Raw genomic sequence first — 115,343 nt, forward strand, 5'->3', positions numbered from 1 at the left:
GTACAGCCGTAGCCGACCGCAGCGGTCAAAGACGTATTCGTAATTCCGCGATCGCGCCGTCGCACTCCCGCTCGAGCGCAGCGAAGTCGTTCGAGATCGCATTCACATCTACGCCGTTTCCACACGCCTGCTCGATGGACTCCGCGAGCGAAGCGCCGTGCGCCATTCCCATGAACTTGAACTGCGGCTTGAGCGCGTGAACTGTGCGCCGGGCGAGATCGAGATCGTTTGCCGCAAGCGCTGCGCCGATGCGCTGCATCTGCGTCGGTGTGTTCTCGACGAACATGCGAATATATTTGCGCATCTGATCTTCTTCTCCACCGGTGAATTCGGTGAGGAATGATAGATCGATGATAGAGAACGAGTTTGGCTCGTGCGAGATAGGTAACTCGGCGGTGGTTGCTCGGCTTCTATTCGAAGGTGCATATATCTCCTGGAGCGCACCGAGGAGTTCGCTCCGACGAAACGGCTTCGGTACGTACCCATTCATCCCCGCTGCAAGACAATGGTCAATGTCACCACGGATGACACTGGCAGTCAGTGCGACGATGGGCGTATTCTTTACCGGCCCATCGAGCGAACGGATGCGTCGCGTCGCCTCGATACCGTCCATCTCCGGCATCTGCACATCCATCAGGATCACATCGAATCGCGAACGCTGCGACTCGGATAGAGCTTCGGCGCCATTGGTGGCAGTGACGATCTGGGCATCGGGCACGAGGTGATGCACGGTGTCGATGAGTACGAGCCGGTTGTATTCATTATCTTCTGCAAGGAGGATCCGAATGCCCGAAAGCGAACGTGGGTCGTAATCAGTTTCTGATGCATTCTCGACAAGATCTTCCTCGTGACCGATCGCCAGTGGCATCGTGAACGAGAATTTTGAACCAGTGCCGACGGTACTTTCGACCGAGATGTCGCCGCCGGCAAGTTCGACAAGCGTCTTCGAAATCGACAATCCGAGTCCGGTACCGCCGTATGTACGAGACGTGTGGCTTTCAGCTTGTTTGAACGACTCGAACACCGTCGAGAGCTTATCGGGCGCAATGCCAATGCCGGTATCGCGCACGCTGAAACGAAGCAACGCTCCGAGCTCGGTGCTTCTGAGCACCGATACACCGATCGTTACCGAACCCTTCTGGGTGAACTTAATCGCGTTGCCGACAAGATTGAGAAGGATCTGCGACAATCTCCCCGGATCGCCGACGAGGACGGGCGGGACGTCGGCTTCGATCTGCGATGTGAGCTGCAACCCCTTCTCTTCGGCTTTGATACGCATGATGTCGGCCACATACGTGATCCGCTCACGCACTCGGAACGGGATACGCTCGAGCTCCATCTTTCCTTCTTTAAGCTTGGAGAGATCGAGAATATCGTTGATAATTACGAGCAAGTGTTCGCTAGAACGTTTGATGGCGCTCAAGTACTCGTTTTGCTTTGGCGAATGCTCGGTATCGAGCAGTAGCGACGTCAGGCCCATCACCGCATTCATCGGTGTGCGGATCTCATGGCTCATGTTCGCGAGGAATTGCTTCTCATACTGTTCGCTGCGTTCGGCGCGCTCTTTGGCTTCCCGAAGCGAATCGCTCAGGCGTTTCTTGCGTCGGTTGTTGCGCATCAGTACCAAGCCGAACGCAGCCAACACGATCGTGCCACCGAGCGATGAATACAAGATGGTCTCGCGGTTACGAAGCTCTTTCGCCTGCTCTCCAATCTGCTTTTCTTTCTCGGCCGTGCGATACCGCGCCTGCATTTCGGTCAGCATACGCGCACGGTCGCTATTGAAGATCGAATCGCGCAGCGATGACCACTCCCTCAAATAACGGTATCCTTCCTCATCGTTGCCGATCGCGTGATAATACTCAGCAAGTTCTCGAAGCGCTTGGACAAGATCTCGTCGAGCCCCTCCCTCCCTGCAAACTCGTACCGCACGATGCAGATAGTACGATGCGCTGTCGTACTGTCGCAACCGTCTGAACAACGCGCCAACACATGCATAACAACGTCCTGCGGCTGCAGTCGTGGAATCGCCGGTCGCCCGGTGGATTGCGACCGCAGAGCGGTAATAGAAGAGTGCGCTGTCATTGAGCCCCCGGAGTTCGAAGCAACGCGCAATGTTTGCGGTGCTCCGTTGGAGCATCAGGCCACCGTGCCCCTGCCAGATCGCGACAGCACGCCGAAAGCCCAACTCTGCGCTATCGAGATACGGGCCGTTCTTCGGGTGAAAGAAGTCCGTGTCGAGGTAGATCAGACCGATGTTATTCTCCATCGCCGCGATCCCGCTCGAGTCGTTGAGCCGATATGACTCTGTCAGGCCAAGCCGCAAATAGTGTAGGGCGTTGGGATAGTCTTTTTGATCGAAGTACAGTGTGCCGAGACCGTTGTATGCGGCTGGTAACATGTTCTGAAGGTGCGCGGCCTGCACCAGCTTGAGTACCCGAAAATGCATGTCGACCGACTCGCGGTAATTCCCCTGTTCGTTGTCGTTCCACGCAAGCGCCTGAAGCACTTGCGCCATCGCAGCGGTGTCCTTGCGACGCTCAGCCGCACGGTAGATCCGATCTGAAATTGCGCGAGCGCTATCGTACTGACCTTTACTAGAGTACCAGTCGATCATAAACTGTTCGATCCCATCGATCCGCTGCTGATTCTTCGCGCGGGCAGCATACGTGCGAGCCTGGTCTACGTACCGGAGCGATCGCGGACCATCGACTTCAAAGAACAGTGTAGCGAGTAACGCATAATGATCCGCGATTGTCGTGTCGTCCTTCAACGAAGGAATGATCCGCAGGAGAGAGTCTGCGACGATCTCGCGTCGGGCCGGAGTGCGATCGATCTGCGGCAACTGCTGCGCGCGCAGCGCATCGGCGCCGACGACGAGCGCAATTCCGATGCCGAGTATCAGCAGGGTGCGTTGCATCTATGCCGTTCGAGACTGGGTAAATCGGGCAAGCGCTTCGAGCAGTTCCTCCCGCTTGAATGGCTTCGGCACATAGGCGTTCATGCCGGCAGCGAGGCATTGCTCAATGTCGCCTTTGACAATGCTGGCGGTGAGTGCAATGATGGGCACTGCGCGACGTCGCTCCTCAGTAAGCAAGCGAATGCGGCGCGTCGCCTCGAGGCCGTCCATCACGGGCATCTGAACGTCCATCAGCACGATGTCGTACGAGCCGGACTCCGCGAGCCGAACGGCTTCGAGACCATTGTCCGCCACATCAATACTCACATTGCCGATCAGATGTTTGAGCGTATCGACAAGGACAATCTGGTTATACTCGTTATCTTCTGCGAGTAGTACGCGCAACCCGGCTAGCGCAGCAGCGCTGACGGCCTGCGTCGGTGCGACCGACTCAGCTTCGTCGGTCGCCAGCGGAAATTGCACAGCGAACGAGAAGACCGAGCCTTGGCCGGGAGTACTCTGCACTCGTATCGTACTGCCCATCAACTCGACCAGCGTTTTCGAAATCGAGAGTCCGAGCCCCGTCCCCCCGAACTTGCGGGTAATCCCTGCCTCCGCCTGCTTGAACGAGTCGAAGATCGCCGCCTGCTGCTGCGGTGCGATGCCGATGCCGGTATCGGTGACTGCGAATTCGATCGTAGCTGTATCGTCCGTTCGTTCGAGCAGTCGGACCGAGACGCCGACCGAGCCGCGCTCGGTGAACTTGATCGCATTGCCAACGAGATTCAACAGCACCTGTGTCAGTCTGCCCGGATCGGCAAGTACGGCGTGCGGCAACAGTTCGTCGAGCGTCGCAGCGAGCGCAATGCCTTTATCGGAGGCTTTGTACTGCATTGTCCGGAGCACTTTGCTGACGACATCGCGAAGACGTGTCGGGACGGCTTCGAGCTCCATCTTCCCTTCGCGCAATTTCGAGACGTCGAGAATGTCGTTGATGATCACGAGCAGATTCTCGGATGACGTCTTCATCGCTTCGAGGTACTCTCGCTGCTTCGGCGTGGTCTCGGTATCGAGCAGCAGTGTGGTCATTCCGAGCACCGCATTCATCGGCGTGCGGATCTCGTGGCTCATGTTCGCCAGAAACTGCTGCTCGTATCGTTCGCTCTCTTCGGCTCTCGCGGTCGCTTGTTCAAGCTCATGATTCGCCCGCTGCTGCTGGCGGTTGGTGCGGACCATCAACACGACGAATGCAGCGATGACGAGACCAAGCCCAAGTGCGCCATAATTCATCATCCCTTGGGTCCGTAACGCTTCCCCCTGTTCGGCGAGCTGTTTCTCTTTTTGTGACGACTGATAGAGCCCATCGATATTCGCAAGCATCCGCGCTTTTTCCGCACTGAAGAGTGAATCATGGAGCACACCCGCGCGGTCAAGCAACTCATACGCCTTGCCGAAGTCGCCCATCGTCGCGTACGCCCCGCTGAGCTGGCTATACACGTTATCGATCACACGACGATTGGTCGTGTTCTTGAGCATCGCCTCGGTCGCACGCAGGTAGCTCAGTGCACTGTCCATCCGGCCGTTCGAGCGGAAGAGATCCGAGAGCTCGATCATCGCCTGTGCGAGAAAACTGATCCGCCCTTCGTCGCCGCATGTACGAAACCCTTCGATCGCACGCCGGTAATAATAGAAGGCGCTGTCCTGCTCGTGCTTGCGATTGAACGCCTGGGCCAAGAGGAAGTAGCCTTGTGCGTGTTGCTCGCCTGCGGGCAAGCCGGCGACAGCACGCAAGCCGAGACGCGTATAGTAGAGCGCCGAATCCATCGCCGCAGATTCGGTGATCGAGCTATCAGCGCCGCTCATGAAATAGCCAGCCATGTTCTGTGCGCTGACAGCCATACCGTCCGGATTGTGGATCGCAGAGTACAGTCGGTACGCTTCGCGCGAGAACCCATGTGCACGAAGATGATCGCCTTGATCGCTGAATACGCAGCTCAGGTCCGTATTCGATTTCCCCATCTGGAATGTATCACGGGCGTGGGTACTGAGATCGAGCTCTCTGTAAAAATTCTCCAACGCCTCCTTGAGGTGCCCTTGCTCGAGTTCGATATCGCCGAGCATCCCGTAGCCGAACGCGCTGACCCGGGCATCACTGTGACGATCGCCAATGTCGATGGCCTTTTGGGCATAGGTCTTGGCCAGATCGTAGTTGCCGGCCAAGTGAGCAGACATCGAGAAATGCACTTCGATCATCCCGAGGCGTCGGCTATCGAGATGTCCGCTGCGCAAGGTACCCAACCGCTCAAGGTCAGACGCAGCGGCTGCAGAATCTATGCCGCGTTCGAGGTCGAGCAGTTGCGAGAGAATATCGAACCGGGCCGTATCGGTATTTGCACCGGGGAGCGCACGGCGAAGGCTGTCGATCCGAGGGTTACGCTGTGCGTGCAGAACCGACGGCAGCACCAGAAGCAGGACAAGTGCGATGCATGGGCGGGCTCGCATCTTCCGGGGAAAAAGTGTATCGTTAACTAAAGCGCAGATAGATCATGTAGGCGATCATCAGGAACAGCAGCACCCAAACGACCGTACTCATGGTTTTTTGGAAGCCGTGCGATTTCTTCAGCTCGTTATACGAGAGCAAACTGCCGATCGCGAGCTCGAGCTTCTGAAAGGCCGTCTCGTTCTTGACGATGTAATCGCGAGCACCGTACTTGATCGTGTTCGTCGCAACTTCCATCCGGTCCTGGCTGCTGAGGAAGATGATGGGCAGTTGCGGGTAGCGCTCGCGAAGCTTCGTCAGCACCTGAATGCCATTCATTGCATCGGCTTTGACGCTATCGAGCTGGTAATCGAGGATCACCAGATCCGGCGCAAGTGAAAGCGTGGAAAGGGCGTCCTCGCCGGTGTTGTAGATCTCGACCTCCGTGCCGGGAAATTTCTTCCGTAACATGTCGGCGATCATCTCGCACATGGTCGGGTCGTCGTCAATGGCTACGATGCGAAGGGTAAGCGCGCTCATAGGAATGAAAATGTGACGCCAAGGATAACTCAATTTCGCATTGAAGGTTCCGGGCAGCAAATAGCGGTATTTTTGTCATCATGCTGCACCTATTATCGATCGAAGGGATCACCTATGTGTACTGGGCGTCGCTGTACATGCACCTGTTCAGTGCCGTGGCCTGGTTGGGTGGAATATTGTTTCTGACTGGCGTTTCGAGGCCGATCTTCGAATTCTACAAAGGCTCTCAGTACCAGCTACAACAGGAGCTCAAAGAGCGCTTCCTTGGGTTCTCGTGGATGCTTGCGATCACGACGGCTGTGACCGGGACGATTATCATCCTGTGGTCCACTCGCTTCCTCTTCTTCAATTTTTCATCGTTGTGGCTGGTGCTTGCACACCTGAAGATTCTCGGTTTCCTGCTCTTAGCGGGCGCAACGTTCATTCTGCGATCGAGCTACCGTGAACTTCGCTCGGCGCGGGCCGAAACCATCGAAGGCGAAGACCTCTCGCCGCGCGAGATCATCCTCTGGCGTGTGCGCGTCATCGAGCAGATCGAAGTATGGCTCGCGATCCTGATCCTGCTCACGGTTTCACTCATGCAGATCAACTAACGGTTGTGGCACATCGTCGGCGCAGCAGCCTCCCACCGTGGCGGACACTCGAAGAACACGAGGTCTTTCATACACGCATTTTCGATCTTGATGCTGCACGCCGCCGTGAAGACGAGACCGGCAACGAAGGCGAATTCTATATCCTGCGCTCTCCGAACTGGATCAATGTCGTCGCGATCACAACAGCAGGTATGCTTGTCCTGGTCGATCAATTTCGGCATGGCACCGAGCATTTCGAGCTCGAGATCGTCGGCGGCATCGTCAACCCGGACGAGTCGAGCATCGACGCCGCATTACGAGAACTGCGCGAAGAAACTGGCTACGTCGTAACGGCGGAAAGCCATATCGAATGTATCGGTTCAGTCCTGCCGAACCCGGCATTCCTCGATAACCGCTGCGATACGATCCTCGTCACGCAGGTCGAACGCCGAGCCGATGTCGAGTTCGACGAACACGAGAACATTGCTGTCGTACTCGAACCCATAACCCGTATGCACGAACTGGTTCGAAGCGGCGAGATTACGCATTCGCTTGTCATCAATGCGTTCTATTGGTACGATCTCTGGCGTAAGAATAATAAAGGGTAAATAGGCCATCTGCCGCACTACTTCCCCACAGAATGCGTATGACACAGCATGAAATGTCTGTGACGCCGTCATTCTGAGCAACGCGAAGAATCCCGTTGGCGGAGCCTCACTGGGTTTCATCGAGGGATTCTTCGCTTCGCTCAGAATGACAGATGACAAGGTGTTCAAACCTGGTCACAACCGGCAAAACTGACATTCAATTTTTCCCCCCTGTCCTGCGTTATGATACGACTTATCCGAACAATCGGGATCGTATACCCTTGGGAAAGATCATTACCATAGCGAACCAGAAAGGCGGCGTCGGAAAGACGACGACGGCGGTCAACCTTGCGGCTGCATTGGCCCATAGCGGGTTTCGGACCCTGTTGGTCGATATCGACGCACAGGCAAATGCAACGAGCGGGCTCGGGATCGACCCAAAACCGCTTACCAAGACCATCTACGAGGTGCTTGTCGGGAAAGAGCAACCGGCAAGTGTGATCCTTGCGTCGAATATTGCAAACCTCTCCGTCTTGCCGTCGCATATTAATCTTGTCGGTGCCGAGATTGAGCTGATCGATATGGAAGATCGCGAGCATGTCATGAAACGCGCGCTCGCGCAGATCAGCGGCCAGTACGATTACATTCTGATCGACTGCCCGCCGTCGTTGAGCCTGCTGACGCTCAATGCGCTTGCAGCGAGCAACAGCGTGCTGATCCCCGTGCAATGTGAATATTACGCCCTCGAAGGTCTTGGGCAGCTCTTGAATACGATCAATATCGTCAAGAAGCACCTGAACCCGCCGCTCGATATCGAAGGCGTGCTCCTGACCATGTACGATGCTCGGTTGCGGTTGTCCAATCAGGTGGTTGGCGAAGTACAGCGATATTTCGATCAAAAAGTGTTCAAGGTCGTCATCTCGCGCAACGTGCGGCTTTCGGAAGCGCCGAGCCACGGCATGCCGGTCTCGAGCTACGATGCGGCAAGCACCGGGGCGAAACAATATGCGGATCTTGCGCGCGAAGTGATCGATCGCAACCCAACGATCAAGCCGCGCGTGGCCTGAATGTAAGTGTCATCATCCCCCTCAGAAGTCACTATGTCTAAGACCAAATTCTCACTCGGCAAAGGCCTTTCGGCGCTGATCCCGACGGCTGACAGCGACGCCACCGCCGCACTCGAATCACCCGATGTAGCCTCGAAGCTCGGCTCGGTCGCGATGGTCGCACTTTCCGAGATCGCGCCGAACCCGCAGCAACCCAGGCAGGACTTCGAGCCCGAAGCGCTCGGCGAACTCGTCGAGTCGATCCGCAGCCACGGCATCATCCAGCCCGTGACCATCCGCCGCAAACCGAGCGGCGGGTACGAACTCATCTCCGGCGAACGTCGTGTCCGCGCAGCTCGCATTGCAGGTCTGTCCGAGATCCCGGCATATGTGATCGAAGTCGACACCGACCGCCGAATGCTCGAGCTTGCGATTGTCGAAAACGTCCAGCGCGCGAACCTCAACCCGATCGAAGAAGCGGAATCCTATCGCCGGCTGATCGAGGAGTGCGGACTGCGTCAAGATGAAGTTGCCGAACGCATTGCACGTGACCGCACGACGGTCTCGAATTTCCTGCGCTTGCTGAAGCTGCCGATCGAGATCCAGGAATCGCTGCGCAAAGGCGAGCTCGGCATGGGTCATGCGAAGGCGATTCTCGCAATAGCCGACCCTGCGTACCAAGTGGCGCTCTGGCGTACCGCCGTCACCGAGAGCTACTCCGTGCGTCGCCTCGAAGAACTTGCCCGAAAGGCCGCCTCCGAGCAAGGCGCAAGCGGCAACGCCGGACGCAAGCGCGTCGGCCGCCCGATGAAGGAACAAGCCGCCGACGGACAGAACGAGGCCGTCGTCCCCATGGAATCGTCGTTGAAACAAAAGCTTCAAACACAGGTACGTATTCGTATGAAGAACGAGACGCAGGGCGAGATCGCCCTCGAGTTCTACTCTCTCGACGATCTCGAACGAATCGCGGACCTACTCTTATCGCTCGACGTACAGTAATGATCGAACATATCCAGACTTCGAACGCACCCGCGCCGATCGGCCCCTACTCGCAAGCCGTGCATACCGGCACCTTGCTGTTTTGCTCCGGCCAGATCGCGCTCGATCCTGCAACCGGCCAGATGGTGACGTCCTCGATCGAAGAGGAAACGCGCCTCGTACTGCGCAATCTTGTCGCGGTGCTCGAAGCCGGCGGCGCGTCGGCTGCAAGCGTTGTCAAGACAACGATCTTCCTGACGAACATGGCCGATTTCCCTGCCGTCAATGCGCTCTACGAAGAAGTGTTCGGCGCGTCGAAGCCTGCCAGAAGCACGATCGCCGTCGCGGCCCTGCCGAAAGCCGGACGCATCGAGATCGAAGCTATCGCCGTCGTTCGCTCATAATCTCGGTTGCCGATGCTTCGGTCGCTCTTCGTTGCCCTTGCCATTTCGCTTGCTGCGCAGGTTGCAGATGCACGGGGATTCGAAGTGACCGATTCTGCAACGCAGCAGCATGCGCGGATCGATACTGTCCGCTTCAAGATGACAAAGGATCCGTGGCTTGCTTTTGGGCTCTCGGCAGCCATGCCGGGCGCCGGGCAAATCTATCTCGGCCAGTGGTACAAGACGCCGTTTATTTTAGCCGGCATCGGCGGATGCATTACCGCGGCACTGATCCAGAACGGACGTTACAAGTACACCGCCGATAGCGTGACCAATCAGATCGCACGCGGAGATTTATATAATGCCGCTCGCTACACATCGGTACGAGAGTTCTACCGCGACGATCGCGACCGATGGTATATTTACGCAGGACTTGTGTATGTCGCAAATCTGCTTGACGCCTACATCGCTGCAAACCTCTATGACTTCGACGTCTCCGATCCCGCGGGCGCACATCCGTACATCTCCGCCCCCGCTTCTTCCGCCGAACCGTGGCGCGTTGGTGTTCGCGTGGGCTTTTAGCCTGCTCGTGCTTGCGAGCTGCTCGTCGGCGCCGCGCCTTTCGATTCCCGTCTTTGAAAAAGATCAGTTCATCGGGACACTGACCGTCAAGCGGTCGTTCGGACATTTTACCGACGCATCAGCACTCTCGTTCGATCAGTTCGGCGATTTGTACGTGACCGATGGCGGAGGAAATGGTCTCTACAAATTTAATCGCAAGGGTGATAGTCTTGCCGCTGTCGTCGCTCAGGGACATGACCACGGACAGTTCGACCGTCCGCTTGGTGTCGATGCAAGCCTAACGAACTCGGTTGCCGTTGCCGATCGCAATAATTATCGTATCGAAGTCTTTTCCCGCGATCTCATCTATCAGTCGACGATCGAAGGGCATGCACCGGGCTCGCAGATCCAATTTGGCTATCCCTCGGCCGTATGCCGCAGCACCACGGGGTATTACTATGTGATCGACGGCGAACGTCATCGGCTTATCGCCTTCAATCCCGCAACCGGTGTGCAGCGCGCGTTTACAACCGTCGCCGACGAGCATCACTACGAACTCTTTCCGCGCGATATCGCCCTCGATGCCGGCGAGTATGTCGCCGTCGCCGATGTCAACAGCGGGGGCATCAAGCTGTTCAATTCTACGGGTAGCACCGTCAAAGAGGTTCGCTATCGTCCCGCATCCGAAGCGCGAATGACGGTGAGCGGCAACGACCTGGTTGCGTTCGATCATGTTGCAAATACCGTTCGGCTCTTCGATTTCCGCGAATTGACCTATGCCGGTTCGTACTCGCTCCCACAGGAATTGAAGAATGCGGTCACAGTCGTCAAACGCGACGACGAACTCTATGTGCTGACAAAGGACAAGGTGGTGGTATGTTCGATCCATTCGGCAAGCGACCTGAATTAGTCCTGCGCCCGAAGCATCTGACGCGCCGTGTGCTCGACGAGCGTATCGCCGAAGGCGAGAGCACGACGCTGGAATTCAAGCGACATTTCTCAAGTCCAGATCGGATGGCTAAAGAGATAATCGCTTTCGCCAACACCAAAGGAGGTATGATCCTCATGGGGGTCGACGACGACGGCTCGGTCGTTGGCGTCGAGAGCGAAAAATCGGAAATGGCAGAAATCGAACACACGGCGCAATTCCTCTGCGAGCCGCCGATCCCGGTCGAGATTCAGGTCGTACATTTCGGCGGATCGACCGAGGTAGTCGCCGTAATTATCCCCGAAAGCACGAACAAGCCGCATACCCTCGTCGAGTTTGATTCGAGCGGCAAACGTGTGCAGAACCCGCAGGCACAAGGCTATGTGCGTGTAAAAGATCGTTCGATGCAGGCAAGCCGCGAGGTGATGAAGGTCATGAAGAGCCGCCGCCCGGATGCTCCGCCGCTTCGCATCGCCATCGGATACAACGAACGAGCGCTCTTCGATTACTTAGAGAAGCACGGCCGCATCACCGTCGACGAGTTTGCCAATCTCGTGAACATCTCGCGCCGTCGTGCAAGTAAGATCGTTGTCGATCTCGTCCGTGCCGGGACGCTTCTGATTCATACCGTCGAAACAACAGAGTTCTTTACGCTGTCAGAATAACCCTCGTAGGGTCGAGGCATGCCTCGCCCGCACTTCGGATAGCACAATGCTTACTTTGACAGTAACACCGAACCGTGTCATTGCGAGGACTGCGCGGCACTCATCCTTCGCGCATCAGTCATGTTGGGCGCAGTCCGTGGCAATCTAAGAGATTTCGTGTGCCGGAAAGATTTTAGATTGCTTCGTCAGCCGTCAACGTGATTGGTAGTCCGACACCGCTCGTTACGGCTTCCTCGCAATGACAGATTGGAGGGTCAGACTACATGGGGCATTCGAGCGGGTGAAGGCGGGCGAGGCATGCCTCGCCCCTACGTTCTTTTTGGGGGTAATCCTGAGGTTTGCAGATTTCTTCAATGTGTCATTGCGAGGACTGCACGGCACTAAACCTTCGGACATCCCGACATATCGTGCGCAGTCCGTGGCAATCTAAGAGATTTCGTGTGCCGGAAAGATTTTAGACTGCTTCGTCAGCCGCTGACGTGATTGGTAGTTTGACACTGCTCGTTGCGGCTTCCTCGCAATGACAGATTGGAGAGTCAGACTACATGGGGCATTCGTACGGGTGAAGGCGGGCGAGGCATGCCTCGCCCCTACGGGGAGGTTGTGCAAAAAAAAGCCGCTGGTGTTCAGCGGCTTTTGTCTTCAAGTTTTCGTCTTGGGATTATCCTTCGACGTACACTTTCTTCATGACTGCAACGCGGCCCGGATTGTCGTTGCCGTCGCGCTTGAGGCCTGCGATCTTATCGAGCGCATCGAATCCGTCGGTGAGCTGTCCCCAGACCGTGTATTGACGATCGAGGAATTGTGCAGCGTCGTGGCAAATAAAGAACTGGCTCGAGGCCGAGTTCGGGTCGCTGGTGCGAGCCATCGAGCAAACGCCGCGCTTGTGGCTGACATCGTTGAACTCCTGCTTGAGCTTATCGCCCATCGAGCCGGTGCCGTGGGTGCGAAGGTTATCGCTCTTGGAGTTCGGGTCGCCGCCCTGAATCATAAAGCCCGGGATCACGCGGTGGAACGTACAGTTATCGTACATGCCATCGGTTGCGAGCTTCACGATCTGCGCAACATGGTTCGGTGCGAGCTTGTCAAAGAGCTGGATCTTCAGTGCGCCGAAATCGGTCTCGATCACGAGCCGGCGGTCCGGCGTCGATGTGTAGTTGGCGAGTATTTCGCCGCTATAGGGTGCGGTATTGCTTGTTGCCATAATTACTCCTGTACCCACGCTTTGGTGATCAGTGCATCTTTGCCCGGGTTGACGCTACCGTCCGCCGGGTTCTGCTGGTATTTGCCGGAGTCATGGAGAGCGGTGATCTTGTCCAATACATCATAGCCTTGCACTAATTGCCCCCAGACAGTGTACTGATGGTCAAGCATCGAGGCTGTCGCATTGCAAACGAAGAACTGACTGGTCGCAGAATTCGGATCCTGAGTACGAGCCATCGAGCAGACGCCGCGAAGATGTTTGACTTCATTAAACTCTGCCTTTAGTCGATCTCCCATGCCACCCATTCCGTCGTTGCTGGGATCTGCATCCTTGGTATTCGGATCGCCGCCCTGGATCATAAAGCCGGGAATGATACGGTGGAAGTATGTTCCATCGTACATGTGATCTTTTGCGAGCTTCGTGATCTGTGCCACGTGGTTCGGTGCGACCTTGTCGAAGAGTTGGATTTTCATCGTCCCGAGGACGGTTTCAAACACCAGCAACCGCTTGGGATTCGAGCAATACTTGTCGAGCGTCGGGCCGGAATATGGCGGGTTGTCCTCAACTTTCTTCAACTGCGCCGAACAGCTCACGCTCACGAGCGAGAGAACGGCAAAAACGAAAAGTGCAAGTCTGTTCATGTAGTGGTTTCCTTGTAAACAATACGCGGACACGCCGCGCCTGAGCGTGGTTAAACGGGCAGGCTGTGGCGAAGGTTTCGGGGGAGGCTATCTCCCTACCGTAGGGTCGAGGCATGCCTCGACCGCACTCTCGGCGGAGACAATCCTTGGTTCTGCCACCATCCCAAACAGTGTCATTGCGAGGACTGCGCGGCACTAATCCTTAGGCCATCCCGACTGCCCAGCGCAGTCCGTGGCAATCTAAGAGATTTCGTACGCTCGAAAGATTTTAGATTGCTTCGTCAGCCGCTGAAGTGAGTGGTGGTCCGACAGTGCTCGTTGCGGCTTCCTCGCAATGACATCTTGATGAGTCTGACTGCATGGGGCATTCGTACGGGTGAAGGCGGGCGAGGCGTGCCTCGCCCCTACGGGGTTCCAGGGCTCCGTGGTGGCTTAACTTATCTCCCCTCTTCGGCGTTTAATACGTCCGCTTAATCCGTAGCATTCAATCGTGGCAAAACCTCAGGCAACGGGCGCTCAGACGCTCGAAAAGATCGTATCGCTGGCAAAGCGCCGCGGCTTCATTTTCCAGTCGTCCGAGATCTACGGCGGCCTCAACGGCTGCTGGGATTACGGCCCGCTCGGCGTTGAATTGCTGCGTAACCTCAAAGAGGCGTGGTGGCGCTCGATGACCAATCGCGACGAGATCGAAGGGCTCGACGCCTCGATCCTCATGCATCCGCGCGTCTGGGAAGCCTCCGGCCACGTCCAGCACTTTTCGGACCCGATGGTGGACTGCAAGTCCTGCAAGGCCCGCTTCCGCCTCGACCACCTCTTCGCCGACATGTCCGAGAAGAAAGTGCAGGCGATCGCAAAGCACCTGACCATCGAGCATCGCGACCACACGAAGGACGAGCTCGCGGAGTACATCTTTGCCCAGCTCGATGCGAACCCGGCGCTCTTCGAACAGCTCGTCGAAGAAGAGCTCATCGTCTGCCCGAATTGCGGTACGAAGAAGTCGCTGACTGCTCCGCGCAACTTCAACCTGATGTTCGAGACCTACATCGGACCGGTGAAGGATGCAGCGAACGTCGTGTATCTGCGTCCCGAGACGGCACAGGGCATCTTCGTGAACATGCTCAACGTGATGCAGTCATCGCGTCAGAAGCTGCCGTTCGGCATCGCCCAGATCGGCAAAGCATTCCGAAACGAGATTAATACGAAGAACTTCCTTTTCCGTACGCGCGAGTTCGAGCAGATGGAAATGCAGTTTTTCGTCAAGGACGGCACCGACGATCAGTTCTTCGAGCAGTGGCGCGAGCAGCGGTTCAACTGGTGGATCGCGCTCGGTATGCCGAAAGACAAGTTGAAGCTCAAGCCGCATGAGAAGCTTGCGCACTATGCGAAGGCGGCGGTTGACATCGAGTTCGAATTCCCGTTCGGCTTCGGCGAGATCGAAGGCATCCACAACCGTACGAACTTCGATCTGTCGCGCCACGAAGAGTTCAGCGGCAAGTCGCTCTCGGTGCATGACGAAGAGACGAAGGAGAAGAAAGTCCCGTTCGTGATCGAAACGTCAGCCGGCGCCAGCCGTGGCTTCATGGCATTCCTCTGCAATGCGTACAACGAAGAAGAGGTCGGCGGTGAACAGCGTGTCGTGATGCGCTTACATCCGTTCCTCGCTCCGATCAAAGCAGCTATCCTACCGCTCGTCAACAAGGACGGGATGCCCGAGATCGCTGAGAAGCTCACGAAAGACCTGCAGCGCGCGATGAAAGTGTTCTACGACGATAGCGGAGCCGTCGGCCGCCGCTACCGCCGCCAGGACGAAGTCGGCACCCCGTTCGGTGTAACCATCGACTCGGATACGCTGCAAGACCAGACAGTCACTATCCGCGAACGTGATTCGATGGAGCAGATCAGACTCCCCATTGAGAAGGTAAAGAGCTATCTGCTCGAGAAGATCGAATGTCCGGTGTGAGAGTAACGAGTTGAAAGTAACGAGTAACGAGTATTGTTATCATGCCTGTCAAGAATTTTGAAGACTTGGTCTGTTGGCAGAAGGCGCGGACACTATGCAACGCCGTCTACGACTTCACCGAGAGTTCTAAATTCAAGAAAGACTACCGGCTATGCGACCAGATCGAAGCTGCGGCAGTCTCAGTTATGTCGAACATAGCGGAAGGGTTCGAGCGGGCGAGACGCAATGAGTTTATACAATTCTTGCAAATAGCAAAAGGCTCTTGCGGCGAAGTCCGATCTCAGTTATATGTGGCGTTAGATCGTGGGTACATCACTGAGGAGCAGTTTGAGGCAACGCGTAACCAAGCCATTGAAGTAAGCAGAATGATAGGCGGTCTTCGGGCCAAACTACTTCGTGATCGCCATAACGAAAAGGCATGATACCCCACTCGTTACTCGTTACTTTTAACTCGTTACTACAGGCATGAATCCGAACAGAGCTCTCGGCCTCGCAATCCTAATCGTCCTGTTCGTAGGGCCGGTGGCAGGACTTGTCTTTCGTATTCCGTTCGGATACACGATGTCCTTCATGGCCGGAGCAGTCGCGATTTGGTATGGCATCGCGAAGCTACGCTGGGAGCGCAAACAGGATGAGCGCAGACGACGAGCAGTGGAGGCGTATATAGACCGGCAACTTCTCGAACAAGAAGAAGAACGCAAACACGGTGCCGAGTAGAAATTAGAATCCGAAGTCGTCTTCCTTCACGCCGGCCACGCGTTTGAGCGCCCGAACTTCCCGTTGCGTCAGTGGCCGACTTTCACCTCGTTTCATTCCCTGATGGGTGATCCCTGCAAACGAAACGCGGTCGAGTTTCTCGACTTCATACCCATGCGTCTCGAAGAGGCGTCGGACTTCATGGTACTTCCCTTCTCGCAACGTGATCATCACGTCGCGCTGATCGCGCGTTGAGAGATCGAGCTCTACCTTCGACGTCACGTTTCCGCGACCGATATTGACGCCACCGCCAGCGATGCGCTCGGCATCGCTTCGTGCGAGCGGCTTGTTGAGATAGGCGTGGTAGATACGAGGGATCTCGTATCGTGGGTGCGTCAACTTTGCCGTCAGGTCGCCGTCGTTGGTCAGGAGCAGTACGCCGGTTGTGTTGCGATCGAGACGACCCACCGGATACAGACGTTCGTGTGAATGCACGAGGTCCATCACCGTCTTGCGGTCTTTCTCGTCCTTGACGGTGGTGATGTAATCCTTCGGCTTGTTCAGGAGGATGTATAAATGTTTTTCACGCAACGAGACGGTCGCACCGTCAACGACGATCTTGTCTTGATACGGATGTACCTGGACCCCAAGCTCTGTAATCACCTTGCCGTTGACGCGAACTTTCCCGAGCGTGATCAGCTCGTCGGCTTTGCGACGCGAGGTGACTCCGCTCGAGGCGATGAAGCGGTTGAGCCTCATCGTCGCGACCGCAGACTCAGACCTCGGCCTCTGCGTTCGCTTCGCCAGCCGGGGCTTCGGCGCCGGCATCTGCAAGCGCTTCTTCTGCCCTCTCGGCGATGGCTTCGTCGTCGAGCGTTTCGGCGCTTGTTTCTTCTTTGCTGACGGCGATGATCTCGTCAATGGTGACCGCGTCTTGTTCGGCATCTGGATCGACAAATTCTTGTGCAGCTTCTTCGAGTGTGGTCGCCTTGACCGACTCTTCTTTGAGTAGTTCTTCGATCTCGCGCGGCTTCGGCAGGTCCTTCATCGACGGCAGACCGAACTGGCGCAAGAACTCGTCCGTCGTGCCATAGAGCAACGGACGCCCGACCGCTTCAGCGCGGCCGGTGATGGTGACGAGATTCTTTTCGAGCAGCGACTTCAACACTTCATCGCAATTCACGCCGCGAATGTTCTCGATGTCCGCTTTCGAGACGGGCTGCTTGTAGGCAACGATCGCAAGCGTCTCGAGCGCGGCGCTCGAAAGGCGGCGGCGCGAACGCTCTTTGTATAAGCGCGAGACGTACATGCTCACGCCCGGCTTCGTCGCGAACTGGAAGCCTCCGGCGATCTCCACGATATGGAATGCGCGGCCGGTCTCTTCGTAGGAAGCATTGAGCAATTCGACGGACTGACGAATCACGTCCAGGTCGAGCAGCGCTCTCTTCCTCGAGCCTTTGCCTTCGGCGGCGGGCTCGTCGGCCGGTGTATCGAGCAGATCCGGTTCGGCAGCGCCATCGGCAGGCACAGCAACTGCCGCGCGCTTGATGGGCTCGTCAAGAATCAGCGAACGAATATCGTTCGCCGACAGCGGTTCGTCACTGGCGAATACCAACGCCTCGACGACATCTGCAAGGTCTTGTGGATTTTTATAATCCAATGGCATGAGGGGGTTCTCGGATTTCGTTACGGTTTGAAGAGAATGATATCGTCGAACGCATCGCTCTGGCGCAATGCGATCATTTGGCTGCGCACGAGTTCGAGCACCGCCATAAATGTGACAACCAAGCGCAAGCGCACCGGCGTCGAAAGCTCTTCGATCGTGTTGGCGTCGATGAAGCCGGTAAAGAGCTCGATGAAGTTCATTTCGCCCTTGAAGGCAAGCATGTCGAGGATATACTCGCTTTGTTCCTCCACCGTCACGGGGATCATCTCGACATCGTGGGTCCGCTTGATCAGCGGTGCTCTGAGCATCGCCTTTTGGAATGCCGAGAGCAGATGGAAGAGCGTAATACTTCCGACGAGATCTTCGCTGTCGTCCTCGATATGCGACTCGCGATCGTCGGCTTTGAAGAACTGCCGATAATGAAGTTTGCGCGCCTCCTCGTTCATGGTCCCGAGTTGCTCGCTCATTTCTTTGAAGCGGCGGTATTCGATCAGTCGGCGGACGAGATCGGCACGCGGATCGTCTTCTTCGATCCCTTCCTCGGTGCGCTCCTCCCGGGGCAGGAGCATCTTGGCCTTGATCTGGCAGAGCTCCGCGGCGACAACAATAAACTCGCCCGCAACTTCGAGGTCGAGCATCTGCATCATGCGCAAATACCCGAGAAATTCCGTCGTGATGTGATGCACCGGAATGTCATAAATATCGAGCTCATCTCGTTTTATGAAAAACAGGAGCAGATCGAGCGGACCCTCGAACAGCGGCAGTCGAATCTTATATTGTTGTGACGCGAGTTGTTCCAAAACAGTCTGAATTTCCGCTAAAATACGGCAGAATCGGTAACAATCCCTTGACGGGTATTCTTCCTGTGAAACCGAACAAATCTAGTAACAACTTGTTGTATTTTTCAATGTGATGAGACACAGGATGACCTTCATGACCAGAAACGCTGTTTTTGCCCTTTTCCTGAGTGTTCTGGCCGCCTCAGTGGCTACTGCCCAGTGGCAGATTCCCACGCCACGCGAACAGCACGCTGTGCCGTCCGACGGTACCACGATAAATTATCCGACCGTGTCGCTTCCGATCGGCGTCCGGTACCATATCCACTCCGAGGGCCGGGTTCAGGTCTCGAGTGCCGGCGATATTGCCGATGCCTGCTACTACGTGAACGTATTTCCATTCGGCCCGAATGTCGTCCCGGTTTCTGCCAAAGTACGACTCAGCGGCACCCAGGAGTCATGGATGTACGACTTGTTGTCGCCACAATCCTATCAATCGTCGCACACATACGATGTAGGCACGGCAAGTCAGGGCTCACCGTTGAGCGTTCGATTCTTCGACCGCAGCGACCCGCCGAACGCATATTATAACGACAACTCCGGTTCGCTCACGGTCGAGGTGGCGCAAGAAACGCCGATGATCGTCGCGAAATACGATACGGTCCGCTTCGGCAATATCGCTGTCGGTAAGAACCGTACCCTTGAGGATTCGATCGAAGCCTATGGCACCGAAGGATACCGCTGCGACGGCGTCTCGCTTTCGGGTCCGTCGCAAAGTAAGTTTTTCGTCTTCAGCGAGCGGACCGTTCCATTCGGTCTGCAGGAAACGACCAACGAATTCCGGTTCACCTATACACCAACAACGATACAGGCCGACACTGCATACTTACGGTTGGTCTCGTCCAATGCATATCTGCCGCAGCGCAGCTTTGTGATCGTCTTGATCGGTAATGGGATCGGCAGCCAGTTGACGGTCGCGAGAGACACGCTGGATTTTGGCACCATCCGCGTCAACTCGACGAAGAATCTGACCCAGACGTTCCGAAACGCAGGATCGGTGGATGCAACGATCGCTTCGATCGTGGTTGCCCCTGCCGGAAATTTCACGGCCGGCGCGACGCCGATCAGCGTGCCAGGGACTGGTTCGGCCGGATGTACGGTCTCATTCACTCCGACAAGCGTCGGCAATTTCTTTACCCGTTTCATCTGTACGACCGACGACGGCTCGACACTCGTATTCTATGCCAAAGGCGCAGGTGGCATTCCTTCTCCGTATATCAGCTCGCCCGTGCTCGACTTCGGGCGTCTGCTGATGAATAGCTCAAAGACACTCTCCGATACGATCCTCAATAAAGGCACGACCGACCTGAATGTTGTGTCTACGACAAATACGAACGCGTTTGAATATACAGTGATCGGAGGCCAAGGGCCGCAAAGCTATCCGCCCGGCAACGGGGCACGGTACTCGTTCACGTTTACCCCGCGCGTTCATATCCCCTTCTGGGGCAACCACGACGGGTCGTTCACGTTCAACTTCGACGACGGAACAAGTAAAACGATTGTCTTCAAGGGATGCGATCACGATGCGATCAGTACACGCCTGGCGATCGATACGAATTATTATGTGAATGTCGGCAACACGATCGAGGTCTCCCAAAAACTTCTCGGTCCTCTCGATAGCGCCTTCACTCCGATCCGTTCGCTGCAAGAGCGGATCAGCTTCGATCAGCAAACATTCGATTTTGTGAGCGCCCGCAAGGGTGCGCTGACGGCGAGCGGCGATTGGACGTTGACGACAACACCCGGGCCCGGCTTTATCGACATCAAGCTTTCGGCAACAAATTCGTCGTTCGTGGCAACTGGCAGCATTGTCCTGCTCACGTTCCGAGCACATACGGACGCCATTCCGGGCCAGCTTACCTTATTGCCGCAACTGAGCATCGACTTCGCGAATAACTTCGAACCCCTTGTCACCTCGAGTTCGGGACGGATCATTGTCTCAGATATGTGCACACCTGTGCGGCTTACAAATGCATATACATCGAAGAAAACCTACATCGAACAGACACAACCGAACCCGGTGGTGCGCGAAGCGCTGGTCAACTATACGATCGGCACCGATGTCGGCGGCACGGCTGCCGTGCCGGTTAGAATTCGAATCTTCGACCAAATGGGAAGACTGGTGCAGGTTGCTGTGAATGAGAACTTGGCGGCGGGTCGTTATTCTACGGTGTTTTCCACCACCGATCTCGCACCTGGAATGTATTGGTACACGCTCGATGCGGGCGGCGTCTCGTGCTCGCGATCGATGCTCGTGGTTCGGTAACGGAAGAGGACAGGTGTAGCCGGTTACGAAGCGATCGAACCGTTCTTGATCGCCGATGCAAGTGCTCGCAAATATTCCCAGGAATAGATACCCGTATCGTGCCCATCCTTCCAGTATGCCTGAACGGCGTACTGTCCGACCGGCACCAATTTCTCGAGCTGATACATCCCTTCCTGAAATATTTTCAGAGGCGCTGGATAATGCGTACCGAGGATCGTCTCGCCTTTACATCCTGCGCATGGGCATTCGTCGCGGAGCACCTTGATCGGATATTCGGACTGCGAGCCGTCATCCCATGTGATGACGAGCATCTCTCGTTCTGCATCGCGCTTAATTCGGGTAGGTTGCATGGTGTGCAGAATTACTTCTTCTCCGATTGTTCGATAAACTGAAAACCGGTCTTTGGCAGACTAAACTTTGTGGTATCGACTGCCCATGCCGTGTCCAATGCAACGAGTTGTGTTCCGATCATCCCATCGCGTGTCTGGGTAATCTTTTTCATGAGGATACCTCTCCAGATCCAGAACTTCCCGCTTCCGTCACGGTTCTCCCATCGAGTGGCGGGGACTCCGGCGATCGTATCGGTCCCGACGGCACGCATCAAATTGTTGTGCATGCTCTTCTCGAGGAACTGTGCCGGGGTCGGAATTTCGGACTCGGAAAGATGGTAGAGACTATCCAACTCGGGTGGTTTGAGATGCACAACCTTCCGCTCGTTCAAGGAGATATTATAGACGTCGGCCAGGCGGGTAATCCCCGCGCTACCGACTGGCTGTATGCCTTGTTCCCCGAGCAATTCATATTTCGAGTACCGTGCTTCGTACCTCCCATAGTCGGCAATGAACATCTCTTCGCCTCCGCGAGCGTTGCCGAGGAATTCGTACTGCATGTGCACATTCTTGATCTCGTAACGCCGGAATGCATTCACCGGTCCCGAGTACTCGTGTTTGCCGCAGCCGATGACAGAGGCGACGAGCGCCGCACCGAGCAGCGCCCGAAGGGTGGATATACGAATGGTCATACGTGTGCAACAGGGTCGAGCGTCAGCAAGTGCTCGAAATATCCGAGCGATAGTTTTTCCTGTAACGAATTGACCTTCAAGCGATCGTTGAGGTTTTTGAAATCCACCATGTCCAGCGGCTGATCTTGGTTGAAGCAACTGAAGACAAAGCCCTTCTCTTCCTGCGTCACCGGATCGACGTGCTTTTGCAGACACTGTGCGCAGACTTCCTTCATCATGCACTGCATCGGTGAGTTGATCGAACCGATGGCGGCGTGTCCTTCTTTCATGAGCTCACCTAGCACGCCATCTTTCCGTCGCGCCGCTTTGACTGCCGCCATCATGCGGTCGGAACCGATGGCGATGATGCGGTCTATGTTGCAGAACGGGAACATGCGTTCGACGCCAAGCTTCTGGTCATGGTAGGCCAGCATCGCCTGAATGATGTTACCGCGGAAGTGCGTATCCTGCGGACGGTTCGACGAGATCTCGGCACCGGCATCGGTTGACCAGATGACCTGGTCGGTGGCCGCTTCGATCTCTTCGCGTTTGAAAAGGTCCTCGCCGAACTTGTAGCCGGCAAAGTAGATCACCTTGTTGTTCTTCTCCTTCAGCGCCTTCGCGATCGAGAAGAGCACGGCATTACCGAGGCCGCCGCCGGCGAGTAATACGGTCTCGTTCTCGGGGATCTCGGTCGGAGCGCCGGTCGGGCCCATGACAATCACGGGCTCGCCGGGCTTCAGCATTGCAACTTGCCGCGAGCTCGAGCCCATTTCGAGCACGATCAGCGACAGCAGCCCCGCTTCTTTATCGACCCATGCACCGGTGAGCGCCAGGCCCTCCATCGTGATCGGCGTGTTCGAGATCGTCTTCGCCAGTCGTTCGAAATTCTGTAAGCGGTAGAACTGACCCGGATGGAAGTGACGTGCAGCGGCCGGAGCTTTCACAACGACCTCAACGATCGTGCGGGTCAAGCGCTCCACTCTGACGACCGTCGCTTTGAACTCGTCGTCTATCATGCGGCGCATCGCATACCATTCGCCGATATCGACGACATCGCGCTTGTCTGCCTTGCCCCACACTGCATAGACAACATGCTTGAAGCCATCTTTTGCACTGGCCATTGCTTTGACGACATTCCCTGCATAGCGGGGATGATTGTCGCCGTAGAACGTGATGTACTTGCCGTTCTTGTTGTAGCTCGTGAAGAAGCCGTTGTCGTTCGGCTCGAACGAACCGTTGAGGTGATGCGGCTGGAAAAAGTTGTCCCACTTGTCTTTGACGAACGTCCCCGGCTGTTCGCGTTCGTAGATCGTGTTCGGGCTGGTGCCTGCAGCGACGCAGACGCTCTTGGCCGCGAACTCGACGAACTCGCCGTTACCGCGCTGCTTGCCATCGATCATTGCCTGACGCTCGAAGCGCATGGCCTTCACTGCGCCAAACTCGTCGGCGATCGCTTCGAGGGGCGACATGTTCTCGACGTAGTAAATGCCCTCTTCGAGCGACTTCTCGATCTCTTCGTGATTGAGCCTGTATGCCGGCGAATCCTTCAGACTCTTGCGATAGACGAGCGTGACGCCACCCCACTTGCGTACGAGCGGTACGAAGTTCGGCTTCTCGCCTGAAGCTTTCGCGCGTGCGCGCTCGGCACGGACTTCCCTGCCGTGCTCGAGGAATGTGGCAAGGATCGCTTTGTCCTCGGCATCGAGACGAGCGAAGAACGCCTCTTCGCCACTTTCTTTCACCACGATCTCGTATCGGTCGAGTACTTTCTCGACCTGAATCGGATAGTACGCTGCAAGTTCTGTCGCCGTGTCGATGGCCGTCAGTCCGCCGCCGATGACAACAGCCGGCAGTTGGACCTGCAAATTGGTGAGCGTCGTCTTCTTCGCTGCACCAGTAAGCTGCAGGGCCATGAGAAAATCGGAAGCTTTGCGAATGCCGCGGATGAGATTATTCTTCATCGGCACGATCGTCGGCTTGCCTGCACCGCTGGCAATGGCAATGTGATCGAAATGGTAGCGGTCGAATGCGTCCTCGATTGTCACTGTCCCACCGAAGCGAACGCCACCATAGATGGCGAACGTGTTGCGCCGCGAGAGCGTCAGGTAGATGAGCGTCAGGAAGTTCTTATCCCAACGCACAGTGATGCCGTACTCGGCGACGCCGCCGAAGCCGTCCATCGACCGATGATCGAGCGCACGATAGATATCATCCCAATGCTCGATCGGTTTCGGCGCAACCCACTTGCCGTCGTTGCCGAGATACCCCGTCAATTCCTTTTCAAGCGGTTCGATCTTCAAACCATCAATCCCAACGACTCCGAACCCTTCGTTGAGTAGATAGTGAGAAAGCGTATAACCGGCGGGGCCAAGCCCGACGACGAGCGTCTTCTTGCCGGTGTACTCGACTGGGTACGGGCGACGCACGTTCAGCGGATTCCAGCGAGTGAGCAAGCCATAGACTTCGACGCCCCAGCGCATGCGCAGTACGTCGGTCAGCGCGCCTGTCTCGGCCTGCGGGATGTTCACCGGCGTCTGCTTCTGATAGATGCATGCTTTCATGCAGTCGTTGCAGATACGGTGCCCGGTGCCGGGGCACATCGGATTATCGAGCATCACGAGTGCGAGCGAGCTGATCGAGTCGCCCTTCGATTGGAGCATGTGCATTTCCGAAATCTTCTCGTCGAGCGGGCAGCCGGTGAGCTTGATTCCCAGCGGATTCTTTTTCAGCGAACCGTCCTTCTCATGAATCCCCTTCGAACAGGAGTCCTTCGAACGATCGTGACAGAAGATGCAGTACTCGGTCTCGCCGCGAACTTCGCGCTGATTCATGCGGTCGTCGGTGAGGGCGAAGCCATCGCGGCGGCGATACTCTTCTTCGGGCCCGATGATCTTTTCGGGCAGTAACTCCTCCGGACGGATGATCTGGACGAGGTTATCGAAATCCATATTGTGCGGCAAGTGATAGCTTGCCCACGTCTTCACCCGTGCATGCAGCGAATGATCGTACACGCAAGCAGCGATGTAGGCTTCGAACATGTCCATTGTACCTGCGGGGTGCTTTGCCAGCTCGCCCGATTTTTCTTCTGCGACAAGCTGCATTGCCATCTTCGCCGTCGCAAGCTCTTCGTCGTATTCAGTGAAGATCGATGCGAAGGCTCCACTACGAAGCGCATCGTATGCCGCCGTGAGATCGGCGATCGGCGCGACCGCCGTACATTTTTCGAGCGTCGAGAGCTTCTTCATTGCACGACGTTGGAGGAAGTCGCGCTTGAAATCGAAGATCACCTTCTCGCGCTGGGCAACGGTCATCAGACGTTCGCGGTCGGACTGAATATTAAACAGGTCCGCAACGAACTCGCCGACATACGGCGCCATCTCCACGAGCAGCGTCGACACGTCGACCGGCGTCAGAGCGCCGCCGCCGCTTGCAGCGTACGCATTCCAACGCGTCGAGAGTGCGGCATCGCGCGAAGCGACGAACGCGTGGAACACCGTGTGAAGTCGAGCAAGTGCGCTCGCGTCGAAGAGGTCGGAGTAAGAGAAGTTCTTAAGACCCAGTTGCAATTGTGACACTGTCGTCGTAGCTACTCAAAGTGAATAGCAATAAACAACCGTGCCCACGGAACGGTTGAGAAAAACGAGGATAATAATCTTCGATATCGGACTAGACCAGCCCGATTATTTCAAGTGTGGTGCGGACCCATGAGGACCGGGCCGCTCGCGCTTACTCAACCGTTTCGGCGACCTTCGCGCGTTTCGCTTCGAGCACCGACAAGAGCTTTGCGAAGGCTTCTTCGAATTTCTTGACGCCGTCGAGCTGGAGCGCTGCGGCGACCTGCTCGGTATCGATGCCAAGAGCACGAAGACGGTCGATCACATCATGTGCCTCGGCGAGGCCCGTAGCAAGCGTATCTGCCGCCTTGCCGTGGTCGGCGAACGCAGCGAGGGTATCGTCCGGCACTGTAGTCACGGTCTCTTTGCCGATCAGGGGTTCGATGTAGAGCACGTCGCTATACGCCGGGTTCTTTGTGCTCACCGATGCCCAAAGGCAGCGCTGCACATTGGCGCCTGCCGCACGCAGATCGTCGAATTCTTTCCCGTAGAAGATCTTCACATAGCGCTCGTACGCAAGCTTTGCGTTGGCGTTCGCAGCCTTGCCCATCAGATCGGCATGGTCGCCGCCCTTCTGTGCAAGTTGCGCATCTACATTCGAATCGACACGCGAGAGGAAGAAACTCGCCACCGAGCGCACGTTCGAAACGTCCTCGCTCTTTTCGACACGGGCACGAATACCAGCGATATAGGCACGAGCCACCGACGCATAGTTCTCGATGCCGAAAAGCAGTGTGACATTCACGTTGATGCCCTCGGAGATAGCCTGGGTGATCGCAGTCAGGCCGTCCGGCGTACCGGGAATCTTGATCATCACGTTCGGCCGGTCAACAATCTTCCAGAGTCGGCGAGCCTGTGTGATGGTCTCTTCGGTGTTATGCGCGATGGTCGGGTCGACCTCGATGCTCACGTAGCCGTCTTCGCCGCCGGTTGCGACGAATGTATCGTAGAGGACGTCTGCGGCGAGGCGTACGTCGTCGGTCGTCAGCTTGTCGTAGATCTCGTGCGTCGTTACGCCTTCTTCGATGAGCGAGCGAATATCGTCGTCATATTCGGCTCCTTTGGAGATCGCCTTTTCGAAGATCGCCGGGTTGCTCGTCACGCCCTTAACGCCGAGCTCGTCGATCATCGCGGCAAGTCCGCCGGAGGTGACGAACGAACGACTGATATTATCGTACCACAACGATTGGCCAAAGACTGCAACGGATTTCCAGGGATTCGACATGCGCTGAAAGAATAAGAAAAAACCCTCGTTGCAGAACAACGAGGGTTCGGAAAAAGAAGTGTCGCAGATTTTATCGGCCGACGAGCGCGCGAACGGCAACACCGGCGAATGCAGAGTTCGCTTTCCAGTTGCCCGGGATCGCATTACTATTGACCTTCGTCAGTGCCAGATCGTACCCGACGGTGGGGCTGGCCACCCAGGTTTCCGTGATCGGGATATCATAGGCGAACATCGCACGAAGCGCCAATCGGATCGACGACGGATCGAGCACGTCCGTCTTCGAAGCGACATTTGAAGTCCCCACCGCAGCAGACACCTCAACGGTACGAGTAATGCTACTCGTCATCTTGATACCAGTGCTGAGCACAGCCTGGATACTTGGGCCCACTGGCGTTGGTGCAGGAGTAAAATTATACTTGTACCCAAGATTCAGCGTCATGTACGTCAGATTGGCGGAAGCGGAAGTATTGACATACCCGAGTTTAGTAACGCCGTTATACTTGGTCAATACCTGCGTACTACCGTTATTGATGGCCGTGAACTTACTGGACTTCGAATCGAAGATCACTTCGGCCATGATGAAGTTCTGCATCGTTTCTGCATTGAGCGGCAACAATGCCGAGACGCCGACGAACGGTGCGATATCAGAACCGTTCTGCGCAAGGAAGCATGTCGGCTCAAGCCCTAAGAGGGGGAATTGATCCGTGCTATAGGTTACCAGATTAACACCTCCGATGGGACCGATCAGCCAGCCACCGACCTCTGTAGGCATAAGTACGTCACCACCCGAGCCCTGTTCTCCCTGGGCATGGACGAGGCCCGCGGCTAGCAGCAGCACAAGTGCCGTCAGATAGGAAAGAATGCGTTTCTTCATACTGTCTCCTGTGGTTCCTGTTCTCAAGATGATGTATTATAACTCGTTATCGTTCTTCCGTATTCTCGATGACAGTTTCAGGGGTTCAAATATACACACTCGAACCCCTGGTTGTCCGAAAATCAGCTTTTTCCCAACATTGGGAGCCATACATGCCTCATGATCAGCGCTCGATTACAAAGCGTCCGCTGCGGACACCTCGCGCTCCAAAGTCGACTCGGTACACGTAGCTTCCTGCAGGCAGATCGTCTGTATCGAAGAGCACCTGGAACGTGCCGGCCGGATGGTGCGCATGATCAAGCAGACGCGCCACTTCCTTGCCGAGCGGATCGAACACCGAAAGACTGACTTCACCCTCGACTCGCTGCGAATACGAGAGTGCGACCGAGTGCGACGTTCCCGTGACCGGATTCGGCACAGCCGGAATGATCCGGACCGGCGGCACGCCATCGATCATATACTTACGCAAGGTCGAATCACCGCATTCGAGTACGAGCGTCACGCTCGTATCCTGATGGGCATACACCATGCAACCCGGCACTTGCGCGCCGAGGCTGTCGTAGAGTGTCGAGCTCGTCAGGTTCACGGTCGTCGAGTTGGACGACTTTGTTAACGCCACCTGGAAGTTCACAGAGCCCAGCGAGGTCATTGTCTCGGTCAGCGGCGTCTTCGGTCCGACAAGCGTGAGCGTTAATATCTTGTTCGTGACGTCAAGACCGGAGTTCGCGGTATCAATCTTCCAGCCGGGGATTGCGGACGTAAACATCGTTGCCTTATTGACGATATTCAACAGGTCGATGTCATATGTATATGTCAAGACGACCTTCTCGATTGCGAGCATGCTCAATGGTTCGCTCAATCCGTTCTTCGACAATGCCAATGCGATCGGCATCGACGTATTGTCGTTCGCATGAACGATCGGTTTCGTGAACGAGTGGTTGAACGACAGATCGAAGTAGCTGGCCGTGCCTCGCACGGAATCGCTGATCAAGACGGTATCCGTCTGACCGATATCGATCACCGAAGCCGTGAGATACCCAGCGTAGTACGCCGGTGTGGTCGACGGAACCGGCGCAAACGTGACAGGGACCTTCACCGACGAATTCGGCGGAATCGTGATTGCAACCGGCAGTGTGACGGCAGGTGTGAACGATCCTGCCGCAGGCTGAGCCACATTGACACCGACGATCTGCTTCGGTACAGGCTGCGAATTGGTCACGGTCACCGAATCCACGGTGCTTGCGCACGACAGGATTGTCTTGGTCGTGAAGCCCTTGATCGTGGGCGGACCGACAGACGTCGTCGCAGTGATCGACACCGCAAGGTTCTGATGCGCCTGCACGCATGCATCGGTGATAATCCCAAAATCTCCCTCCTGAGCATTATCGAGCAGTGCGGGGTCGAACTGCACATAGATTGTCAAACAGCCTCCCACCGGTACAGTAACCGGGAAGGTCGCCGGCGTACCGCCGGTAAGTTTCATCACGCCGGTCAACTGGAACTGCGACGAATCCTTCGACAAGAATTTGTCGATGCGCGAGACCGTCAGCGGATCTTTGCCATTGTTGCAGACGATGAACGAATCGATAATGACCGAGCCGCCAACAGCAACCGTATTCAGATTCACCGTTCCGCGCGAAAGCTGTGCGTCGCGATAGATGTCGCAGACGTTCGCATACCCGCGAATCGTGTCACCATAGACACTGACGAGGAAGATGGTATCGGTAAAGCAATCTGACGTGCGCGCCGGCGGCGAGTAGAGCACATCGGCGACAATCGTCTGCGATTCGTCAACGCGCATCGGCAGTGTGTACACCTTGCCGAAGCCGTCTTCGAGCGTCGGTGTCTGGAAATGCGCCTTGTCGGAATGGGTGATCGCGACCAGCGAATCCGGGAAGTTGCCGACGTTCTGGAACTTCACGTGCAGCGTGATCGGGTTGTTGCAATCTGTCTTGACGGTATCCGGTGTGCTCACAATCATCGGAGCGCATCCTTTACCATCAACGGTTGCCGTTCTCTCGCCCGTGACACTCGGTGAAATGAAATGTGCCGTCGTCGAGACCGGGCCGACAGCCGTCGGGGTACACGAGAATGTGACGGTGGCTACACCTCCGAGCGTACCGGTTCCGGGCACAGTAATCGGGAGCGAGTTGCCCGGCAGCGTCGGATCGAACTTGAAGTGCACATTGTCATCGAGTGTGATGCTCGTTACCTGAATCGAACCGCTCGACGTATTGATAATCTGACACTTCGTCAGGTATCCCGTCGAATCGGGGATGATACAATCGAAGTGGATCGGCGGAACATTGAATTCCGCAGCACCGCCCGAACCGAGCAGCGTACAACGAGCATACTGGCATCCGTCGAAAATCTCGATCGTATCGGATACACCCGTCGCAACCGGCGCGGTAAACTTGATCTTGATGATGCGTTTGCCACCCGGCGGGATGAGCCCGTCGGCGCCGACCGAATCGATGACAAAGCCCTGATTACCTCGCAGGAGTTTCAGGTTCGTACCGATAAAACTGTATGCATTGTCCGAAAAGCTTCCGGTATTGACGAGGGTATCGTACCCGTAGACTGCCACACCAACACTCGGACTGCTCAGGACGAACGGACACGGCTCAAAATCGACGGTCGACGGCTTGAACGTACTGACCACCGTCGTCGCATTGCCCGCAAGGTCGAACGATGTGACCGAGACATACGCCTCTTGCGACGAATCCGTCACGCAAATATCATAGTACGATTGCGACGTACCGACACCGTCGATGAAGTTCGCATCGCGGTTGAACGTCATATTGAACGCGGAGTCGATCACGATCGAGTTCAGTTTCGAATCGCCGGTGCGATCATCACGAACCGAGATATGCGCACAGAAGCACGCACCGGTCGTATCGGCGATCGGTGGAAGCGTATCGAGCGAATTCGCGGAGCGAATACCGAGGGCGCCTGCCCATGCATAGCTGTCGTAATCTGTATATCCATACAGATACACACCAACGCCAGTGTCTGAGGCTACAACATGGTTGCCACCGCCAGCCCCTGCGGTTGTGTATGAAAGTTGGATTGCTTCCCAACCGGAAGCACCAAATGGGAACCGCTTAATAGAGGTACCGGGGATTGCATTTAGCTGTCTACCGTCCATTGTGGTCTTGGACTCATGACTAGCGGGGAGAATGAAGTTCACATAATTTGTAAAATCCGGTTCTCCGTTACCCAAGGTACCTCCAAGTTGTGGAATTTGGAAAATAATCCTTGAGCCAAATTGATCGATGGGATTGACCACAACACTCGCCGGATCACCCACATTCTTCTTCTGCGATGATGGAGCCAGGTGGTTTGCGCTTTCGATGTATTGTACGAGTTGAAATGCAGTATCGCTTGTCCACTCCGACGCTTCAGTAATGTCGTAAATCCAAAAATGATCAAACGCTGACGTAAGAATTGCAGCCTGATTCCCGTTCCGAAAAATCACCTGTCCGGGTTTCGTGCCTACTACCAGAAAAAGATCGCCCCCATATTGTCGCCCTCGAAATGGCACTGAAAAATAGTGGTTCGACCAAGTACGAATTGGCTGCATCATGTCAAGTACGTGGTCACATGCCGGGTCCGGGGCAGGAATGTTAGGACACACCGACCCGCCTATCATTCCAACCGGCTTATCGCCAACCACGATCGTACCGGTAAGATCCGGATCATCGCCCGGATTCGGCGTAACAGACTGGAACTGCATACACTCGCCGCGATTGAGTGTTACGTTGAACGTTTGACCCTTGGGGTGCGCAACCACAGAAGGGAACCCATCCTGACGAATATCCCAAGTGGGCGTAATTTGTATATTCGTATTATCCTGCGAGGCAACAACGATAAACTCCGATGGAAGATCGGCAATCGATGGATCAAGCAAATATGCCTCATACCCGGCTACAACGTATGACGTACCCCACCCAACAGTAGGAATGCAATACATGCCATCTGTCGTTTGTGGTGCACGCGACAAAAAATACACCGACAAATCGGCATCCGTCGACCAAACATGGATCGTCTTCGTCTCCGTAGAACCACTGGATACCAATTCAAAACTCTTGGGGAGTTCGCCGGTTACCGAACTAACAATTGAAGTCTGATTTGCAGTAATCGCCTTTAAAATCGGAGGGGCGGAACCGAATTGAATATGGGCCGTCGTATTTCTTGGCGAAGATATATATATATAAAAATACCTTCGTGGATCGCCGAGCGGACCATCCTTAAAATAATTTTGAGGAATACCAAACCAAAAATCACGACCCAAATACTGAGTTGCCTTGGGCGCAGTCGTAATGACATGGTGAATCCTCCCCTGCGCTTGGAGGGGGGCCGTCGAACCGCCGAACGCGGCCACGCAGCCGATCAGCAGTAGAATCAGGGACATTCGTCGCATCATGGTGCTGCTTTTCCTTTCAGAGATATCTCGATTCTCCCAACGTGTATAACAAAAGACACCTGCCGGAATTACGAATCTCGCCGCCGGCAGACGGCGGTCGTCTGCGTGTACACTGTAGTTGTTACCAGAAGCGGAGCGCGATGGTTCCGAGCGCTTCCTCCAGCCGTTCGAGCGGACACGGCAGAGGATCGGCAGCATCGTGCAACCGGCCCCCGACGGGTACCGGCCGCACATGCCTCTACAAACGAACTGCCTGGGGATGCAGTATGAACGATTACTGGTTGATCGGGGTCTCGATCACGACCTGAACCGTACGGTTATAGTAACGACCTTCCGGCGTCTGGTTCGGATAAAGCGGCGGCACTTCGGCTGTTCCTTTGCCGTATCCGGTTGCCTTGAGCGTATGGACGTTGTTCTTGATTCGTGCCTGAATATCTCTCAACGTTGCCGACGCACGGTTCGACGAGAGCTTCAGATTATAATCAGGGGTTCCGAGATTATCGGTGTACCCGTTCACTTGCACGTCCGATGCCGGTTTGATACGATCGAACACATAGTCGTTCAAGATCTTCGAATTCCACTTGCCCATCTCCGAGCTGTTATACTTGAAGAGGATAAGGTTATACGTTTCCTGCGTCTTGTCCTTCATGTGCACAACAGCCACGTCTTTCTGCGAGAACTGGCGAACGCCGGTCAGATCGACATTGGATTTGTGTACCTTGCCAGCAACGTCGGTTACGAGGAGTTGTACGCCGAAATCGGTTTCGTCAGCGGGCAGTTTGTGATCCGCATCCGAGCGCCAATTCCACTCCGGCGATTCGGCTGCGCTCACCGGCCCGAGGTCGGAGATATGAGCCCACTCCTGACCGTTATGCGTGATCGAAAGCTCGCGGCTCTTGACACGATCGTCTTTAATACCGTTCTTCATCGAGAACTTCGCGGTGCGGAAGTCGGGATACTTCACGAGCATTTCCTTACGGATCGGCTTGATGATTTCCCAATCGTCGGATGACACCTCGACACGACGATTTTCTTCGATACCTTCGATCGTGGTCGACAGCGTGGAGTTCGCCGGCAAGCCGCGTGCCTCGATGGGCAGACGAGACGCATCGATGCCCCAAATATCGACGAGATACTTCTTAACGTTCTCGGCACGAGCACGCGAAAGGTCGGTCGACTTTTCGGCATCGTTATCCTTCTGTTGCGAATTACAACCGATGAGGGTGATCTTCGCATCGGGATGTTTGCGCAACCGCAGGCCGAGGCAGTTCAGATAGTTGTAATAGCCGTTGAGCGTTGCGCTGATCGTATCCTCGCTGAACCCGTTGGTCTGCGCCGGATCGGTGAAGAGCACGTAGCGTGACGGGAAGGTACTCTGACCCGGATCGAAAAAGATCATCGGCAGGAGTGCATAGAGTTCGACCGTCAGACGCTCGCGAACGATCAGACCTTTGAAACCGGAGAAGCGGTCTGCCATGCCGGGTTCTTTCAACAGCTCGGGCGTTTCGGTGACCCAACGTACCTCCGGCGGCACTTCGTTATTCATCGGGATGTCATGCGTGATCACGCGTGACGAATCGTTGCGAAGCGGAATATTCTCGCGCGTTGCCGGGTACGGGAAGTGGTTCGGCTCGGTGGCGCTGATCATGTACGAACCGCCGAGATAGCCTTGCTTATTCGCCGTGAGCACACAGACGTACTCGCCTGTTTCGCTGTTAGCTTGCTTGTTATACACGGTGTCGCCCGTCTGTTCGTCGGTAATCACGACGTGTGCGGCAAGCTTCTCGTTGGTGTTGACGTCATAACAGATACCTCGCAACACGAGCGTCGGCTTCGGCTGCGGCGGGTTGAACGCAACATAAATATCGAGGGCACCCGAACCGCCTCCGCGGTCTGATGAGAAGAACAATACATTCCCGGATGCCGGGATCGTGAGGAACATCTCGTTCGCCGGCGAGTTGATCGGCGGCGGCAGTGCGACCGGTGTCGTCCAGTCGGTATCCGACGGTCCTTTGAACTCGGACATAAAGATGTCGCGCTGTCCCTCGCCGCCGTGGCCGTTCGAACAGAAATACAACGTCTGACCGTCGGCTGCCATGAACGGCGAACCGTCGTATTCGGAGGTGTTGATCGTCGAACCGAGGTTTACAGGCTCACCCCAGCGGCCATCGGGCATCTGGTGAGAGACGAAAATATCCAGGTTGGTGGCCTTTTCATTGCCGACACGTCCCGGGCGATTCGAAGCGAAAAAGAGTTTTTTCCCATCCGGGCTGATTGCCGGTTGCGATTCCCACTTGTTGGTATTGATCGGGGAGCCGACCTCGTGCATGTTCTTCCACTCATGACCATCGAGGGTAGCGACCCAAATATTCATGTCGTTCGTCCCCGATGTACCGCGATTCGTAGCGAAATAGATGGTTTGTCCATCGGCAGCGATCGACGCAGCGCCATCGCCAAGTTCGCTATTGATCGACTCCATGTTTACCGGGGCGGTCCAGGTCGTGTCGTCGCCGCTGGGGTTTGTCGTCCCCCAAAAATCGTCATAACCCTTGCTTCCGTCTTTACGACGCGAAACGAAATACATCGTCCGTCCGTCTGCGGTGACCGTCGGTCCGAAATCTTCGGAGCTGGAATTGATCACGGGTCCGAGGTTCTTGACGATCAGCTTACGAAACTGGCTGGTGCCGGTATCGGGAAGCGGCACGGGACGCATGGGTGTCGGTTTTGCAAATGCCTGCGGCGCCGGAGTGGTAAGGGTGCTCACCGGCGAAGAGATCTGCTTCAACTTCGTTTTGACAAGCCGAAATGCGGCGCTGGGCTCGAAGAACGCGGCGATCGATGCAACCGCGAGAACCGTTGCAACCCAGATCACAAGAGGGCGTCGTGAGGTTGAAAAGTTCATAGTCGTGTAGTTGTAATTAGTATGATGTACAATGAAACTTCCGTGCTGTCCGAACCGCAGGGTGATGACGCGAGCGGCCTGATCCCACAACACATGGCTATAGCCCCTGTATCCAAGCTACAGCCGCGGACAACGAAAATACTGAATTTTTTACACCTCCACGCAGATTTGCGCCTGCATGGCGATCACTCCGAAACGATCTTCACGGGGAAGCCGGCACCGCTTTGCGCGGGCAGGAGATAGATCGACATCGGGCGGTTCGCAACCACGGTCATGGGGACACTCCGGGTCGCACTGCCATCTGCCAGCGTGAGCGTTGTCGCTCCAACCGGCACATCAAAATACGCAACTTCTTTGAATGCAAGCGATTTTTGCAGACTTGAGATGCCAACCGCGATGCTCGGATGATCGGGCGAAACCATCACAACACGCACCCGATTGAAGCGTCTGTCCTCCGGAATCGTCATCGTATCGCGGAGGATCAAATGATCGAGCGATGTAGTTTGTGAACCCAGCGGTGCTTTCTCTACACTCACGAACGTGTACCGATCGTCGGACTGCGCACCACCGACAACCCACTCGTCCATCTTCGTCGTTGCAGAATAGATATTGGTTGTGCTGAAGACGTAATGACTGTATGCATTCAATCCCGGATTCAACGCAAGGTAGGACGAGAGACTATCCGTCGGGATATCGAGTACTGTCGTCGCTTGTTGCGGATAGTTGCTTCGCGGGTCGTATTGTTTTGCAGAATCGGCCGGACCTTTGATCAGCAAGCTTAGTTGCGACAGCGACCGCGATGCATTCATGATACGCACACCGAACGTCGAGAAATCATTGAGGAAGCTGCCCCCTTGCGCATCGGAAAGTATGAATGTCGATGCCGAATGCTCGTTTCCGATCGGCTTGGTGCGGCCTCGGATCACGATCGTTACAAAGAAACCGTTCGACGTGAATGCATACGGAATAAGCGCAATGATATGCTTCGGATTCCCGGCTTCCGTGACAATGAGCGAATCTTGATGATCCTTATCGTACACTTGCATCCGAACATCGGAGTACGGGTTCGCTTTCCCGTAATCGATCGTCGCATTCGGTTTGCCATCGGGGGTGGTATGCCAATGAATATCGAGCGACGGAAGATCGGGGATGGCATGGATGAAGCGGATGTACGTATGATTCGGATCCGGCGCCATCGTCTGGTCGTCAAGCAGGAGCACCTTCTTCGTGTTGGGTTCGGTCGGCGCGGCATGCACACGGCCCATGACGATCAGGGTTTGCCGATTGACATTGAGTTTGACGGTATCCGTCACCAGCGTATCGCGGCCTGCCGCATCGGCGGTGACGACGACAAACGTAGAGCCGATCGACAGCGGCGTTCCGTCTGCGTAGTGATCGTAATACCCAAACGGAAAACTCACGGAGACTTCATACGGATAATCGGGCCAGAAGCGGCGGCCATTGAGCCAAATCGTCACGCTGTCCTGGTCGGGCATCGCATTGACGATGCGCAACTTCGCCACACGGATTTCGGGGTAATCGCATTGGGGTGTACACCCATCCGAAAGCAACACCAATACAAACAGAATCGGAAGCAAAACGGCCGCGGAGCCAACTCGGCGGAGCATGTGGAATACGGATACGATCATACTAATACAACAAGATAGCTCACTGAAAGTTACTCCGCCAGTGCATGCGATACGTCATTCCAGCCATAGAGCATATCGCAATAGACCGCTCCGTCAAGGTGAAAATCGGCCTCCTGACAGACGTCTGGACGATAGCGGTCGTAAAATCGGCGGCCGAGCTTGTTCGCCGTCAGTACATACAGCTTAAACGAGCTGACGCCCCGCTCCTCGAATGCATGCATCATTGTCTGCCATAACAATTTGCCGACCCCGAGCCCATGGTACTCGGGCCGCAGGTAGAGCGCATATAACACAGCCCCGTATCCGTCATTGTCATCGTTCGTGCCGGCACTGACGTAACCGATCACATCAGTGCCGAGCGTCGCGACGAAGCACCAGCGACGCTCGGGTATCTCGGGTGTAAGGATTCGCTGCCACTTTGCAATATAGTCTCCGAGTGCCATCGTATCGAGTACGGCGCGGTCGATGATCCCTTCGTACGTACTGCGCCACACATCGATATTGATGCGGGCGATCTGCTCGGCATCGAGTGTCGAAGCCGGCCTGATCTGTATCGTTGGTGCAGGGTCCATCTGCAATGTATGACACGAACTTGCAAAAAGTTGTTTCCAACGGCGGTATTTTCGTACGCGAATGCCAAAGCATTACTTCATCAGCGATTGCCACCTGGGCTTCGGGACCGACCGCGAGGCTGACCGCCGCCGCGAAAACCGGCTCTTGGCGGTGCTCGATCGCATCGAGACCGAGGCAGCGCGCGGCGAAACCCAAACGCTCTTTATTGTCGGCGATCTCTTCGATTCGTGGTTCGAGTACCGTCAGGTGATCCCGAGGCGGCATGTGCGGACCATTGCTGCGCTCGCGCGTATCCGCTCGCACATCCGAGTGGAGTATCTGATGGGAAATCACGACTTCGGGCACCGCAACTACTTCCGGTCGGAGCTCGACATTCCGATTCATGGAGGCGACCTCGAAGAAACGATCGACGGCAAGAAGTTCTATATCGCTCATGGAGACGGCAAGGCGCTCAACGATACAGGATATCTCATTCTTCGCTCGATCCTTCGGAACAAGTTCTTGCTGTGGTGCTATTCATGGATTCATCCCGATATCGGGATCTGGATCGCCGAACGAATGAGCAGCACGTCGCGAGGATACACCGACAACCGCGACGCACTGCAACAGCAGGACGGACTGCGCATCTTCGCAGAGAAAAAAATCGCCGAAGGCTATGACTATGTCATTATGGGGCACCGGCATAAGCCACAGTTCGAGCAGATCGGCACGGGGTATTATATTAATCTTGGCGATTGGCTCAAACACTATTCGTATGGCGTCTTCGACGACGGACAATTCCGACTCGAGACCGCACCGGAAGCAACTATCTGACGTTCTCGTTGTAGATTTGTAATCGTGGACGACCAGCAATACGAAGAATTCGAGGGCTACGAAGGGCCCCAAGACCATCTCTCACAGTTTGGGGTAACCCCGTGGGAGCGGTTTACGGCATTCCTGAAAAAACGGAAGCTGGTGATCGTACTTGTTCTCGTGTTTGGCGTCGGCTTCCCGTGGCTGACCTACGAAGTCCTCAAAGGCGTCCCGACACTCGACCAGCTCGAGAACCCCCATCCCGAATTAGCGACACGTATCATCAGCTCCGATGGCGAGCCGCTCGATCAGTTCTTCATCAAGAACCGCACCACTGTCAAGCTTCGCGAAGTGCCGAAGGCGCTCATCGACGGACTGATCGCCACCGAAGACCGCGAGTTCTACGATCACTGGGGCATGAACGTCTGGCGCACGTTCAAAGCGGTCTGGACCGACATTATCACGCTCAGCCCGAAGCAAGGGGCTTCGACGATCACCCAGCAGCTTGCACGTAATCTGTACCTTTCGCAAGAAAAAACTCCGCTGCGCAAACTCCGCGAAGCCGTCAGCGCCATCCAGATCGAGCGTACGCATACGAAGAACGAGATTCTGGAGATGTACCTGAACGTCTGCTACATGGGTCGCGGTGCATACGGCGTCGCCGTGGCAAGTCAGGTCTATTTCGGCAAGGACGTGTCGAAACTGACGCCGGCGCAGTGCGCATTCCTTGTCGGCGTGCTCAAGGGGCCGGAGAACTACGACCCCGACGACAACTACGATCGCGCGCTTGCCCGTCGAAATACCGTTCTGGAGAACATGGTCGATGCCGGCTATCTCGACAAGAGTTCGTGCGATAAGTACCGCCAGGAAAAGATCAAAGTAGTCCCTGCACGCACGTATCAAGGCGTCGCGCCGCATTTCGTGGAGATGGTACGCCAGCAGCTTTCGAAGATGCCGGAGCTTGCGGGCTATGATCTCTACCGCGACGGCCTCGTGGTCTACACCACCCTCAACGCACAGATGCAGCGCGCCGCCAACCGCGCGGTCGATGAACACATCGCGGAATACCAAAAGACTGTTGTCGATAAGCGATGGAATTGGAAATCGCATAAAGAATTGCTCGACTCGCTTGTCGCGCATGCTGCACGCAACAATCCGGAAGTACGAAATACCGAGGACGACAAAATGCGTGAGAAGCTCGAACGAAAACTGCGTGCAGATCAGAGATTTATCGACAGCGTGAAAGTCTCAGAGCTCCGATTGCAAGCGGGTTTTGTTTGCATCGATCAGAAGACGGGGCAGATTCTCTCGATGGTCGGCAGTTCGAACTACCGCGAACACCGCTACGGCCTCAACCACGTTACGCAGATCATCCGACAGCCCGGTTCTTCGTTCAAACCGTTCGTCTATGCAAGCTGCTTCGAGAAGGGATACACGCCGGAGTCGTTAGTCTCGAATGATCCGATCGAGATGCCCGACGGTGACAAAGTATGGCGTCCGCAGAATTTCGCCGGCGAGGCGGTGGGCGGCCCGATGACCATTCGAAGCGCGTTGCAATGGTCGAGCAATCTCTGCGCCGTGCATGCGATCACCGAGTTGACAAACATTTCGGATGTCGTGAAGATGGCGAAGCGCCTCGGGATCAAGTCGAACATCCCTGCGGTGCCGTCGATCGCGCTCGGTACGGCGGAAGTCTCGCCGCTCGAAATGGCGAGCGCGTATTCGACCTTCGCCAATGATGGCGTTCGTGCAACACCGTTTGCCGTGCTTCGTGTCGAAGACCGCAACGGCAAGATTATTTATCGTGCAAAACCGGAGTACGATCTGGTCTTCGAGCCGAAGATCGCACAGATGATCACGATCTGCCTCAAAGCTGTTGTCGACGGCGGAACGGCAAGCAGCGGCGTTCGTAGGTTTTTCGGCTATCCCGCTGCCGGCAAGACGGGCACCACACAGAACTTTGCCGACGCCTGGTTTTGCGGATATACACCGTACTACACCGCCTGCGCATGGGTCGGCTTCGACGATAAACGCGTGACCTTCACCGGGTCCGACGGCCAAGGCGGCCGTGCTGCCGCGCCGATCTGGGGACGCTTCATGAAGTATGCCTACGAGGCCATGAAGCCGAAAATGATATTCTTCAATACCAATTGGAACGGCGCCGTCGCCACACCGGATTCGACCAAACGTGGCGACAGCACCGGTGGCGTGCTTCCGACGATCCCGAACGCGCAGACACCGATGCACGATCAGCATACTCCTCCGACTCAGCCGACGACAACCCCGCAGCCACAGCCGATCGTGCAACCGAAAGAACCGAAACCGTAAGTCGTCTCCTGTTCACATCGACTCCTCCAAGAGCCTTTTAGTACCGATCCCCCGGTTGAATCGGGTATATTTGTAGTTCTAACTTTTGTGCATCCATGCAGACCGACGCCCTCGATTTTCATTTGAGCGAAGACCAACAAGCCATCCGCGACGCTGCGCGCTCGTTCGCAGAATCCGAGATTAAACCGCATGCCCTCGAATGGGACGAAACGCAGACCTTCCCACTCGATGCGTTCGCTTCGATGGCGTCACTTGGGTTTTTGGGGATCATGGTCCCGACCGAACTCGGTGGCGCCGGACTCGGTGCGATGGAGAATGCAATCATCATCGAAGAAATCGCCCGTGCCTGCCCGGCGGTTGCACTGTCGATCGCTGCACATAATGGGCTCTGTACCGGTCATATCCTTGCGTTTGCGTCGGACGAACTCAAACAGAAGTATATCCCCGATCTTGCCAGCGGTTCGGTGCTCGGCGCATGGGGCCTGACCGAACCGAGCTCCGGCTCCGATGCCGGCGGCATGCAGACGACGGGTGTTCGCGATGGAGACCACTGGATCCTCAACGGAGCGAAGAATTTTATTACGCACGGCACCTACGGCAAGACGGCCGTGATCATGGCCATTACCGACCGTGCAAAAGGCCCAAAGGGCATCAGCGCATTTGTCGTCGATAAGTCGATGCCAGGGTTCTCGGCGTCGAAGAAAGAGAACAAGCTCGGCATGCGAGCAAGCGACACGTCGAGCCTCCTGCTCGATACTGTTCGTGTGCCGGCGGCGAACCTTATCGGCGAGGAAGGCATGGGATTCGTGCAGGCGCTGCAGATCCTCGACGGTGGTAGAATTTCCATTGCGGCGTTGAGTGTCGGCTGCGCGCAAGGCGCATTCGAAGCCGCGATGAAATACGCGCAAGAGCGGAAACAGTTCGGCAAGTCGCTCGCAGAGATGCAGGGTATTCAGTTCAAGCTCTCGCAGATGTCGATGAAGCTCGATGCCGCACGATTACTCACCTACAAGGCGGCATCGTTGCGCGATGCGGGCCAACCCTACGGCGAAGCCGCGTCGATGGCGAAGATGTTCGCGTCGGAGGCATGTGTGAATATCTGCGAAGAAGCGATCCAGATCCACGGCGGGTACGGATATATCAAAGAATTTCCGGTCGAGAAATACTGGCGCGATTCGAAATTGCTCACGATCGGTGAAGGAACGAGCGAAGTGCAGCGCATGGTCATTGCCCGCCACGAGCTCAAGGCATTTGCTTCCTAAGTCACTCTGCTTAGCGAACGATCAACTGAGTGCTGCGGGAATCGGTCGGTGTGCTGACAACAAGCCGATATGCCCCCGCATCCAGCGTCGGCAGCGATACAAGCGTTTGCTGCCCGGTCATACGCGACCGATACACCGTTCTGCCGAGGACATCGTAGACCCTGACATCCTGCGCACCGTCAAACGGACTTTCGATATGCAGCATGCCTTCACATGGGTTCGGATAGCATCGCAACAGAGAGCCCGATGCCACTGCCTGACTGACGGAGCTCGTCCCGAACCACGCAGCGGTCGCGTTATCGATCGTACGCTTGAGGTCCGAATCGTCCACGCCGAAGCCGAACACATAGGTTACATGGACCGAATCCATCGACGCGAGCGGTACGTTGCGAAGTCCGTAGATCATCGAGACGTCGCCAGGGCCGCTCAAGAGCTGAGGCGTTGTCATCGTCGTAAACTTGTTCGCATTGGGATATCCGTTGAAGACTCCGATCCCACTATCGCTCCCATCGTTGAGCATCGCAAAGAGATTGAACGAGGTACCGTCGGGCAGCGCAGAAATGATCTTGACGCCGACAAATGGGAAACCGGGATCAAGACGCTTCGTGACCGCAAGCATCGAATCCAGCGGAGATATCATCGACACATTATTCGCTCCCGAAGAGCCGACGTCCCAATCCATGTAGAGCGCCACGGCTGTCTGGTCCGAAGCTGCAATACCGTTGAGCGCATCCTGATGTGATAGCACATAATCGAGAACGACCGCATTCGCTGCGGCACCGCCGAATTCATACGCCGTTGCGTGCACATTCACACCGACTTGCTGTGCGATCAGCGACGAGTCCGCCGGCGAATCGTCGAAGCGACATTCGATCTCTTGTAGTGCGCCCGGTTTGTCCGGTTCGAGTATGTAGTGCGATGGTTCGAGAACCCGGAAATCCTGATCCCAGACAAGGTCATTTGCGGCGCTGGGCGCCGACGATACGACATGATCGGGATCGGTCGCAACCATCAACCCGGCATCGAAGAGCGCAGTCTTGCCGCTGGCGAGAATGCTCGGCGGCGCACCGACCCACGTGAAGCCGCTTCCCTGCTCGTTGTTCGGAGGATCGTTGAAGCCGACATCACCCCTCGCACTGATCGTCGCTGTAATGGTATTTTTGTTCAGATCGAGATACGACGGGTTGATCACAAGCGTGAAGTAATCGATGTCGCCCTGATAATCCGTACCATTGCTGAAGGTCACACGGATCGGAATGACGAGGTCAAGCCCGGCGGTCGGACTGACATTGACATGCAGCGTCCCGGAAACATTCTGTACAACATCGAGGGTATTCGCATCGGGAAATTGCAGATCGTTCGATGTGAACGAGATCGTACCCGGAGTAGGGTCGAGGACTTGAATGTGGGCCGTGAGGTGCTCGATCGGATCGAGAAAATTACGAACCGAAAGCACGATATTCGCCCCTTCGCCACTTTGCAATGTTCCGTCGCCGTCGGGATCATCGATCGTTACACTGACAATTCGAACCGAATGGTGTGGCTTGGTAAGATCCAGTGCAGAGTCCGCCTGAACGATCCCATGACCCGTGAATCCGTTTTGGCGGTCCTGTTCTGTAAGGTTAATTGGGCGTGCCGTCGAACGAATGCGCTCGGCAACCTGATCGGGTGTGAGACTCGGAAACTTCTGGCGCACCAACGCCGCAACACCCGCTGCGTTCGGCGAAGCCATACTGGTACCGTCCATCGAACGATACTTATCGGATGGGATTGTGCTCACGATTCCCTGCCCCGGAGCGGCGACATCGACATGCCTGCCATAACTCGAAAAATATGCAAGCCCGTCGAGTTGATCGGTCGCACAGACCGAAAGCACATGATTAAAACTTGCCGGGTACAAATCCTCAAGCGTCTGGTCGTTTCCCGCAGCGGCAACTACGAGGCAATTCTTCGCCGTCGCATAGTTCACCACATCTTGTCCGAGCTGCGAGAAACCGGTGCCGCCCCATGAGTTATTCACGATCTTCGCGCCCATATCCGCCGCGTACACGATCCCTTCATAACCGAACGCGACGCTGCCGCCGAGATCGTCGCCACATTTCAACGGAAGCAACCGGGCGCCAAAGGCGATGCCGCAAATGCCGGTAATGTTATTTCCTTCGGCAGCCATGATCCCGCCCGTGTGGGTGCCATGCTCGGCGAACGTACTGGGATCGTTATCCGACGTCGAACCGTCGGCGCCAGCAAAATCCCAGCCGTGCCAATCGTCGACGAACCCGTCGCCATCGTCGTCGATGCCATTACTGCGTTTGTCGTACCCGAGCGAATCCAGCCCTACTTCACCCTGATTGACGAAGATCGCATCGCGCAAATCCCGATGATTCCAATCGGTCCCGATGTCGTCGACTGCAATAAGCATCGTCGAATCGCAGCGCACTTTGTCCCACGCTTGGGTCACATGCATCGTTGCGATCGAGTATTGCATCGACAGAAGCGAGTCGTTCGGCACGAATGTCGTTGCATACGCGAATCTCGGCTCGGCGAATTCCACGATCCCTGACTTCCGAAGCCAAACGGCAATCGCAGCGGGTGAGGTGCTCGGATCGAAATGCAGTTCGAAGCATCGGGCAATGCGGTCTTCGCTCGAGCGAAGCATCGCAAGCGCCTCGGTTTCTGCGATACGAGTCGTGAGTTTGGAATTCGAGAACAGAATCGGGTTTGTCCGTTCGCGCAGCGATTCGAGCGCGACATTATGCTGTGCAAACAGCGGTGTAATCCATAAACCCCGGACCGAACCCGGGAGCGAGAACACGTCGCGGATCTGCGACTCTGCGCGAAGTGTGCAACGTTGCGGATCGAAGTGCGGATCGTTCGATACGACGGGTTCAAAGAGTGTGCGCATGCGTTCAACGGCATCCGGAGTTACGCGCACGATGATCCTTCCTGCGACGGGGTTCTGTGCAGCAGCGGAGGACACAATAAGAAAGACGGCCGCAATGGCCGAGAGGATGTTACGATATTGACTCATGAGCTTCTCTATAGGAGTAACACCCGGACCTCAAAAAAGTATCACCTGCCTCCAGAAAAAATGCGGCCCCTGTCCGCCATGGCGGACAGGGGCCAATAAACACTATACCTGGAAATCGGCTATTTTTCCGATCCGGTCGGCAACGGTTTCTTTTGCTCGTCTTGCCGGACAACCTTATAGTCGCTCGGAATCGTCAGAATATCGTCACTGACCGATTCTTCGGACATACTGACCATCTCGCTTTTAATCAGCGTCTGGCCATTATGTGAGAGCGTTGCAACAACCGGCGTCCGACCTTCGCCGAGGAACGGTGCGACGATCGCGAGCGCTTCTTCCATTCCACCCATGCCGGTGCGCTGCTTGCCAAGGAATGCATCGCGGACGATATCGTAGAAATGCAGACGCGAGTCTTGCGTCAGCCAGAACGTCAGGTCGTTGTCGCCGATCTTCGTCTTAAACTCCTCGCATGCCAAACCGTTGATCGTCTTTTTTTGACCGGCGGACTGCGGCATGTGGGCCTGCAGCGAATCGATCATGTCATGATGTCGGTTGATGGAATCGTCGACAACGGACTTCACTTTATCGAACGTATGCAGATCGCTGACGTAGGCCATCTTATCCGGCGTCAAGAGCGCAACCGTACGCGCATTGCGGTCGATAATCGTATGAATCTTGATCGGGAAGCCGATCAGGGACATATCATACGCGACCTTGTCGCCTTTTGCAAACATGGTGATCTCGACCGATGGGCCGCTCGGGTTTACCGCTTCGTGTGCGGCGCCTGCGCCGGTCAGATCCGTGCTGTCACGCTCCTGCTTCTGGCCGATCAGGCTTTTGTTGATCGTGATCTTCTGGACGATCTTGCCTTCAAAACCTTTCCCCGGCGTCTGTCCGCGGTCTGCACACGAGACCAGCACGAAGAGTGGAAGAAAGAACAGATACCGTAGATTGTGGTGAGTCATTGCGCGTTACTGAAGTGATGAATGCGTTGGTCTAACGTCCTGCGCCAACGATTGTTTCTACCGGACCGCGTCCTGAGAGCGGTAGAGGCGCACCGAGCCGTCCGTCTGGGATGGGCTCAGAACATACATCTTATCGTTCGAATCGAAGCGAATGCGCTTCAGCGCGACTCCGGCGGGCATGCCCTGTACGTTCAGAGCTTTGAATGCCGTCGACCCGACCGTCCCCGTCTTGAACCCTGCCGAGCTAAGAAATAGCGCAGTGCCTGCATTGGTAAACGCAAGCGGAGTGCTGTTCCAGCCGTAGGTGTGCCACGTTTGTCCGAAGTCGGCCGATTCGAGTTCTTCGATGAAGTTCTCGGTGTGGGCATACAACTTGCCCGTCGAAGGGTTCTCGGTCATCGTTGTAAAGTTCGTCCCATTCGTGAGTGTTGTGAACGTCTTGCCGCCATCGGTTGACTGCGACAGCAGCCCGTTCGTCCAGGTTGCTACATTCTGATTGTATTGCGCCAAACCGAGCAATAGGTAGCCGTTCGTCCGATTGAAACAGAACATGATGCTCGTCGGCCACGCATTCGATAGGAGCGTAGGCATGGCGTTCGTGGCCCAGGTCGCGCCGTTGTCCGTCGAGCGAAGCACACCCAACCCGACCCCAACGATCGCGATGCGAGACTGTGCATCGGTCGCCAGCCATCCGCTGCCCGCAGCGGCAAGCGTATTCCACGACGAGCCGTTCGCGCGGTACGTCGCTCCTTCTGCAGAAAGCAAGAGCGATTGGTTAACGTCAAAACCAAAATCGAAGATCGACGACACGCTGCGACGCCCGATGGTCTGCCATTGCTTCGCGTCCGACGATTTGAGAATGCCCGCATCGTTGATCGTCCCGACATAGACGATTCCACCCGTCGCAACGACAGGCCCTGCAGTGCAAGGAATAGACGTAGTCCATGAAGTCCCAGCATCAGTGGACTTTGCAAGAGCGGAGATCACGACATCGCTGCCATTCTGGACGTCGTACCCCGTCGCGTAGAGTGCACCGCCGTCGCCTTCGGTCATCTCTTCCGGCGGAGGCATGTTCGTCTGCGTTTCGATATTCGTGAATGCTCCGCCGCCTCTCGAAACTTGCATTCCGTTTATCTTGGGTGCCCAATAGAAGATATTTCCGTTCGATGATTCGAAGACCCGCACTTCAACGAAGTTGATCCCGCTCGACGTAAGCTTAGTCCACGTCGTTGCGTTGTCACTACTACGGAACACGCCGCTTGCCGATGCCGAGAGTAGGTCGCCGTTATGTGCGACGATGAGATAGCACTTAAACTGTAGGTCGGGCGATACGACCTTCGTCCATGTCGAGCCGTTGTCCGTGCTGCGATAGAACGAGCTTCGGTTGAATCCGTCGGAATTGACGATGTAGAGATCGCCAGTGGGTGTGACGACGGGCTGAGCCGTCTCGTTCGTCACGGTGGGCAGTGTCAGCGTGGTGAAGCTGCCGCTCGAGATGTCATACTTGCGAACTTCGTTGCGTGTTGTGGCGATCAACTCCGTATTCGACAGAGATGCCACGTGCAGCAGCGTCGTATCGGTGCCGATCTGCGTCAGCGTCATTGCGGCAGCATCGACTTTCATCAGGCGCCCGTCAACAATTGCGACGACGATGCCGCTTGGTGAAACCGTGAACGCAGAGACCGAACCGCCTGATTGCGGCCTGCCGGTCTGCTCGACGAATGTGACTTCGGTCGGAGTGTTGTTGGTCCCGTTGTTTGTAGAACTATCCGTGGACTGTTTGCACCCTGCAGCCAATATAGAGGCAAGCAGAATAGCAAGAACAAAGCGATTGAGCATGTGCGAAAGGGTTACGTGGATGCGCAAAGATACGAAGCAACATCCGCCTGAATCTGGGTGGAGATACTTCCGGGTGAGGGTAGTCTGTAAGGGTCGGAAGGATTGAACTCGTCCCTTCAGTTAGCCACGATCACCTTTGCAGTTCCAGACACTCCCGCGATGTTAACAGATACGAACAGTACACCGGCAGAACTTGAGCTCAATACGTACCGGTGCTGCCGTTGTCCGATGGTGTGATCATCGTCAGATGTTGACAGGAGCACTTTGCCGAGCAGGTCGGTGATAGTAATATCTGCGCTCAGCGGCTGCGAAGCATGATATTCGAGATCGACCTCACCATGACCGCCCGAGTGAGCGAATACGCGAAGCCCACCCGCGTCACCCGATTGTGCGACGCCGGAAAGCGTATCGGCGAACGTCGTGCGGAAGATGCTGTCCCCCGCTGCGACAAGCAGATCGCTATTATGGTCGAACAACCGCAATGCTTTTTCCGACAAACCGGCATTGAACCATGTCTGACCGTCATCCTTCGAGTAGATGAGCGCATCGTTGTGATAGACTCGTGCAGTGTCGGCGAACACGGTGGTGCCTACGGACTCGAACACCTTCATCCAGCCGACGTCGAAAAAACTGATGGAGCTGTTCCATGTGGTGCCGTTGTCGATCGATCTGCTGAGGAACGGATACAGGTTGCCCATGTCGTTGCCGATCTCGTAGAAGTCAGCGCCAATGAGCACGGTGGACGGGTTCGAAGTAAAACAGTACGACGAGACGTTGCGCGAGAGGAAACTCGAATCCCACGTGGCGCCAAGATCGCGCGACACGATCAGCTCATCCCTGGTCTGCCAACCAACAAGTGCCCCAATGTTCCGTCCGTCGACCTTCATCGCAGAGCTCACGAACCCACAATGCATCGGTTGCCAGGTAAGGCCAAGATCGAACGAGCGGAAGATGTCTCCAACCGATGCATAGATCGTATCTCGGTTGCCACGGATCGACTCGACCGTCGCGTTCAGCGCGAATGCCGTGGACTGAGACCAACTGCGACCAGAGTCCGTCGAGCGGAACAAGCCCTGATCGGTACCCGCAAGGACGACATTGCCCAATGGCATGATATCGTAGACGACCGGCCGTCCCGTTGCACTGGTGATCATCCCGCTATCGCAGTGGACCCAATGATCACCTGCATCACTACTTCTATAGATGCCTGTTGCGTATGCCGAATTCCCTGTACCCACGAACATCGTACGACCTGACCGTTCCAGACGGATGGTTCTCGGCTGGATGGCTTCGTACCCATGCTGCGTCCAGGTGTTGCCGTTGTCAGTCGACGAATAATAGCCATCCATCTGGGAACCGGCATAGACGGTTTGACCCGAAGACGCAAAGCCGTGGACGATCGCATCGCCGAGCCTTGTTGCGCCCCACGTTTGTCCATTGTCGTTGGAAATCAGGACACCACCATTCGGCAGACTCGCATAGAGTGAAGCACCAACTGCGTACAGTCGCAGTACGACCACGTTCGTCAGACCGGTCGATTGCCACGAGGTGCCAAAATCGGTGGATCGCACTATCCCTTGCGCTGTCGCGGCGAACAGATCCGACCCCAATGTGGTCATGTCAATGATCGCAGAATGACGAAGGGTAGCTCCCGCGAGCGACCAACTCATCCCGTTGTCCGTTGACCGATAGATGCCATCATACGTGGTACCGGCGAAGCGTGACGTACCGAGGGAAGCGAGACAGGTGACAGCAGAACTTGCGAGTCCCGCCATTACGATGGTCCACGTTGTCCCTGCATTGCTCGAAACCACCACCCCGCTACCGAACTCGTCTGCGACGATGATGTTCGAACCGGAGACCGTGATCGCGCCAGGTTGGTGGTGGTTGAAGGTTGCGGTATCGATCTCACGCCACGTCCGTCCACCATCATCGGAGCGCAATAACCGTTGAGAACCGGACGACAGAATACTGTTGCCGCTCTTGATGAACCCTGATCCCGCGTTGATCTGTGGTGTTGTATTGCTCCATGTCGCTCCTCCGTCGGCCGAGAACACGCTGCCGCCATAGTATTTTGAAATGACCATACTCTGGCCATCGACATACATCGATCGGATGCTGCCGGTAACGGGTATCGTCGTCGGGTGCCAGTTGTATGGCTGCGCTAGAAGTTTCTCCGTACCGGAGAGGACGAGGAGGAGGAACAGGCAATAGGTTGGGATTCTATTCATTGAACGAGCGACTTAGTGATGGCTCAATGACACCTTACGCCGTGGGAAGATTCCCAATACGACCCGCTTGTGGCGACTAGCGTTATCGTCGAAAGTAGAGGATTAGATCGGTGCCCGGGATACTCGTCACTCCGGCCGCGCGTAGCATCGTCACAACCTGCCCACGATGAAACGTGGCGTGATTGCAGACATGCAGCAATATCTCGTCGAAGCGCTGGCTTGTCTCGACGCCGGAGTGCATCCGGTAGTGGATTACTTCATGCAACTGTTCGTCGCTGAGCGATGCGACATGAGCGATCCAAGCCTCGGTCTGCTGCTTCATGCGTCGGAGCGCTTCGTCGAACGGGCCGTCGAAGAGTTCGAGATCGACATCGCCGGGATTGTGGCCGTTGACGCGTTCGAACCACACCCATTCGGCATCCCAGATGTGCAGGACGGTTCGACGAATGGTCGGGAAACTACTGGTTTGGGGGACATCGAGCGCTTCGGCAGGAATGGCGCCGAACAAACGCTGATTCGCCCAACTGTTGTAGCTCAACAGTTGGGCGAAATGATCGCGTGCAATTGTCATACGATCTCGGAGCGGATTATGCCGTCACCTTCGCAGCTTCCTGCTTCGCATAGGCAAGCGTACCACCGGCGAGGATGATGTGACGCTGACGCTCGGTGAGCGGGCTCGTCACGACGTACGAGAGGTTCTTCGTCTTGTTCGTGACCGTGATCTTCTCCGGGTGCTCGGCGATCTGCACGCGGGCGTTCTCGATCACCAGTTCATCACCCTGTGCGATGGTGTCGTAATCTGCAGCATTGACGAACGTCGCGGGCAGGATACCGAAGTTGATCAAGTTCGCAAGATGGATACGAGCGAAACTCTTGACGATCACAGCCGTGACGCCGAGGTAACGCGGTGCAAGCGCCGCATGCTCGCGGCTCGAGCCCTGACCGTAGTTCTCACCACCGACGAGCATACCGCCGCCCCACTCTTTTGCGCGCTTCGGGAATTCGGGATCCACGCGAACGAGCGTATGCTCGCTGATCGCGGGAATGTTCGAGCGAAGCGGCAACACCTTCGCGCCGGCAGGCATGATGTGATCGGTCGTGATATTATCGACCATCTTCAACAGTACTTTGCCGTGCAAATTCTGTGGTACCGCGTCAAAGCTCGGGAGCGGCTTGATGTTCGGACCGCGCTTGATCTCCACTTTCGAACGGTCGTTGCCCGGTGCGATCACCATGTCGTCATCAACGATGTACTCGTTCGGCTCGTCGATATGTGTGAACGGCAAGCCGAGGTCACGGGGATCGGTGATGACGCCCGTAAGCGCAGAGGCTGCGCAGGTCTCAGGGCTGGCGAGATACACTTTTGCATCAGCCGTTCCGCTGCGGCCTTCAAAATTGCGATTGAACGAACGAACCGACACCGAACCCGACGGCGGAGCCTGTCCCATGCCGATGCAAGGACCGCAACCCGACTCGAGGATGCGCGCACCGCTGCGAATGAGGCTTGCAAGTGTCATGTCCTTATCGCGGGCGATCATCTCGAAGACCTGCTTCGAACCCGGCGTCAGCGTGAAGCTCACACCGGAATTGACAGCCTTGTCCTTCAGGATGTAAGCGGAAATTCCAAGATCGTGGTAGCTCGAGTTCGTGCAGCTTCCGACGCAGGCCTGTGCGATCGGCGTGCCGGCGACGGAGCGTACCGTCACGACGTTATCCGGCATGTGGGGCTGTGCGATCAGCGGTTCGAGCTTGCTGAGATCGATCTCAACGTTCTCATCATAGGTCGCACCATCATCTGCCTTCAAATTCTGCCACGACGCTTCGCGCTTCTGTGCCTTGAGGAAGCTAAGTGTCTTCTCGTCCGACGGGAAGAGCGACGTCGTTGCGCCGAGCTCGGCACCCATGTTGCAGATCGTGAAGCGGTCGCCCATGGAAAGATTGTGTGCGCCTTCGCCGTAGTACTCGATGATGCGGCCTGTACCGCCCTTCACCGTAAGGCGGCGAAGCATTTCGAGGATCACATCCTTACCCGTTACCCAATCGCTTAACGTTCCGGTAAGCTTCACTCCGACCACCTTCGGCATCGGCGTATAGAACGGCTGTCCTGCGAGGGCCATTGCGATATCAAGACCGCCGGCGCCCATGGCGATCATACCGAGGCCGCCGCACGTCGGCGTGTGCGAATCGGAGCCGAGGAGCGTATCGCCCGGAACGCCGAAGCGCTCGCGGTGCACCTGGTGACAGATACCGTTACCCGGACGTGAGAAGAACAACCCATACTTCGCGGCGACCGATTGCAGATACTGATGGTCGTCAGCATTCTCGAAACCCGTCTGCAGCATGTTGTGATCGACGTAGCTGACAGATACTTTCGTCTTGATCGAATCGAGACCCATCGACTCGAACTGCAGATACGCCATTGTTCCCGTCGCATCCTGCGTGAGTGTCTGGTCGATGCGAAGGCCGACTTCCTCACCCGGTTTCGGCAGCGAGGTGTGTGAGAGCAAGTGTGCGGAGAGTATCTTATGCGTCAGACTTTGTGCCATATTTTCGACTTTCTAAATGGTGGGTTGTACTTACAGCACAGTATTAACAACATGCATCGAAGAATGATTTTGGGCGTCAAACAAAGCAAGCAGTAGTAGGACGGACTCTCAGTCCGTCCCCTTTCGGCAACCACGAACATTCGGTCCTGCCCCGCCCCGCCTGTCATTCTGAGCGAAGCGAAGAATCCCTTCAGCAGAGCCGCAGCATGCCCAGGACCGGTGGCACGGACTCTCAGTCCGTGCGCTTTCGGCAGCCACAAACATTCGGTCCTAACCCAACCTCCGCCCACGAATGAATTCGTGGGCTACGCCAGTGGCCGTCCTGCCGGACTCAATGCGGCGAGGCCGCACTGTCCCTTCTCCCAACACGTCATTCTGAGCATTCTTCTGGAACCATAGGAGCAGAAGCGAAGAATCCCTCGGATGAAACGCCGTGAGGCTCCGTTTCAGAGCTTGCGAAACCGTGCAAACTGAGCCACTACCGACCTCCTTTTCCACCGAACGATTCCTTCGGAAATTCGTTATATAATCCGTTGAAAGCTTTCGTTTTGTGTTTTCTCGGGGTTCACTGTTTTGCATCTGGGTGTGTGGTTGCCGTTCGGCGTTCCGTTCTACTTGTGCTGCTTGACTCGACAATCCTTCCGAAGCGCATCGTAAGCAGTATCTGAATCACTTAATCTAAGGAAGAATATGAAAATCTATGTAGGCGGCTTGCCGTACCAGACGCAGGACGACCAACTCAACCAGATCTTTACCGCATACGGTGAAGTTTCCAGCGCAAAGATCATCATGGATCGCGAAACCGGCCGCAGCAAAGGCTTCGGTTTTGTCGAGATGCCGGATGACGATGCAGCAAAGAAGGCCATTGCCGAGCTCAACGAAGCAGAGCTTGGTGGCCGTACGTTGACCGTGAACGAAGCTCGCCCGATGGCTGAGCGTTCGGGCGGCGGTGGCGGACGCGGCGGTTACGGCGGCGGCGGTGGTCGCGGCGGTTACGGCGGCGGCGGCGGACGTGGCGGTTACGGCGGCGGTGGAAACCGCGGCGGTGGCGGCGGCGGCCGTTGGTAAGCCAACCCGAAGAATCTCTTCACGAACAGGGCAGTCAGATTGACTGCCCTGTTCTGTTTTAAGCGGCGTCCTCTCCCACCAGGCACACCCCTCCCTCCGGCCCTAACATACCGTATTAAATTCGTTTATGAACTTTTGCTCATTCTTCGTAAAGTCCTCTTACGCCTTGTAAAGAATCCTGTTGTGATAGCCATAAAATCAAATCGATAGGCAGGGGAGCGTGCACCGTCGAACTGCGAAATAGTAAGAGAATTTTCCCTTTTTGGAGGGCTGGCACAGTTATTGTCTTAACGCGCCCTGTCGGGTGAAGTTATCCGGCACGTTCATCGAAAGAAGAGTGGCAATAGAAGCCGTAAGTAGCCGACGAAGCTGTAGGGACGGACGACCGATGCGCAATGGACCCTTAACCTATGATTATAAACAACCTACAGCTTTGTTAGCCTATTCAAATACCCCCTTCTCTTGTGTGGGTTGTGTACTATAAACATCTGCAAAGATCGATGCCATGAGAACTCTAGTCTATCATCTATTAATCAGTGCCGCAGTCGTCTTGGCTGCAGGCGGTGTGGAACGAGCCTTCGTTTCGCACGCAGGGACCGGCCTGGCACCCGCCATCACGGGGACCAGCACGTCCGGCACACCGGTCGCGGCCAACGTACCGTCGGGCAAATGCACGATGGTCGGTGGGAGCGCAACCAAGGACATGACGTCCGAGAATACCGCGTTCAAGGGTGCCAAGACCGACCCGGAAGAATGCGTGAAATGCCATGAAGACGAAGTCGCTTCGTACAAGAGCACGACGCATGCAAAATCCTGGCAGAATGGCCAGTCATGCGAAAGCTGTCATGGTGAATCCGCCAAACACGTGGAGACTGGTGGTGCCCCCGGCACGATCCAGACGATGAAAGGCAAATCGGCGAACGAAGTGTCGCAGACCTGCCTCAATTGCCATCAGCGCCCGGGCGAACAGAGCCATGGTCAACTGAGCGAGCATTTCCGCGCCGGCGTCGGCTGCACCAGCTGCCACGACGTGCACCCGAGTGCTCAGCATAAGCATGAAATGAACAATGCCGGTATGAGCGCAATGCTCAAAGGCAAGCAGACAGACCTGTGTCTCTCCTGTCATAATACGGTTAACTCGGACTTCAACAAGCCGACGCATCACCGTCTGAAGGAAGGCATCGTCGAATGCTCCAGTTGTCATAACCCGCACGGCACGACGCAGGAACATCAGCTTCGCGCCGACAAGAAGACCCTCTGCTTGAACTGTCACCAGGATAAACGCGGACCGTTCGTGTATGAACACAACGCGACGGCTCTCGAGGGTTGCGTCGCCTGTCACGAAGGACACGGCAGCTCCGCTCGAAACCTGTTAAAGGATCGCGATCCTCGAACGCTGTGCATCAGCTGCCACTCGAAAGAGATCGGCGCCGGAGTACCGCATAGCCGCGCAAACTTCAGTCTGCAGACAACCGGCGACTGCACGCGCTGCCACAACACGATCCATGGTTCGAACCGTGACGAATACTTCATCCAATAGGAGGGCATATGAATACCATCAAACAATTCAGATCATTCGCCCTATTGACGCTTGCGACGCTCGCACTGCTGCTGAGCACCAACGTCAATGTGCATGCACAGGATGAACAGCCGAACTTCCAGGCAGGGCCGTACCTCTTCAACTTCGGTCTCTCGGCCGGATTCCTGAGCACCACGACGGCACAGCCGAGCGGCTCCGCGAATCCGAACGACTACTGGGCACAAGAGCGCTACTACGAAGCGATGAACTATCGCACGGGAATCAAGATCAACTCGCTCAATCTCTATGGCGAGAAGAGCGGCAAAGAAGGGTTCTTCGACGAGCTCTATGTCAATGCCGACGGTCTTGGCGATCCGTACACGACGGCCAGCATCCGTATGCGCCAGTTCAACGCATTCGATTTCAAGATCGACTACCGGAACATGAAGTATTTCCTGAACCGCAACGACTCGATCTATACCGGACTGCATAAGTTCGACGAGACGCGCGACTTCCTGAATGCGTCGCTCGGTATCGACGTCTCAAACGACATCAACGTCAAGTTGATGATGAACTCGACCGGCCATAGCGGCAACTTCACGCAGACGCTCTCCCCGTTCATCGACGGCGGCGAAGAGATCGGCGGCGGAGTGAAGAACGGTGTTGCTCAGGGAGACGGAACGTTCGGCACGTATGCTCGCGGAAATATCTATTGGATCAATACGCCGGCAAACGACCGTACGAACGAATACAAATTGCAGGGCACGTTCAAGTTCGCCGATCATACGGCCTTGACACTCGGCGGCGGTATTCGCCAGTACACGCAGGATATCGAATACACACCGTTGAGCGACACCGCGTTGACATACTATACCGCAAAGGGTACGGTCAACTGGGCAGGCGTATTCGCCGGTTTCCCGAACAGCCCGGCAACGATCAGCAAAGCGAACACCAATCCGCTCAATTCGTACGATTGGAAAGAAACCCGCAAAGGCAGCACGCCGATGGGGTACCTCGAACTCGTCACACGCCCGATCGACCGGTTGGCCGTCACGGCGAACGTGAACTACGAGAAGACGGACGTCGACGGCACGACGATCGAAGGTACGCTCGACGGCTGGATGCCTTCGGCAGCAGCGTCACTCGGCGGACCGAAGACTTCGCAGGCCCGCGATATCCTCTATACCGCTTCCGGCGACAACAAGAGCACGTACTCCACGCTACTCGCGTCGTTGACCGCAGCGTATGACATCACCGATCAACTCGGCGCGACCGTGCTTTATCGTATGACGAGCACCGATCTCACGAGCGAAGGTTCGCTACATGGCAATCTTCTTACGAACGACTCCGCCGCAGGCGGTGCCCCGACGCACCAGCTCTATGATGCGACGTTCGACACCAAGATTACCAATAAGGTCAGCCAACAGTTGATCCAGGCGTTCGTCAACTACACGCCGATCAATATGCTCAATCTGCGTGTGGGTGTGAACTATAATTTACGTTCGCCGGAATACGATCGCGCGGTCGATGGTGTGGAAGATTCCGCATCGAACACGAACATGTCACGCGAAACCAAAGGCCTGGGCGAGTTCTTCAGCTTCTGGTATCGCCCGATCCATGAGATCAAGCTCAGCGGTAGTGTCACGAACACCAACTCGAAGTCCTACATCCATGGAACGACGACACAGGTCGATGCACCGATCCGCATCGAGCCCGAGAACATGCTCAACTACAAAGTGGGTGTCGATTTCGACCCGATCTCGGATCTGCGCGTCAATGTGCACTACTCCGGCCTCAAGGGTTCGAGCGACCTGCTGAACATGATCCCGCTCGTACAGACGTACAATCCGACGCTCGATTCGAAGATGTCGTCGATCGCCGGTACGATTGCCTATACGCTCATGCGTCATACGACGATCGCCGTCACCGGTGAATACCGCACGAACGACTTCGTCGTCCCGTCAAGCTATACCCGCGGCCAGGTCGATCCGACCCCGCTCTATGGCGATTCGCTGACGATCAACGTCGAACAGCATACGAAGGACATGAGTATCGATGCTTCGATCATCTCGAACCCGATCCCCGAATTGCACCTCATGGTCGGCTATTCGATGATCGATTCGAAAGAAGGAAGCTACGTGACGCCGGACACCAAGACCGGTATCGCACCTGACCTCGTACGCATCGGCGGCCCGTACACCTGGAGCCTGATCCATGCTTCGGCGTCGTATGATATAACCAAGAACATCGGTGTCATGGTGGACTACCAGCTCGCACAGCAGAAGGAAGAAGCCATCTATGACAATACGGTGAACTATGCAGGCGTCGTCAATAACTACAAGGCGAGCCTGATCCGTGGAAGTGTCTATATCCATCTCTAATCGGTCCCTCCAAAAAGCGATGAAGGAATGAGCGAAAAGGGCCGCTTCCATCCGTGGAAGCGGCCCTTCGTTTTACAGCAGATCGTTTGTTGCCACGGCCATAGGGCCGTTTTTTTACATTGAAGTGCACACGTGGGAGGGACTCTTGATCCATGCGCGTACGGATCAATTAACAGTGAGGAAGTTACAGATAGTAGCTCCGTCTCGACCGTAATAACTTCGTCATTCTGAGCAAAGCGAAGAATCCCTATATGAAACGCAGCAACTCTCCGTCAACGGGACTCGTTGTCGCGCTATTCTGCGAGACACGTCAGCTTTTGCGCCACTCCGTAACCATTTCCGTGTATTGGGTGGCAAGCTGTTCGGCGGTCTCTACCGTTGCTGCATCGACAAGGATTTCGCAGTTCGGGCGCTCGCGCTCCGGGATGACAAGCACGAAGGCATCGTTGCCCTCGATCGGTTGGAAACGAATGCCGTCGACAAGGATGCGCGGCATGTGTTTGGTGTGCTCGACCGCACGGCGCATGACCGTGCCGAGTTGATCCTGCGGGCAGAAGGTCGAGCGGCGTGTTTGATGGCGAAGCGGAAGTTCGGCGGCGATATCGCCGAGGCGGCGGCCGATCTTCGCACGCATCTGCATGATCCGCGCAGCCGTGTACATGCCATCGACGGCAAAGAAGTAGTCGGAAAAAATAAAACCGCCCATCGTGCCGCCGACAAAGGCAACGTCCTCCGCGCCGCTGGCGACCATCATCGCAGCATGCGAGTTGCGCGTGTATTGCACCTCAACGCCATACGTCGCGGCGATCTTCTCGACGGCAACCGAAGCCGAAACCGGAACGGCGATGCATTTGACTTCCGTCTTTGCGATCTTGCTCGATTCGAGAAAGAGCTTCGTCACCAGCAGCAATAAGCTTTGGTTGTTGAACACCGCGCCGTTATGATCGAGGAGCGTAATGCGTTCGCCCCCGGCATCGAGGATAAAACCCATGTCGGAGCCGAGCGATGTAACGATGTTATGCAATTGCTCGATCGAACGCTGGAATTCCTCCGGCGCACGTGTCAGACGTGTCGGGTCGAGATACGCATTGACCGATACTACATTGACCCCAAGCGAACCAAGCATATATGGGAAGATCGTCGATGCGATGCCGTTGGCATAGTCGATGGCTATACGAAACTTGGAACGGGCGATCGCATCGGTATCGAGCCCCGCAAGAAAGAGCTTGCGATATGCCTCGCCACTATGGGCTGGAAATTCGATGGCGCCGACTTTGTCGTAGGGCGCGCGCGGAAAATCTTCCCCGAAGAAGTAGCGCTCGATGGTCTTCCCTTTGCCGTTCGGAAGGTCTTTGCCGTCGGAGTCGAAAAAAATAAGATCGGAACGACGCGGATCGTTCGGATTCTTGCGGATATGCACGCCGGCGGCCTGACGGCCCCCGAGCAGGTAATGCCGTGTGAGCGGGATCGGTGTTTGATCGAGATCGGCAACATCGACGCCCGCACCCATGAGCCCGCTCGTGAGCGCCCTACTAATGAGCCGCGAGCCGAAATCGCTGTCGCGCGAGATCACCACCCGTTTGCCGGCGCCAACCATCGCGCCGAGCGATGCACCGACTTTGGCAGAAAACTCCGGTGTGACCTCGATATTCGACAAACCGCTGATGCGCGAGTTGGTGAACAGAGCCTTCGACCACTTGCCTTCCCAGACGAGACTGGTGTTGAGGATCGAACCGGCCTCGACCACTTTCTCGGGCCACAGCTTCACGTTCGGCATCACCTCGGCGCCGTCACCGATGCTGCATCGTTCGCCCATGTACACGAACTCGTGGACGTGTGCCCCGCTTCCGATCGTGGTATCGTTGCAGATGACGTCGTAACTGACCTGCGTGCGTTCGCCGATCTCGACCGAATTCCACATGACTGTATGGTCGATACGCGAACCGCCGTGAATGACGCAGTCTGCACCGATCACGCAATTGAGCAGCTTCACGCCCGGCGCGACCTTCGCGTTCTTCCCGATGACGTTGAAACCATAGAATTCGACGCCTTCGGTCATCGCACCGCTTTCGATCATCGCATTCTTGACCGGCGTGCCCGCCGATTGGATCCGTACGCGAGATGCCAATGCGTCGAGATGCGCTTCATGATACTCGCCGAGATTTCCGATGTCGCGCCAGTATCCTTCGGCGATATAGCCATAAAGTCCGGCATGCTCTTCGAGCAGCATCGGGAACAGGTCTTTCGAAAAATCGAATTCGCGTTTGTACGGGATTCTGTTGAACGCTTCCGGTTCGAGAATATAAATCCCCGTGTTGATCGTATCGCTGAAGACTTCGCCCCACGACGGCTTTTCGAGAAAGCGTTCGATCCGGCCGCCCTCGTCGGTGATGACGACACCATACTGCAACGGATTCTTGACCCGCGTCAACACGATCGTCCCGATGGCGCCCTTCTCTTCGTGGTACTTGATCGCTTGGGTCAGATCGAAGTCGGTCAATACATCGCCGGAGATAATCAGAATACGCTCGTTGATGCCGAGCTGCTCGGTCGCATTTCGCACGGAGCCGGCCGTGCCGTAATCGGCTTCGGCTTTGACATAGTGCATTGATACGCCGAACGGCATACCATCGCCGAAGTATGATGTAATGGCGTCGGGATGAAAATACAGCAGCGAGGTCAGGTCATGAAACCCGTGTTGTTTCAGCAACCGGACGATATGCTCCATCATCGGCCGGTTCATCAGCGGGACCATCGGTTTTGGGAGGTGCATCGTCAACGGCCGCAATCGCGTGCCGAATCCGCCTGCCATTATGATCGCTTTCATTGCTGCCGCATTCGGTTAGTTCCGTTACGAAAATACGGCGTGTAGTGCATTATCTCGGGGTTTTGCAGACATCGAGGATCATGGGATCGTTAGTACGATTCGTCGTGATTCGGGAAATTGCCGGACCGTACATCTTCCCCGTACTGCTTGAACGCATTACGGACTTCTTCGGCAAGCGAGAGATACTTTCGCACGAAGCGCGGATGAAATTCTTCGTTGAGGCCGAGCATGTCATGGAGCACCAACACCTGGCCGTCGCAGCCGTTGCCGGCGCCGATTCCGATCGTCGCGACCTTCAACATCTTCGTCACCTCGGCTGCAAGCGCTGCGGGGATCTTCTCGAGCACGATCGCGAACACACCCGCATCCTGCAGCGCCATCGCATCGCGTTTGAGTTGTTCGGCTTCTTCGGGATTCGTCCCTCGCGTACGGTAGGTTCCGAACTGGTTGATCGATTGCGGCGTCAGCCCTAAATGGCCGCAGACTGGAATACCGTTATCGGTCATGAGTTTCACCGCAGCGCAGGCGCGTTCGCCGCCTTCGAGTTTGACGGCGCCGGCCCCGGTCTCTTTCATCACACGCCCTGCATTCCGGAAGCCTTCGACCGGATCGGCTTGATAGCTCATGAACGGCAGATCGCAGACGACCATCGAATGCGAGCCGGCGCCTTTAATCACGGCCTTGGTATGGTAGATCATCTCGTCGAGCGTGACCGGCAGCGTCGTTTCGTTACCTTGGACGACATTCGACACGGAGTCGCCGACAAGGAGCATATCGATTTGTGCCTGATCGAGCAATCGGGCGAACGTATAGTCGTACGCCGTCAGCATCGAGATCTTCTCGCCGCGCTGCTTTTTGTCTGCAATCGTTCTTGTCGTCACTCTCATAAGTAGCCGATTTTGTCCCGAAGATACGAACGGTTCGGTAGATTTGTAACATAACGAACACAACTCTCAGATGAATCTCTGCATCCTCTTTGGCGGTACGAGCGCCGAACGCGAAATCTCATTGCTCAGCGGGTACGCGATGGCAAAAGCCTATGAAGCGCTCGGACATACCGTCACGCTTCTCGATCCGGCGACCGGACGCACGATGGCGATCAAAGAGTACCAGACGATGCCGCCGCATGCCTCGGCCCCCACTCCCGCAGAGCTCGGCGCACTCTCACAGGGCACCGTGTTCGTCGATAGCCTGACATCGAAGGCGGTTCGCGATGCCGATTGCGTGGTCATCGGCCTGCACGGCGTCCCCGGAGAAGACGGGCCGGTACAAGGTGTGCTCGAACTTCTTGGCAAGAAATTTACCGGCAGCGGTTCGCGCTGTTCGGCGGTCAGCATCGACAAAGCATACACCAAGATCTTGATGCAAGCTGCCGGTGTTCCGACGCCGAAATGGAGCTTCGTCACCAGCACTGCACCCGTAACACTCGACTCGATCATGAAGGACGCACAAGCGAAAATGCCGGGCGGCATCGTTATCAAGCCGAACGATCAGGGTTCGACCGTCGGACTGACGATCTCGACCCAAGCCGATTTCGATTTTGAAGCGGGTATCCGGCTCGCATGGCAATACTCAAACGGTGCATTGATCGAAGAGTTTATCGACGGACGCGAACTCACCGTGACCATCCTCGACGGCACGCCGTTGCCCATTGTCGAGATTGCACCCGAAGGTGGATTTTACGATTATCATCACAAGTACACGAAGGGCATGACGCAGTATTACTGCCCCGCCGAGCTGGATGAAACCCTTACAAAACAATTACAGCTCAGCGCACTCACGGTTTATAATTGTTGCGACGCTCGCGGCTATGCACGCATCGACTATCGCCTGAAACCCGACGGCACGTTCTATTGCCTCGAGATCAATACGCTCCCCGGCATGACGGAGACGAGCCTCGTCCCCAAAGCCGCCAAAGCGGCCGGCATGACGTTCGAAGCACTCTGCGCGAAGATATTGGAAGCTGCGATGCGCTAAGGCCGTACTACCCCCCCCCAAAAAAAAATAACAATTTATTTGCGTAGCCATATAACTACACGTATATTTGTAGTCAAATGACTACTCAATGAATTTACGACGTGACGTTTTCCAGGCGATCGCCGACCCGACGCGCAGAGCGATCCTCTTGCTTGTGGCATCGCAGTCGATGACGGCAGGTGCCATTGCGGCGAATTTCGATACGGCCAGACCGACCGTCTCGAAGCATCTGCACATCCTCACCGAATGCGAACTCTTGCGCCAAGAGCAGAGCGGACGCGAAGTGTATTACCATTTGAATCCGGGAAAGATGAAAGACATCGCCAATTTCCTCGAGCCGTTCCGCGTAATGTGGGACGAGCGGTTCAACCGACTCGAGAACGTCATGCGCTCACGCACACCAAAAAAATAACCGATATGGAACAACGAACCAAGATCAAAGCGGAATCCGGCGGACAAGATCTCATGATCACGAGAGAATTCGACCTTCCCGTGGGCTTGCTCTTCGAAGCATACATCGAACCCGAACTCGTCGAGGCGTGGATGGGGACGAAAGTCATCAAACTCGACAGCAAAAAACACGGAAGCTATCACATCCAGACGTCCAACCCCGACGGACAAGTCGTCTTTCAGGCCGACGGAGTCATCCACGAGCTCGTACCGAATACAAAGATCATTCGTACATTCGAGATGCTCGGCACGCCGTTCGGTGTCCAGCTCGAACTCTTGCAATTCGAAGCGCTTGGCGACGAGACGAGCAGGCTCACGATGCACGTCGTGTACGAATCAGGCGCACAACGCGATCAGGTATTGCAGATGGGCTATGTACAGGGCATCAACATGGCGCATAATCGGTTGCAAGAGGTTGTTCACTCTTCACGATAACCGACTATGGATCAGTTACTCAATCCGACGCATGTCCACTTGATGGTCACGCATCTATCGATCTTCGGATCGATACTCGGTGCACTTGTGCTGATCTACGGAATGATCGCGAAGAGCCATCACACCACAATGGCGGCTATGTGGTTATTCGTCGTCACCGCTCTCAGTGCGTTCATTGCCGACTCGACCGGAGATGCAGCCAGTCATACCGTAAAGTCAATCGCCGGTATTGCGCGAGCGACGGTCTTGGAACATCACCAGGCTGCAGAGTTCGCGATCGCAAGCCTCTATATCCTCGGAGGCTGTTCGCTCGCTGCGATCATCTATATTCGTACGAAGAAACCGGCACGCACCCGGGCGATCTACTGGATAGTACTTGTCGTTGCGCTCTGGAGCTTCAGCGTAACCGCTCGCACAGGGTATCTCGGCGGGAAGATTCGCCATACCGAACTCGATGCGCCGTCGTCGGATTCGACGCGTGCGCCGATGTGACAACCATACAAGAGACGAAGATGAACCCGAAGGTTGATGCATTCATCGCTCGAGAGAAGCAGTGGAAGAAGGAGTTCGAACTCCTGCGCGAGATCGCGCTCGAATGCGAACTTGGTGAAGAACTCAAGTGGGGACAACCGTGCTACACAACCGATGGCAAGAATGTCCTGATCATTCACGGCTTCAAAGAGTATTGCGGTATGCTCTTCGTCAAAGGAGCACTGCTCAAGGACCCGAAGTCTATCCTCATCCAACAGACCGAGAATGTGCAAGCGGCACGGCAAGCACGTTTCACGAGCGTGCAGGAGATTACAAAACTCCGCACCACGCTCAAGGCGTACATCCGCGAAGCGGTCGACGTCGAGAAGAAGGGATTGAAAGTCGCACTCAAGAAGACATCGGAATATACACTGCCCGAGGAGTTCGAAGCGAAGCTACGCTCGAACCCCAAGCTGCGCTCAGCATTCAACAGTCTGACACCCGGACGTCAGCGAGGGTACATCCTGTATTTCTCGAGCGCCAAGCAATCCAAAACACGCGAAGCGCGTATCGAGAAGTTCACGCCGAATATCCTTGCCGGCAAGGGGCTCGATGATTGAACGTAAAGAACTGACACAGCGCTACGCGCACTACCAGTCTTAGCCAATTGGACCTGGACAGAGTCCTCTGAGTTGCCATCATATGAAACCATAGATCGCATTCTAACGAAGAACACATCACCATGAAATTCGAACAGCTTGTGCCAAGTATCTATTACGTCGATGTCAGGAGCAGTCTGGCGCTCTTCGTCGATTGTCTGGGCTTCAGCATCACCCACGAGGAGTTCGATTCAGACTTCCCGTATTGTGTGATCGAAAAGGACGGACTCGGGATACTCCTGTTCCAAAACCCCGAATATGCCGCTCATGACAAGCCCGAACTCAGGCTTGTGACCAAGAACATCCAGGAAGTATACGAGAGGGTATCATCGACACACCCGCAGTTCTTACACCCCAACCTCAATACCATCACGCTCCGACCCTGGGGCGCAAAAGAATTTGCTCTGAAGGATCACCACGTGGGAGTCATCGTTCAGGAGTGGCAGTAGTGTTGCGATGCGAATGGGTACGGACCGAACTTCTGCCTACCGACACACGAACGGTGGCGGCTGTACCGATGAGATTCTTCGCTTCTCGTAGAATGAAAGACAGGGGCGGCTACAAATATCTATCGATCGCTTGCGGCAGCATTTCGCGCCAGGTAGGCCAGTCGTGGCGGTAGGTGTGATCCCAGCATTCGACCCAATTGGGTATCTGTTTCTTGCCCAGGATCTCGGCAAACCGCCAGCTTTGCGACGGGTCCTCATACTCGCCGCTGCCGGTATAGATGTAAATCTTCTTTTTGCGGATTTCGGAGAGAATCGCTTCGTCGGTAAGATTCGGAATGTAATCGGCCGGTGAATTGAAATAGACATCCTCGTCGAAGTAACCCTTCGTATAGGACTTCAGATCGTAGACACCACTCATCGAGATCGTCCCTCTATAGAGTTCGGGATTTCGCAGCAGCGTATTCATCGCATGCAACGCGCCGAACGAGACGCCGAACGTATAGATACCCGCGTGATCGGTTTGCTTGTTGATGTACGGGACAACCTCATCCCTAATGTAACGATTGAACTCCTGATGTCGAATAGCTTTCTGCCGCGGTTCGATCTCGTTATTGAGCCAACTTTGCGAGTTGATGGAATTGATCGAGTAGCAGCGTACACAGCCCGCTTCGATATGGTGTTTGATAGAGTCGATCAGATGAAACCGTTCGTACTCGAGGTAATCCGCTGCGGCCGACGGGAACATCAGCAGCGCCGGACCCGAATGGCCATAGACAGCGATCGGCATTTCTTCGCTTAGCGCTGTGCTCTGAAAAGAGTCGAGGGTTCTCAGCATTGCGGGGTCAGTTACTTTTGCTAAACTTCTTTGTACGATTAACCGTATTATAGGCTCACAAATTCAGGCGGCATGGAGTTTCTGCACCAGATATTCTCGAGCGACGGCTTACAACAGCTTGTCAAATCCGGCGGTATTCCCGTTCTCTGCGCGATCATCTTCGCCGAAACGGGCCTGCTCGTCGGTTTCTTCCTTCCGGGCGATACATTGCTGCTCGCAGCGGGGCTGCTCTGGCCGACCGGGGTGATCCCCGTTTCGTTCGTGATGATGAACGTCCTGCTCATGCTTTCGGCGATCGTCGGTAATTCCGTCGGGTACTACATCGGCAAGACGGCCGGAAAGAAATTATATGTACGTCCGAATTCAAAATTATTCAAACGCGAGCATCTGATCCGAACGCATGAATTCTACGAGAAGCATGGCGGCAAAACGATGGTGATGGCGCGGTTCATCCCGATCGTCCGCACGTTCGCACCGGTTGTAGCCGGCGCAGCTGATATGGACATCAAGCGGTTCACGGTCTTCAATGTCATCGGGGCAGTGCTCTGGATCGGTTCCGTCACGTCGATCGGATACGGCGTCGTCGCGCTCTTTCCCGAATTACAGGCGTACGTCACAAAATACCTGGAGCTTGCAATCCTTGCGGTGGTCGGGGTGTCGCTCTTGTTGCCGGTGATCCACTGGCTCCGTGAGCGCAGCGCAAGCAAGCGATAAGCTCGTCGTTCGGCGAAGGTTCGTACAGACTGAAGATTAATCGAGTCTATTGGCGACAAGGAGGACGGTTTCGTACGATTCCGTGATTTTGCCGTGAGGGAAGCTGTCTTTGAGAATTCCGTGAACGGTCTCAATGAACGAAGGGAGAAGCTCCTGCGGGATGCCAACGCCGATATACGATTTCGAGAGCAGATACCCGACGTAGCTTTCCGCCGTGTATTGCATTTCGAATGAAAATGTGTAGCGGTCTACCGCTCCGAAGAGTCCGGACGCTTCGATCGACGGTTGAAAATCGGTGCTGACGATATCGGCTCCTCCGCGGTAGGAAGGATTGTGCTCTTTGATCTGTGCGGTAATGTTGCGATAGTACTGCTCGCTTGTATGTATTACCTGATTCCACATGACAACAAGCGGACGGTTCGGCTTGAGGATACGATACATTTCTCGCAGCGCCGGTGTCTTGTCCACCCAATGGAATGACTGCGCCATCACAGCCATATCGAGCGCTTCGCTCGGGATGCCCGTATTATCGGCCGACACTTCGAGGGTGCGGATGTTCGTGAGCCCCTCGAGTCGCGCATTCTCACTGAGCCGTTCGAGCATGGCGGCTGCGGTATCGACCGCATAGACAGTTCGAACGTACTTCGCCAATTCGAGGGCAATGCGCCCGGTACCCGTACCGATATCTGCTACTTCGCTGGAGCGGTCGAGTTCGGCGAGCGTCACGAGGAACAGCAACGCTTCTGCCGGATAATGAGGCCGGTACGCATCGTATTGTTCGGCGAGTGCGTTGAAGATCGTTCTTCGGTCTTGCAGCATTGGCGTGATCCCAGGTGAGATGCTATCTACTCGATGATCCTGAATTCGTGATCGTCATCTACCATAGGGACATTCGCAGTAACCACGCGGTCAACACGGGCGTGGGGTGCCCCTTGATAAGACCATTGTATAAACCGATTCGTCGCGGCTTCGTTTCCCTGTACTTCGGCTTCGACCGAGCCGTCGGCACAATTTCGTACATAACCCGTGAGCCCAAGCTCGCGAGCTTTTTTTCTGGCAAAACGGCGAAACCCGACCCCTTGGACGAGGCCGTGGATACTGACTCGAACTCGATAGTGCATTGAAGTGTGTCCGGGACGGCCGAGGCTGAAACTATGGCTGCGCTGCAACCGTACCGCGGTCAAAATCCGTCCTACGGTTGAACCTTCTCTCAAGAGCGGAGCGTTCATTTTAAATAACATCAATAGGCACCATCATGGCAAAAAGTCTTAATAAAGCCCAGATTATCGGGAATGCTGGCAAAGACGCAGAGCTGCGTTATACCAACAACGGCAAGGCTGTTGCCCGATTCAGCGTCGCAACGAGCGATTCCTGGAAAGATCAGGGCGGCAACATGCAAGAGCGCACCGTGTGGCACAATATTGTCGCATGGGACAAACTGGGCGAAATCTGTGCCAACTACGTTAAAAAAGGCACAAAAGTCTATATCGAAGGGCGTATCGAGAACCGTCAGTATGACGATAAGGATGGCGTAAAGAAGAATATTTCTGAAATCATTGCAACCGATATGATCCTGCTCAGCGGCAACCCAGGGGAGCGCAACGGGAGCGGTGGTTCATACTCACAAAGCTCACCTGCCGTCGGTTCGCCGATGCCACAGCCCGATTTCGATCAATCGATTCCGGACGCCGATCTTCCTTTCTAAGACAACCTCGTGCGGCAGCAAGCCAACACCGACCTCAAAGTCGGCCTTATGGTATTGGTCGGCCTTGCCATCCTGATCTTCGGGATCGGCTGGGCAAAAAGCTGGCGCTACGGCGCAGAGCAGATCGCACTCAATACAACATTTGAATCCGCCTCCGGGATCGAGGTCGGAGACCCCGTGTTCATCCGCGGCCTCAAGCGAGGGCAGGTCGATAAGATCTCGGAATCCGGAGGGCGCATCGCTGTTCGGATCGAACTCTTCGAGCCGATCACGCTTCATAAGGATGCGAGTGCTTCGATCGCGATGCTCGAACTCATGGGTGGCAAGAAGATCGATATCAGTCCGGGCACAACCGGGAGTTTCGATCTCAGCCGCGATACGCTCCTCGGCAATGCAAACGGCGACCTGAGCTCGATCGTCTCGTTTGTCAATTCGCTCACAGGGACGGTCGAGCAGCTTGCACATCGTGTCGATTCGGTGCTTGCATCGGTCAACGACATTTTCGGCAACGGCGCTCTGAAGTCAAAGAGCTATGCCCTGCTCGACGAGGCGACACGAACCATTGCAACCGTTCATCGCACGCTCGACGAAAATCGCACCGCGATTGCAAAAACGCTCGGCGACATCGACGAACTCGCGAAGACGGGTTCGACCGCGATCGCCGAAATTCGTCCTGGCGTCACGATGACACTCGATTCTCTTCGGCAGTTTATCAGCCGTTCGGAAAGTTCGATCAACTCTGCCGATTCGTTACTGCGTTCGATCGGCTCGATCGTTTCGGAAGCACGAACGAACAAATCGCTGCTCTATAAGCTGACGATCGACAAGCAATTCTCTCGCCAGATCGATTCGACCGTGCGTGCGGTGAATCTGTTGCTCGAACAGATCCGCACCGAGGGCGCCGATGTGAATATTCACTTGTTCCGTTAATCGAACAGCTCTCATGAATGTCTTTCTCACCGGCGGTACGGGCTTCGTTGGTTCGCATACTGCAGAAGTACTCCTTGCGCGCGGACACCGCGTTCGTGCGTTTGTACGACCGAGTTCGTCACTACAGTGGCTCGAAAAACTCGACGTCGAGATCGCTCGCGGCTCGCTCCACGATCCCGATTCGCTCAAACATGCGCTACAGGGGATCGACGCCGTCGTACATATCGCCGGAGTCGTCGCAGCGAAATCGAAAGAAGCATTCTACGAGGGGAATCAAGGTGCGACCCACGGCTTGTTACAGGCATGCGCAACGCATGCCCCGAATCTTCAACGCTTCGTCCTGATAAGCAGCCAAACTGCCGGCGGCCCATCGCTCGACGGCACGCCAGTCACCGAAGAAACGCCGCCGCACCCGATCACCACGTATGGAAAGTCTAAACTGGCCGCCGAAGAGGATACAAAACATTTTCACGAGTATTTTCCAGTAACGATCCTTCGGCTCCCGGCGATCTACGGACCACGCGATACAGCAACGTTGTCCTTTTTTCAATCCATCAAACGCGGACTCAAACCATTGATCGGTTTTGAGAACAAGTTTGTCAATCTCTGCTTTGTGGCAGACATTGCCGCGGGCATCGAACTTGGGATGACACGGCAGGAAGCAGCCAATCGAACATATTATATTGGGAGCAAACAGAATTATAGCTGGCACGAACTCTCGTCAGCGGCCGCTGAGGTGATGCAACGGAACGGCATTTTCGTTCGTATCCCGCATAGTGTAGTCAATATCATTGCCGGCGCATCGGAGTTTGCCTCCATCTTTCGAAAGAAGCCAAGCGTTCTCAACTGGGAAAAGCGACTCGATCTGACACAACAATACTGGACGTGTTCGATCGACCGTGCCGTACGCGAGTTGGGGTACGAACCACAAGTTGGGATCAAACAAGGATTTGCAGAGACGATACGGTGGTACGAACAGGCAAAGTGGATGTAGTGTGAGCGTTCTGGGGTATTCGATCGCAAGAAGACAACGGACCTAATTCGCGGCTGAGCGTACCGCAAGCCCCCTGCTCTGTTTTACCAGAGCAGGTTACCATTCTTCCCTCTTCCCCACAAAGAAATAATGGCGGCTTGCGGAAAACAGGGCAGTGATGCCATTATCTTATCTACTGCTCTGTTTTTTTTTGGCTACACTATCTGCACTATCAAGCAAGAAGCATGCCACAACACACACTTTTGCGCTCACAATAGGCTACTGTATTCATGAAAACAGATCGAAGAATCCTTTTCTTGCTTACTGTCACTATCTCTGATTGATCATTGTATCGTAAACTAATCGAAATCGGATGTACTGTGTAGGTGTTTCAGGATGCGTGTCAAGACGAGGCCTGGCCACGACGATCCTGTTCACCCTTCTGCTCGGTGCGAATGCATTCGGTCAGTTGTCGCGCGAACTCCCGAGACCACCGAGAATCGCATTGGTACTCTCCGGCGGAGGTGCACGCGGGCTCGCACACATCGGCGTTCTCGAAATCCTCGACTCGGCAAATATCCCCATCGACCTCATTGTCGGCACGAGCATGGGATCGGTTGTCGGCGGACTCTATGCCGCCGGGTATTCGACACATGAACTCGAACGCATTACAACGGAAACGAACTGGTCCGATATCCTCTCGCTCGACGACGACTCTCACCGATCCGAACGCTTACCGGGACAGAAGGACGAAAAGACATCGTTGCTTGCCCTTCGCTTCAACGGTTTTTTTAATCCTGTATTGCCGGTAGCGATCTCCAGTGGTCAGCGCCTGACGATGCTGTTGAACTCGCTGGTGCTTTCATCACCGTACGGCACGCGTGACGATTTTCTTCATGACCTCAGAGTCCCCTTTATTGCACTTGCAACCGATATTGTCACCGGTACCCGCCGTATGCTCACCAGCGGTGACCTGACGTCCGCGCTTCGCGCCAGCGCGACGCTTCCGCTTCGCTTCAGCCCGCTCGTGACCGATTCCGCGGTCTTCGTCGATGGAGGATTGCTTGCGAACGTCCCGATCGATATTGCGCGCGACTCTGCGCATGCGACCTACGTGATCGCATCGAACACCACCGCCGAGCTGCGACAACGTAACGAACTCAATACACCCTGGGACGTTGCAGATCAGGTTATCACACTCATGATGCGTCGTGAGAACGCAGCACAACTCAAACGTGCGGACGTCATTATCACCCCCGAACTCGAGCACACACTCCCGGATAATTTTCTTAACGCGACCTATTACATCGAGCTTGGTCGTGTAGCCGCACGTGCCGCGTTGCCCAAGCTTCGCGCACTGCTCGCATCCTCCGAGACCGCAGAGCCGGTCAGTGCGCCGGATTCCGAGATCATTCCTGTTCTGCGTGAAATCCGATTGCATGGCATTAACGGCTCAACGCGCGACTCGCTGCAACTCCTTGTCAACCGGGTTCGCGGCAACCGCATCGGTTGGCATAGTCTCGATGCAATGATCCTTGCGCCGGCAACGGAATTCCTTCATCGCAAGGGATATTCACTTGCTCGGGTCGACAGTGCCGTGATTGTTTCCCCGAAATCCCGAGTCGATCTGTATCTCGACCCGGGGTATATTTCCGAGATACGCATTAACGGACTGCATACGATCAAGCCGATCGTCGTGCAGAATCAACTGCCGTTCGCTGCAGGCGATATCCTGCAACGCCGCGATTGCGAACGAGCGCTCAAGAACCTGACGGCAACCGGGTTCTTCTCGTTCGCGAACATGTCCTTCAGCGAAGTTGGCAATGGCAGACCAATTGTGACGATGCGTATGGATACTCCGATCGTCTCCACGCGCTCTGTAACAGTACCGACCGGCACAGCCATCGTCATGCTCAATCTCGAAGAACGGGCAACACAAGTGCTCCGACTTGGCGGCCTGGCCGATAATGAATTCGGGACGCAGTTCTCGATGGAATATGCAAACGAAAATCTGCTTGGCCTCGGAGGCGGGTTCTCGCTCAAAGGAGGCCTCGGACCGCTCTCGCGCTATGCCGAACTGAGCATCGGCGGCGGCCCGCCGCTCTTTCGCGTCGAAGCGGCTGCATATTCCACTCTTCGAGACATTACCGTCTACACTTTTCACGACGACATCCCCCACGGCACGTTTACCAGCAGCGCCGACGATGTCGTGCGCGAGATCCGCGACTTCGGTGCCAGCGCGCATGTCAGCTTGAACATCGGGCGCGATGCCTCGTTTGCAGGCGAATATCATATCGAACGGCAGCGGAGCTATTCGTTACACACTCGCGAGTATGTGTCGCCCGCACAACTGGTCGCCGGACTTCGTGGCATTGTAACCTACGATAGCCGTGACGATGAAGACTATCCCCACGTAGGCGAATTTGTCGAAGGATTCTATGAAATCGGCGGGCATTTCCTCGGGGGCGAGGTAGGATACACCAAGTTTGGAATCACACTCGAAGAAGCGCTGCCGCTCTCGCGGTTGCACAACGTACTCTTGAAAGCGTCGCTCGGCGTTGCCGATCGCACGACGCCGAGACAAGATCAATTCAGTCTCGGTGGAATTACGTCGTTCTTCGGGCTCAACGAATACGAACTTCGCGGCAAACAGTATGTAACCGGAAGTGTGGGCTATCAAATCGCTATTCCGAATTCATTATTATTTCCGACGTTCGTCTTGTTCCGATATGACTTGGCGGGCACGTGGACCGAACCGACATCGATCAAATTTCAGTCGTTCATCCACGGGGTCGGCGGGGAGATCGGCTTCAAGACGCCGATCGGACTCGCACGGTTCGGCATCGGTGAGAACTTCCGGTTCGCTCAGAGCATGACGAACCCGCTGCTACTGAATACCCCGCGCTTCTACTTTTCTATCGGAAGCAATCTGTAAGTACGAGTATGAACATCGTCATTACCGGTGCATCGAAAGGAATCGGCCTTGCTGTAACCGAGCGATTCGCTCGTGATACCACCCGCACACATACATTCATGTTATGTGCGCGCAATGGCTCGGAGTTAGAGCGAGCCCATGCTCAGCTCATTGAGCGGTTTCCCACACACCGGTTCATTACCGAAACATGCGACGTCTCGAATGAGCAAGATGTAGAACGGTTTGCCAACCACTGCAGCGACCTCGGAACGACCGACCTTCTGGTTCACAATGCGGGCTTTGGGTTGTTCAAACAGGTCACGGATCTTTCGCTTGCCGAATTCAAGTCTGTTCTCGATACAAATCTGCGCGGTGTCTTTCTCCTGACACGAGCGTTATTGCCACCGATGCGGGCCGCCAAAACGGGGACGATCGTAGCGATCTCTTCGCTGGCAGGCAAAGCCGGTTTTGCCGGGGGCGCTGCGTATTGCGCTTCAAAGTTCGGGGTTCGCGGATTCATGCAGAATCTGTTCCTGGAAGTTCGGTCCGATAATATTCGCTGCGTCACGATCTGCCCGGGCAGCGTGGATACGGCATTCTTTGCAACAATTGAAAACCCCGGAGGATCGGTTCGTATGCTTGCTGCCACCGACGTGGCCGAATCCGTCTGGTTTGCCGCCAACCTCCCGGCCGGCGCAACCGTTTCCGAGATCGAAATCCGCCCTACCAACCCAAAAGGATAGATTTTCTTGGGAGCAAAAGAATTCACCGACAGTGGTGTGTAACAATCCACTGGGCGCTAAGTTGGTATTTTCAGTAACGACAACTGCCCCCTCATTCGTACGGCACGCAGGACGGTGGTTCTGCGCGATTGCCCGACACGAATGTCTTCAGGTTCATAGGTCGACCATGTCGCCGGCATCTGCGCACGGGCGAGGGGGCACGCGTTCATCATACATCGGAAATGAACATTATTGTGACTCCCCGGTTGCTGCTGCGTCCGTTCGAACCAGCAGACTTGCCCGACGTGGCGCGACTCTTCGCCGATCCCGAAGTGATGCGCTTCATCCGTGCGCCACGAACGTTAGTCGAATCGGAAGCGAAATTCCGGTCCATGGTTGCGGATTTCACTCGTGACGGCTTCGGCATGTTCGCCGTCATCGATCGCCGTGAAAAGGCGTTTATTGGCCGTTGTGGGCTCCAACCCCTGCCTGGGACCGGGCTCTATGAACTAGGCTATACGTTTTTCCCCAATGCATGGGGGAAAGGATACGCGACGGAAGCATCCAAAGCCGTACTGCACCGTGCATTCGAGGAATGGGGGCTCGACGAGGTTGTTGCCGTTGCCGATCGCGAGCATATCCGCTCGATTCGGGTTATGGAAAAACTCGGTATGCAATTTGAACGAAATGACGTGTTTTACGAGAAAGAATGTGTCCTGTACTCCATCGTGAAAAAAAAACTAATCCAGCCTTCGACGCGCCCCTTTAGTAGCCCCTTCATACCATCATCACAATCCGGGAGGAATATCTTCGTAAAATAAGCCAAAATCCTAATTCTGAGAAGAGTCTTCCACCCTTCGGGAGGTCCGTTTTTCGACGTGGAATTGTAACAATTCGACGATTCGGTTGTTTTTAAAGTGCAGACTATGCCCCCATGCTCCTGCACCTCGACCTGGCCCTTAAATCTAGGTATCGGGGACCGTGGATTCAAGCTAATTCGTCGAAGATCGTGCACCTGACCAGACCGTATTCGCGCGCACGGCGCATCTCCATATTTGCCGCCGTCTTATTGCTGTCCTGCTACGCAGTGCAGATCGGTGCGCAACCAAAATGGCGCATCTCCACGCCTCGCGATACGGTCAATGTTGACGCCAAAGGCAATGTAGCCAACGGGAAGATCCAGCTCTCAGCCGGCACCGATTTCTACCTGCAGATCAGCGGCACCTACAGTTTCTGGCAGTCTCAGCCTTCGAGCGGTGTCGATGCCGACTATACCTACAAAGTACCGAGTTGGAATATCTTCTCCCCGCTCCAAAATCCCCCGACATATAACTCCTCCCTCTTCGATTGGGGACTCTGGATCGACAATACAGTCACCCGCGGATACTATAAGAGTTTTTCCCCGTCCGACGCCTACCAAAGTTCGCACGTCTATACGTTGCGTATTCCGAGCCAAGCGAACAGACTTGCATTTCGCATCAAAGCGCCCTCGCAGGCATATTATAACAGTGCCTCCGGCGGACTCACGATCCGAAGTGCCCGCTGGACTGCCGGTATTGCCATCGAGAGCACCGTGCTTGATTTCGGCTCCGTGCTCGTCGGGCAGCCATCGATCAAGATCGACTCGATCGCCAGCTACGGCATCGATCCGCTGCAAGTCGATAGCGTCGTCGTTCGTGCCATCAGTCCTGCGAACAATTCCGTCTTTACAGTCGTATCCGAAAAGGGCAACAAGTTCACGCTGCCGAACGAATCGGCAAATGCATTTCGCGTGACGGCACAGCCGGATACCACCGGGCAGATCGTTAGCGAACTGCTTGTGTATTCCCATAACGCCGATGCAAACAATCGCATCGTCCGCGTCAACCTGCGAGTCACCGGCGTAGCGCCAAAACTGGGTGTCGGCCCCGACTCGATCAATTTCGGCCTCGTTCGCATCGGAACGAACCCATTCGGCAAGGCATACGTCGCGAACACCGGCAGCAGCGTATTGAAGGTGACAAGTGCAACCCTCCTTCCTGCCCCTCCTCCTACAGACACCGGAGTGTTCAGCGTCGATCCTAAGAAAGTGATCCCCTTCGATGTATTTAGTGGCGACATCGGTCAGATCAAGGTCTATTTCAATCCAAAAAAACGCGAGCATTACCACGGCAAACTGTATGTCAAAGGCATCGGCGTACCGTCCGATTCCGTCGACCTTCAGGGTGACGGTGCAGAACCTATCCCCCAGCTTTCTGCGCGAACCTTGGATTATGGTCTGGTTTATAAGGACGATGATTCGACCCAGCAGCTGACATTGCATAACGCCGGCGACTGGCCCTGTACCGTGGACAGCGCATATATCACCGGGACTGCAAAGGCCGCATATTCATTCGCTCCGTCGGACGTGTCGTTCTTTCTTCGATCGGATTCAACCCGTGGCTTCGATATCACGCTGCATGCAGGCGCCGGCGTACAAGGATATTTATACGACGCATACTTTGTACTGTTGTACGACGACAATACAAAAGATTCGGTTCATCTCACCGGCATCGAAAAAGAGCCACTGCTGTCGTATGGCTCGAAGGAGTTTGATTTCGGGAAGGTAAAAGTCGGAGCTTCGTCGACGAAGCAAGTCACTACGGTTCACAATACGAGCGCCAACACAACGGCGTCGATATGGGACCAGTATGTCAGTCCCATCGATCAATATTTCTCACAAGCGGTATTATTGCCAAAAACGATCGCTCCGAATGCGACCCTCCCGCTGATGGCAACGTTCGCTCCGCTCGGACCGGGCGCCTTTCAGGCATACATCGTCACCAACACGGCGGGGAAACGGGATTCTATTCACTTGCTTGGTATCGGAGCCGTTGCAAAAGCCATCTTCAATCCGAGCCCAATGGCATACGGCATCGTGAAGTCGGATTCGGCAGATACACTCATCTCGATTCTCCATGATTCCGGCGATTATCCGCTCAACGTGATTCGTATCGAAATCACCGGCACCGATGCAAAAGATTTTTCCGTACTGTACCAAACGAACGGAAAGACGCCGGTGCTGCCCTATACGATCCAGGAAGATACTACCATGCCGATCGAAGTACGATTCGTGACGCATGCCCGTACCGGCTTGGTACACCGTGCAACACTCTGTGTGTACTATGACGACTCGACAAGCGACTGCATTCCGCTCGAAGCGATCGAGGAGGCACAATATCTGCAGTTCGGCCAGACATCCGTTGACTTCGGAAAGGTTCGTGTCAAGACTACCGCACTGCAAAATGCGATCTTCAAAAATTATTCCGGCAAACCACTCTCGGTCGATTCGGTATCCGTTACCGGCAACGCCTTCCGCGTCTTGAATCAACTCGGACCAGTAGCATCGCGCGATAGCGGCGCCGTCGGCGTTACCTTCACGCCGGCTACACGAGGACCGTACGTCGGCTACCTCACCGGACGTGGCGGCGACTTCCGTACCGATTCCATCCAGGTTCGTGGCACCGGTGTAGCTCCAATCCCAGCATTTTTGCCTGATACCGTGATCGATTTCGGCATCGTCCAACTCGGAGCGCCGAATTCGAAACCCCTGTCGCTGCTGAACATCGGCGACTTTAAGTTACACGCAACCGATATCCGCATCATCGGTGATCCGTATGGCGAGTTCTCCTATGCGAAGCTGAGCGGCTTCGATCCGACTCAGGATACGGTCGACGTCAATGCGTCGCCGTCTCAATATCTGGTGACGTTCACCCCGTCGCAGCCGCTTGTGTTTCATACGGCGCGTTTGCTCTTTACCTTCGACGACAGTTCGCAACGCATTATTGTCCTCAAAGGCTACGACGAATCTCCGTATCTGGTGCTCGATGTCGATACGCTGAACTTCGGCAAGGTCAGGATCGGCAGTGCACCGAGCGACAGCATTCGGTTAGTCAGTACGTCGCACGATACGCTGACGGCGTATAATGTGTCGCTTAACGGCGCTGTGGAATTTACGGCGGCCCCGTTGGCGTCGACCATGCCCGTCCCGCCTCGCACCCTTTTCGGAATCGCGGTAACTTTCAAGCCACTGACGATCGGCTCCTTTGCGGCGCGGCTGACAATGATCAACGATTCGTCGCGGCATCCGGATACCACATTCATTTATGGTGTCGGTGCAAAAGCGATCCCGACGTTCCTTGCGGATTCTGCGACACACATCGATACGCTCGACTTTGGCGCGATGTTTAATGGATATAGTGCCACTCGAACAATCATGCTTGCAGACAGCGGCAACTGGGAAATCAACACCCTCAGCTCGACGCCGACCGGAGCCAATGCCGGTGATTTCACGCCTAACTTCCCCCAACAGTTTACGATTGCACCGGGGGGCGGGCGCACGATCTCGATCACATACAAAGCCTCGACCGCATTTCAAGCAGGGGCGCGTACTGCGAAGATCGACTTCATCATGGACGATAGCTCGACGTTCACGCTCTACCTCAAGGCACAGGACATTCCGCCGATCCCCGTCCAACTCAAATTCGACAATATGTCGATGCGACCGGCCGATGTCGTATATCCGAATCTGCGTCTGCGTTCGACCGTGCCCGATTCTCTGAAGCTCAATCATCTTTCGGGTGTTGTCACGTGGGATCCTGCCGTCGCGGCCATGCTTGGCGCGAGCGTGAGTCCGCAATTGCAGACCCAGTCGAGCACCTGGACACTCGTACAGGCACCGAACGACCCGCCGGGACAACTTACCTACGATCTCTACGATAGCCTTGGAAGCGGACATTTATCCGCTCCGTCATCGCTTATCCGAATGAAATTCAAAGCAACGGCCAATGCAAAGACCGGCGCGCAAACGACGCTCACGCATTCGGTCGTTTCTTTCCCCTACAGAAATGAAGTCACTCCGCTTGAAACGCAGGGTGTACTCATCGTTGACGATGTCTGTGGGAATACGCATCTGGTCGCCAACGGAAGTTCTACCGCGAACTTCATCGAGATGAATATGCCGAATCCGTTCGGAGCAAGCGCAGAGAATGACGTAACCACGATCCCATTCAACGTCGGATCGGATGGGACGTCCGTTACCATTCGCATTCTCGACGTCACCGGTGCGGAAGTATCGCGACCGATCGATCACCAGAGCTTTGCCCACGGATTTTATAATCTGCAACTCTCAGGCCAGGAGCTGCCGAATAGCGGCGTGTACTTCTATGAGTTCAAGGCTGGCGCCGATGCACCGGTTGTCAGAAAGATGCTGGTCACGAAGTGATCAATCTCCGACCGTTTCACGAGGCATTTGTTCCCAGTGCGCCTCGTGGCGGAGGGCATCGTCCAGAAGGCGCATATACTCGGTTTGACTGACCGTGTAGAGTCCGAACTGCTTTAGATGCTCACTTTCCATCTGTGCGTCGAGTACTCGGAATCCTCCTACCCGAAGCCGCTCGACAAGCGAAACTAACGCAACCTGCGACGCATACGGACGTCTGCTGAACATCGATTCGCCGCAGAACGCCGCGCCGAGCACCAGACCGTATAACCCTCCGACCAATTCATCGCCGTCGAACACTTCGATCGAATGCGCGATCCCCATCTCGTGCAGACGACAATAGAGGCCGATCAGCTCTTCGGAGATCCATATTTCATCCGGAGCTCGATCGCCGTGTCGCGAACACCCTCGCATAACTGCCTCGAACGCAAGGTCGGATGTGACGCGAAACGAAGATGAGGCGATGAATTTGGCGAGTGATTTTCGGACCGCGAACCGTTCGTCGAGTGGAATAATACCACGCGGATCGTAATGGTAGAATCCGATCTCGCCGTGGATGCCGGCAGCCATTGGGAAATATCCTGCGCGGTAGGCGCCAACGATCAACTCAGGCGTGATCGCATCCCGACTCATTTGGCAAGAATCAAGAACTCGATACGACGATTGAGTCTGCGCCCTTCTTCGGTGGAGTTGGTGGCGATCGGTCGGGTATCGCCGTAACCTGCAACTTCGAGTCTCGACGGTTGAATGCCGCTGCCGATCAGATAATTTCGCACTGCTTCTGCGCGTTTTTGCGAGAGCTCCATATTCTTCTCATGCGGCCCGGTCGAATCGGCATGACCTTCGATCCGCAGCTTCATCGTCGGACGAACAAAGAGCAAGCGGACGACACGTTCGAGCTCTTCGATAAATTCCTGTGCAAGCGACGCCTGGTTTGGCTGGAACAGCAGGTCTTCGAATACAAATCGTTTCCCTTCGTCGAGCGCCTGAAGTTTTCGTGAGGCGAGCGGCGATTGATCGTCGCTGCGAAGAATATCGAGCCGGACGCTGTCGGGAGCGAGCGTCGATTGCGAAAGATACCGCAGGGCATACAGGCTCGTGATGTTCGACGCGACTTGCGTAATCACGCTATCGAACGGCTTGTGAATATCGAAACTGGCGCCTTCGGTCGCACCGGACATTTGCTGGTATTCCGTGAATTCGGGCGGGGTGATCGTGATCAGTTTTATTTCATGATCATACAGAAACTCACCCATTGAGGCTGTCGTGAAATCCGTGGTGCCGTCGCCATGCTCGCCTTTGAGATGATATTGGGCATCGGAAATGACGATCGCTAACTTTAACGCGATATTGCGCATCGGCATCTTGGTGGCCGCATGTATTCCTTCGAGCGCATTTTCTTTGATATCGCCCCCTCCCATCGCTTCGATATCGCTGATCCACTTTTCGAACTCGGCAATATCTTCGGTCATGTGCGGACTCACCCAGTCGATGGTATCGCTGAAACGGACTAAACCGAGACGGAAGTCGAATCCATGTGTACGCAGTTGTTCGGAGAATCGGCGGACGTTATCTTTCACCGTCGCGATCAGATCGCGCATCGATGCGGTTTGATCGATGACGAAGACGATATCGACCGGGACACGGTTCGATGCACTGATCAGATCGAGCGAGATGATCGGCCGCTGGATCCCATTCTCCATGACGATCATATCCTCTTTCTTCAGATTGCCGACGAACGCATTGTGATCGTTGAGGGCGCTGAAGATGACGCTCATTTGCGGGAAGTGCGTAATATCGACACTCTTGATTTCGAAGAAGACATTCCCCTTTATGCTGTGCAAACCGGACCCACCTCTGTGCCGGGATACCGAGTCGCGTCTGTGGGAAACCTCCTGGGCGTTGGCACGGGACAGGAGCCCGAGCGTCGCAAGCAACGCCAGTAACACTATATGATAGAATGGTTTGCGCAAGAGCGTCGTCGGCAGTCTTCGATCTGGGATACCCATACAACCCAAAAACTCGCCCAATGTTACACAAAAGTAGAAGAACTCTTTCGAGATTGCATTTGAAACTCTTTACGTGAGCGTGTGTCTTTGGAATAGAATGATAACTCGGATATCGACCATCGTTTTATTGGTACTGCTCGGTACCGCCTCACTGGCGAGCTCCGCGTGGAAACAGGTCGTCCGATTCAAACAACCGGCATCGTGTGCATTCTTCTTCGACGCATCGCACGGATTGGTCGGCCTCGGTTCGATCAATCTTGATAAGCAATCACGCACCGGCATTTATTTGACGACCGATGCCGGGCTTTCTTGGACGCAGTGTGCAATTCCGTCGAATATCGGTGCGATCACTTCGATCTATATGCAATCGAAAACCGTCGGGTATGCCTCCGTCATGTTCGGCCCGTATGCACTGTTACAGACGATCGACGGCGGCCTTACATGGAACGGGATCAAGAATCAGGACGGATTTGGGAGCACCTGTGTGTATGCGACCCCTACCGCGATCACGATGACAAGCTGGTTTGCGACCGGCGGTTCGTCAATCAATGGCGGACAAACGTTTTCCCAAGTGCTTTTTAGCCAGGACAACTCCGACCGAAGTAATGGCATCGACTTTCTCGACGATCGCAACGGAGTCGTCACTATGGGGCCGGATGCCACTCGGTGGACCGCCCCCGATTCGTACACATATTATACGACCGACGGCGGAGTCACGTGGAAGCGTGGGGGCATGCTCTATGAATCGTGGGGAGTGTATGCCGACAAACAAACTGGCAATTACTTCTCCATGGCCGAAGATGCAGCCAACAATCCAGGGAATACACTCTACTGGTCTCGTGACGGAGGAAAATCCTGGAGCGCACGATACGGCTTCAACAAGCTCGAATTCACAGGCCACATTGCCGGGGTTGGGAAGACGATGTATGTTCAAACCGCAGTCTCGAATTTGGGCAACATGGGTTTGTACCGCTCGGATGACGATGGCGCGACGTGGCATCGTGTCTTCGGGCCATCCAACACTCGCGACAGCAGATTCTTTGTGACCGGCTGCCGAGGCGAAGTCGTGTATGCATTCGATAATACAGGCGGCGTGTGGCTTACCACCGATGGTGGCGATGGCACGCTTATTCCCGCCCCATATATCGGCGCGATCAATGCTGTGCGTGCCGGACAAAGCACACTGATCCCGATCAAGTACGATACCCTGACCGTCCCGACGATCATTCCAGAACTCGCCGGAAGCATCCTCCTCAATGATAATCTTCTCACACCCGATTCTCTGGAGTTCACCGGTTCGCAATTCGCCGATAGCGTCAGCTTCGATACGATCTACCGCTCGCAAACGGGCGTGTGGTCGTATGACATCAAATTCAAACCGAAGACCAAGCTTACCGGGTCGTCCACGCTTCCGATGTTTCAGATACGCGCTCGAGCGTATCTGACCGATACGAACCATACGACGGTCGATCTCGGGCCTATGTTTATTGTGAACGGTTCGATTTCAACGGAGCTGATGGACTGCCCGACAATACAGGGATCCGTCAACGGGGCGTTCGATCTGTTAATGGCATGCGGCGATACTACGTTATATCAGTATCTCCGTGGGGTATCCGTTCAGACAATGTTCTCGGTGTACCCCAACCCCGCGCGAGATATGATTACGCTCAGCGGCCAATTACCTGCTGCAATGAGTATGCAAGTAACGTTCTACTCCGAGGACGGACGCGAGGTCAGTGCCACCGAGTTCTCCCACGCTGCAGGGCATCTTGAGCAACACATTTCTACGAACGCGCTGCCGGCCGGTTCGTATCTGATGCAGATCCGTACCGTACTTGGCGGCACATATACGCTCAAAGTGAATATCGAGCGTTGATCTGCTATCGTTAGCGGGCTACTCTGACTTTCGTCGTCAATACGGATTCATCGCCAACGTATCGCACCAAGTAGACTCCGTCTGCAATATCGCTTGTCGATAAAGTCCCTTCCTGTATCCCAGCTCCGAACGTGAGCGTTCGGAGGGTTCGTCCGAGTATATCCACGAGATCGAGACGACCGGTCGATCCATGCAAACCTGTGACCGAACAGAGAATGCTGCGGCTGCCATTGTCATACCGAGCATGAAGCTCGCTCGCAACATTGTTGGTAGATGCAGGCACCGAAAGTTGCGGATCAAAATGCAACTGATGGAAATTCAGGATCACCGCCTCATTATCGAACCCGAGCGAATCAATCGTATACGGATATGACTGAGCAAACAGTTGGTCGCGCTGGGTATTTTGCAATACGATTGTATCTTTCTGCGTGCCGTGGTACACAAAGAATCGTACCGGCATCGTGAAATGATCTCGAGTCGTTTGGCTCTGAACGATATGGACATTCAACATTCCCGCTGGCGACTGTCCCCAACCGATATCATACACCGGATGCCCGGGACCGTAGATCCACTCATCGATAAATTCGGTAAGATCCATGCCAAGCTCCGAGCTCATGACCCGCTTGAAGTCCTCCGTCGTCGCTGTGGAATATGCGAAGGTATCGGTATAATCGCGCAACGCTTTGAAAAAGAGTGCGTCGTTGTTTACCTGCCGACGTAGCATGTGAATAACTGACCCGGCCTTTGAGTAAAATAGGAGGGTCGTTGGCAAACCGAACATATCATCCGCTCCAGGCGGATCGTAGATCGGAACGGTGCTGTCTGCCGAATTGGAGTACAGGTATTGGTTTGCTGCATTCTGCATAGTACTGACATACCACCCATCTCCACCCCATCCTTCAGTCCAGATTGCCTCCGAGAACGTTGCAAAGCCTTCGTTCAGCCAAATGTCCTTGAACGTCTCGCACGTCACTTTGTCGCCAAACCAGTGATGTGCCATTTCGTGAGCCATCCCTTGTTCATCGTCCGTTCGGATCCATACACGATTGACTGAGGTGATCGACTGATGTTCCTGTCCGCCGGCCCAAAACTGTTGCAGCACCACTTGCCCATACTTTTTGAATGGGTAATCGCCATATCGCGATTCGAAGTTGGACATGATCGATGCCGTATTCCGGAACGAGTGACGCGCATTGTACCACGATCCGTCGGTGATACTGTCTTGCAAATAATCTTCCGGCCAGGCATAGTACACGAGCGGCACGGTATCGGCGGGGTTACTCAAACGATGATACGTATCTCCCCAAACCGTATAGACGCTTGCGTCCGCAACCATCAAATACGTCGCGATCGGTCGGTCGCTGCGCCAGTGCCAGCGGGTTGAGTTGGCATCGTAGGCGGTCTTCTCGATCAGGTCGCCGTTCGATGCGGTGGTAATGCCATTGGGTGCGATGATCGTGATATCCGCATCGGCTTTGTCATACGGCAAGTCCACGCACGGCATCCACGACCGCGCATCGAGCGGTTCGCTCATCGTGTACATAATATCCTCGGCGATGCGCACCGTATCGTTCCCATTCAACGTACCGACGAACTGACCTTTCGGATAGAAATACGCTCCTCGTTGGGTGGTATTTGTGCGATGATATGCAATCGACACGACAATGTCCGTCCCAACCTGACGAAACGAAGCATCGATCGGGATCACAAGCGTTTCGTTCGTATCCGGTTGGGGCACGGGCGATACGGCAATCCCGTTCACGGTCACAGTATCGATCGTCATCAGCGCTGCATCGAGCGTAATACTCGGGACCGCATCGAGTAATCGAAGCGTGATAATATTCTTTGCGGCAAACTGTTGCGACTTGATCTCGAATGCGTGACGCCAATCGAGCGTAAGATCGTATTTACGTACGTCAAATGGGCGCTTCGGCAGCGTCGGGAATGCCTGCGGTCGTTCGATCGGCGCGCCATAGAGGAACACCGAGTTGCTGCGGGTCGTCGAGTGCGCATCGCGCACCAGTGACATCGCAAGCAGAAGGCATACAATACTTGAAGACAGGGTTCGTATGTTCATAGCCGATCTAGTAAAAAGGAAAAGACACCTGACGCACTTCCTTGGGGGAAAGAACATCAGGTGTCTTGGGGAAACTCAAGAGTTTGTATTAGTCGATGACGAGTTTCGACGAAATCGTCCGGCCGGACGAGACGAGCATCACAACATACGTGCCGCTTGCAAGTCCCTCCCGCGAGAAGCTGAGGACATGCGAACCTGCCGGATAATAGTTCTTGTCAAGGACTTTGACCTCCCGCCCGAGCATATCGAACATCCGCAATTCTGCGTATCCCTCGGACGGTGTGGTGAAGCGTATCGTTGCTGTCGAAGCAGACATCGGGTTCGGCGAGATTGCGTCGATGCTCAATCCGCTGGCAGCAGTTGCAGACGTCACGCCATTGATCTGCGACATATCGAGGTAATACAACCCGCGGCCATACGTCGACGCCAACAGGTAATTGCCTTTGATCTTCAACGATGAAGCGCGTGTATACGGCATGCCGTTCGTCAGCGGATACCAAGTTACGCCGCCATCCTCGGAATAGAGTACGCCGTTATCGCTGCCGACGAAAATGCGATTCGTCGGGGCATCGTAGGCAACCGACCAACATGGAATCCCGACAAGCTGCGTGCTCGGGGTCGTCCACGTTGCACCGCCGTCTACGCTTGCATAAAAATGTTTGAAGCTCGCGCTGGTCCCTTGAGTAACCGCCCAAACTCGGTTATGGTCGTGCGGATCGGAAGTGATCCCGGTAACAAGCTCACCGCCGGCACCGACGATCTTACTCTGCCATGTCGCACCGAAATCGGTGCTCCGATAGACCGCAATACCCGAACCGGCGAACATGTACGTCGGGTCCTGTTTGGAAAGGTGGATCGTGTACGTTTGCGTGATCGACTTATCACTATGGTGGTCGTTAAATGCATCCGCTCCACCGTTCATCGAGACCCAAATGTGGCTATTCCCGCCGTAGGCGATGACAGAACCATCGGATGAGACGTCGTACGCCGGATAAAACGGGGCGCCCTCTCCGTTACCAGGTTGATTGCCGACGTCATCCCGATAGAGACCTGCATTTGCTTGGACAAGATTGGTCGCTCCGAACGTTTTTCCGCTGTCGAGAGACTTATAGAAGCTCGAGTAGACATACGTCGTGTACGCGATGCTTCCGTCATCCGGCGAGATCCAGGTGCGGCCACCGTCGCCGCTGCGTGTCAGGTGATACTCGGCAGCTCCGATAGGAGCACGCAATGTCCCGTTATCCTGGCATCCACCAAGAGTGTACGTCAAGTTCTTATCGGCGTCGGCTCCGACAAATTGGAATGTCGAGATCCCGAGGTTCATATCTGTCTGCCACGAGGAGAGGTTCGTCGTCTTGGCAAGTCCGCCATCGGTACATGCCCACAACGTAGAATTGTCTGCAAAGACCAGATTGTGAATATCTGCATGGACGTAGCTGCTGCTTGTCGGTGCTGCAACCCAATCACTGATCTTCTGGTACGACTTACCGCTATTACCAACTTTGTATACATCCAATCCACCAACGAAAATCTGTGTTGGCACCGTTGGGCGTACCGCGATCGCGTTACACCATTCCTGCTGATTGCCCAATGGATTCGGCGAGCCAGATACCGTTGGGTCGAACTGACTCATCATTGTCCAGCTGACACCGGAATCCTGAGACATCCAAATTCCAAGTGTTTGACGAGTCGAGCCGTTGCCGATAGAGGCATACACGATCGACGGATCTGACGGAGCGACTGCAACCGAAATGCGGCCGAAACTGGTCTTGCTCGGTGCCGTCAGGCCTGTGGTACACTTTGTCCAAGTGTCGCCATAATCAGAAGAACGATAGATCGATCCGAAGCCCGAAAGGTACAGCCGATTGGGTGCTATTGCTGCATACGAGATCGAAAGCGCCACCACCGGTATGCTCACACTCTTCCACGTCGCTCCGCCATCCTCTGTCTTTAACAAAGCATTGGCTCCGCTACTGCCGGTCGCCACATACACTCGCTGTGGGTTTGTAGCATCGACAAGAATCTGCGAACAGTAGTATCCTTTCGTAACGTCTACAACTTTGGTCCAGTTATTTCCACCATCGGTAGATTTATACAAACCAGCCCCATAGAGATCCTGATATCCGTCCCCCTGCGATTCGCCAGTGCCCGCATAGACAATATCATGGTTGGTAGGGTCGATGGCGATCGAGCCGAAGTTGGTGGTTGGCAGACGATCGGAAAGATTGATCCAATTCACCGGCCGCGCAGAAATGTCCGTCGTTTTCCATATGCCGCCGCTGGCAGCAGCGATATATACAAAGTTCGGATTTGCAGGGTCGATCGCCATTGCACGGATACGCCCGCTGCTGTGACCATCGGCGCTCGAACCGATGCTAACCCATGCTGCAGAATTGAGCGTCTTGAACCGTGTGCGGTTCTGTAGTTGCTGCATCGCCTCGAACGCCTTGCGCTCGATGACCGCAAGATCCTTCTCATCGCCGGCTGTCCGGATCGAATTCCAATACTGGTTACGAGCTTTCTCCAATGCCCCGTCGTCATAACGGTCATTACCCTGCTCGACTAACTCTTGTGCACGAGACACCCCAACGCTACCGATACAGAGCAGTGCTGCAAACAATAAAAAATGCTTCGTCATGAATATTTGCACTCCAAGAATGGTACAATAATACTAATACACTTTCATGGGAGATAAGTTCTAACGAGCGAATTCACGGCGAGAAGTTTTTTGGGAGCGCAGATGGGGAATTAGGGGCGCTTCGGTGAGAGAGATAACCTGTTGAATCCCTCCCATTTATAAACGCCTCTGGACACCAAAGTTACAGACAACCCGGAAAAAAGAGCAAAATTCTAAGAAAATAGTTTTCTGGCCGTTTGCTCGCTTCGGACAAACCCGCGGATGGATTCACGGATTCCTTCCCTTGTAAGTCCTTCATCCTTAAGTAATTCCGACGGCGCGCCGTGCTCGACGAAGTGATCGGCAAGACCAAGCATTTTTATCCGCGGAGACAACCCCTTTGCAGCGTAGAATTCCGCTACAGCGCTTCCAAAGCCCCCCAAGACCACATTTTCCTCCAAAGTGACCACCACCGAGAAACGGTGTGCCAAGCCTTCAAGGAGTGCCTCATCGAGCGGTTTGACGAATCGTGCATTGGCAACGGCGACTGAAATCCCCTCATGAGCCAAGTCCTCAGCAGCTTTCATCGCTTCGTAGAGTAACGGACCGACCCCGACGACCACGACGTCTGTCCCGTCGCGGAGCATCTCGCCCTGAGCGATCGCAACGGCATTGAAACCAGAGGCTGCCAGCGGGACACCAATCCCGCTTCCGCGGGGGTAGCGCAACGCAACGGGCCCCTTGCGGTACTCTGTCGCCGTATAGAGCATATCGCGCAACTCCTGCTCATCCTTTGGCACCATGATCGTCATGTTGGGGATCAGGCGCATGTACGACAGATCGAACATCCCATGGTGGGTATGTCCGTCCGCCCCTACCAAGCCGCCACGATCCAACGCGAAGACGACGTTCAAATTTTGAATGCAGACGTCATGGATCACCTGATCGAACGCTCGTTGCAGGAAGGTCGAGTAGATCGCGCACACCGGCGTGAACCCCTGTGTGGCCATGCCTGCGGCAAAAGTCACCGCATGCTGTTCGGCAATTCCTACATCGAAGAACCGCTCCGGCATTTCCTTCTGGAGGATATTAAGACCGGTGCCGTCCGGCATGGCAGCCGTGATGCCGACGACCTTCGGATTTTCTGCGGCGATCTCCAACAACGCGTTGCCGAACACCTTGGTATAATCCGGCGGCGCCGGTGTCGTTACCGGCTTAGCGATTGCCGCGCCGGTTAGTTTATCGAACGCTCCGCCGGCTGCGTGGTATCGCTGGACGTGCGATTCTGCCGGGGCGTAGCCTTTGCCTTTCTCGGAAATCACATGCAGCAGGATCGGGCCCTTCTGGTCCTTCACGAATCGAAGCATCTCGACAAGCTTCGTCACATTATGCCCATTGATGGGGCCAAAATATCGGAATCCGAGTGCTTCGAAGAGCATCCCCGGTGTAAAGGTCGCCTTCAAGCCGTCGATAAGCTTGCTGCCTGCCGTGCGAATACGGTCACCGGTGTGATCCCAGATCTTGTCCTTGATCCGGCGCAATGCCGGATTCGTGATCACATCGTTAAAATAGTTGTGTACCGACCAGACATTCGGTGCAATCGACATCCGATTGTCATTGAGAATGACGATGACATCCTTTTTAAGAAGGCCGCAATTATTGAGCGCTTCGTAGGCCATTCCGCCCGTCATTGAGCCGTCACCGATGATTGCAACGACCTTGTAATCAGCTCCATCGAAATCGCGGGCGGTGGCCATCCCGAGTGCGGCACTGATCGAGGTAGAGGCGTGCCCCGCTCCGAAGGTATCGTATTCGCTTTCGTCCATGCGAAGGAACGGAGCAAGTCCATCCTTCTTGCGGATCGTATGGAGCCGCTCTTTGCGGCCCGTCAGGATCTTGTGCGGATAGGTTTGATGCCCGACATCCCACACGAGTTTATCGTTCGGGGTATCGAAGACATAGTGAAGCGCGACCGTCAGTTCGACGACGCCGAGCCCGGCACCAAAATGACCGCCGACCTTTGAGATCGTATCGACTAAATATTCGCGGACATCCGACGACACGGCGCGCAGTTCGGATTCCGGCATGGCCCGCAGGTCAGCAGGAACCGAGATCTTCTGTAGGTGCGGGTACTGATCGAACGATACGTCTTCTGCCATGAATTACTACTCCTGTTCATCGAACGGCGAGGTCTCGAACGATGCGAGCTCCTCGTGCACTTTCGAAAGCGTCTGGACCTTCAGTTCGGCTTTTTTGAGCGTTTCTGCAAGTTTCGAGGCAAGGAGCGTCCCTTCCTCATAGAGCCGGAGCATCTCTTCGAGCGGGATGTTGCCCGATTCCAACCGTTCAACAATCTCGCCGAGATGCTCGAATTCCTTCTCAAAGCCGGCAAAATCGCTTCCGGCGCTATTCTTTGCCATAGTGGTGCTAAAACAGTACGAGCCAGGGAGGGGTTCGTTACAGCCCTATTTAGTCGCGGCTCCGTTTTGAATGGTTTACGCAGCGGTCATTCTGAGCAAAGCGAAGAATCTCTTCGGCGTAGCCCCACTACGTTTCATCAAGGGATTCTTCGCTTCGCTCAGAATGACGCCGGTAAACAGCGTGCAGGAGCAACTACTCCTATTATATACGGCGAATCCGAATGCTTCCCCCATGGATATGGGCGGTCGCTTCTCCATCGACCGCAAGTTGCTCCGGCTGTGTTACGACAGCGCCGTCAGGGCGCTGCAGGATCGCATAGCCGCGCTCCAAGACCCCTTTCGGATCAAGAGCTCGCAGGGTCGAACGATCGCGATCCAATCGAAGGATAGCCAGTTCGACGGCACGATCGGCCTGTAGCTTGGCGCTCGAGGCCATACGTGTTACATCCGTGATACGGTCTTCGAGTGCGCGAGAAAGAACATACTTCAGACCATAGCCGGCGCTATGGGATACAAGCTCGCTGCGAAGGGACGAAAGTTGTGTGCTCGTCTGGTCTTGAATGGCAGAAGCGAACCCAGTAATGGTCCGTACAAGTTCGTTACGGTCCGGCGTGATCAACTCCGCGGCTGCTGTCGGAGTGGGAGCTCTCAGATCGGCAACAAAATCGGCAATAGTCACATCGACTTCATGTCCGACGGCGCTAACCACAGGAATTGCCGAGGCGAATATTGCCCGAGCGACTGCTTCCTCGTTGAATGTCCATAGGTCTTCGAGCGACCCGCCTCCGCGTCCGACGATCAATACATCCGGTCGATCGGCAGCAGGCAGACTATTGAACTCCCGAATTGCCTGCGCAACCTGCAGCTCGCTTCCGACTCCCTGTACCGCTGCCGGCCGTAACAACACGTCTGCGATCGGATAACGCCGGCGAAGGACAGTAAGAATATCGTGGATTGCTGCACCGGTCGCACTGGTAACGATGCCGATGCGTTTCGGAAACTTGGGCAGAAGACGCTTCCTCGATTCGTCGAACAATCCTTCTGCTTTCAGCGAGGCAAAGAGTTTTTCAAACGCAAGCTGTAAGGCACCAACCCCGACCGGTCGTACCTGAAATACATCGAGTTGGTAATTCCCTCGCGGCGGATAGACCGTCAACCTGCCTCGACACACAATGTGCTGGCCGGAAGCAATATCAAACGAGGCAGATCGCGATTTCCAAAACACGCATGAAATCTGCGCGTCCTGATCTTTGAGCGTCCAGTATCGATGCCCGGAACGATGATGGAGGAAATTCGAGATCTCGCCTTCGACGGTCACATCGAGAAATGTCGTCTCGAGGAGGTCGCGGATCTGCTTCGTAAGCCCCGCGACGGTCAACGTGATTGCACGCTCATCTTTCTGCGTGCTGACCGCGGAGGTGAATAGATCTTCTGCCGGCGGTTGCGTGATCACAGCCTATTGGACGATCAGCCTACGGATATAGAGATTCCCGTTTTCTCGATTACGAATAGTGACCGTATATGTCCCGGCAGGTACTGAGGAAACACTATTCGGCAGACGGTTTGCCCCTACATCGGCAAGGAGATCATACTGACGAATAACCCGGCCGACTGCATCGATCATGCTAATAGTATACCGACCTGCTTCAGAGAGCCACACATGTGCGCCTCCGGTTGCATTGAGCACTGTCGGATAGATTGCACAGGTACTGTTGCTTTCCGTCGGTTCTACACCGAGAGTATCCTGATTGTATAGCAGTGTGATAATCGTCTGACGGTACTTGCCCAGCCGGAATGTATCCATTGGGATATTGAATTCCCCGGTCTTGGTCATATCGAGCGTTGCATGGTCAGGTTTTTCCGAAGAGGCCAGATACATATGCTTAATGATCGGCGGGATCGAGGACTGGTCCCACGATAGTTTCGCAGTAGTGGCAACATTTGCGATTAGATCGACCTCATAGCGAAGTTCAAACCCTCCGCTGGAGGGTTTCTTGCGGACATCAATATAACAACCCGATCCAAGATTCGCCCGATTGATCGCTCGACCGCTGAATCTGCAGTCGACATCACCGAAATCATTTGACGGCACTTCGACCATTCCTTCCGGATATTCAGGCATCGCCCATCGAGCAGGGAAATCGAACGAATCACTTGCGGTAGGATCATAGCCCATATAGAGTGGGTGTGCCCAGGGCGTACCGTCCACTGTATATGTTAATTTCAGCTTGAACTCCTGGGCATGAGCAACGCCAGCAAGCAGGATAATTGAAAGCAGAAGAAATATTCGGCGCATAAGTATGACTCCTATAAATCAGAAGCGGTAGTTAGTATTACTACTAACTACCGCTTCGGAAAAAGATTTCACGTAAGCTCGCGAAAGCGGCTTAGTGAGCGATCGTGACCTTCTGCGTCTGGCTGAAGTTGCCGGCGTGGATCGTGAAGAAGTACGTGCCTTCTGCAAGCTTCGAGCCGTCGATCTGCACCTGATGCGAACCCGCAGCAACCGTCGCATTGACGAGCTTCGAGACTTCCTGACCGAGCGCATTCGTGAGTGTGACGTTCACGAACATTTCCGTCGGGACGCTGTAGGTGAAGTTCGAGATGCTGCTTGCCGGATTCGGGTAAGCAGACTCGAGAGAGAAGCCGTTTGCGGCAACGGTCGTCGAACCCTTGAGGGCAACGATAACCGTCTTGACGCTTGCGTCGCGAATGACGACCGAGCCCTTGCCGTTGACCGAACCGATCACGTTACCCGTGAGATCGCGAACTTCGACAGTACCGTTGAGGTTCTCGAAGTTCATCGTCACAGGATAATCGGTCGACGAGATCTTCACTGCCTGCGCTTCGGAGCCAGTAACGATGTTGCCGTTGTTCGCCGTGAAGCGAGCATCGAACGACATGAAAGCCGGCGGCATTTCGTAGTGCGATGCCGGCTGAGCGTTCTCTGCATTACCGAAGTAGAGATCCTGAGCATTCTGAGCCGCATCGCGAACCGTTACTTTCACGAGCTCGCTCTTGAGCTGTGCCGTCGGATCAGCAATGTTCTTGCAACCTTCGTTCGTCACGCCATGGACATTGTAGAAGCCCTCATCCGAGACCTTTACGAAATAGCCATGACCCGGGACGATATACCCAACCGTCTGGTAGCCATGACCCGGAACGTACTCGAAGTACTCCGAAAGCGGATTCGGGTTGCTGCCAGCGACCGGCGTGAAGAAGATATAACCCTTACTCGGATCGGTGCACACCGGGGTGCTGCAACCGCCGACGCTGTTCCAACCAGCATGAATGCGGAGGTTTGAAACATTGTACGAGCGGGTACCGGCCACGAGATTGTCGTTACCAATGACCGAGCCGTAGTGGATCATATATCCACGACCGAACTCAAGCTGGTTCGCAGCCGTCCAACCTGCGTTGGATGCATACGAAAATGCAGGGCCTGTTGCGTTCGGGAAGATCGTTGCCGGCGACTGGTCCGGAGCGACAACCGGGAGCGACACGAAGTTCCAAGCCTGCTTCTGCAGCTCGGCGAACTGGCCCTTCGTACCACGAGTGTATTCGATAATGAAGCTCGTGATGCTCGGATCGCGGAGCACGATGCAACGCTGACCACCAACCGGTGTTGCTTCACGCATATTGAACGAGAAGTTGCCACCGTTGAGGATATCGCGGATAACGACACGTGATCCTTCCGGAAGATCCGTCGGATCGAGACATACCGTGATCGGGTAGCACAACGGGCCGCCGCTGCCGAAGGTCACCTTGTAGAGGATCGTCGAATCCGTCGTATTCGAACGAATGTCGCGAAGCGTACCAAGGAAGTTCGGGTTCTGATACTCCGGATCCGCATTCGGATTGAGCGGCTCGAAGTATGCATAGCAACGCTGGGTGGTATCCGGGTTGCTCTGAGCGAGAGCGCGGTCACCGACCGTGAACTCGGTCTCACCATAGAGAAGATCGATGCCTTCCGAAGCACCGGCACCGGTACCAAACACGAGCGTACGCGTGCAGGTTGGGGTGCAGGAGTTCGTGATGTTCAAACGGATACCCGTTCCGCCAGCCTCGCTCGGTTCATCCGGACGGGCACGGACAACAAACATCACGCGGATACGAGCCGGCGAGTTCGATGCACCATCGCTGGTGAGAGTGACATATCCATAGTACACACCCGGCAACAAACCAGCCGGATTAGCCGTGATCCAGAGATTAACTTCCTGTGAGGAAATTGACCCCGGATAGTCGATCTTCTGAATGAAGATCGAGTGCTGACCACCGTTCGATGACGTACCAACCGTCAACCAATCCTGATCGGTTGTGATGGTAACGTTCGTCAAGCGGGTAGAAGCAACGGCATCACGAAGCTGAATATTGATCGACGGCGGCTGTGCGTTAGGATCCGTCGGGTCGAATACGAGCGTCGGCAACAGGTCATAGTTCTTGTTATCCTGGGTCGAGAATACCGAGAACGGACGGAATTCAAACGCCGGCTGTGCTGTGATATAGACCGGAAGCTGACCACGCTGGTACAAGCGGTGACCCGCAAGGTTGCCACGACGCCAGTTGTTCGGATCGTACTGCGGATCGCCGAGGTGATCGGCGAACACAGCTGAATCGAGCTGCATGATCGTCGTATTGACGGTCCAGTTCGGGATAATCTTAAATCGAATGTAGAGCAACACCTGATCCGAGTCGACGGCCGGGATCGGGCTTAACGGAAGCGGAACCTCGCTCGCACCCGTCACACGGATGATACGATGGAACGGGTTTGTGGTGTCATTTGCTGATTGCTCAGTGTAGCGGAAATAGAACGGAGCAGCGAGCGTCGGGCTCGATGCTGAGCTCTTATCCGGCCCGAGGGTCACGATCGGCGAACCGTGTGCCGGGTCGTCATCAAGCATGACAGCCTGGTTCGGGTAGTGAAGTTGGAAGGAGAAGCTACGGATCGGCACAAGGAACTGGCCGTCAACGCCCGAGATACGGGAGTTATCGTCCTTCCACGTACCATCCTTCGTGTTCGGGTTCTTGAGCGGATCGGCGACATTATAAATGAACACCGGCACAAGGAAATACCGAGCACCACCCGGGAGTGCATCCGGGACGAGATAGTTACCGTCCTGGTAGTAGGTCTCCTGGTTGATCGAAATGAATGGATACGGGGTATAATTGAACAACTGAGCAAAAGACGACCCAGCGCTCAGAATGACCCCCAACAGTGCTATCGCGAAGATAGCTGCAAAGCTGGTACGCTTACGCATTGCCGATTTCTCCTTCGTAATTGATGAATTTACAATCATAGGTCTATACTAAAAACTTTCTATCCGCGTCCTTGTTACGCGCGGTTTTCAACAATATAGTCAGTGAACGACTGAAATTCTAAATACTTGTTCTACTTCGCCCCGTTCATTGGTGATTCGAACTATGAAACAGCCTGACGCCGGAATCCGCATATCTGCACTATTCGTCCCTGCAATCATCGCTTGTTCGATGAGACGGCCACCCAGATCATAAAGATCGGCGGTACTGTGCATATCGACATCCAACGAACGACGAACGAGGTGCGCTATCCCATGCTCAACAGCAATGCTCCAACGATTACCTGATTCGTCTGATCTGACCGACGCATTCGATGTATCTCGCATACCTTCGACGCACACTGCGCCGAGATGATACCCAACCTGAGAGACGAGCTCGTCAGGATTTGTCACTTGAAAATTTGGTGCGGAGATCACGGAGCACAATGTGTCGCTACGTTTCTTCGCGCTGAGAACGATCGCGAAAAGATACTCGACTGAATGAATCGGGATCGTTGACGCATATCGAACACGAAGCGTATCTCCGGACATTGAGCTGGATATTGTCGAACTTGTCACACTAGGCATCACCTGTAAAAGGCGTACTGCCGATGTATCGATGATACATTGGAAGTCCGCCGATCGCACAGAGGCACTATCGCCCCCGACTAGCGAAACACCAGAGGATCCAACAGAATCCGATCGTAGTTGTACCGAATCGATAACAACGGTTATTGGAAATCGCTTAGGCGTTGGCGTCGATGTTGTATCCAACACCGCGACGGCTACCGGCCCCCATCCGAGATCCGGATTCCCAGATGCCCCCTCAATGATCACAGTGTCAATACCACTATTAACGCTCGTATCGGCAGATTTCCCCGCGTCAACTTTAGAAATCAACACCGAGGCAGAATCGGCGAGCGTATTCTTTACCAGCGCGCGATATTGAAACAGGATATGCTTGCTCGTATCGAATGTCGACCCCGATGCAAGGGCGATCACAGTCAGATGCCCACTTGCACCATCGTAGGTCGCCTGATGGTAGGCGGCATTCGCTGCAACAGATGCATCGAAGATTGCCTTATTGTCACCGACCGGCTCGAAACCTATCACTGAATTTTGCAGAACCATATCCACCTGATAGCTATGAAAGCGACTCGGCTTCGGGCACTGCAATCGACAGTATACGCTGAAGATCGAATCAGCCGGCAAATTCGCCTGCTTAATGATCTTCTTTTCGAACCGCAGGAAGAGCACATTCTTCCCGCTAAACTGGGATCTACTACTACCAACACCAACCATCGTCAGAAGGAGGAGGGCCAGTGTGATAGTTTTGTTCACTGTCTATTTGTCAAAGAACGTAATGTCTGGCTCCCGATGTCATAACATCGGGAGCCAGACGAAAACAACTATTACTGCATCAGGTTGATCTTACCGACCAACACCGACGAACCCGCCGACAAGTTGTAGTAGTATACACCTGCGGGGACAACCGCACCACTATTATCATGACCATCCCACTGGATCGAGTGCGAACCGGCGGAGAATGTCTGACCTGCAGTGATCGTGCGAACTTCCTTACCGAGCAGATCGAAGATCTTTGCGGTAACGACATTCGATTCGCTCATGGAGAAGTGAACCGTGGTCGCAGCGTCGGCCGAGACACTGAACGGATTCGGAGCGACTTTCTCGACCGAGAAATTCGTAGCCGAAGCCGATGTCACATCCATTTCAAGAGCGGAGCGCTGAGCCGGATATGCCTGGTCATTAATCGAAATGTTATTCAGCTCGATCGACGTCGGAACATGCGTATCGTTGGAAACGAACTCGAGGTAACCGAGCACGTCGCCTTCTGCAAATTGTCCCGTAGCAGCAAATGCAACTTTACCCGACTTCGCATTACCATAGATCATTCCGACCTTGGTCTGCGTACCGGCAAACTCGAGTGCCGACGGATTGTTCGAAGCAACATTGCACTCCAAGCTGACTGCGCCGTTGACAGAGCCATGCAGGACGAGCGGCACCATAATCGTACGGTCGTTCATCACTGCCTGCTTTACATCAGCTTGAATCGAAGCGATGTTCGTCTCTGCACCGGCCGCTTCCTTCCAGGACGGAAGAACGTGGAGCCACGGCAGGAACGGGATCTTCGCAGCAAGATAGGTCAGGATGTACGCAGCATCGTACGGGGTCACACGGTAAAAGAAATACGGTGCGAACTGCGGATTCTGGTACTGTCCGTTGTGATTACAATCCCCATGGAAGGCGTTACGACCTTCGACACTATCGAGCGGCGGATATGCCTGTGCGGTAGCGCCAAGAATAAGGTCAGCGTCCGCAATCGTTACGAAACGGTTCTGATTATTGACAACCTTCGGATCGAAGCTCGTGAGCTGAGTAAGGTCGGCATCACCATCACCCCACTGTGCCAACGTACCGCGACCTTCGGGATCGAAAGAAATCACGCGGCCGGGCAAGCAGCTCGCCGGCGGCCAGCAGGTCGTCAACGAGTCCGTGTTTGTACGGGCCGGGTTCTCTCCGTCGACCAACGACGGGAACAGGCCGTTCATAAAGCTGTAGCCGGTGCTATCATCGATACCAACCGTGCAGCCCTGCGTCTTGACGTTGCCGAGATTACCGATTGGTCCATAGTGGAACTGAATCGTGGCGCGATGGTCGGGAAGATCAAGATCATTCGCCATCGAGTTTTCAACGATTTGAATCTGGAACGTTGCAATCGAGTTCGGATTGCTCTTATCGTTGATGTTCAGATTCTTCCATTCCAAGATAAAAGTATGAAGAAACGAGCCTGGAGCTGCGTTCGGATTCGGATCGGGAACACTGTTGGTCGTGTACCAGATCACGGTCGGCGTGTACCCAGCCGGCTTATCGGCAAGCGTACGATAGATATGGTCGCCGAAGAACGGAGCAAGCGTATTGTTTGGCTCGTTCGGCAAGAAAATGTAGTACTTGTCGTGCGTGATTACCGGACGATCGCGATGTCCTACGGTGGCCCAACCATTCACACAGACATTAACCGTGTTATAGCTATTGCCATTGTAGTCAAACGTAAATCCAGTCGGAACGTCGTTTGCCACACCGTCATCGAGATCGACGACGCCAGCAAACGTCTTAAAGTCCAGGATATTAATGACCGTCCCGTTCGGAAGCGGGTTATAGAAGGCATTCTCAATGCCCATATTGAAATCTGCCCAGATCTGTGCATGAGACTGACCGGCGAGCGTGCCGACCAGGGCTACACAAACCGCAAGGCCCAAGATCCGCTTGAAGAGCTTCATATTCGATATCTCCTTCAGAGAAATTGACACAATATACGTTAAAAGTCCTGTACTATGATCAACCGTATGCGGGGTGGCTTGTTACACCACCCCGCCGGTTGAAATAGATTACTTGTTCAGAGTCATCTTGATGGTCGACGTGTAGTCCGCGGCCGACATCTTGCAGATGTACGTGCCGTTCGCCACAGCGTTGCCAGAGGCATCCAGACCATCCCATACCGCAGGGTACGTACCTGCGTCGACCGACTCGTTGACCAAGGTACGGATCAACGTACCCTTAATGTCATAGATCTCGATCTTCACATTCGAGCGATTTGCCACACTGAAGTTGAGCGTGGTGCTCGTCGAGAACGGATTCGGCGAATTCGGCTCGAGCGAGAATACCGGCGTGGCAGTCTTCTCGACACCCGAGTTCGTCGGGACGAACACGATCAGCGCATTCGAGAGGCCGACATTACGGATCTCGAGGCATGCACTGTCATTGCTACCGCCGACATTGGTCATCAGCGTATAGCTGGTGTTATTGATCAAGTGGTTCGCCGGCGTCGCCATGTCGATGGAGAATTCACCTGCATCGAACGGATGGCGCAGATAGAAGTGGCCCTTCATCGTGCCGGTGCTATTCAAGCAGCTCGGCTTCCAGCAGATACGGATCGGGTAGAGGAAGCCTCCATTATCCGAACCAGCATTGAAGCGCATCTGCCACGTGATATCGGTAACCTGTGCCGTGTCATGACGAATATCGACATAACCGCCCTTGAGCGAGCCACCGACCGGGTACTCCCAGCGTCCGTCGAACACTTGCGAGTTCGGAGCTGCCGGAATTTCGAATTCGCAATAACGAACGTCGAGCGAATCGGTACCGTAGCGGCCTGCACCGAAGCAGAGGCGCGCAACGTCAGAAGTCGGGTGCGTAAGCGAGTCAGCCTTGTTGTAGACATAGACTGCGCACTCGAAGGTCGGAACATCACCGACGAAGACGCGATAGCGCAACGTATCGGTATTGCCATGACCATCGTCTACACCAACGTTCAAGTAGATCGGCGGCGGCGGATTCGACGAGAAATATGTATCGTCGAGTGTAAACGTACCGCAGACAGCGATCGCAACGGTGTCAGTAGACTGTGTCTGACCATCGGTGAATACCGGTGTCACAGAACCCGTCCAGCCATTTGCCGGATCAGCGGTGACCGTGAACGCAAGGCTATCCGGACCGCAATCACGCAAGAGATCGTGGTCATGGATCGGAATCGTGTCACAGAACTGAACATTATTCTGCACGCAGACAATGTTCGGGCCGCGCAAGAAGCTCGGCAAGTGCTCGGTCGAATCGACGTTAAGCGGGATCTGGGCCCATGCCGTCAGACCGCACTGATCCTGGACGATAACCGTCACAGTCTCAGCCGTGTCACAAGCAGCACCCGATCCGGTACCACGCGGAGCATCCTTGATACCCGGGGTACCATAGAGCACACCCGAAGCAGGATTGATCTGCAACCAAGCCGGCGTCGTACCGTTGAGGGTCGTCTTGCCAGTCTTGTAACGGTTATCGCGATACACATCCTGCGTCTGGCCCTGATAGAGCAACTGGAAGGTGTGCGTATCTCCGAAGTTCGGATCGAAGATATTGATACGACGCAGACCGAGGGTGTCCTTCGAATTTGCGCTGTAGTCAGAATCTTCCTTCGCATTCGGCAGCGATGTCGTCAAGATTTTCGGCTCGACGTTAATCACTGCATGCCACTGCTGCTGAGACTTGCCGGCGTGGCCGTCATCAGCTTGGATCGAGACGATCGTATCAAGCAAGAGCTCCGAGTTGACCTGCGGAACCGGCGTGATCAACGAGTACGCCGTAGCGGAATCGATTGCCACATGGATGATACCCTTCGTCTTAAAGTTTGCATCTGCAAACGCACCCTTCAACCACAGCGGCGTAACAAGGCCACTGTACGATGTGCGGCCGTAGCGGAAATCCCACGGCTTACCAGCAGCGGTCGTGATGGCCGCAGCTGTCGAATCTTCTGTTTCGTCATCCGTCTGGACGTCATAGTCGTAACGGAGGCTATCGGTCAAGTTCGCCGTACCGACGCAACCCGTTGCCGGGGTGGTCGTGAAGACAGGCAAGCTATCGCGAACGAAGATGCGGAAGTCATATGTGCTATACGTGCGACGAACATCGATCGTATCGCTCAAGAAGCCCTGCTGACAATTCATGTATGCAGGATAGATCCACATCGAAAGCGTATCGGCATTGTCACCGAGATCAGCAGCCGTATGATTGTTATACGGCGGGATCGGGCCGCTCGTCGTGAGTGAATCGAGCAACAAGTGTTCCGAACGCTTGTTCGGCGGCCAGTTGGTCATGACGACATGAACCGGCTCTCCACCAGGCACGACATCAGGATTGTGCGGGGTACCGAAGAGTTGGATATAACCGTTCGAACCGCCGCTCGGATTAACGTTGCGCACGGTGTCGCGCTGCAACCACCATGGCAAGCGATAGTTCAGCGAATCCATCCCGGCCGGGAAGGTCACTGAGTAATCCAACATCGTGTAGTACGGATTCCACAGCCAACGCGGGTCGTAGAAATTATTCATATCGTACCCACCGATACGGAACAGAACGTTATTGAGGTTCTGGTTCGAGCTGTACGGAACGTACACATTATCCTCACGAGCGTAGAGACGGTTCGGATTCAATGTGTCATTCTGAAGCGCCGGGACGTCACCAGCCCAGAACGGAGCCATTACGTCACCGATCTTGAAGCTCAAGCCACGTGCCTTTGCACCGGCAAAGCCATACTTCCAAAGCTGCGTACGGCTGAAGACCGAGATCTGGTCACCAGGACGTACCGGAAGCGTATGGTAACGCTCGCCAGCATACCACAAGGTCTGTGCCGGGCTACCCGAACCCTGCATACCGATAGTAGCGATCGTGTCCGGACCAACCACATTCTGAAGCTGGTTCAGACCGAGATTGTATGCACGACCGTCAAGAGCTGCGCTATCTTCAAGCTTTGCAGCGCGAGCGATCTCATTGTAGGTCGTGTTGGTCGGACGGATAAGTGTCGGGCTCCAGAGCACCTTCGCGCGTGCAAACGGATTGCGCGAACCAACCGTCGAATCCGGAACGAAGTCCAAACGACCACGGTACGGAATGCTCGACGAATCGGCATGGTCTGCAAACTCTTCCTTGAGGTTCACACGAACATACTCCTGCGTCGTCTCATTGAGAACGAACACCGTCGTGTAGTTACGTGCATAGGCATCGCGGTTGCGATCTGCAACGTCGACATCAGCCGACAGGAACAGCGGATAACCAAGCGGATGATTACCGACGAACTGCGTCTGGTAACGCATGATCTTCGAGAGATAGACCGGGTCCTTCTCAAAGATATCGCGAGTCCAGCGGCGCAGGCCAGTGTGATTGTTGGCTGCATTACCGATATCGGTCGGCAGACCAAGCGAGAAGGCTTCTGCGATTGCAAGGCGGCGATTGCTGTAATCAACCGTCTTGATATCGAGACCGCGATCGAAGATATCATAGATGCGACCCTCGAAGAGGAGCGTATCCGGAATCGTACCGATCGGAACGTAGGTGTACGAGCTTGCCGGGAAGCGGTTTGGCTCATACACGTTCGTGAAGCAGTCCTTGGTATAATAATCAATGAAGAACGTCGACTGGATCGCGCCGATCGGCAGCGTCGGGAGCTGCGTGATCAGATCCGGACCCGACTCGCCCCAGAAGTTACCACGGAGCGTATCAACACCACCAAAACCATGCGGGCCATCCGGCTCGCGAAGGATGTAGCGTGCGACGTTGTCATAGATGGCATTACCGCGCGAGTTGGTCTCGTGCTGCGGTGCCGGTCCTTCAAAATCAGCCCAGATCGTTGCGCCTGCGCTCTGATCGCCCGGATTGTTCTTGTTCGGGTTTTCGAGGTCGACCGAAGCAACGTGCTGGCTGGTAGCAAAGTTATTTGCGACCAACGTCTGGTTTGCAGTAACCTGCAAACGGAAGTTATCCGAATGGATCGCCGAACCGGTGAATGCCTGGTTGTGCTCAAAACGAGCGCGGCTCAGGATCAACGTATCGAGCAGGATCAGCGGGTTGGGCGAGTTGTTGATGTCAACATACAACGCACCACCACGGCCATTACGAACTTCGAGCGCCGCCGAGTCATTTGCAACGGCAACCGTCGCAACGTTCTCGATGAAACGAGTAAGCTCACGGCGATCGTACGGGAGCGGCGAGAGCGACGGGGTCGTTGCATTATACTTGTCTTCAACCATGAAGCGATTGTATGCAAAGACACCCGGGCCCGACTGGCCCATATTCATATATACCGCACCACCATTGCCACCATGGACATAGTTGCGGAAATACTCGACTGCGAACGCACTGTCGCGCGTACCGATGAATTCAGCGCCACCACCCTTTACAAGGTCATAGTACTGCGGACGAGCGATACGTGTATCCGACGGATCGACGAAGTTGGCGATGTGCCATACGCGACGGCTCTGAATGTCGGGATTGGCGTTCGGATTGAGGTAAATAGAACCACCGGCGACACCGGCGGCATTACCTGCAAACTTCACACGCATTTCAACGGAATCGAAGAGCGGAGCGACCTTGGTCGACGGCTCGAGATAACCGGTGATAAACGTGTACCAGTTCTGATAGATGGCGCCACCAGCATAGTATGCGGTGTTAAGCGCAAATTCGATATTACCGGAATCGCGGAGCGTGAACGGCGAGGTCTGAACAACATTTTCACCGTCGATCACAAGAGCCGAGCCATTCTGGAAACCATTGCCACTCGGCAAACCGCCAGTACCGCCATTGTTCTGCCAATCCATAAAGATGGCACCACCCATACCGGCAACGTTTCCGAGGAAACGGGCACGCTTAATGATTGCAAGACCCGGACGGCGCGACTGTGCGCTCGGCGGAGCCTGCCAAGCCGGATCAGAAGACGTGCGGCTGACATAAATAGCACCACCGCGCATATTCTGGTCACCGGAGGCGGCAATTGCACTATCAGTATTACAACCGATAAGCGATGCGGTCAAGGCAGTATAGTCACCGACATAGATTGCGCCGCCGTATGCTTGCTGTTGCAAGGAACCCTGCGACTTTGCAGGATTATTTACCGTACAACGCTCGAACTGCATGCTGTCGACGTTCTTCGGCAAGCTGGCCGGAATGCCAAGCGGGTAAGCAACACTATCCGTGTAGCCAAGATAGCAGGAGCGGAAATCGCTGACCGTCGCGCCGAGACGCGCCGACATATAGATTGCGCCGCCATACGCGCCGGTATCGGCCCAGTTGGCGTGCGAGTTCGGATTGACGGTTTCGTTAAGAACTCGGCAATCGCGGATCAAAAGCTTGCGGACCTGATGGTTCACGAGCGCCATACGGCCGTCGTCCCCCGGGAAGTATGAAGCGGAGGGGGCCTGTAGGAACGCGAATGCACCACCACGATAAATCGCCTGACAGCTGTCGGCAATCACATCGAGCAGATAGGTCTTAGCGGAGAATGTCGTCATGACAGCACCGGTACCGTTCGACGCGCGAATAAGAGCGAGCGAATTCGTGAGCTTCGGGCTACCCGGAATGTCAGCCACACCGTAGATCAACTGATTGTCGATCGACTCCTTCTTACGGAAGAACGCGAACCGGCAGTTCGCAAAATAGACAGAGTCAGCGCCCGGCAGAACGAGGATATGCCCCCATTCGTATGAATTGCCGTTGACGTTGAAGCCTCGGAATTGAATCCGTCGCTGCAAGCCGGAAAAACCATTTGCAACGATCTTTCCGCCGACCGAGTCCATGATACGGCCACCCGGAAGGAAATGCACTTCGGCACCTTCCTGAATGATCAGCTTTCCGGAAATACTATAATTTCCGGAAATACGATAGATCGTATCGGTATTGCTGTTGCCTGGCGTGCGAGAATAGAACGTCCTCGTCTGACCAGACGTCAGATAGCCGCTGACATCGACGATACGTTGCGCTTTCGCATCCTGGAGAATTCCCAGAAATACGAGAGAGAACATAAATGCAATCAATAAACGCTGCATACTTCCTCCGTGAGTGAGTAAATTACGGATTGACAAAAAACTTTCTGGTTGACGCTCAGGCTGTGGCGTCGGATCAGTTGTTGCTCGCTCGATCAACATTGTACCGATTATCCTTACTATCGTATTAATATTAAAACAGTTACGCCGGCGCAGAATGCACCGGCATCACCGTATCTCGTTACTAAAGTCCTGCAAATATACGGAAGAAATTACAGGGAGACATTAAGCCGAATAAGCGCACGTCGTGCGCCATCGTCAAAATACGTACCCTGATAGTCTTCCAATATCTTGCGATACACTTTTATGGCCTCATCCTTTTTGCCAGCCTGCTCGAAGTTACGGGCAGCGGCATAAGAGTAGTCGGCGTTCATCGGATTGACCGCCTCTACCGAAGCGGCTGACATGAATAACTTCGCAGATTCCTCTTTGTTACCCTTATCTGCTAAAATTGCGGCTTTCCCGGCCTGGCCCGACGCCTTGATCAGCGGAAGATCGGTCGAAATGGCGTCAAATGCCATCAGAGCGCTATCGAGCTTGCCCAGATAATAGTAGCAATTACCGAGACAGAGCTTCGCGAGCTGGCCTGCCTTGGTCGAGCCATAGTCGGCTGCAATCTGGCGAAGGCCGAAAATCGGCTCATTCTGGATCTTGGTGTGCATATCACCGTCAATCGCCCCGCGCCAGTCACTCCCTTGGTAGACGGGCATAATGCGCGACAGAAGAGCTTCGGCGTGATCGGCCTTTTCCTGTTCGGTAGAGCGCCAGTAGAAAAATAGGGCGACCGCAGCCACAAGCACCACAGAGGCGCCGATGACAATGCGGCTATTGCTTGCGAGCCATGAAGCGGTCTTTTGATAGTTCAGAATGACTTTGTCACTCTGGCTCAATTCCTGCTCTGTAGGCTGAACAGCGTCGTTCAGTTGTTTTTGCGAACGAATCATGTACTAGTACTAGTGACAGTAATACGGTAAAACGGTATATCGAGTGCGCCCGGAAGGACTTGAACCCTCAACCTTTGGAACCGGAATCCAACGTTCTATCCAGTTGAACTACGGGCGCCGTTATGCCGAGTCTCGCGGCACATGTGGCACCAAGAGACGAGTATAGTTATGCAAATATACTCAATATCCGTCCCAAAAACCGTAAAACTGTGCTTCGGATAAACTTCAAACAGGGCATTTTGTTACACCCGCCGAAACATTTTCTTACGATTTTATTTGCCCCAGTCGATCACCTCGAGGCGGACGCGGGTCAGGCCTAACTTATCTAATCCTATTGCTTTGGCGGCTCCATACGATAGATCGATGATCCGTTCCGGTTTGACAGGGCCGCGATCGTTTACCGTTACGTCGACCTGAGCGCCATTTTTAAGGTTCGTGACCCGTAGAAGTGTCCCGAACGGATAGCTCCGGTGGGCGGCGGTGAGCTTATTCATATCGAACACCTCACCACTGGAGGTTCTGAGGCCATTAAATTCCTTCCCGTAGAAGGACGCAAGCCCTTCCTGTGTTGCAAGCCCTCGCACAACGGGTGCGGAGCAACTGGCAAGAAGACCGCAGAGCATCATCGCGGTGACAATACCCCCGAATGGCCGTCTACAGGTACTCCGTGCGGCCATTTCGTTTGAGATAATCAGCTACATCCTTGACGGTTTGCGCTCTCTCGCGGTGAGTGATCAGGATCGCATCGCCCGAATCGACGACAACGATATCGTTAACGCCGTTCAGCACGATCAGCTTCTCCGAACGAGACATTGCAAGGCACCCCTTTGAATTACGCACGATCACGTTAGCGTCGGCATCAACGACATTGTTTTGCATGTCGCGTTCCGAGAGCCGCCACACTTCGTCCCAACTTCCGAGATCGCTCCACCCGAGCGTGTTTGCGCGAAGAACGTACACATTCTTCGCCCGCTCCATGACGGCATAATCGATCGACACGCCACGAACTTTGCTATATGCGTCTGCGAGGCCGGCAGCGAATGCATGGTCTGAAAGCGGCGGGACACGGTCGATATGCTCCATGATCCCTTCGGTATAGGTACGCAATGCGGCGTCGATCGCATCGACACGCCAAATGAACATCCCGCTATTCCAGAGGAAGTCGCCGGATTCGATAAAGCGCTGGGCCGTATCGGTGTCCGGTTTTTCTGCAAAACGATGCACACGGAATACATCTCGAAGTTCGAACTCGGAGAATGCCGGCAGATCTTGGTGCGACGGCAGGTTGCTGTCGTCAAGCTGGATATATCCATATCCGGTTTCCGGTCGTGTCGGATGAATGCCAAGTGTGACGAGGCCATGCGTTTGCGACGCCAGCCGAACTCCGACTTCGATCAGTCTGGTAAATTCTCGGTCGTTTTTGATTAAGTGGTCTGCGGGGAGCACGACCATCACTGCATCGTCGCCATGGCGCTCTCTGATCAATTTCGCGGCGAGCGCAATACACGGAGCCGTATTCTTGCCGAAAGGCTCGGCGATAATATTTTCGGCCGGAACACCCTTCGCCTGCTCCTTGAGCGGCTCGATGTGTGTCCTGCTGGTAATGATCATTGTATCCGACTCCGCCGCGAACGTCTTGGTCCGTTCGAGCGTGCTTTGCAAGAGTGACTTCCCGTTGTGCAGTACGTCGAGCAATTGCTTCGGGCGGGCCTCGCGGCTATAGGGCCAGAATCTGGTCCCGACGCCGCCCGCCATGATCACAGCGCAAATCTTCATTCGGTGGTTCTTTCCGAGATCACTCGCGGTACGCGAGCAGTGATATTGGTTAATACTTCGTAGGGGATCGTACCGATCCGCTCGGCGATTTTCCACGCATCAAGTGCCTCGTCGCGTGACGAGATCAGCGTCACGTCGTCGCCGATATGCACACGGACATCGCCGGTTTCTACCATCAGTTGGTCCATACAGATGGTGCCACGGACAGGGTACCGATACCCTCCGATCAGCGCTTCAGCCTGGCCCGTCAGGAGCCGCGAGTAGCCGTCGCCATACCCTGCCGGGACCGTGGCAATGTTCGTCGGGTTCGTTGCATGCCAGCGGAGATTATAACTGACTCCTTCGCCTGCCGCAATGTGTTTCGTAAAACCGACTGCACTTACCAGATCGAGCACGGCGTGCAACTCATGCCGATGCAGCGCATGCTGCTGGAGCGAGGGCGCGTACCCATAGAGCAGGATGCCAGGGCGTACCATATCGAATGCCGTCTCGGTTGGTCGCTGCAGAATCGCTCCTGAGTTCGCCGCATGAGCGATCGGGACCGATATCCCATCGGCTCGCACCGTATGCACGATCGAAGCGAAGATATCGAGTTGCTTGCGAAAGAAGGCCGAGCCTTCTTCGTCGCTCGTCGCAAAATGTGTCGAGATGCCGACGAAATCGATCTCATTGCGATGCGTCGCGATCGTCCTCGCAAAGTGCAGTGCATCGGCCGGTTCAACTCCAATACGGCGCATGCCGGTATCGACCTTCAGATGCACTCTGGCCTTCCTGCCGAGTGCCGCAGCTCGTGCAACAATTGCCTCGAGCTGATGGTAATCGCATAATGTGAAGTCGAGCGCGTGGACAATAAATGCGTCGATCTCGTTATCCATCGCTGTGGTCAGAACCTGAATCGGCAGCGTCGTCAGCGAGCGGAGGATCAGCCCTTCCTCTTCGGTTGCAACGCCGAAGTACCCGACCTCGCCGCTGTCGATCGCGGCCTTCGCGATGATCTCAAGGCCATGACCGTATGCATTGGCCTTGATCACCGCCATGATGATCGGCCCGGCGCCGATACGACGACGAACGAATCGAAGATTCTCGTGGAATGCGGTGGTCGAGATCAGTGCGCGGGTCGGGCGCATTGCAGGTGTATTAGTACAAGCGGACGAATAACACGGTGCGTCGAACCTTTAGTTTGTATCAATTCGCGATGCCGGACTTCGCGCGACGAATCGCCTCTTGTACCGCTATCTTCGATGTGTCGCTCTTCGGAGCATATTCGAGAGCTTTGTGATACGCATCCGATGCATCGATCGGCTGCAATTCCGATCGGAAGAAATCGCCGAGTGTCGTATAGATCAGCAACCGATGTTCCGGACTCGTCACGTATGCTTCGACATCGCCCATTGCTGCGGCATATTCCTTGAGCCGAATATGGGCCAATACCAAATTGGTCACCGTCGATAACCGGTACGATCCTCGCTTCAGCAACGTCTCCCAATAAGCTGCTGCGGTGCGGTAATCGCCGAGCATTGCGGAGACCGACGCGATTTGCTCTATTGTCTCCAGTGAATCCGACGGCGTCGACAAGTTCTCTTTGACTGCCGGCTGTGGCAACGGCGCGGCATGGCGTTCGACGATCCGCTGTGCCGGGTCGGCGGCAAACTCTTTCGAGCCCGACATACTCCAGATATATCCGATGCCACCGATAACTATAATAACTGCCCCAATAATCATCGCGACCTTCGTCCGATTGAACGGATACCGAAGTTCGATCTCGGGACCGGCACCGTCGCGGTCGTCTTTATACTTCTGACGGATGCGCTGCAGGTTCTCGTAGCTGAGCGTATCCTGCATATCGAGGAGCCGTCGGTAGTCCTCGCGGGTTTCGCGTTCGAAGAGTACTTCCTTCGCGCGGTTGAGGTCCTGCATCATCCGTTCGGCGTCATCGGAACCGACGTTGAGATCCGGATGCCATCGCAGAGCCAGGCGACGATAGGCCTCTTTGATCTCCTCCTCGCTGGCATAGCGCGGGAGGCCGAGGATCGAGAAATAGTCTTTCACGCTACAGCCGTATGATGGCGTCCGGCTGGTCGGGAAGCCGCGTTACGCTTTTGCCACGAGCAGCTTGGCATTGAGAATGTCAAGCTCGTGGTGAAACTGTGCGTTGTCGATCTCGTGATCGGCGTAGCGACGACGCAGCGTGGCGATCTCGCTTTCGACCTGGGAAATATTGATCTTGCTTGAATGCTCGGCGCTATCGGCAAGAATCACGCCGATATCGTCATGCAACTCGACGAACCCGCCGGCAACATAATAATGCTCTTCGCCACCGCCCGATTGCTTGAACTTCAGCAGACCCGGCACCAGCTTCGTCACGATCGCGGCGTGGTTATGGAGAACCTGAAACGGCCCCAACGCTCCCGGAGCGGTAAATTGGTCAACGTCGCCCTCGAACACCGTGTTCGTCGGCGTGACGATCTTCAGCGAGATATTCTTTGCCATAGTGCGCCTCTTAACAATGACGTTCGGCCTATTGTTCTATTCACAAACTGCCCCAAAAAACCGTCATTCTGAGCGAAGCGAAGAATCCCTTTCGGCTTGCCCGGATCCCCAATCCAGACTCAGATCCTTCCACCCGGGATTCATCCCTTCGATCAGGGCGATCTTCTTCGAACGCAGCCACCCTTTCAATTGCGTTTCCCTTGCAATAGCTTGACTCGGCGTCGAGAATAGTTCGAAGTATACCAACTTGTCGATATTGTACCGTTTGGTGAAGCCTTCATTCAGCTTGTTCTTATGCTCATATAATCGACGGTCGAGATCATTCGTCATCCCGATGTAGAGACGCTTCGAGTTGCTGGATAGAATGTAGACAACGTAGTTCTCCATACTTGGGCGTTCTGGTGATCCTTAAGGGATTCTTCGCTTCGCTCAGAATGACGTGCTGCTTCTGAGTTCCTTATACCGAAAGCACCCTACCAGATGGTCATTGACCATGCCGGTGGCTTGCATGTGGGCGTACATGATCGTCGAGCCGACGAACTTGAAGCCACGGGAGATCATATCCTTGCTCATCGCATCGGATTCGTTTGTTCGAGCCGGCAGCGTCCCTTGCTCCTTCCAGCGGTTGTGAATGACCTGGCCGTCGGTGAATTGCCAGATGTACTTGTCGAACGAACCGAACTCCCCCTGCACTTCGAGGAATGCCTTCGCATTCGTCACGGCCGAGCGGACTTTCAGATTGTTGCGGACGATCGACGGATCCTGCAATATTTTTTCGATTCGTGCCTCGGTGAACCGCGCTACCTTCTCGGGATCGAAATTGGAAAAGGCCTTGCGATACCCTTCGCGCTTGCGTAGGATCGTGATCCACGACAACCCGGCTTGCGCTCCCTCGAGTACAAGAAATTCAAAGAGCTTCCTATCGTCGTGTACCGGCACACCCCATTCGTGGTCATGGTAGTGAACATAGAGCGGATCGGTCCCGCACCAAAGGCAGCGTGTTGGTTCTGTTGTCATTGTCGTCGTTGTCATACTATTGTGGTGCCCCTCAATTAGAGCTGAAAGATACGAACTCAGTAGGACGGACTCTTAGTCCGTCCTCAGTGGCACGGACTCTCAGTCCGTGCTCTTTCGGCATCCACGAACATTCGGCCCTGCCCCGAACCCCGCCCACGAATAAATTCGTGGGCTACGCATGTGGCCGTCCTGCCGGACTCAACACGGAGAAGGCGCAATGCCCTTACCCAACACGTCATTCTGAGGTCGCCGCCGCGACCGAAGAATCCCTTTCGGTTTGCCTCGACCTTCCGTACACTCCCAAAGGGATTCTTCGCGTTGCTCAGAATGACAGGCTTATAAACTTGCATGGCACCCAATTTTACATTTTACATCGTACATTTTACATTCCCCGCGCGAAGCGCGAATCGCCGGGCACCCTCCGCCGCAACGCATTATGCTGCAAGAGCTTCACTATACACACTCCGCCTTACGTGCTCCTCATCGTACTGATCTTCGTACTCATGCTCGCTCTCATCGGTGCCCTCATCGTCCGCACCGTCATCATCGAGATGCACGCCAACACCGCGACGGTAGCTTTCGCCATACCCGTCGCCGTCATCGACGTACTTCCCGACATACTTCTCGCGCTCGGCGCTCTTTTCGTCGCTATCGTCGAGTCGCTTCGCGTCCTCGCCCGCACGATCGAGCATGACTAAGCGGTACGTGTCTCCCCTCAGTTGTTCTTCGCGCGTGAAGCGCACTACTCTGGCGACGATCCCCATCAGTTTCCCCATCCACCCGCGTTCGTAGCGGCCTGCCGTCACTTGGCGCGAACCCAACTGCTGCGCAAAGACGATCACCGTCACGTTCATTTCCGCTGCCCACCGCAGCAGCAGGAATAGCAACCGTTCGCGCGTGCGCGCATCCTTCGCCGCGAACTCCCACGAGTTGATGACGACCGTCCCGATGTTGAGCCTCGGGTCCTCCAGCAGCGCCATGATCGCCTGATGATCGCTCGGGACCTCGCCGACGCGCGAATGCAGCAGCGCGAACGTCTTGCGCGCCTGACCCACGAACTCCGGGCCCACCGCCTCGGCGCACGCCTCGTCGAATTTGTAGCTCGACTGAAACGCATTGATGAACAGCACCGCCCGCTCCGGCTGCGCCTTCGCGATCTCATAGGCCACCCGAACGCTCGTCACCGCGTTCTCGCCCACCGTATCGCCCAAACAAAGATTGATCTCATGCGGGACGATGTCCCCCTTGCGAATTATGTTCTGCGTAGTCATATCGTGTTGATAGAATTGTGAATGTTACAAACATACATCCAAATATGTATTTTTGTTCTAACAAATCACAATATATCAACCCATATTATATATTATTCAGCAAATTGGCACCTCACGAACCTATTGATAAGCAATATATTTATCAAATCAGTACAGCCAAGCCCGATACGGAAGATGTGTATTTGGTGGGAGGCGAAGATTTAATATTGCGGGCACCTATGGAGCCGACTCCCCCACCCGTTGCGGGAGGGGGTTGGGGGGTGGGGCATTCATCTCTGCCCCGGCAGGGGCGATGTACTCCTAGCCCAGGGTGGAGGCCGAAGGCCGGAACCCTGGGTAGATCACGGACTACCGGTGTGGAGGGTTGCCACCCCGCGAGCTAGTAGGTTTTTGACATAACAAGCAAGTTGGCACTCGGTTGAGACATGCTTGACTTGTATTTCGACCTCTTCAGCTCCCACCTTGAGTCGATGAGACGCCGATCAAGAAGCTCCGAATAGAGTTGGCGGGTGAGCAGAAATAGCGTATTTGCGAAAGCGTACAGAAACCCGACATGGCTTTCGATAGATGTCTTTTTCACTGGTGAACATCCGACCTCGGCCGCAGTAATAGTAGCCAATAATTCAGCCATAGTCGCAGCACGCCAGTTCGTAGTGAGCTTTCGAACATTCACCAATGACTTTCGCTCAACCTGTCGGTAAATATACCCCGGCCAATAGTTTGCACGATTTCTAAGCTCGGATGGCCAACTGTAGTTGCCATACATGCTATGAAGAACCTTACTTGTCAAGAAATCGAGGATCCGTTTCTCCTCTTGATTTCCGGCCCCGGAATTCACGTTTACTGACTCAAGATATGAGAAGAGTGCGTTCCATACGGCGTCGTGAACTCTACCCATCGTTGATTTCTTAAGTAAATACTCCACTGTGCCGTCGCTCGGTGGAGTCAATCGCTTGAAATGATACGCACCCGCTCCCGCACTTTTGCTAGGTCCGCCGGTTACAAGGAGCGCCAAATCAGAAGCTTCGTTTTTGTTGACATAGGTAATCGGCGACCCAACAAGACGCAAGAGAGTCTGTGCGCAGTAGAACGAGAAGTAGTAGACGGTAACGATATTCCATGCGTCACTTCGTACACCCGACCCAGAGCTGAAGCCAAAGACTTCTTGAAGGTGCTCGAAGCACCCATTTGTTAGCAGTTCGACATCAACCAACAAGTGGCGAGCGAGCCCGACTGAATCAGCTGAGATAGAATAGCCTGATGAAGTGCCGGATCGTACAGTATAGCTTCCCTTTTTCGCCAGTAACCACTCCTTGAACCCCGAGCGTTCGTCAAGTCGCAAATGGCAGGCAGACGCGAAAGTGGTCAACAAGTCCTCGCGCATCTTAATGTAACTGGGGCCAATTGGGATCATATCATGTCTTCGCTCACCTCGAGTTGACCTGCGAGCGCACCGTGGAGCACTTTTAGTATGGGCCCCTTGCTCACGCTGGTCTTTCCTCCAGTCGGTACACTCTCCAAATCAATATTTGAAATCGGTGCCAACACATCCTTCAAAGACGATTCCTTATAGTTCTTGTGTTTCTCTCGCGACGCTCTCAATACCTCTGGCAAGAACTCGCAGAATGCTTCAAAGTATGCTTGCTTTCTTAGCAACAAGGGATTCCTTAGAGTCTCCTCGACAGATCTGAAGTAATTCAAGAAAAGCACGAACTGCTTTTGCTTCCCCAACTGAATCACGACCTCATTCCCAAGCAACGCTTTGAAGGCTCTGTTGAAAGTCACCCTCGATATCCTACCCCGGGCTGATGTAAACGGGCTCAAATAGCCGACGAAAGGGGATCGTGCGTCCGCGTTGAAATCGTCGAAGAATTTACGTAGCGTTGACTCGTCCTCGGTTTCCTGTTGCGCAACCTGCTTGATGTCAAGAAGCAGCGCTGCAGGAACGCCACGCTGATTAGTATTAATGTCAATGAAGAGGCTAGCTTCCTCCTGCCTAGAAAGCCCCACATAGATAGCGACAGGGACTCGATGCTTCTTCTTGGTGAAACTGTACCCCCAAAGCCTATGCTGGCCGTCAAGAACAAGAAATCCTTTCTCGACTTTCTTGTAACGAACCGACTTGTTCTTCGAATCGTACTCGAACTCCGCTGATGGCTGCGCAGATAGCACAATGTTTGTTGGGATGGAGCCCCGCGAATCATCAAGGTATTTAGCGATGTCTCTGGCCCTCTCCTCGCTAAGGTTGCGTTGGAACCCTTCAATCGGGTCATCCTGACGCCTTGCCACGTAGCAGTACGGAAATATGCTCTCCACGGGCATCGTAGCAAAGTAGAACTTCTGCTTGTTCTGAATCAACTGAAGTGCCGGAAAGGAAAATCGAGAGCGTGGTTGTCGTGCATCTCTCGGAGTGGGCTCATCAATCTGATCGGTACTGTTGCGAATGTGTTTTGGCATTGCGGGCGTTCATGTAATGGTTGTTGGAGTAGGTTGTCCTCTTGAGCCAACAGTTGTCGGCCTCTCCCAAGAAGCAACGGTGATCATGGTAACCGTAGATACTCCGCCGACATCTAAGCACAAATATAACTCACTCGGATCTCAAGTCGCAAAATCCCAATTATTCAGACTCTGCAAACAGTCCCCAGAGAGAACCCAAGTGTGGTGATTTGGCGCTAGAGATGCGCAACAAGCGCATGATTCGGCAGATCCAAACTTCTTGCGATCTTATCCAGCGCGTCGGCGCTGACGTTTACGTTGCCGCGTTCGAGGTTGCTGGTGGTGTTCGGGCTCGGATGCGATCGGACCGCGAGCTACTCCGTCATGCGGAACATCTCGGGCCGGTCGAGGCTCCGGTCTTCTTCGACGCGGTGTTGCATGACGGCGGCGATCTGCCGCGCCCGCGCAAGCGCGAAGTCGGCTTTGGGTCCGTCGAAGTGTTCGGCGATCGTTTGCTGCCAGAGCGCGAGCCAGCGCTCGAAGTGCGTGGGCAACAAGCGTTCGCGTTTGTCGAGCTCGAGGTGTTTGCGCATCGGGTTGCGGCGGTAGGCGCCGGAGTTCAGGAGGATCGAACCCCAAAAGTCGTTCATGATCGGGATGTGCTCGTCCCACGAGAGCGCGACGACGTCGGTAAAGAGATAGCCGATGACGTCATCGACGACGACTTTTTTGTAGAACGCATCGACAAGCTCGGCGACGTCGGTTTGGGTCAGAATATCGTGCATGGCAGTTCGTCCGCGCGCGCAGCGCGCAACGGCCAATGCTAAACAGTTGGGCGCCAACATATATTCATGGGGTGGGTGTGTTTGGTTTTTGAATGCTTATCACACCAGTCATTCTGAGCGAAGCGAAGAATCCCTTCAGGATTGCCTCAATAGTTCGTACAGACCGAAACGGGACGGACTGAGAGTCCGTCCTACTTCTTCGCCCCAACACGTCATTCTGAGCAACGCGAAGAATCCCTTTCGGTTTGCCTCAATAGTTCGTACAGACCGAAACGGGGACGGACTGAGAGTCCGTCCTACTGGCTTGGGCATGCTGCGTTGCATGAAGGGATTCTTCGCGGAGTTTACACTGAGCACAGCGAATGTGCTCAGAATGACACGTGTGGGGGAGATTGCGGCTTCGCCGCATTGAGTCCGGCAGGACGGCCACATGCGTAGCCCACGAATTCATTCGTGGGCGGAGGTTCGGGGCAGGACCGAATGTTTGTGGTTGCCGAAAGAGCACGGACTAAGAGTCCGTGC

At 55.0% G+C, this 115,343-nt stretch carries 85 protein-coding genes and 1 tRNA gene (1 of these 86 only partly in view); 34 read left to right on the forward strand and 52 right to left on the reverse strand.

Annotated features, from left to right (window positions below; genetic code table 11):
- Nucleotides 1-12: the end of a hypothetical protein gene (locus JSS75_10515; GenBank protein ID MBS1904127.1), read on the forward strand. Its footprint begins 555 nt before the window's first position; the window shows 12 of its 567 coding nt (coding positions 556-567); its start codon lies off the left edge, out of view; it ends in the stop codon at nt 10-12.
- A gap of 13 nt (nt 13-25) precedes the next feature.
- On the opposite strand, the gene JSS75_10520 is transcribed toward JSS75_10515, so the two are convergent.
- Genes JSS75_10520 through JSS75_10530 form a run of 3 tightly spaced genes read right to left on the reverse strand, consistent with a single transcriptional unit; the run spans nt 26 to nt 5,918 of the window.
- Entirely contained in the window at nt 26-2,920 is a 2,895-nt protein-coding gene (locus tag JSS75_10520; protein ID MBS1904128.1) for a response regulator, read from the reverse strand.
- Nucleotides 2,921-5,401 (reverse strand): response regulator, encoded by a 2,481-nt coding sequence (locus JSS75_10525; protein MBS1904129.1) that lies wholly within the window; start codon nt 5,399-5,401, stop codon nt 2,921-2,923. It abuts the gene before it with no gap.
- A gap of 22 nt (nt 5,402-5,423) precedes the next feature.
- A complete protein-coding gene (locus JSS75_10530) occupies nt 5,424-5,918 on the reverse strand; it encodes a response regulator (protein MBS1904130.1) in 495 nt (164 codons plus the stop codon).
- An 80-nt stretch (nt 5,919-5,998) separates the two neighbouring features.
- Between JSS75_10530 and JSS75_10535 the strand changes: the two genes are divergently transcribed.
- The 8 genes from JSS75_10535 to JSS75_10570 all read left to right on the forward strand — a co-directional run bounded on the left by JSS75_10535 (nt 5,999) and on the right by JSS75_10570 (nt 11,638).
- Nucleotides 5,999-6,511, forward strand: coding sequence for a hypothetical protein (locus JSS75_10535; protein ID MBS1904131.1), 513 nt, complete (start codon nt 5,999-6,001; stop codon nt 6,509-6,511).
- A 5-nt stretch (nt 6,512-6,516) separates the two neighbouring features.
- Complete coding sequence (locus tag JSS75_10540; protein ID MBS1904132.1) at nt 6,517-7,098, forward strand: NUDIX hydrolase; 582 nt, start codon at nt 6,517-6,519, stop codon at nt 7,096-7,098.
- Nucleotides 7,099-7,358: 260 nt separating this feature from the next.
- Entirely contained in the window at nt 7,359-8,144 is a 786-nt protein-coding gene (locus JSS75_10545; protein ID MBS1904133.1) for a ParA family protein, read from the forward strand.
- Nucleotides 8,145-8,177: 33 nt separating this feature from the next.
- Nucleotides 8,178-9,122 (forward strand): ParB/RepB/Spo0J family partition protein, encoded by a 945-nt coding sequence (locus JSS75_10550; GenBank protein ID MBS1904134.1) that lies wholly within the window; start codon nt 8,178-8,180, stop codon nt 9,120-9,122.
- Nucleotides 9,122-9,505, forward strand: coding sequence for a reactive intermediate/imine deaminase (locus tag JSS75_10555; protein MBS1904135.1), 384 nt, complete (start codon nt 9,122-9,124; stop codon nt 9,503-9,505). Before JSS75_10550 ends, JSS75_10555 begins: the two co-directional genes overlap by 1 nt.
- Nucleotides 9,506-9,517: 12 nt before the next feature.
- Nucleotides 9,518-10,066, forward strand: a complete 549-nt coding sequence (locus JSS75_10560) for a hypothetical protein (protein ID MBS1904136.1) — start codon at nt 9,518-9,520, stop codon at nt 10,064-10,066.
- Nucleotides 9,966-10,955 (forward strand): NHL repeat-containing protein, encoded by a 990-nt coding sequence (locus JSS75_10565; GenBank protein ID MBS1904137.1) that lies wholly within the window; start codon nt 9,966-9,968, stop codon nt 10,953-10,955. The genes JSS75_10560 and JSS75_10565 overlap by 101 nt, the downstream gene beginning before the upstream one ends.
- Nucleotides 10,922-11,638, forward strand: coding sequence for a putative DNA binding domain-containing protein (locus tag JSS75_10570; protein MBS1904138.1), 717 nt, complete (start codon nt 10,922-10,924; stop codon nt 11,636-11,638). Before JSS75_10565 ends, JSS75_10570 begins: the two co-directional genes overlap by 34 nt.
- Before the next feature lie 661 nt (nt 11,639-12,299).
- Here the strand turns inward: JSS75_10570 and JSS75_10575 are convergent.
- Complete coding sequence (locus JSS75_10575) at nt 12,300-12,842, reverse strand: peptidylprolyl isomerase (protein MBS1904139.1); 543 nt, start codon at nt 12,840-12,842, stop codon at nt 12,300-12,302.
- Between the two features lie 2 nt (nt 12,843-12,844).
- Nucleotides 12,845-13,483 (reverse strand): peptidylprolyl isomerase, encoded by a 639-nt coding sequence (locus JSS75_10580; protein ID MBS1904140.1) that lies wholly within the window; start codon nt 13,481-13,483, stop codon nt 12,845-12,847.
- A gap of 490 nt (nt 13,484-13,973) precedes the next feature.
- Here JSS75_10580 and JSS75_10585 point away from each other — a divergent pair, with 490 nt between their 5' ends.
- From JSS75_10585 to JSS75_10595, 3 genes are read left to right on the forward strand one after another with little or no spacing between them, the layout of a single operon-like run.
- Nucleotides 13,974-15,443, forward strand: a complete 1,470-nt coding sequence (locus JSS75_10585) for a glycine--tRNA ligase (GenBank protein MBS1904141.1) — start codon at nt 13,974-13,976, stop codon at nt 15,441-15,443.
- A gap of 41 nt (nt 15,444-15,484) precedes the next feature.
- Nucleotides 15,485-15,865, forward strand: coding sequence for a four helix bundle protein (locus tag JSS75_10590; GenBank protein ID MBS1904142.1), 381 nt, complete (start codon nt 15,485-15,487; stop codon nt 15,863-15,865).
- Nucleotides 15,866-15,908: 43 nt separating this feature from the next.
- Complete coding sequence (locus JSS75_10595; protein ID MBS1904143.1) at nt 15,909-16,160, forward strand: hypothetical protein; 252 nt, start codon at nt 15,909-15,911, stop codon at nt 16,158-16,160.
- A 3-nt stretch (nt 16,161-16,163) separates the two neighbouring features.
- Here JSS75_10595 and JSS75_10600 read toward each other — a convergent pair whose 3' ends face one another.
- Complete coding sequence (locus JSS75_10600; GenBank protein MBS1904144.1) at nt 16,164-17,060, reverse strand: rRNA pseudouridine synthase; 897 nt, start codon at nt 17,058-17,060, stop codon at nt 16,164-16,166.
- Nucleotides 17,061-17,825: 765 nt separating this feature from the next.
- Nucleotides 17,826-18,605, reverse strand: coding sequence for a segregation/condensation protein A (locus JSS75_10605; protein MBS1904145.1), 780 nt, complete (start codon nt 18,603-18,605; stop codon nt 17,826-17,828).
- Nucleotides 18,606-18,738: 133 nt separating this feature from the next.
- Between JSS75_10605 and JSS75_10610 the strand changes: the two genes are divergently transcribed.
- Nucleotides 18,739-20,907, forward strand: coding sequence for a choice-of-anchor D domain-containing protein (locus tag JSS75_10610; protein MBS1904146.1), 2,169 nt, complete (start codon nt 18,739-18,741; stop codon nt 20,905-20,907).
- 23 nt (nt 20,908-20,930) lie between these two features.
- Here JSS75_10610 and JSS75_10615 read toward each other — a convergent pair whose 3' ends face one another.
- From JSS75_10615 to JSS75_10655, 9 genes are all read right to left on the reverse strand, one after another.
- The gene (locus JSS75_10615; GenBank protein MBS1904147.1) at nt 20,931-21,257 is read right to left on the reverse strand and encodes a DUF971 domain-containing protein; all 327 of its coding nucleotides are present in this window, start codon (nt 21,255-21,257) and stop codon (nt 20,931-20,933) included.
- A gap of 11 nt (nt 21,258-21,268) precedes the next feature.
- Nucleotides 21,269-21,928: a hypothetical protein gene (locus JSS75_10620; protein ID MBS1904148.1), complete on the reverse strand. Its 660-nt coding sequence runs from the start codon at nt 21,926-21,928 to the stop codon at nt 21,269-21,271.
- Complete coding sequence (locus JSS75_10625) at nt 21,925-25,485, reverse strand: FAD-dependent oxidoreductase (GenBank protein ID MBS1904149.1); 3,561 nt, start codon at nt 25,483-25,485, stop codon at nt 21,925-21,927. The genes JSS75_10620 and JSS75_10625 overlap by 4 nt, the downstream gene beginning before the upstream one ends.
- Nucleotides 25,486-25,636: 151 nt before the next feature.
- Nucleotides 25,637-26,749: a transaldolase gene (gene tal, locus JSS75_10630; GenBank protein ID MBS1904150.1), complete on the reverse strand. Its 1,113-nt coding sequence runs from the start codon at nt 26,747-26,749 to the stop codon at nt 25,637-25,639.
- A 70-nt stretch (nt 26,750-26,819) separates the two neighbouring features.
- Nucleotides 26,820-27,623 carry a hypothetical protein gene (locus JSS75_10635; protein MBS1904151.1) on the reverse strand — a complete coding sequence of 268 codons (804 nt, stop codon included), beginning with the start codon at nt 27,621-27,623 and terminating at the stop codon, nt 26,820-26,822.
- Between the two features lie 163 nt (nt 27,624-27,786).
- Nucleotides 27,787-31,596, reverse strand: a complete 3,810-nt coding sequence (locus JSS75_10640) for an IgGFc-binding protein (protein ID MBS1904152.1) — start codon at nt 31,594-31,596, stop codon at nt 27,787-27,789.
- 727 nt (nt 31,597-32,323) lie between these two features.
- Nucleotides 32,324-34,951, reverse strand: a complete 2,628-nt coding sequence (locus tag JSS75_10645; protein ID MBS1904153.1) for a PD40 domain-containing protein — start codon at nt 34,949-34,951, stop codon at nt 32,324-32,326.
- 185 nt (nt 34,952-35,136) lie between these two features.
- Nucleotides 35,137-36,579: a DUF4397 domain-containing protein gene (locus JSS75_10650; GenBank protein MBS1904154.1), complete on the reverse strand. Its 1,443-nt coding sequence runs from the start codon at nt 36,577-36,579 to the stop codon at nt 35,137-35,139.
- A gap of 50 nt (nt 36,580-36,629) precedes the next feature.
- The gene (locus tag JSS75_10655) at nt 36,630-37,172 is read right to left on the reverse strand and encodes a GNAT family N-acetyltransferase (GenBank protein ID MBS1904155.1); all 543 of its coding nucleotides are present in this window, start codon (nt 37,170-37,172) and stop codon (nt 36,630-36,632) included.
- A 61-nt stretch (nt 37,173-37,233) separates the two neighbouring features.
- Between JSS75_10655 and JSS75_10660 the strand changes: the two genes are divergently transcribed.
- From JSS75_10660 to JSS75_10670, 3 genes are all read left to right on the forward strand, one after another.
- Complete coding sequence (locus JSS75_10660; protein MBS1904156.1) at nt 37,234-37,986, forward strand: UDP-2,3-diacylglucosamine diphosphatase; 753 nt, start codon at nt 37,234-37,236, stop codon at nt 37,984-37,986.
- A 24-nt stretch (nt 37,987-38,010) separates the two neighbouring features.
- Nucleotides 38,011-40,293, forward strand: a complete 2,283-nt coding sequence (locus JSS75_10665; protein ID MBS1904157.1) for a PBP1A family penicillin-binding protein — start codon at nt 38,011-38,013, stop codon at nt 40,291-40,293.
- 95 nt (nt 40,294-40,388) lie between these two features.
- Entirely contained in the window at nt 40,389-41,555 is a 1,167-nt protein-coding gene (locus JSS75_10670; protein ID MBS1904158.1) for an acyl-CoA dehydrogenase family protein, read from the forward strand.
- 10 nt (nt 41,556-41,565) lie between these two features.
- Here the strand turns inward: JSS75_10670 and JSS75_10675 are convergent, their stop codons facing one another.
- The 6 genes from JSS75_10675 to JSS75_10700 all read right to left on the reverse strand — a co-directional run bounded on the left by JSS75_10675 (nt 41,566) and on the right by JSS75_10700 (nt 52,161).
- Nucleotides 41,566-44,583 (reverse strand): S8 family serine peptidase, encoded by a 3,018-nt coding sequence (locus tag JSS75_10675; protein ID MBS1904159.1) that lies wholly within the window; start codon nt 44,581-44,583, stop codon nt 41,566-41,568.
- Between the two features lie 119 nt (nt 44,584-44,702).
- Nucleotides 44,703-45,545, reverse strand: a complete 843-nt coding sequence (locus JSS75_10680; protein ID MBS1904160.1) for a hypothetical protein — start codon at nt 45,543-45,545, stop codon at nt 44,703-44,705.
- 57 nt (nt 45,546-45,602) lie between these two features.
- Nucleotides 45,603-47,384 carry an exo-alpha-sialidase gene (locus tag JSS75_10685; GenBank protein ID MBS1904161.1) on the reverse strand — a complete coding sequence of 594 codons (1,782 nt, stop codon included), beginning with the start codon at nt 47,382-47,384 and terminating at the stop codon, nt 45,603-45,605.
- Nucleotides 47,385-47,500: 116 nt separating this feature from the next.
- Complete coding sequence (locus JSS75_10690; GenBank protein MBS1904162.1) at nt 47,501-49,615, reverse strand: hypothetical protein; 2,115 nt, start codon at nt 49,613-49,615, stop codon at nt 47,501-47,503.
- An 82-nt stretch (nt 49,616-49,697) separates the two neighbouring features.
- Entirely contained in the window at nt 49,698-50,186 is a 489-nt protein-coding gene (locus JSS75_10695; protein MBS1904163.1) for a DinB family protein, read from the reverse strand.
- A gap of 16 nt (nt 50,187-50,202) precedes the next feature.
- Entirely contained in the window at nt 50,203-52,161 is a 1,959-nt protein-coding gene (locus JSS75_10700) for an aconitate hydratase (GenBank protein ID MBS1904164.1), read from the reverse strand.
- A 690-nt stretch (nt 52,162-52,851) separates the two neighbouring features.
- On the opposite strand from JSS75_10700, the gene JSS75_10705 reads away from it, so the two are divergent.
- The 3 genes from JSS75_10705 to JSS75_10715 all read left to right on the forward strand — a co-directional run bounded on the left by JSS75_10705 (nt 52,852) and on the right by JSS75_10715 (nt 57,129).
- Entirely contained in the window at nt 52,852-53,229 is a 378-nt protein-coding gene (locus JSS75_10705) for an RNA-binding protein (GenBank protein MBS1904165.1), read from the forward strand.
- 505 nt (nt 53,230-53,734) lie between these two features.
- On the forward strand, nt 53,735-54,769 hold the full coding sequence (locus JSS75_10710; GenBank protein MBS1904166.1) for a DmsE family decaheme c-type cytochrome: 1,035 nt from the start codon (nt 53,735-53,737) through the stop codon (nt 54,767-54,769).
- Nucleotides 54,770-54,777: 8 nt separating this feature from the next.
- The gene (locus tag JSS75_10715; GenBank protein ID MBS1904167.1) at nt 54,778-57,129 is read left to right on the forward strand and encodes a hypothetical protein; all 2,352 of its coding nucleotides are present in this window, start codon (nt 54,778-54,780) and stop codon (nt 57,127-57,129) included.
- Between the two features lie 310 nt (nt 57,130-57,439).
- On the opposite strand, the gene JSS75_10720 is transcribed toward JSS75_10715, so the two are convergent.
- Together JSS75_10720 and panB are read right to left on the reverse strand one after the other, a co-directional pair.
- Complete coding sequence (locus JSS75_10720) at nt 57,440-59,956, reverse strand: NTP transferase domain-containing protein (protein ID MBS1904168.1); 2,517 nt, start codon at nt 59,954-59,956, stop codon at nt 57,440-57,442.
- Between the two features lie 89 nt (nt 59,957-60,045).
- On the reverse strand, nt 60,046-60,843 hold the full coding sequence (gene panB, locus JSS75_10725; GenBank protein ID MBS1904169.1) for a 3-methyl-2-oxobutanoate hydroxymethyltransferase: 798 nt from the start codon (nt 60,841-60,843) through the stop codon (nt 60,046-60,048).
- 70 nt (nt 60,844-60,913) lie between these two features.
- On the opposite strand from panB, the gene JSS75_10730 reads away from it, so the two are divergent.
- The 6 genes from JSS75_10730 (at nt 60,914) to JSS75_10755 (ending at nt 64,397) form a co-directional block, all read left to right on the forward strand.
- On the forward strand, nt 60,914-61,933 hold the full coding sequence (locus tag JSS75_10730) for a D-alanine--D-alanine ligase (GenBank protein MBS1904170.1): 1,020 nt from the start codon (nt 60,914-60,916) through the stop codon (nt 61,931-61,933).
- A gap of 88 nt (nt 61,934-62,021) precedes the next feature.
- Entirely contained in the window at nt 62,022-62,345 is a 324-nt protein-coding gene (locus tag JSS75_10735) for a winged helix-turn-helix transcriptional regulator (protein ID MBS1904171.1), read from the forward strand.
- Nucleotides 62,346-62,350: 5 nt separating this feature from the next.
- Nucleotides 62,351-62,818, forward strand: a complete 468-nt coding sequence (locus JSS75_10740; protein ID MBS1904172.1) for an SRPBCC domain-containing protein — start codon at nt 62,351-62,353, stop codon at nt 62,816-62,818.
- 6 nt (nt 62,819-62,824) lie between these two features.
- Nucleotides 62,825-63,310, forward strand: coding sequence for a hypothetical protein (locus JSS75_10745; GenBank protein ID MBS1904173.1), 486 nt, complete (start codon nt 62,825-62,827; stop codon nt 63,308-63,310).
- Between the two features lie 20 nt (nt 63,311-63,330).
- Complete coding sequence (locus JSS75_10750; protein ID MBS1904174.1) at nt 63,331-63,909, forward strand: YdeI/OmpD-associated family protein; 579 nt, start codon at nt 63,331-63,333, stop codon at nt 63,907-63,909.
- A gap of 122 nt (nt 63,910-64,031) precedes the next feature.
- Complete coding sequence (locus JSS75_10755) at nt 64,032-64,397, forward strand: hypothetical protein (protein MBS1904175.1); 366 nt, start codon at nt 64,032-64,034, stop codon at nt 64,395-64,397.
- Between the two features lie 109 nt (nt 64,398-64,506).
- Here JSS75_10755 and JSS75_10760 read toward each other — a convergent pair whose 3' ends face one another.
- Nucleotides 64,507-65,232: an esterase gene (locus JSS75_10760; GenBank protein ID MBS1904176.1), complete on the reverse strand. Its 726-nt coding sequence runs from the start codon at nt 65,230-65,232 to the stop codon at nt 64,507-64,509.
- Nucleotides 65,233-65,304: 72 nt separating this feature from the next.
- Between JSS75_10760 and JSS75_10765 the strand changes: the two genes are divergently transcribed.
- Nucleotides 65,305-65,946 carry a VTT domain-containing protein gene (locus tag JSS75_10765; protein MBS1904177.1) on the forward strand — a complete coding sequence of 214 codons (642 nt, stop codon included), beginning with the start codon at nt 65,305-65,307 and terminating at the stop codon, nt 65,944-65,946.
- A gap of 36 nt (nt 65,947-65,982) precedes the next feature.
- Here JSS75_10765 and JSS75_10770 read toward each other — a convergent pair whose 3' ends face one another.
- Together JSS75_10770 and JSS75_10775 are read right to left on the reverse strand one after the other, a co-directional pair.
- The gene (locus JSS75_10770) at nt 65,983-66,765 is read right to left on the reverse strand and encodes a class I SAM-dependent methyltransferase (protein MBS1904178.1); all 783 of its coding nucleotides are present in this window, start codon (nt 66,763-66,765) and stop codon (nt 65,983-65,985) included.
- A 26-nt stretch (nt 66,766-66,791) separates the two neighbouring features.
- Nucleotides 66,792-67,067, reverse strand: coding sequence for an acylphosphatase (locus tag JSS75_10775; GenBank protein MBS1904179.1), 276 nt, complete (start codon nt 67,065-67,067; stop codon nt 66,792-66,794).
- A 134-nt stretch (nt 67,068-67,201) separates the two neighbouring features.
- On the opposite strand from JSS75_10775, the gene ssb reads away from it, so the two are divergent.
- The 7 genes from ssb to JSS75_10810 all read left to right on the forward strand — a co-directional run bounded on the left by ssb (nt 67,202) and on the right by JSS75_10810 (nt 78,432).
- The gene (ssb, locus tag JSS75_10780; GenBank protein ID MBS1904180.1) at nt 67,202-67,651 is read left to right on the forward strand and encodes a single-stranded DNA-binding protein; all 450 of its coding nucleotides are present in this window, start codon (nt 67,202-67,204) and stop codon (nt 67,649-67,651) included.
- Nucleotides 67,652-67,660: 9 nt separating this feature from the next.
- Nucleotides 67,661-68,581, forward strand: coding sequence for an MCE family protein (locus tag JSS75_10785; protein ID MBS1904181.1), 921 nt, complete (start codon nt 67,661-67,663; stop codon nt 68,579-68,581).
- A 13-nt stretch (nt 68,582-68,594) separates the two neighbouring features.
- Nucleotides 68,595-69,575 (forward strand): NAD-dependent epimerase/dehydratase family protein, encoded by a 981-nt coding sequence (locus JSS75_10790; protein MBS1904182.1) that lies wholly within the window; start codon nt 68,595-68,597, stop codon nt 69,573-69,575.
- Between the two features lie 379 nt (nt 69,576-69,954).
- Nucleotides 69,955-72,489 carry a patatin-like phospholipase family protein gene (locus tag JSS75_10795; GenBank protein MBS1904183.1) on the forward strand — a complete coding sequence of 845 codons (2,535 nt, stop codon included), beginning with the start codon at nt 69,955-69,957 and terminating at the stop codon, nt 72,487-72,489.
- Between the two features lie 8 nt (nt 72,490-72,497).
- Nucleotides 72,498-73,211 carry an SDR family NAD(P)-dependent oxidoreductase gene (locus tag JSS75_10800; GenBank protein ID MBS1904184.1) on the forward strand — a complete coding sequence of 238 codons (714 nt, stop codon included), beginning with the start codon at nt 72,498-72,500 and terminating at the stop codon, nt 73,209-73,211.
- A 221-nt stretch (nt 73,212-73,432) separates the two neighbouring features.
- Nucleotides 73,433-74,011: a GNAT family N-acetyltransferase gene (locus JSS75_10805; protein MBS1904185.1), complete on the forward strand. Its 579-nt coding sequence runs from the start codon at nt 73,433-73,435 to the stop codon at nt 74,009-74,011.
- 188 nt (nt 74,012-74,199) lie between these two features.
- Entirely contained in the window at nt 74,200-78,432 is a 4,233-nt protein-coding gene (locus JSS75_10810) for a choice-of-anchor D domain-containing protein (GenBank protein MBS1904186.1), read from the forward strand.
- On the opposite strand, the gene JSS75_10815 is transcribed toward JSS75_10810, so the two are convergent.
- Nucleotides 78,433-79,062, reverse strand: a complete 630-nt coding sequence (locus JSS75_10815; protein ID MBS1904187.1) for a leucyl/phenylalanyl-tRNA--protein transferase — start codon at nt 79,060-79,062, stop codon at nt 78,433-78,435. It abuts the gene before it with no gap.
- Complete coding sequence (locus JSS75_10820; GenBank protein ID MBS1904188.1) at nt 79,059-80,438, reverse strand: OmpA family protein; 1,380 nt, start codon at nt 80,436-80,438, stop codon at nt 79,059-79,061. Before JSS75_10820 ends, JSS75_10815 begins: the two co-directional genes overlap by 4 nt.
- A gap of 97 nt (nt 80,439-80,535) precedes the next feature.
- On the opposite strand from JSS75_10820, the gene JSS75_10825 reads away from it, so the two are divergent.
- The gene (locus tag JSS75_10825; protein MBS1904189.1) at nt 80,536-82,314 is read left to right on the forward strand and encodes a T9SS type A sorting domain-containing protein; all 1,779 of its coding nucleotides are present in this window, start codon (nt 80,536-80,538) and stop codon (nt 82,312-82,314) included.
- A 10-nt stretch (nt 82,315-82,324) separates the two neighbouring features.
- Here JSS75_10825 and JSS75_10830 read toward each other — a convergent pair whose 3' ends face one another.
- The 23 genes from JSS75_10830 to JSS75_10940 all read right to left on the reverse strand — a co-directional run bounded on the left by JSS75_10830 (nt 82,325) and on the right by JSS75_10940 (nt 114,821).
- Entirely contained in the window at nt 82,325-84,391 is a 2,067-nt protein-coding gene (locus JSS75_10830; GenBank protein MBS1904190.1) for a hypothetical protein, read from the reverse strand.
- A gap of 88 nt (nt 84,392-84,479) precedes the next feature.
- On the reverse strand, nt 84,480-87,029 hold the full coding sequence (locus JSS75_10835) for a T9SS type A sorting domain-containing protein (GenBank protein MBS1904191.1): 2,550 nt from the start codon (nt 87,027-87,029) through the stop codon (nt 84,480-84,482).
- A 212-nt stretch (nt 87,030-87,241) separates the two neighbouring features.
- A complete protein-coding gene (locus JSS75_10840; GenBank protein MBS1904192.1) occupies nt 87,242-89,167 on the reverse strand; it encodes a 1-deoxy-D-xylulose-5-phosphate synthase in 1,926 nt (641 codons plus the stop codon).
- A gap of 6 nt (nt 89,168-89,173) precedes the next feature.
- On the reverse strand, nt 89,174-89,428 hold the full coding sequence (gene xseB, locus JSS75_10845; protein ID MBS1904193.1) for an exodeoxyribonuclease VII small subunit: 255 nt from the start codon (nt 89,426-89,428) through the stop codon (nt 89,174-89,176).
- Between the two features lie 202 nt (nt 89,429-89,630).
- The gene (xseA, locus tag JSS75_10850) at nt 89,631-90,881 is read right to left on the reverse strand and encodes an exodeoxyribonuclease VII large subunit (GenBank protein MBS1904194.1); all 1,251 of its coding nucleotides are present in this window, start codon (nt 90,879-90,881) and stop codon (nt 89,631-89,633) included.
- A gap of 3 nt (nt 90,882-90,884) precedes the next feature.
- Complete coding sequence (locus JSS75_10855; protein ID MBS1904195.1) at nt 90,885-91,724, reverse strand: T9SS type A sorting domain-containing protein; 840 nt, start codon at nt 91,722-91,724, stop codon at nt 90,885-90,887.
- A 91-nt stretch (nt 91,725-91,815) separates the two neighbouring features.
- The gene (locus JSS75_10860; protein MBS1904196.1) at nt 91,816-94,686 is read right to left on the reverse strand and encodes a T9SS type A sorting domain-containing protein; all 2,871 of its coding nucleotides are present in this window, start codon (nt 94,684-94,686) and stop codon (nt 91,816-91,818) included.
- Nucleotides 94,687-94,785: 99 nt separating this feature from the next.
- Nucleotides 94,786-96,063, reverse strand: a complete 1,278-nt coding sequence (locus JSS75_10865; GenBank protein ID MBS1904197.1) for a hypothetical protein — start codon at nt 96,061-96,063, stop codon at nt 94,786-94,788.
- Between the two features lie 71 nt (nt 96,064-96,134).
- Nucleotides 96,135-98,021, reverse strand: coding sequence for a T9SS type A sorting domain-containing protein (locus tag JSS75_10870; protein ID MBS1904198.1), 1,887 nt, complete (start codon nt 98,019-98,021; stop codon nt 96,135-96,137).
- 108 nt (nt 98,022-98,129) lie between these two features.
- On the reverse strand, nt 98,130-104,081 hold the full coding sequence (locus JSS75_10875) for a T9SS type A sorting domain-containing protein (GenBank protein ID MBS1904199.1): 5,952 nt from the start codon (nt 104,079-104,081) through the stop codon (nt 98,130-98,132).
- A gap of 233 nt (nt 104,082-104,314) precedes the next feature.
- Complete coding sequence (locus tag JSS75_10880) at nt 104,315-105,046, reverse strand: hypothetical protein (GenBank protein MBS1904200.1); 732 nt, start codon at nt 105,044-105,046, stop codon at nt 104,315-104,317.
- Between the two features lie 44 nt (nt 105,047-105,090).
- Nucleotides 105,091-105,164 (reverse strand) — tRNA-Arg (locus JSS75_10885).
- A gap of 154 nt (nt 105,165-105,318) precedes the next feature.
- On the reverse strand, nt 105,319-105,723 hold the full coding sequence (locus tag JSS75_10890) for a septal ring lytic transglycosylase RlpA family protein (GenBank protein ID MBS1904201.1): 405 nt from the start codon (nt 105,721-105,723) through the stop codon (nt 105,319-105,321).
- Nucleotides 105,701-106,822: a mannose-1-phosphate guanylyltransferase gene (locus JSS75_10895; protein ID MBS1904202.1), complete on the reverse strand. Its 1,122-nt coding sequence runs from the start codon at nt 106,820-106,822 to the stop codon at nt 105,701-105,703. The genes JSS75_10890 and JSS75_10895 overlap by 23 nt, the downstream gene beginning before the upstream one ends.
- Complete coding sequence (gene alr / locus JSS75_10900) at nt 106,819-107,949, reverse strand: alanine racemase (protein ID MBS1904203.1); 1,131 nt, start codon at nt 107,947-107,949, stop codon at nt 106,819-106,821. The genes JSS75_10895 and alr overlap by 4 nt, the downstream gene beginning before the upstream one ends.
- Before the next feature lie 58 nt (nt 107,950-108,007).
- Nucleotides 108,008-108,871, reverse strand: coding sequence for a J domain-containing protein (locus tag JSS75_10905; GenBank protein MBS1904204.1), 864 nt, complete (start codon nt 108,869-108,871; stop codon nt 108,008-108,010).
- A gap of 42 nt (nt 108,872-108,913) precedes the next feature.
- Nucleotides 108,914-109,312, reverse strand: a complete 399-nt coding sequence (gene atpC, locus JSS75_10910; GenBank protein MBS1904205.1) for an ATP synthase F1 subunit epsilon — start codon at nt 109,310-109,312, stop codon at nt 108,914-108,916.
- Nucleotides 109,313-109,375: 63 nt separating this feature from the next.
- Nucleotides 109,376-109,699: a GIY-YIG nuclease family protein gene (locus JSS75_10915; GenBank protein MBS1904206.1), complete on the reverse strand. Its 324-nt coding sequence runs from the start codon at nt 109,697-109,699 to the stop codon at nt 109,376-109,378.
- Between the two features lie 42 nt (nt 109,700-109,741).
- Nucleotides 109,742-110,344 carry a DNA-3-methyladenine glycosylase I gene (locus JSS75_10920; GenBank protein MBS1904207.1) on the reverse strand — a complete coding sequence of 201 codons (603 nt, stop codon included), beginning with the start codon at nt 110,342-110,344 and terminating at the stop codon, nt 109,742-109,744.
- A gap of 419 nt (nt 110,345-110,763) precedes the next feature.
- Nucleotides 110,764-111,600 (reverse strand): hypothetical protein, encoded by an 837-nt coding sequence (locus JSS75_10925; GenBank protein ID MBS1904208.1) that lies wholly within the window; start codon nt 111,598-111,600, stop codon nt 110,764-110,766.
- 379 nt (nt 111,601-111,979) lie between these two features.
- Nucleotides 111,980-112,984, reverse strand: a complete 1,005-nt coding sequence (locus JSS75_10930) for a hypothetical protein (GenBank protein ID MBS1904209.1) — start codon at nt 112,982-112,984, stop codon at nt 111,980-111,982.
- A gap of 26 nt (nt 112,985-113,010) precedes the next feature.
- A complete protein-coding gene (locus JSS75_10935; protein ID MBS1904210.1) occupies nt 113,011-113,958 on the reverse strand; it encodes a DGQHR domain-containing protein in 948 nt (315 codons plus the stop codon).
- Between the two features lie 452 nt (nt 113,959-114,410).
- A complete protein-coding gene (locus tag JSS75_10940) occupies nt 114,411-114,821 on the reverse strand; it encodes a group III truncated hemoglobin (protein ID MBS1904211.1) in 411 nt (136 codons plus the stop codon).
- Between the last annotated feature and the right edge of the window lie 522 nt (nt 114,822-115,343).

The sequence above is a fragment of the Bacteroidota bacterium genome (assembly GCA_018266755.1).
GTDB lineage: Bacteria > Bacteroidota > Ignavibacteria > Palsa-1295 > Palsa-1295 > JAFDZW01.

What these genes read in the sequence shown, in the direction of transcription:
- JSS75_10520 (MBS1904128.1), bottom strand. Translation starts at nt 2,920, where the DNA reads ATGCAACGCACCCTGCTGATACTCGGCATCGGAATTGCGCTCGTCGTC.
- JSS75_10525 (MBS1904129.1), bottom strand. Translation starts at nt 5,401, where the DNA reads ATGCGAGCCCGCCCATGCATCGCACTTGTCCTGCTTCTGGTGCTGCCG.
- JSS75_10530 (MBS1904130.1), bottom strand. Translation starts at nt 5,918, where the DNA reads ATGAGCGCGCTTACCCTTCGCATCGTAGCCATTGACGACGACCCGACC.
- JSS75_10535 (MBS1904131.1), top strand. Translation starts at nt 5,999, where the DNA reads ATGCTGCACCTATTATCGATCGAAGGGATCACCTATGTGTACTGGGCG.
- JSS75_10550 (MBS1904134.1), top strand. Translation starts at nt 8,178, where the DNA reads ATGTCTAAGACCAAATTCTCACTCGGCAAAGGCCTTTCGGCGCTGATC.
- JSS75_10555 (MBS1904135.1), top strand. Translation starts at nt 9,122, where the DNA reads ATGATCGAACATATCCAGACTTCGAACGCACCCGCGCCGATCGGCCCC.
- JSS75_10560 (MBS1904136.1), top strand. Translation starts at nt 9,518, where the DNA reads ATGCTTCGGTCGCTCTTCGTTGCCCTTGCCATTTCGCTTGCTGCGCAG.
- JSS75_10565 (MBS1904137.1), top strand. Translation starts at nt 9,966, where the DNA reads ATGACTTCGACGTCTCCGATCCCGCGGGCGCACATCCGTACATCTCCG.
- JSS75_10570 (MBS1904138.1), top strand. Translation starts at nt 10,922, where the DNA reads ATGTTCGATCCATTCGGCAAGCGACCTGAATTAGTCCTGCGCCCGAAG.
- JSS75_10575 (MBS1904139.1), bottom strand. Translation starts at nt 12,842, where the DNA reads ATGGCAACAAGCAATACCGCACCCTATAGCGGCGAAATACTCGCCAAC.
- JSS75_10580 (MBS1904140.1), bottom strand. Translation starts at nt 13,483, where the DNA reads ATGAACAGACTTGCACTTTTCGTTTTTGCCGTTCTCTCGCTCGTGAGC.
- JSS75_10590 (MBS1904142.1), top strand. Translation starts at nt 15,485, where the DNA reads ATGCCTGTCAAGAATTTTGAAGACTTGGTCTGTTGGCAGAAGGCGCGG.
- JSS75_10595 (MBS1904143.1), top strand. Translation starts at nt 15,909, where the DNA reads ATGAATCCGAACAGAGCTCTCGGCCTCGCAATCCTAATCGTCCTGTTC.
- JSS75_10610 (MBS1904146.1), top strand. Translation starts at nt 18,739, where the DNA reads ATGACCAGAAACGCTGTTTTTGCCCTTTTCCTGAGTGTTCTGGCCGCC.
- JSS75_10615 (MBS1904147.1), bottom strand. Translation starts at nt 21,257, where the DNA reads ATGCAACCTACCCGAATTAAGCGCGATGCAGAACGAGAGATGCTCGTC.
- JSS75_10620 (MBS1904148.1), bottom strand. Translation starts at nt 21,928, where the DNA reads ATGACCATTCGTATATCCACCCTTCGGGCGCTGCTCGGTGCGGCGCTC.
- tal (MBS1904150.1), bottom strand. Translation starts at nt 26,749, where the DNA reads ATGTCGAATCCCTGGAAATCCGTTGCAGTCTTTGGCCAATCGTTGTGG.
- JSS75_10635 (MBS1904151.1), bottom strand. Translation starts at nt 27,623, where the DNA reads ATGAAGAAACGCATTCTTTCCTATCTGACGGCACTTGTGCTGCTGCTA.
- JSS75_10640 (MBS1904152.1), bottom strand. Translation starts at nt 31,596, where the DNA reads ATGTATTGCATTCCTACTGTTGGGTGGGGTACGTCATACGTTGTAGCC.
- JSS75_10645 (MBS1904153.1), bottom strand. Translation starts at nt 34,951, where the DNA reads ATGAACTTTTCAACCTCACGACGCCCTCTTGTGATCTGGGTTGCAACG.
- JSS75_10650 (MBS1904154.1), bottom strand. Translation starts at nt 36,579, where the DNA reads ATGCTCCGCCGAGTTGGCTCCGCGGCCGTTTTGCTTCCGATTCTGTTT.
- JSS75_10655 (MBS1904155.1), bottom strand. Translation starts at nt 37,172, where the DNA reads ATGGACCCTGCACCAACGATACAGATCAGGCCGGCTTCGACACTCGAT.
- JSS75_10660 (MBS1904156.1), top strand. Translation starts at nt 37,234, where the DNA reads ATGCCAAAGCATTACTTCATCAGCGATTGCCACCTGGGCTTCGGGACC.
- JSS75_10670 (MBS1904158.1), top strand. Translation starts at nt 40,389, where the DNA reads ATGCAGACCGACGCCCTCGATTTTCATTTGAGCGAAGACCAACAAGCC.
- JSS75_10675 (MBS1904159.1), bottom strand. Translation starts at nt 44,583, where the DNA reads ATGAGTCAATATCGTAACATCCTCTCGGCCATTGCGGCCGTCTTTCTT.
- JSS75_10680 (MBS1904160.1), bottom strand. Translation starts at nt 45,545, where the DNA reads ATGACTCACCACAATCTACGGTATCTGTTCTTTCTTCCACTCTTCGTG.
- JSS75_10685 (MBS1904161.1), bottom strand. Translation starts at nt 47,384, where the DNA reads ATGCTCAATCGCTTTGTTCTTGCTATTCTGCTTGCCTCTATATTGGCT.
- JSS75_10690 (MBS1904162.1), bottom strand. Translation starts at nt 49,615, where the DNA reads ATGAATAGAATCCCAACCTATTGCCTGTTCCTCCTCCTCGTCCTCTCC.
- JSS75_10695 (MBS1904163.1), bottom strand. Translation starts at nt 50,186, where the DNA reads ATGACAATTGCACGCGATCATTTCGCCCAACTGTTGAGCTACAACAGT.
- JSS75_10700 (MBS1904164.1), bottom strand. Translation starts at nt 52,161, where the DNA reads ATGGCACAAAGTCTGACGCATAAGATACTCTCCGCACACTTGCTCTCA.
- JSS75_10705 (MBS1904165.1), top strand. Translation starts at nt 52,852, where the DNA reads ATGAAAATCTATGTAGGCGGCTTGCCGTACCAGACGCAGGACGACCAA.
- JSS75_10710 (MBS1904166.1), top strand. Translation starts at nt 53,735, where the DNA reads ATGAGAACTCTAGTCTATCATCTATTAATCAGTGCCGCAGTCGTCTTG.
- JSS75_10715 (MBS1904167.1), top strand. Translation starts at nt 54,778, where the DNA reads ATGAATACCATCAAACAATTCAGATCATTCGCCCTATTGACGCTTGCG.
- JSS75_10720 (MBS1904168.1), bottom strand. Translation starts at nt 59,956, where the DNA reads ATGAAAGCGATCATAATGGCAGGCGGATTCGGCACGCGATTGCGGCCG.
- panB (MBS1904169.1), bottom strand. Translation starts at nt 60,843, where the DNA reads ATGAGAGTGACGACAAGAACGATTGCAGACAAAAAGCAGCGCGGCGAG.
- JSS75_10730 (MBS1904170.1), top strand. Translation starts at nt 60,914, where the DNA reads ATGAATCTCTGCATCCTCTTTGGCGGTACGAGCGCCGAACGCGAAATC.
- JSS75_10735 (MBS1904171.1), top strand. Translation starts at nt 62,022, where the DNA reads ATGAATTTACGACGTGACGTTTTCCAGGCGATCGCCGACCCGACGCGC.
- JSS75_10740 (MBS1904172.1), top strand. Translation starts at nt 62,351, where the DNA reads ATGGAACAACGAACCAAGATCAAAGCGGAATCCGGCGGACAAGATCTC.
- JSS75_10745 (MBS1904173.1), top strand. Translation starts at nt 62,825, where the DNA reads ATGGATCAGTTACTCAATCCGACGCATGTCCACTTGATGGTCACGCAT.
- JSS75_10750 (MBS1904174.1), top strand. Translation starts at nt 63,331, where the DNA reads ATGAACCCGAAGGTTGATGCATTCATCGCTCGAGAGAAGCAGTGGAAG.
- JSS75_10755 (MBS1904175.1), top strand. Translation starts at nt 64,032, where the DNA reads ATGAAATTCGAACAGCTTGTGCCAAGTATCTATTACGTCGATGTCAGG.
- JSS75_10760 (MBS1904176.1), bottom strand. Translation starts at nt 65,232, where the DNA reads ATGCTGAGAACCCTCGACTCTTTTCAGAGCACAGCGCTAAGCGAAGAA.
- JSS75_10765 (MBS1904177.1), top strand. Translation starts at nt 65,305, where the DNA reads ATGGAGTTTCTGCACCAGATATTCTCGAGCGACGGCTTACAACAGCTT.
- JSS75_10770 (MBS1904178.1), bottom strand. Translation starts at nt 66,765, where the DNA reads ATGCTGCAAGACCGAAGAACGATCTTCAACGCACTCGCCGAACAATAC.
- JSS75_10775 (MBS1904179.1), bottom strand. Translation starts at nt 67,067, where the DNA reads ATGCACTATCGAGTTCGAGTCAGTATCCACGGCCTCGTCCAAGGGGTC.
- ssb (MBS1904180.1), top strand. Translation starts at nt 67,202, where the DNA reads ATGGCAAAAAGTCTTAATAAAGCCCAGATTATCGGGAATGCTGGCAAA.
- JSS75_10790 (MBS1904182.1), top strand. Translation starts at nt 68,595, where the DNA reads ATGAATGTCTTTCTCACCGGCGGTACGGGCTTCGTTGGTTCGCATACT.
- JSS75_10800 (MBS1904184.1), top strand. Translation starts at nt 72,498, where the DNA reads ATGAACATCGTCATTACCGGTGCATCGAAAGGAATCGGCCTTGCTGTA.
- JSS75_10805 (MBS1904185.1), top strand. Translation starts at nt 73,433, where the DNA reads ATGAACATTATTGTGACTCCCCGGTTGCTGCTGCGTCCGTTCGAACCA.
- JSS75_10815 (MBS1904187.1), bottom strand. Translation starts at nt 79,062, where the DNA reads ATGAGTCGGGATGCGATCACGCCTGAGTTGATCGTTGGCGCCTACCGC.
- JSS75_10820 (MBS1904188.1), bottom strand. Translation starts at nt 80,438, where the DNA reads ATGGGTATCCCAGATCGAAGACTGCCGACGACGCTCTTGCGCAAACCA.
- JSS75_10825 (MBS1904189.1), top strand. Translation starts at nt 80,536, where the DNA reads ATGATAACTCGGATATCGACCATCGTTTTATTGGTACTGCTCGGTACC.
- JSS75_10830 (MBS1904190.1), bottom strand. Translation starts at nt 84,391, where the DNA reads ATGAACATACGAACCCTGTCTTCAAGTATTGTATGCCTTCTGCTTGCG.
- JSS75_10835 (MBS1904191.1), bottom strand. Translation starts at nt 87,029, where the DNA reads ATGACGAAGCATTTTTTATTGTTTGCAGCACTGCTCTGTATCGGTAGC.
- JSS75_10840 (MBS1904192.1), bottom strand. Translation starts at nt 89,167, where the DNA reads ATGGCAGAAGACGTATCGTTCGATCAGTACCCGCACCTACAGAAGATC.
- xseB (MBS1904193.1), bottom strand. Translation starts at nt 89,428, where the DNA reads ATGGCAAAGAATAGCGCCGGAAGCGATTTTGCCGGCTTTGAGAAGGAA.
- JSS75_10855 (MBS1904195.1), bottom strand. Translation starts at nt 91,724, where the DNA reads ATGCGCCGAATATTTCTTCTGCTTTCAATTATCCTGCTTGCTGGCGTT.
- JSS75_10860 (MBS1904196.1), bottom strand. Translation starts at nt 94,686, where the DNA reads ATGCGTAAGCGTACCAGCTTTGCAGCTATCTTCGCGATAGCACTGTTG.
- JSS75_10870 (MBS1904198.1), bottom strand. Translation starts at nt 98,021, where the DNA reads ATGAAGCTCTTCAAGCGGATCTTGGGCCTTGCGGTTTGTGTAGCCCTG.
- JSS75_10875 (MBS1904199.1), bottom strand. Translation starts at nt 104,081, where the DNA reads ATGTTCTCTCTCGTATTTCTGGGAATTCTCCAGGATGCGAAAGCGCAA.
- JSS75_10880 (MBS1904200.1), bottom strand. Translation starts at nt 105,046, where the DNA reads ATGATTCGTTCGCAAAAACAACTGAACGACGCTGTTCAGCCTACAGAG.
- JSS75_10890 (MBS1904201.1), bottom strand. Translation starts at nt 105,723, where the DNA reads ATGGCCGCACGGAGTACCTGTAGACGGCCATTCGGGGGTATTGTCACC.
- JSS75_10895 (MBS1904202.1), bottom strand. Translation starts at nt 106,822, where the DNA reads ATGAAGATTTGCGCTGTGATCATGGCGGGCGGCGTCGGGACCAGATTC.
- alr (MBS1904203.1), bottom strand. Translation starts at nt 107,949, where the DNA reads ATGCGCCCGACCCGCGCACTGATCTCGACCACCGCATTCCACGAGAAT.
- atpC (MBS1904205.1), bottom strand. Translation starts at nt 109,312, where the DNA reads ATGGCAAAGAATATCTCGCTGAAGATCGTCACGCCGACGAACACGGTG.
- JSS75_10915 (MBS1904206.1), bottom strand. Translation starts at nt 109,699, where the DNA reads ATGGAGAACTACGTTGTCTACATTCTATCCAGCAACTCGAAGCGTCTC.
- JSS75_10920 (MBS1904207.1), bottom strand. Translation starts at nt 110,344, where the DNA reads ATGACAACGACGACAATGACAACAGAACCAACACGCTGCCTTTGGTGC.
- JSS75_10925 (MBS1904208.1), bottom strand. Translation starts at nt 111,600, where the DNA reads ATGACTACGCAGAACATAATTCGCAAGGGGGACATCGTCCCGCATGAG.
- JSS75_10930 (MBS1904209.1), bottom strand. Translation starts at nt 112,984, where the DNA reads ATGCGCGAGGACTTGTTGACCACTTTCGCGTCTGCCTGCCATTTGCGA.
- JSS75_10940 (MBS1904211.1), bottom strand. Translation starts at nt 114,821, where the DNA reads ATGCACGATATTCTGACCCAAACCGACGTCGCCGAGCTTGTCGATGCG.